Origin of the sequence: Pseudomonas sp. R3-57 (assembly GCF_051132065.1) — a bacterium.
Lineage (GTDB): Bacteria > Pseudomonadota > Gammaproteobacteria > Pseudomonadales > Pseudomonadaceae > Aquipseudomonas.
In genome coordinates, this window is sequence record NZ_CP071655.1 from 1,770,918 (window position 1) to 1,886,260 (window position 115,343).

103 protein-coding genes (2 of these 103 cut by a window edge) are annotated in these 115,343 nt (G+C 59.1%); 75 read left to right on the plus strand and 28 right to left on the minus strand.

Annotated features, from left to right (window positions below):
- The 6 genes from J3P93_RS08120 to J3P93_RS08145 all read left to right on the plus strand — a co-directional run.
- Positions 1–101 carry the 3' portion of an IS4 family transposase gene (locus tag J3P93_RS08120; RefSeq protein WP_434598321.1) on the plus strand. It extends 1,201 nt beyond the left edge of the window, so only the last 101 of its 1,302 coding nucleotides appear in the window; the start codon falls outside the window, past its left edge; it ends in the stop codon at positions 99–101.
- Between the two features lie 640 nt (positions 102–741).
- Positions 742–2,181, plus strand: coding sequence for a PLP-dependent aminotransferase family protein (locus J3P93_RS08125; protein ID WP_090285127.1), 1,440 nt, complete (start codon positions 742–744; stop codon positions 2,179–2,181).
- 77 nt (positions 2,182–2,258) lie between these two features.
- Complete coding sequence (locus J3P93_RS08130) at positions 2,259–2,732, plus strand: translation initiation factor 2 (RefSeq protein WP_434596421.1); 474 nt, start codon at positions 2,259–2,261, stop codon at positions 2,730–2,732.
- 163 nt (positions 2,733–2,895) lie between these two features.
- On the plus strand, positions 2,896–3,150 hold the full coding sequence (locus J3P93_RS08135; protein ID WP_434596423.1) for a YkgJ family cysteine cluster protein: 255 nt from the start codon (positions 2,896–2,898) through the stop codon (positions 3,148–3,150).
- A 40-nt stretch (positions 3,151–3,190) separates the two neighbouring features.
- On the plus strand, positions 3,191–3,796 hold the full coding sequence (locus J3P93_RS08140; RefSeq protein ID WP_434596425.1) for an START domain-containing protein: 606 nt from the start codon (positions 3,191–3,193) through the stop codon (positions 3,794–3,796).
- Between the two features lie 308 nt (positions 3,797–4,104).
- The gene (locus tag J3P93_RS08145; RefSeq protein ID WP_434596427.1) at positions 4,105–6,198 is read left to right on the plus strand and encodes an LTA synthase family protein; all 2,094 of its coding nucleotides are present in this window, start codon (positions 4,105–4,107) and stop codon (positions 6,196–6,198) included.
- A 68-nt stretch (positions 6,199–6,266) separates the two neighbouring features.
- Here the strand turns inward: J3P93_RS08145 and J3P93_RS08150 are convergent, their stop codons facing one another.
- On the minus strand, positions 6,267–6,425 hold the full coding sequence (locus J3P93_RS08150) for a DUF3309 family protein (protein ID WP_172833327.1): 159 nt from the start codon (positions 6,423–6,425) through the stop codon (positions 6,267–6,269).
- Between the two features lie 299 nt (positions 6,426–6,724).
- On the opposite strand from J3P93_RS08150, the gene J3P93_RS08155 reads away from it, so the two are divergent.
- From J3P93_RS08155 to csrA, 3 genes are all read left to right on the plus strand, one after another.
- The gene (locus J3P93_RS08155; protein ID WP_434596429.1) at positions 6,725–7,540 is read left to right on the plus strand and encodes an SDR family oxidoreductase; all 816 of its coding nucleotides are present in this window, start codon (positions 6,725–6,727) and stop codon (positions 7,538–7,540) included.
- 63 nt (positions 7,541–7,603) lie between these two features.
- Positions 7,604–7,936, plus strand: a complete 333-nt coding sequence (locus J3P93_RS08160) for a YnfA family protein (protein ID WP_434596431.1) — start codon at positions 7,604–7,606, stop codon at positions 7,934–7,936.
- Between the two features lie 135 nt (positions 7,937–8,071).
- Entirely contained in the window at positions 8,072–8,257 is a 186-nt protein-coding gene (csrA, locus tag J3P93_RS08165) for a carbon storage regulator CsrA (protein WP_090285114.1), read from the plus strand.
- A gap of 3 nt (positions 8,258–8,260) precedes the next feature.
- On the opposite strand, the gene J3P93_RS08170 is transcribed toward csrA, so the two are convergent.
- The 4 genes from J3P93_RS08170 to J3P93_RS08185 all read right to left on the minus strand — a co-directional run bounded on the left by J3P93_RS08170 (position 8,261) and on the right by J3P93_RS08185 (position 13,510).
- Positions 8,261–8,488: a YheU family protein gene (locus J3P93_RS08170; RefSeq protein ID WP_003199186.1), complete on the minus strand. Its 228-nt coding sequence runs from the start codon at positions 8,486–8,488 to the stop codon at positions 8,261–8,263.
- Between the two features lie 171 nt (positions 8,489–8,659).
- Positions 8,660–9,850 carry an osmoprotectant NAGGN system M42 family peptidase gene (locus J3P93_RS08175; protein ID WP_203418956.1) on the minus strand — a complete coding sequence of 397 codons (1,191 nt, stop codon included), beginning with the start codon at positions 9,848–9,850 and terminating at the stop codon, positions 8,660–8,662.
- A gap of 138 nt (positions 9,851–9,988) precedes the next feature.
- Positions 9,989–11,734, minus strand: a complete 1,746-nt coding sequence (gene ngg, locus J3P93_RS08180; RefSeq protein ID WP_434596435.1) for an N-acetylglutaminylglutamine synthetase — start codon at positions 11,732–11,734, stop codon at positions 9,989–9,991.
- A gap of 3 nt (positions 11,735–11,737) precedes the next feature.
- Complete coding sequence (locus J3P93_RS08185; protein WP_434596438.1) at positions 11,738–13,510, minus strand: N-acetylglutaminylglutamine amidotransferase; 1,773 nt, start codon at positions 13,508–13,510, stop codon at positions 11,738–11,740.
- Between the two features lie 242 nt (positions 13,511–13,752).
- On the opposite strand from J3P93_RS08185, the gene J3P93_RS08190 reads away from it, so the two are divergent.
- The gene (locus J3P93_RS08190; RefSeq protein WP_434596440.1) at positions 13,753–18,579 is read left to right on the plus strand and encodes an NEL-type E3 ubiquitin ligase domain-containing protein; all 4,827 of its coding nucleotides are present in this window, start codon (positions 13,753–13,755) and stop codon (positions 18,577–18,579) included.
- A 3-nt stretch (positions 18,580–18,582) separates the two neighbouring features.
- Here J3P93_RS08190 and mnmC read toward each other — a convergent pair whose 3' ends face one another.
- Entirely contained in the window at positions 18,583–20,562 is a 1,980-nt protein-coding gene (mnmC, locus tag J3P93_RS08195) for a bifunctional tRNA (5-methylaminomethyl-2-thiouridine)(34)-methyltransferase MnmD/FAD-dependent 5-carboxymethylaminomethyl-2-thiouridine(34) oxidoreductase MnmC (protein WP_434596442.1), read from the minus strand.
- A gap of 173 nt (positions 20,563–20,735) precedes the next feature.
- On the opposite strand from mnmC, the gene pap reads away from it, so the two are divergent.
- A complete protein-coding gene (pap, locus tag J3P93_RS08200; RefSeq protein WP_434596444.1) occupies positions 20,736–22,250 on the plus strand; it encodes a polyphosphate:AMP phosphotransferase in 1,515 nt (504 codons plus the stop codon).
- A gap of 103 nt (positions 22,251–22,353) precedes the next feature.
- Positions 22,354–23,538 carry a thiolase family protein gene (locus tag J3P93_RS08205; protein ID WP_434596446.1) on the plus strand — a complete coding sequence of 395 codons (1,185 nt, stop codon included), beginning with the start codon at positions 22,354–22,356 and terminating at the stop codon, positions 23,536–23,538.
- A gap of 135 nt (positions 23,539–23,673) precedes the next feature.
- On the opposite strand, the gene J3P93_RS08210 is transcribed toward J3P93_RS08205, so the two are convergent.
- Positions 23,674–23,868, minus strand: a complete 195-nt coding sequence (locus tag J3P93_RS08210) for a DUF6316 family protein (RefSeq protein ID WP_434596449.1) — start codon at positions 23,866–23,868, stop codon at positions 23,674–23,676.
- A gap of 209 nt (positions 23,869–24,077) precedes the next feature.
- On the opposite strand from J3P93_RS08210, the gene J3P93_RS08215 reads away from it, so the two are divergent.
- Positions 24,078–25,037: a DMT family transporter gene (locus J3P93_RS08215; protein ID WP_434596451.1), complete on the plus strand. Its 960-nt coding sequence runs from the start codon at positions 24,078–24,080 to the stop codon at positions 25,035–25,037.
- 104 nt (positions 25,038–25,141) lie between these two features.
- Here J3P93_RS08215 and J3P93_RS08220 read toward each other — a convergent pair whose 3' ends face one another.
- A complete protein-coding gene (locus tag J3P93_RS08220) occupies positions 25,142–26,536 on the minus strand; it encodes a class II fumarate hydratase (RefSeq protein WP_434596453.1) in 1,395 nt (464 codons plus the stop codon).
- Between the two features lie 192 nt (positions 26,537–26,728).
- Here J3P93_RS08220 and J3P93_RS08225 point away from each other — a divergent pair, with 192 nt between their 5' ends.
- From J3P93_RS08225 to J3P93_RS08255, 7 genes are all read left to right on the plus strand, one after another.
- Positions 26,729–27,244 (plus strand): DUF2059 domain-containing protein, encoded by a 516-nt coding sequence (locus J3P93_RS08225; RefSeq protein ID WP_090285089.1) that lies wholly within the window; start codon positions 26,729–26,731, stop codon positions 27,242–27,244.
- A gap of 12 nt (positions 27,245–27,256) precedes the next feature.
- A complete protein-coding gene (locus J3P93_RS08230; RefSeq protein ID WP_090285088.1) occupies positions 27,257–27,556 on the plus strand; it encodes a BolA family protein in 300 nt (99 codons plus the stop codon).
- A 161-nt stretch (positions 27,557–27,717) separates the two neighbouring features.
- Positions 27,718–28,659: a rhodanese-related sulfurtransferase gene (locus J3P93_RS08235; RefSeq protein ID WP_090285086.1), complete on the plus strand. Its 942-nt coding sequence runs from the start codon at positions 27,718–27,720 to the stop codon at positions 28,657–28,659.
- Positions 28,660–28,661: 2 nt separating this feature from the next.
- On the plus strand, positions 28,662–29,297 hold the full coding sequence (locus J3P93_RS08240; protein WP_434596456.1) for a DsbA family protein: 636 nt from the start codon (positions 28,662–28,664) through the stop codon (positions 29,295–29,297).
- Entirely contained in the window at positions 29,290–31,116 is a 1,827-nt protein-coding gene (locus J3P93_RS08245; RefSeq protein WP_434596458.1) for an ABC transporter ATP-binding protein, read from the plus strand. Before J3P93_RS08240 ends, J3P93_RS08245 begins: the two co-directional genes overlap by 8 nt.
- A gap of 201 nt (positions 31,117–31,317) precedes the next feature.
- Positions 31,318–33,777 carry an EAL domain-containing protein gene (locus tag J3P93_RS08250; RefSeq protein ID WP_434596460.1) on the plus strand — a complete coding sequence of 820 codons (2,460 nt, stop codon included), beginning with the start codon at positions 31,318–31,320 and terminating at the stop codon, positions 33,775–33,777.
- A gap of 79 nt (positions 33,778–33,856) precedes the next feature.
- Complete coding sequence (locus J3P93_RS08255) at positions 33,857–34,618, plus strand: TenA family transcriptional regulator (protein WP_434596463.1); 762 nt, start codon at positions 33,857–33,859, stop codon at positions 34,616–34,618.
- A gap of 255 nt (positions 34,619–34,873) precedes the next feature.
- On the opposite strand, the gene J3P93_RS08260 is transcribed toward J3P93_RS08255, so the two are convergent.
- The 5 genes from J3P93_RS08260 to J3P93_RS08280 all read right to left on the minus strand — a co-directional run bounded on the left by J3P93_RS08260 (position 34,874) and on the right by J3P93_RS08280 (position 39,741).
- On the minus strand, positions 34,874–35,800 hold the full coding sequence (locus J3P93_RS08260; protein ID WP_434596465.1) for a GGDEF domain-containing protein: 927 nt from the start codon (positions 35,798–35,800) through the stop codon (positions 34,874–34,876).
- Between the two features lie 361 nt (positions 35,801–36,161).
- Positions 36,162–36,902: a YciK family oxidoreductase gene (locus tag J3P93_RS08265; RefSeq protein WP_434596467.1), complete on the minus strand. Its 741-nt coding sequence runs from the start codon at positions 36,900–36,902 to the stop codon at positions 36,162–36,164.
- Positions 36,903–36,975: 73 nt separating this feature from the next.
- A complete protein-coding gene (gene mupP / locus J3P93_RS08270) occupies positions 36,976–37,647 on the minus strand; it encodes an N-acetylmuramic acid 6-phosphate phosphatase MupP (protein ID WP_434596470.1) in 672 nt (223 codons plus the stop codon).
- 2 nt (positions 37,648–37,649) lie between these two features.
- Positions 37,650–38,348: a bifunctional 2-polyprenyl-6-hydroxyphenol methylase/3-demethylubiquinol 3-O-methyltransferase UbiG gene (gene ubiG / locus J3P93_RS08275; protein ID WP_434596471.1), complete on the minus strand. Its 699-nt coding sequence runs from the start codon at positions 38,346–38,348 to the stop codon at positions 37,650–37,652.
- A 58-nt stretch (positions 38,349–38,406) separates the two neighbouring features.
- Positions 38,407–39,741 carry a TRZ/ATZ family hydrolase gene (locus J3P93_RS08280; protein WP_434596473.1) on the minus strand — a complete coding sequence of 445 codons (1,335 nt, stop codon included), beginning with the start codon at positions 39,739–39,741 and terminating at the stop codon, positions 38,407–38,409.
- 108 nt (positions 39,742–39,849) lie between these two features.
- On the opposite strand from J3P93_RS08280, the gene mtnA reads away from it, so the two are divergent.
- The 30 genes from mtnA to J3P93_RS08430 all read left to right on the plus strand — a co-directional run bounded on the left by mtnA (position 39,850) and on the right by J3P93_RS08430 (position 75,961).
- Positions 39,850–40,926, plus strand: coding sequence for an S-methyl-5-thioribose-1-phosphate isomerase (gene mtnA / locus J3P93_RS08285; RefSeq protein ID WP_206415881.1), 1,077 nt, complete (start codon positions 39,850–39,852; stop codon positions 40,924–40,926).
- A gap of 424 nt (positions 40,927–41,350) precedes the next feature.
- Positions 41,351–44,125, plus strand: a complete 2,775-nt coding sequence (gyrA, locus tag J3P93_RS08290; protein WP_434596477.1) for a DNA gyrase subunit A — start codon at positions 41,351–41,353, stop codon at positions 44,123–44,125.
- Positions 44,126–44,353: 228 nt separating this feature from the next.
- On the plus strand, positions 44,354–45,439 hold the full coding sequence (serC, locus tag J3P93_RS08295; protein ID WP_434596479.1) for a 3-phosphoserine/phosphohydroxythreonine transaminase: 1,086 nt from the start codon (positions 44,354–44,356) through the stop codon (positions 45,437–45,439).
- Entirely contained in the window at positions 45,439–46,533 is a 1,095-nt protein-coding gene (gene pheA, locus J3P93_RS08300; RefSeq protein ID WP_016770924.1) for a prephenate dehydratase, read from the plus strand. Before serC ends, pheA begins: the two co-directional genes overlap by 1 nt.
- 12 nt (positions 46,534–46,545) lie before the next feature.
- The gene (gene hisC / locus J3P93_RS08305) at positions 46,546–47,658 is read left to right on the plus strand and encodes a histidinol-phosphate transaminase (RefSeq protein WP_434596482.1); all 1,113 of its coding nucleotides are present in this window, start codon (positions 46,546–46,548) and stop codon (positions 47,656–47,658) included.
- Positions 47,659–47,686: 28 nt separating this feature from the next.
- Positions 47,687–49,894 carry a bifunctional prephenate dehydrogenase/3-phosphoshikimate 1-carboxyvinyltransferase gene (locus J3P93_RS08310; RefSeq protein ID WP_434596485.1) on the plus strand — a complete coding sequence of 736 codons (2,208 nt, stop codon included), beginning with the start codon at positions 47,687–47,689 and terminating at the stop codon, positions 49,892–49,894.
- Positions 49,891–50,580, plus strand: coding sequence for a (d)CMP kinase (gene cmk / locus J3P93_RS08315; RefSeq protein WP_434596486.1), 690 nt, complete (start codon positions 49,891–49,893; stop codon positions 50,578–50,580). Before J3P93_RS08310 ends, cmk begins: the two co-directional genes overlap by 4 nt.
- Positions 50,581–50,699: 119 nt before the next feature.
- Entirely contained in the window at positions 50,700–52,385 is a 1,686-nt protein-coding gene (gene rpsA / locus J3P93_RS08320; RefSeq protein ID WP_016770920.1) for a 30S ribosomal protein S1, read from the plus strand.
- A gap of 194 nt (positions 52,386–52,579) precedes the next feature.
- Positions 52,580–52,858 carry a hypothetical protein gene (locus J3P93_RS08325; RefSeq protein ID WP_434596487.1) on the plus strand — a complete coding sequence of 93 codons (279 nt, stop codon included), beginning with the start codon at positions 52,580–52,582 and terminating at the stop codon, positions 52,856–52,858.
- A gap of 152 nt (positions 52,859–53,010) precedes the next feature.
- A complete protein-coding gene (gene ihfB, locus J3P93_RS08330) occupies positions 53,011–53,307 on the plus strand; it encodes an integration host factor subunit beta (RefSeq protein ID WP_007950920.1) in 297 nt (98 codons plus the stop codon).
- A 30-nt stretch (positions 53,308–53,337) separates the two neighbouring features.
- Positions 53,338–53,577, plus strand: coding sequence for a lipopolysaccharide assembly protein LapA domain-containing protein (locus tag J3P93_RS08335; RefSeq protein WP_434596489.1), 240 nt, complete (start codon positions 53,338–53,340; stop codon positions 53,575–53,577).
- A 223-nt stretch (positions 53,578–53,800) separates the two neighbouring features.
- Complete coding sequence (gene rfbB / locus J3P93_RS08340; protein ID WP_016770917.1) at positions 53,801–54,877, plus strand: dTDP-glucose 4,6-dehydratase; 1,077 nt, start codon at positions 53,801–53,803, stop codon at positions 54,875–54,877.
- Positions 54,874–55,767, plus strand: a complete 894-nt coding sequence (gene rfbD, locus J3P93_RS08345; RefSeq protein WP_434596491.1) for a dTDP-4-dehydrorhamnose reductase — start codon at positions 54,874–54,876, stop codon at positions 55,765–55,767. Before rfbB ends, rfbD begins: the two co-directional genes overlap by 4 nt.
- Positions 55,764–56,654 (plus strand): glucose-1-phosphate thymidylyltransferase RfbA, encoded by an 891-nt coding sequence (gene rfbA, locus J3P93_RS08350; RefSeq protein WP_434596493.1) that lies wholly within the window; start codon positions 55,764–55,766, stop codon positions 56,652–56,654. The genes rfbD and rfbA overlap by 4 nt, the downstream gene beginning before the upstream one ends.
- A 55-nt stretch (positions 56,655–56,709) precedes the next feature.
- On the plus strand, positions 56,710–57,630 hold the full coding sequence (locus tag J3P93_RS08355; RefSeq protein ID WP_434596495.1) for a glycosyltransferase: 921 nt from the start codon (positions 56,710–56,712) through the stop codon (positions 57,628–57,630).
- Positions 57,631–57,808: 178 nt separating this feature from the next.
- A complete protein-coding gene (locus tag J3P93_RS08360) occupies positions 57,809–58,798 on the plus strand; it encodes a glycosyltransferase family 2 protein (protein WP_434596497.1) in 990 nt (329 codons plus the stop codon).
- Positions 58,799–58,852: 54 nt separating this feature from the next.
- Positions 58,853–59,671: an ABC transporter permease gene (locus J3P93_RS08365; RefSeq protein ID WP_434596498.1), complete on the plus strand. Its 819-nt coding sequence runs from the start codon at positions 58,853–58,855 to the stop codon at positions 59,669–59,671.
- On the plus strand, positions 59,661–60,986 hold the full coding sequence (locus J3P93_RS08370; RefSeq protein ID WP_434596500.1) for an ABC transporter ATP-binding protein: 1,326 nt from the start codon (positions 59,661–59,663) through the stop codon (positions 60,984–60,986). The genes J3P93_RS08365 and J3P93_RS08370 overlap by 11 nt, the downstream gene beginning before the upstream one ends.
- Positions 60,987–61,132: 146 nt before the next feature.
- Positions 61,133–62,260 (plus strand): sulfotransferase family protein, encoded by a 1,128-nt coding sequence (locus J3P93_RS08375; protein WP_434596503.1) that lies wholly within the window; start codon positions 61,133–61,135, stop codon positions 62,258–62,260.
- Between the two features lies 1 nt (position 62,261).
- Entirely contained in the window at positions 62,262–63,320 is a 1,059-nt protein-coding gene (locus J3P93_RS08380) for a glycosyltransferase family 2 protein (protein ID WP_434596505.1), read from the plus strand.
- A 117-nt stretch (positions 63,321–63,437) separates the two neighbouring features.
- Entirely contained in the window at positions 63,438–63,893 is a 456-nt protein-coding gene (locus J3P93_RS08385) for a hypothetical protein (protein WP_434596507.1), read from the plus strand.
- A gap of 16 nt (positions 63,894–63,909) precedes the next feature.
- Positions 63,910–65,058, plus strand: a complete 1,149-nt coding sequence (locus J3P93_RS08390) for an acyltransferase family protein (protein WP_434596509.1) — start codon at positions 63,910–63,912, stop codon at positions 65,056–65,058.
- A gap of 8 nt (positions 65,059–65,066) precedes the next feature.
- Positions 65,067–67,274 (plus strand): glycosyltransferase family 4 protein, encoded by a 2,208-nt coding sequence (locus tag J3P93_RS08395; protein WP_434596512.1) that lies wholly within the window; start codon positions 65,067–65,069, stop codon positions 67,272–67,274.
- A gap of 92 nt (positions 67,275–67,366) precedes the next feature.
- Positions 67,367–68,299 carry an NAD-dependent epimerase/dehydratase family protein gene (locus J3P93_RS08400; RefSeq protein WP_434596514.1) on the plus strand — a complete coding sequence of 311 codons (933 nt, stop codon included), beginning with the start codon at positions 67,367–67,369 and terminating at the stop codon, positions 68,297–68,299.
- Positions 68,300–68,345: 46 nt separating this feature from the next.
- Entirely contained in the window at positions 68,346–69,692 is a 1,347-nt protein-coding gene (locus J3P93_RS08405) for a glycosyltransferase (protein ID WP_434596516.1), read from the plus strand.
- 168 nt (positions 69,693–69,860) lie between these two features.
- Positions 69,861–70,454, plus strand: coding sequence for an adenylyl-sulfate kinase (gene cysC, locus J3P93_RS08410; protein WP_223631206.1), 594 nt, complete (start codon positions 69,861–69,863; stop codon positions 70,452–70,454).
- On the plus strand, positions 70,451–71,827 hold the full coding sequence (locus tag J3P93_RS08415; RefSeq protein WP_434596519.1) for an FAD/NAD(P)-binding protein: 1,377 nt from the start codon (positions 70,451–70,453) through the stop codon (positions 71,825–71,827). The genes cysC and J3P93_RS08415 overlap by 4 nt, the downstream gene beginning before the upstream one ends.
- Positions 71,828–72,001: 174 nt before the next feature.
- Positions 72,002–72,973 (plus strand): UDP-glucose 4-epimerase family protein, encoded by a 972-nt coding sequence (locus J3P93_RS08420; RefSeq protein ID WP_434596521.1) that lies wholly within the window; start codon positions 72,002–72,004, stop codon positions 72,971–72,973.
- A complete protein-coding gene (locus J3P93_RS08425) occupies positions 72,970–73,986 on the plus strand; it encodes an MraY family glycosyltransferase (protein WP_434596523.1) in 1,017 nt (338 codons plus the stop codon). The genes J3P93_RS08420 and J3P93_RS08425 overlap by 4 nt, the downstream gene beginning before the upstream one ends.
- A 370-nt stretch (positions 73,987–74,356) precedes the next feature.
- A complete protein-coding gene (locus J3P93_RS08430) occupies positions 74,357–75,961 on the plus strand; it encodes a glycosyltransferase (protein ID WP_434596525.1) in 1,605 nt (534 codons plus the stop codon).
- Positions 75,962–75,969: 8 nt separating this feature from the next.
- Here J3P93_RS08430 and J3P93_RS08435 read toward each other — a convergent pair whose 3' ends face one another.
- On the minus strand, positions 75,970–76,713 hold the full coding sequence (locus J3P93_RS08435) for an SGNH/GDSL hydrolase family protein (RefSeq protein ID WP_434596528.1): 744 nt from the start codon (positions 76,711–76,713) through the stop codon (positions 75,970–75,972).
- Between the two features lie 376 nt (positions 76,714–77,089).
- Between J3P93_RS08435 and J3P93_RS08440 the strand changes: the two genes are divergently transcribed.
- The 4 genes from J3P93_RS08440 (at position 77,090) to fabF (ending at position 81,830) form a co-directional block, all read left to right on the plus strand.
- Positions 77,090–79,084: a polysaccharide biosynthesis protein gene (locus tag J3P93_RS08440; protein WP_434596530.1), complete on the plus strand. Its 1,995-nt coding sequence runs from the start codon at positions 77,090–77,092 to the stop codon at positions 79,082–79,084.
- Positions 79,085–79,194: 110 nt separating this feature from the next.
- Entirely contained in the window at positions 79,195–79,530 is a 336-nt protein-coding gene (locus J3P93_RS08445; RefSeq protein WP_434596533.1) for a ComEA family DNA-binding protein, read from the plus strand.
- Positions 79,531–79,740: 210 nt separating this feature from the next.
- Complete coding sequence (locus J3P93_RS08450) at positions 79,741–80,538, plus strand: SDR family NAD(P)-dependent oxidoreductase (RefSeq protein ID WP_434596535.1); 798 nt, start codon at positions 79,741–79,743, stop codon at positions 80,536–80,538.
- A 17-nt stretch (positions 80,539–80,555) separates the two neighbouring features.
- Positions 80,556–81,830: a beta-ketoacyl-ACP synthase II gene (fabF, locus tag J3P93_RS08455; protein ID WP_434596537.1), complete on the plus strand. Its 1,275-nt coding sequence runs from the start codon at positions 80,556–80,558 to the stop codon at positions 81,828–81,830.
- Here the strand turns inward: fabF and J3P93_RS08460 are convergent.
- The 3 genes from J3P93_RS08460 to eat all read right to left on the minus strand — a co-directional run bounded on the left by J3P93_RS08460 (position 81,827) and on the right by eat (position 84,181).
- A complete protein-coding gene (locus J3P93_RS08460; protein WP_434596539.1) occupies positions 81,827–82,381 on the minus strand; it encodes a TetR/AcrR family transcriptional regulator in 555 nt (184 codons plus the stop codon). The two genes, fabF and J3P93_RS08460, sit on opposite strands and share 4 nt — an antisense overlap.
- A gap of 137 nt (positions 82,382–82,518) precedes the next feature.
- Positions 82,519–82,686 (minus strand): DUF2897 family protein, encoded by a 168-nt coding sequence (locus J3P93_RS08465; protein WP_203418912.1) that lies wholly within the window; start codon positions 82,684–82,686, stop codon positions 82,519–82,521.
- A gap of 130 nt (positions 82,687–82,816) precedes the next feature.
- Positions 82,817–84,181 carry an ethanolamine permease gene (gene eat, locus J3P93_RS08470; protein WP_434596541.1) on the minus strand — a complete coding sequence of 455 codons (1,365 nt, stop codon included), beginning with the start codon at positions 84,179–84,181 and terminating at the stop codon, positions 82,817–82,819.
- A gap of 425 nt (positions 84,182–84,606) precedes the next feature.
- On the opposite strand from eat, the gene kdpF reads away from it, so the two are divergent.
- The 6 genes from kdpF (at position 84,607) to J3P93_RS08500 (ending at position 92,783) form a co-directional block, all read left to right on the plus strand.
- Complete coding sequence (gene kdpF, locus J3P93_RS08475; protein ID WP_007899818.1) at positions 84,607–84,696, plus strand: K(+)-transporting ATPase subunit F; 90 nt, start codon at positions 84,607–84,609, stop codon at positions 84,694–84,696.
- A gap of 8 nt (positions 84,697–84,704) precedes the next feature.
- Positions 84,705–86,399 carry a potassium-transporting ATPase subunit KdpA gene (gene kdpA, locus J3P93_RS08480; protein WP_434596546.1) on the plus strand — a complete coding sequence of 565 codons (1,695 nt, stop codon included), beginning with the start codon at positions 84,705–84,707 and terminating at the stop codon, positions 86,397–86,399.
- Between the two features lie 10 nt (positions 86,400–86,409).
- The gene (gene kdpB / locus J3P93_RS08485; RefSeq protein WP_434596549.1) at positions 86,410–88,467 is read left to right on the plus strand and encodes a potassium-transporting ATPase subunit KdpB; all 2,058 of its coding nucleotides are present in this window, start codon (positions 86,410–86,412) and stop codon (positions 88,465–88,467) included.
- A 247-nt stretch (positions 88,468–88,714) separates the two neighbouring features.
- Positions 88,715–89,260, plus strand: coding sequence for a potassium-transporting ATPase subunit KdpC (kdpC, locus tag J3P93_RS08490; protein WP_434596550.1), 546 nt, complete (start codon positions 88,715–88,717; stop codon positions 89,258–89,260).
- Positions 89,261–89,384: 124 nt separating this feature from the next.
- Entirely contained in the window at positions 89,385–92,036 is a 2,652-nt protein-coding gene (locus tag J3P93_RS08495; protein ID WP_434596553.1) for a DUF4118 domain-containing protein, read from the plus strand.
- A gap of 48 nt (positions 92,037–92,084) precedes the next feature.
- On the plus strand, positions 92,085–92,783 hold the full coding sequence (locus J3P93_RS08500; RefSeq protein ID WP_093099585.1) for a response regulator: 699 nt from the start codon (positions 92,085–92,087) through the stop codon (positions 92,781–92,783).
- Between the two features lie 148 nt (positions 92,784–92,931).
- Here the strand turns inward: J3P93_RS08500 and J3P93_RS08505 are convergent, their stop codons facing one another.
- Positions 92,932–93,969: a patatin-like phospholipase family protein gene (locus tag J3P93_RS08505; protein ID WP_332767487.1), complete on the minus strand. Its 1,038-nt coding sequence runs from the start codon at positions 93,967–93,969 to the stop codon at positions 92,932–92,934.
- A gap of 215 nt (positions 93,970–94,184) precedes the next feature.
- On the opposite strand from J3P93_RS08505, the gene J3P93_RS08510 reads away from it, so the two are divergent.
- The 3 genes from J3P93_RS08510 to J3P93_RS08520 all read left to right on the plus strand — a co-directional run bounded on the left by J3P93_RS08510 (position 94,185) and on the right by J3P93_RS08520 (position 96,355).
- The gene (locus tag J3P93_RS08510) at positions 94,185–94,463 is read left to right on the plus strand and encodes a hypothetical protein (RefSeq protein WP_434596554.1); all 279 of its coding nucleotides are present in this window, start codon (positions 94,185–94,187) and stop codon (positions 94,461–94,463) included.
- Positions 94,464–94,568: 105 nt separating this feature from the next.
- Complete coding sequence (locus J3P93_RS08515) at positions 94,569–95,330, plus strand: CHAD domain-containing protein (RefSeq protein WP_434596556.1); 762 nt, start codon at positions 94,569–94,571, stop codon at positions 95,328–95,330.
- 230 nt (positions 95,331–95,560) lie between these two features.
- The gene (locus J3P93_RS08520; protein WP_434596558.1) at positions 95,561–96,355 is read left to right on the plus strand and encodes an acyl-CoA thioesterase; all 795 of its coding nucleotides are present in this window, start codon (positions 95,561–95,563) and stop codon (positions 96,353–96,355) included.
- 1 nt (position 96,356) lies between these two features.
- On the opposite strand, the gene J3P93_RS08525 is transcribed toward J3P93_RS08520, so the two are convergent.
- From J3P93_RS08525 to J3P93_RS08535, 3 genes are all read right to left on the minus strand, one after another.
- Positions 96,357–96,722, minus strand: coding sequence for an Mpo1-like protein (locus J3P93_RS08525; RefSeq protein WP_007908547.1), 366 nt, complete (start codon positions 96,720–96,722; stop codon positions 96,357–96,359).
- A gap of 202 nt (positions 96,723–96,924) precedes the next feature.
- The gene (locus tag J3P93_RS08530) at positions 96,925–98,406 is read right to left on the minus strand and encodes a methyl-accepting chemotaxis protein (RefSeq protein WP_434596561.1); all 1,482 of its coding nucleotides are present in this window, start codon (positions 98,404–98,406) and stop codon (positions 96,925–96,927) included.
- 215 nt (positions 98,407–98,621) lie between these two features.
- Positions 98,622–99,428: a TatD family hydrolase gene (locus tag J3P93_RS08535; protein ID WP_434596562.1), complete on the minus strand. Its 807-nt coding sequence runs from the start codon at positions 99,426–99,428 to the stop codon at positions 98,622–98,624.
- Between the two features lie 224 nt (positions 99,429–99,652).
- On the opposite strand from J3P93_RS08535, the gene J3P93_RS08540 reads away from it, so the two are divergent.
- From J3P93_RS08540 to J3P93_RS08550, 3 genes are all read left to right on the plus strand, one after another.
- Complete coding sequence (locus tag J3P93_RS08540; protein WP_434596563.1) at positions 99,653–101,074, plus strand: transglycosylase SLT domain-containing protein; 1,422 nt, start codon at positions 99,653–99,655, stop codon at positions 101,072–101,074.
- Positions 101,075–101,186: 112 nt separating this feature from the next.
- Complete coding sequence (locus J3P93_RS08545; RefSeq protein ID WP_093099599.1) at positions 101,187–101,621, plus strand: DoxX family protein; 435 nt, start codon at positions 101,187–101,189, stop codon at positions 101,619–101,621.
- Positions 101,622–101,869: 248 nt separating this feature from the next.
- Positions 101,870–102,178, plus strand: a complete 309-nt coding sequence (locus J3P93_RS08550) for a class I SAM-dependent methyltransferase (protein WP_434596565.1) — start codon at positions 101,870–101,872, stop codon at positions 102,176–102,178.
- A gap of 6 nt (positions 102,179–102,184) precedes the next feature.
- Here the strand turns inward: J3P93_RS08550 and greB are convergent, their stop codons facing one another.
- The 3 genes from greB to J3P93_RS08565 are packed head-to-tail and all read right to left on the minus strand — an operon-like array spanning position 102,185 to position 105,904.
- A complete protein-coding gene (greB, locus tag J3P93_RS08555; protein ID WP_434596566.1) occupies positions 102,185–102,682 on the minus strand; it encodes a transcription elongation factor GreB in 498 nt (165 codons plus the stop codon).
- Between the two features lie 34 nt (positions 102,683–102,716).
- Complete coding sequence (locus J3P93_RS08560; protein WP_434596568.1) at positions 102,717–105,221, minus strand: ABC transporter permease; 2,505 nt, start codon at positions 105,219–105,221, stop codon at positions 102,717–102,719.
- Positions 105,221–105,904: an ABC transporter ATP-binding protein gene (locus J3P93_RS08565; protein ID WP_434596570.1), complete on the minus strand. Its 684-nt coding sequence runs from the start codon at positions 105,902–105,904 to the stop codon at positions 105,221–105,223. Before J3P93_RS08565 ends, J3P93_RS08560 begins: the two co-directional genes overlap by 1 nt.
- Positions 105,905–105,914: 10 nt before the next feature.
- On the opposite strand from J3P93_RS08565, the gene J3P93_RS08570 reads away from it, so the two are divergent.
- The 3 genes from J3P93_RS08570 (at position 105,915) to J3P93_RS08580 (ending at position 107,979) form a co-directional block, all read left to right on the plus strand.
- Positions 105,915–106,520 carry an arylesterase gene (locus J3P93_RS08570; RefSeq protein WP_394507224.1) on the plus strand — a complete coding sequence of 202 codons (606 nt, stop codon included), beginning with the start codon at positions 105,915–105,917 and terminating at the stop codon, positions 106,518–106,520.
- A 57-nt stretch (positions 106,521–106,577) separates the two neighbouring features.
- Positions 106,578–106,871: a hypothetical protein gene (locus J3P93_RS08575; RefSeq protein ID WP_003226812.1), complete on the plus strand. Its 294-nt coding sequence runs from the start codon at positions 106,578–106,580 to the stop codon at positions 106,869–106,871.
- 136 nt (positions 106,872–107,007) lie between these two features.
- Positions 107,008–107,979, plus strand: coding sequence for a L,D-transpeptidase family protein (locus J3P93_RS08580; RefSeq protein WP_090284982.1), 972 nt, complete (start codon positions 107,008–107,010; stop codon positions 107,977–107,979).
- Between the two features lie 125 nt (positions 107,980–108,104).
- Here J3P93_RS08580 and oprI read toward each other — a convergent pair whose 3' ends face one another.
- A complete protein-coding gene (gene oprI, locus J3P93_RS08585) occupies positions 108,105–108,356 on the minus strand; it encodes an outer membrane lipoprotei OprI (protein ID WP_003183784.1) in 252 nt (83 codons plus the stop codon).
- A gap of 639 nt (positions 108,357–108,995) precedes the next feature.
- Between oprI and J3P93_RS08590 the strand changes: the two genes are divergently transcribed.
- On the plus strand, positions 108,996–109,277 hold the full coding sequence (locus tag J3P93_RS08590; RefSeq protein WP_203418892.1) for a GNAT family N-acetyltransferase: 282 nt from the start codon (positions 108,996–108,998) through the stop codon (positions 109,275–109,277).
- A gap of 60 nt (positions 109,278–109,337) precedes the next feature.
- Here the strand turns inward: J3P93_RS08590 and J3P93_RS08595 are convergent, their stop codons facing one another.
- Positions 109,338–110,414: a 3-deoxy-7-phosphoheptulonate synthase gene (locus J3P93_RS08595; RefSeq protein ID WP_434596574.1), complete on the minus strand. Its 1,077-nt coding sequence runs from the start codon at positions 110,412–110,414 to the stop codon at positions 109,338–109,340.
- 129 nt (positions 110,415–110,543) lie between these two features.
- Positions 110,544–110,987 (minus strand): PilZ domain-containing protein, encoded by a 444-nt coding sequence (locus J3P93_RS08600; protein WP_208940296.1) that lies wholly within the window; start codon positions 110,985–110,987, stop codon positions 110,544–110,546.
- Here J3P93_RS08600 and J3P93_RS08605 point away from each other — a divergent pair.
- The 5 genes from J3P93_RS08605 to cysB all read left to right on the plus strand — a co-directional run bounded on the left by J3P93_RS08605 (position 110,986) and on the right by cysB (position 114,939).
- Positions 110,986–111,372, plus strand: a complete 387-nt coding sequence (locus tag J3P93_RS08605; protein ID WP_434596575.1) for a thioredoxin family protein — start codon at positions 110,986–110,988, stop codon at positions 111,370–111,372. The genes J3P93_RS08600 and J3P93_RS08605 overlap by 2 nt on opposite strands.
- Complete coding sequence (locus J3P93_RS08610) at positions 111,372–112,325, plus strand: putative 2-dehydropantoate 2-reductase (RefSeq protein WP_434596578.1); 954 nt, start codon at positions 111,372–111,374, stop codon at positions 112,323–112,325. Before J3P93_RS08605 ends, J3P93_RS08610 begins: the two co-directional genes overlap by 1 nt.
- A 21-nt stretch (positions 112,326–112,346) precedes the next feature.
- Positions 112,347–113,252 carry a 5'-nucleotidase gene (locus tag J3P93_RS08615; protein ID WP_090284970.1) on the plus strand — a complete coding sequence of 302 codons (906 nt, stop codon included), beginning with the start codon at positions 112,347–112,349 and terminating at the stop codon, positions 113,250–113,252.
- Positions 113,253–113,348: 96 nt separating this feature from the next.
- Complete coding sequence (locus J3P93_RS08620; protein ID WP_434596580.1) at positions 113,349–113,852, plus strand: universal stress protein; 504 nt, start codon at positions 113,349–113,351, stop codon at positions 113,850–113,852.
- Positions 113,853–113,964: 112 nt separating this feature from the next.
- A complete protein-coding gene (gene cysB, locus J3P93_RS08625) occupies positions 113,965–114,939 on the plus strand; it encodes an HTH-type transcriptional regulator CysB (protein ID WP_007908591.1) in 975 nt (324 codons plus the stop codon).
- Between the two features lie 9 nt (positions 114,940–114,948).
- Here cysB and J3P93_RS08630 read toward each other — a convergent pair whose 3' ends face one another.
- A protein-coding gene (locus tag J3P93_RS08630; RefSeq protein WP_434596582.1) for a GreA/GreB family elongation factor crosses the window boundary here: on the minus strand, positions 114,949–115,343 show its 3' portion. 88 nt of this gene lie beyond the right edge of the window; only the last 395 of its 483 coding nucleotides appear in the window; its start codon lies off the right edge, out of view; the stop codon is at positions 114,949–114,951.

The following is a 115,343-nucleotide window of genomic DNA, read 5'->3' on the forward strand; positions in this document are numbered from 1 at the left end:
CCAAAGTGCCCAAGCCTAAAACATGGGTCCAGGGCACCGCAGTACATGCGCATGTTTCAACGGACCGGTTAATCAAGGCTAAAAAAACGAAAAGACCTTGAAAGGGATGGCCCTTACGGCGAGTCACCTTTTCCAGACGCCGAAAAGGTAACCGAAAAGGCTTGCTCCTGCGTTCGGCCCTCGCAGGCTCGGGTCCCTTTGCTCCGGGACTGATCCGGGCGCAGCGGCTACGGTTTGCTTCGCTGCACCTACGTCCGCTGTGTACGACTTCGTCGTACGGTCGCTGCGCTCCCACGCCCGGATCAATCCCTGCGCTCAGCCTTCCGATGTCGCTGGTTAGGCAAGATCAAGAGCACGCGAGCTAACGCTCATTGTTGAGTGGTTAGAAGCGGGTGGTTGGCTTGGGATTTTCGGTGGATTCGCCCCTCACCCCAGCCCTCTCCCCGAGGAGAGGGAGCCGATTGGTGTGCTTTTCAAGTGCTGTATTCAACTCGACATCCCAGGTCGGCGTATCTCTCGCATCCACTGCGGTCCGTCCCCTCTCCCTCCGGGAGAGGGCTAGGGTGAGGGGCTCTTGATCTTTAGCGACATTCTCGACCCCTTCTCAAAAAAACAGCACAGTCTCCGCAGACACCGCACTGTATCGTCGACTAAAGTGACAACTGTCCCAGTACACTTCTAAACTGTTCCGGTATTGTTTCGCACAAGAATAAAATCGCCCGTGAAATCGAGTGCTGCGTCATGACCAATCTCTTGCTCTACCAACGTATTGCTCAGCAGCTGGCCGAGGATATTCGGCGTGGCGTTTATCAGCCGGGGGAGCGGGTGCCTTCGGTGCGCAAGATGAGCTCGCAGCTCAATGTCAGTCATGCGACGGTGTTGCAGGCTTACGCCAATCTTGAGGATCAGGGCTTGATCCGGGCGCGGCCGCAGTCGGGTTATTACGTGCACCAGACGCCGGCGTTGACGGCGCCGACGCCAGACATTGCGCGGGTTGAGCGGCCGGGGCTGGTGACGCGCAGCAGTATCATTCAGCAGGTGTTGGTCGAGTCGCGCCGTGAAGGGGTGTTTCCGCTGGGTGCGGCGGTGCCGAGTGTCGATTATTTGCCGGTGCGCGCGTTGCATCAGCAATTGGCCAAGGTCACGCGCTTCCATAGCCCGCGCGCTTTCAGTTACATGTTCAGTCCTGGTTTTGAACCGCTGCGTCGGCAGGTGGCGATTCGCATGCGCGACGCTGGGGTGGTGGTCGATCCGTCTGAGGTGGTGATCACCCATGGTTGTGTCGATGCCCTGCAAATGTCGTTGCGGGTGTTGACCCGGCCGGGGGATCTGATCGCTGCTGAATCTCCGACGTATTACGGTCTGTTGCAACTGGCCGATCTGCTTGGTCTCAAAGTCATCGAAATCCCTAGCGACCCCGCAACCGGTATGAGCCTGGAAGCGCTGCAACTGGCGGCCAACCAGTGGTCGATCAAGGCGTTGGTGTTGACCACGCGCCTGAGCAATCCGCTGGGCGGGACCATGCCCGAGGAGCGGCAGAAGCAACTGCTGCGGCTGGCCTCGGATTTCGATATCCAGATCGTTGAAGACGATATCTATGGCGAGTTGATGTTCGAGCAGGGCAAAACCAAGGCGCTCAAGGCCTATGACCGGCTCGATCGGGTGATCTACTGTTCGAGCTTCTCCAAGACCCTGTCGCCGGGTGTGCGGATCGGCTGGATGATCGCTGGCAAGTATCAGCAGGAAATCCAGCGTTTGCAGACCTTCAGCACGCATTCGGCCTGCAGTGTCACGCAGATGGCGATTGCCGCTTATCTGGAAAACGGCGGCTATGACCGGCATTTACGGTACATCCGCCAGGAATACCGGAAAAACCTCAGCGCCTTCCAGTTGGCGGTGCAGCAGCATTTCCCCGAAGGCACGCAAATGACCCGTCCCACGGGCGGTTTCATCCTTTGGGTGAGTTTGCCGGGACGGGTCAATACGCAAGAATTGCATGTGCGTGCGTTGCAGCAGGGCATCAGTATTGCGCCGGGGTTGATCTTCAGTAACACCGAGCAGTTCAACCACTGTATCCGCCTCAATTGCGGGATTCCGTGGAACCGCGAGGCGGAACGGGCGTTGATGACGCTAGGGTTGTTGGCGACCCAGCTGTGTCAGGAAACCGCTGGCGGATTCTGAACGAGCGGCAGGTCAGGCTTGTCTTGTTGCGCACAACGAGCGAGCATGTGGCCCTCTGCCGTTAGTTCGTTGGGTCCATGAAAGCGATTGTTCCTGCCGCGTGGGTTTTGCTGGGTTCGTTGATGATCGGTCAGGTGCCGAGCGTCTTGGCGGCTGCCCCCCAGGAAAAACCGGCTGCGACCAGTACGAGCAAGAAAACCGCGAAAACCGCGGCACCCGCCAAAAAAGCCCAGTCGAAAAAAGCCGCCACGGTGAAGAAGCGCCGCCCGGTAGCCTCGAAATCGAAACCCGCCAGCGAAGTGGCAAAAACCCGATTGCCGTCGGCGAAGCTCGACCTCAGCCTGCCCAAGGATATGGTTGAAGAGTTGAAGCCCAAGGGCACCGTGGAACTGCCCAAGCGCGAGGCGATTCTGCCGCAGATGTTTGGCGAAAAAGACAGCGGCTTCCAGCTCAACGGGCGTCTGCTCAGCAACGAAATGCAGTTGCAACTGCGCAATGACGAACGCCGTGAAGTCGAAGGCGCGGCGCTGGACTTCGAATTCAAACAGTGAATGATGCCTGCCTGTGACCCGCAGAACAGACGCTTTGTCGGAGACTGGTCAGTCACTTTCACTTATCGCTGAAAAGCCGCCGCAGACAATTTGAAACAGCCGTTTTAGCGGTTACTCTGTTTCCCGTCTCTTTACACATCGCCCGTCGCGAGGATTGTTCGTCATGAAATGCCGTGAAGGCTGTGGCGCTTGCTGCATTGCCCCGTCCATCAGTTCGCCGATTCCCGGCATGCCCGAAGGCAAACCTGCCGGCGAACGTTGCGTGCAGCTGTCGGTCGATAACCTGTGCAGCATTTTCGGCCGCCCGGAGCGTCCGCCAGTCTGCGCAGGCTTCGCTGCCGACATTGAAGTCTGTGGCAACAGCGCCGAAGAAGCGATCAGGCTGATCGGTTGGTGGGAAGCCATGACTGCGGCCTGATGTGTCAAGGCAACGGAACTTCAACAATAAGGAAAAGACTATGGGTTCGCTGCATCGTATCGCTGTGTTGTGTGGTTTGGCCGCTGTGCTGGCCACCTCGGTTGCCCAGGCGGAAGACTGGAAAGTCGCCAAGAACGAGGACGGCATCAAGGTCTCGCTGAGCGAAATACCCGGCTCAGACTATAAGTCCTATCAGGGCGTTGCGCTGATGAAGACCACCATCGCCAAACTACGCGCGCTGCAGGAAGACGTTGCCGGTGCCTGCGCCTGGATTCACGAGTGCAAGACCCAGAAACTGCTCAAGCACGAAGGCGAACAGAGCTGGACCTACACCCAGTTCAACACGCCGTGGCCGGTGACTCCGCGTGATTCGGTGTTGCGCATCACCACCGTCGAAGGCGCCGATGGCAGCCTGACCCGCAATCTTGAGGGCGTGCCGACTTATCTGCCGGAAGAAAAGGGTTTTGTGCGGGTGCAGCAGGTCAAGGGGTTCTGGAAGTTCGTACCCAAAGGCGATCGGGTCGAAGTGACCTATCAAGTGCACACCGAACCAGGCGGCAGCGTGCCCGCCATGGTTGCCAACAAGTTCGTGGTCGATGCACCCTTCAATACACTCAAAGCCTTGAAACAGCGCGCCGAGAAATAATCCGCGCACTTTGAAAATAAACGCCCCGATTGATTCGGGGCGTTTCGTTTTCGGCTTTATTGTGTTTCCAGATATGCGTTGGACGAAATTTTCACAAAGTCTTCCCGACAATTCGCCCGCGCTGTTGCCTCGCTGTCAGGGCTCTAAATGAAAGCATCTGGCAGCGCGGCAGTAATCAATGGCAATGGTGCGGGTGATCGTGCAACATTTGCGCACCGCGCACGCCCCGGGGTCTGGAATGACCAATAGAGGGCTTGGCGCCGCTTTATTCTTTGCAACTTCAACTTTCCAATGGGTCCTAAAACGACATGGCAAACCCGGACGCCCTGAATCAGCAGCGATCTTCCAGTCGCCTGCTGCAACCGACCGTCAAATCGCATCTGGCCTACACGCTGCTTTGTGCGCTGGTCATGATGGTGATGTTTTCCGTGCTGCGCCTCGCGCTGCTGGTCTACAACCGCGAGATGATCCTCGACACCCCGGTCTCGACCTTCCTTGAAGCGTTCGTCAATGGCCTGCGTTTCGACCTGCGCCTGGTGGTCTACCTGTGCATTCCGCTGGTGCTGGCGCTGTTCAGCGCCCGGGCCATGGCGGCACGCGGCTTCTTCCGTCTGTGGCTGACCATCGCTTCGAGCATCGCGCTGTTCCTCGGCCTGATGGAAATGGACTTCTACCGCGAATTCCACCAGCGCCTCAACGGTCTGGTGTTCCAGTACGTGAAAGAAGACCCGAAAACCGTGATGAGCATGCTCTGGTACGGTTTCCCGGTGGTGCGCTACCTGCTGGCGTGGGTCATCGGCACGGTCATTCTGACCCTTGCCTTCAAGGGCGCCGACCGCGCCACCCGCCCGCGCGGGCCGTTCAGCGGCGGCAGTGTCAGCTCGCGTCAGGTCGCGCCGTGGTACACCCGTCTGGCGGTGTTCGTGGTTTGCCTGCTGATCTGCGTGGTGGCTGCGCGCGGCACCTTGCGTCAAGGCCCGCCAATGCGTTGGGGCGACGTGTACACCACCGATTCCAACTTCGCCAACCAGCTCGGCCTCAACGGCACGCTGTCGCTGATCGCTGCCGCCAAGGCACGCATGGGCGAGGACCGTGACAATATCTGGAAAGCCACTTTGCCGCAGGAGCAGGCGCAGCAAGTGGTGCGCGACATGCTGCTGATGCCGGACGACAAACTGGTCGACGCCGACATCGCTGCGGTGCGCCGTGACTACATGCCGCCGGCCGACAAGACCCTGCCGATCAAGAACGTCGTGGTGATCCTGATGGAAAGCATGGCCGGTCACTCGGTCGGTGCTCTGGGCGCGCCGGGCAATATCACGCCTTACCTGGACAAGCTGTCGAAGGAAGGCCTGCTGTTCGACCGCTTCTTCTCCAACGGCACGCACACCCACCAGGGCATGTTCGCGACCATGGCCTGCTTTCCCAACCTGCCGGGTTTCGAATACCTGATGCAGACGCCGGAAGGCAGCCACAAGCTGTCCGGCCTGCCGCAGTTGCTCAGTGCGCGTGACTACGACGACGTGTACGTCTACAACGGCGACTTTGCCTGGGATAACCAGTCGGGCTTCTTCAGCAACCAGGGCATGACCAACTTCGTCGGCCGCAACGACTTCGTCAATCCGGTGTTCTCCGACCCGACGTGGGGCGTGTCCGACCAGGACATGTTCGACCGTGGTCTGCAGGAGCTGAAAGCGCGGGAAAACGGCAAGCCGTTCTACGCGCTGCTGCAAACCCTGTCCAACCACACGCCATACGCCTTGCCGACGCCATTGCCGGTCGAGCGCGTGACCGACCGTGGCAGTCTCAACGAACACCTGACTGCCATGCGCTACTCCGACTGGGCGCTGGGCCAGTTCTTCGAAAAGGCGCGCAAAGAGAAGTACTTTAACGAGACCCTGTTCGTCATCGTCGGCGACCATGGCTTCGGCAACGAGCGTCAGATCACCGAAATGGACCTGGGTCGCTTCAACGTGCCAATGCTGATGATCGCCCCGGGCATCCAGCAGAAGTTCGGTACGCGTGACCATACGGTGGGCACCCAGATCGACATCGTGCCGACCATCATGGGCCGTCTCGGTGGCGAAGTGCGTCACCAGTGCTGGGGCCGCGACCTGCTCAACCTGCCGCAGGGCGATACCGGTTTCGGTGTGATCAAGCCATCGGGCAGCGAGCAGACCACGGCGATTGTCACCGCCGACCAGATTCTGGTGTTGCCGCGCGACAAGGACATGGGGCCGAAAATCTGGCAATACCAACTCGGTGCCAATCCGCATGCCGAAGTAGTGCCGAATGCACCGCGCACCGCCGAACTGAAACTCAAGCTGGAAGCGTTTCTGCAAACCGCGACCAAGAGCCTGCTGGATAACACCGCCGGTGTGATTCACGGCAAGCCGGACTGATTGCTGTTAAAAAACGCGCAATAAAAAAGAGGCCCTGAACAGGGCCTCTTTTTTTCAGCTTTAAATCGTCATATCTTGCCGAGTAACAACAACACCAACAGCACGACCAGTACGACACCGATGATGCCCGAGGGACCATAACCCCAACTTCTGGAGTGCGGGAAGACCGGCAGACCACCGATCAGCAACAGGATCAGGATGATGATAAGAATTGTGCCCATGTCGATTTCCTTGTTGGTAATGTCGAGAAGTCTCGATGTTCAAGGGCGACTGGATACCAAGTTATTCCAGCCGGCTTACAAGTTCCGACTTGTGCCAAGTGGAAAAAATTCCATGTTTTTTTAATGTATTTGGATTGCAGGCTTATTTCTTTTTTTCGCCCGGCTAGTTCAGAACTTACTCGCCCTCATTGAATCCAACGCGCCCCGGTTTGCACTCACCATTCAGCAATCTGATGGAGCGTGGGTGGTGGCCGAACGTTCGCTACACTCGGCGCATCTTTCCCGGAACAACAAGGCTGTCTGCTATGCAAAATCGCATGATGATCACTGGCGCGGGCTCCGGTCTGGGCCGCGAAATCGCGCTGCGCTGGGCGCGTGAGGGCTGGCAGCTGGCGCTGTCCGACGTCAGCGAACCGGGCCTTCAGGAAACCCTGAAGCTGATCCGTGAGGCAGGTGGTGACGGTTTTATCCAGCGCTGCGATGTGCGTGATTACAGCCAGCTCACAGCGTTCGCCCAAGCGTGTGAAGAGAAACTCGGCGGCATCGACATCATCGTCAATAATGCCGGCGTGGCCTCGGGCGGTTTCTTCAGCGAGTTATCGCTGGAAGACTGGGACTGGCAGATCGCGATCAACCTGATGGGCGTGGTCAAGGGCTGCAAGGCGTTCCTGCCGCTGCTCGAGCAGAGCAAAGGCAAGATCATCAACATCGCCTCCATGGCGGCGCTGATGCAGGGGCCAGCCATGAGCAACTACAACGTGGCCAAGGCCGGTGTGGTAGCGCTTTCGGAAAGTCTGTTGATCGAACTGGCACAACAGGAAGTCGGCGTGCACGTGGTTTGCCCGTCGTTCTTTCAGACCAACCTGCTCGATTCGTTCCGCGGGCCGACTCCGGCGATGAAGGCCCAGGTGGGCAAGTTGCTGGAAAGTTCGCCGATCACTGCCGCGGATATCGCCGACTACATCTACCGGCAAGTGGCCGCCGGTGAGTTCATGATCCTGCCCCACGAACAAGGGCGCATGGCCTGGGCGATCAAGCAGAAGAACCCGCAGTTGCTCTATAACGAAATGACCAGCATGGCCGCGAAAATGCGTGCCAAGGCCAAACAGAACAACGGCTGAACTTGCCCGCAGCAGACGGCGTCGTTAGGGTGGCCGCAATGGTCACCCTGTCGAGACGCATCGATGCTCAATTATTTGTGGTTCTTCTTCGCGGCGCTGTTCGAGATCGCCGGTTGTTTCGCCTTCTTCATGTGGCTACGCCAGGGCAAAAGTGCGCTGTGGGTGATTCCTGCGCTGATGAGTCTGACGCTGTTTGCACTCCTGCTGACCCGCGTCGAAGCCAACTACGCCGGACGCGCATATGCCGCTTACGGCGGAATCTATATCGTCGCTTCGATTGGCTGGCTGATGGTGGTCGAGCGCGTGCGCCCATTGGGCTCTGACTGGATCGGTGTGGCGCTGTGTGTGATCGGCGCCAGTGTGATCCTGTTCGGGCCGCGGTTTTCCGCGGCTTGACGGTGTTTTGCGGGAAACGTCTGACGGCTCGAAGCGCGCAAGGCTGTAAGGCAAAACTGATTTGCCTGCTGCGCATTGTGTCGCCGCCGCAAGCCGCGCATCTTCTGGGTTCGCTAACCCTGAAGGACGTATCTCATGCTTGTACTCAGCCGTGTCGTTGGTGAGTTGATTTCTATCGGTGACGACATCTCGTTGCGTGTTCTGTCGGTCAATGGCTCCAGCGTGCGCTTTGGCGTCGAAGCCCCGCAAAACGTGCACGTGCACCGCTCCGAAGTCTACGACCGGATCAAGCGCAAGGAAGGTGTGCAGAAGGTTCGCTGAGCGTCAGTCGAACAAATGCTTGGGCACATCGTGCTTGAGCATCAACTGGCACTGCTCGCTTTCCGGATCGAACACGATCAGCGCCTGGCCCTTGGTCAACGCCTGGCGGACGCGCAGTACACGGGTTTCCAGCGGCGTGTCATCGCCATTGTCGGTCCCGTCGCGGGTGACGAAATCCTCGATCAGGCGGGTGAGGGTGTCGACTTCAAGTTGGTCGTGGGGAATCAGCATGGGCACCTCGGCTAAATCAATGGCGCGATGCTACGGCGATTGGTGTTGGCCTGCCAGTTTTTGTAGTGCCTCGACCGGCGCCATCGCGAGCAGGCTCACTCCTGCAATTGGAATGCGATCCCCTGTAGGAGTGAGCCTGCTCGCGATAGCGGTATCTCAGGCAACGATGCCCTAACTGTCGGAACGCTGCCCCACCAGACTGTCCACCGGCGGCACCCGCGTTTCGCTCTCCATCTGCGTGTCGTGTTCGATCTGATGACTGAAGCGGTCCAGCGAGGCATTGGCCGGCGCCGCGTCGCTGGCGAACACCGGCGGGCTCAGAATGTAAGCACCGAGCAACCGGCTCAGCGCCGCCAGACTGTCGATGTGCGTACGCTCATAGCCGTGGGTCGCATCGCAGCCAAAGGCGAGCAGGGCGGTGCGAATGTCATGCCCGGCAGTCACCGCCGAATGGGCGTCGCTGAAGTAATAGCGGAACATGTCGCGGCGCACCGGCAGCTCGTGTTCACCGGCCAGGCGCAACAAGTGCCGCGACAGGTGATAGTCATACGGGCCGCCGGAATCCTGCATCGCCACGCTGACGGCGTGTTCGCTGGAGTGCTGGCCGGGCGCGACCGGGGCGATGTCGATGCCAACGAACTCGCTGACGTCCCACGGCAATGCCGCCGCCGCGCCGCTGCCGGTTTCTTCGGTGATAGTGAACAGCGGATGGCAATCGATCATCAACTCCTCGCCGCTGTCGATGATCGCTTTGAGTGCGGCAAGCAGCGCCGCGACGCCGGCCTTGTCATCGAGGTGGCGGGCGCTGATATGGCCGCTCTCGGTGAATTCCGGCAGCGGATCGAACGCGACCACGTCACCGACGTTGATGCCCAGCGACTCGCAATCGGCCTTGGTCGTGCAGTAAGCGTCAAGGCGCAGTTCGACGTGATCCCAACTGATCGGCATTTCATCGACCTGGGTATTGAATGCATGCCCGGACGCCATCAGCGGCAAGACACTGCCGCGAATCACGCCGCTGTCAGTGAACAGGCTGACACGGCTGCCCTCGGCAAAGCGGCTCGACCAGCAGCCAACCGGGGCGAGGGTCAGACGGCCGTTGTCCTTGACTGCGCGGACTGCGGCGCCAATGGTATCGAGGTGCGCCGAGACTGCGCGGTCGGGGCTGTTCTTCTTGCCCTTGAGCGTGGCGCGAATGGTTCCGCGCCGGGTCATTTCGAACGGGATGCCGAGTTCTTCCAGACGCTCGGCGACGTAGCGCACGATGGTGTCGGTGAAGCCGGTGGGGCTGGGAATGGCGAGCATTTCCAGCAGGACTTTTTGCAGGTAGTTCAGATCCGGTTCGGGGATTTGCAGGGTCATGGAAACTCCTGATGGGTTGAGCGCTGATCGTTCCCACGCTCAGCGTGGGAATGCAGCCCGGGACGCTCTGCGTCCCCTTGGAACGCGGAGCGTCCCTTGAGGCATTCCCACGCTGAGCGTGGGAACGATCGGATGGGTTCAGACCGCCGCCTGACTATGCGGAAACAACAGATCGACAAAGCGCTCCGCCGTCGGTTGCGGCTCGTGGTTGGCCAGGCCGGCGCGTTCGTTGGCTTCGATGAACACGTACTCTGGCTGATCCGCCGCCGGCACCATCAGGTCGAGGCCGACCATTGGAATATCCAGCGCCCGCGCCGCGCGCACAGCGGCATCGACCAGGGTCGGGTGCAGAATCGCCGTGACGTCTTCCAGGGTGCCGCCGGTGTGCAGATTGGCGGTGCGGCGCACGAACAGATGTTCGCCGGCCGGCAGAACGCTGTCGTAGGTGTAACCGGCCGCATGCAAGGTGCGTTCGGTTTCGTGGTCCACCGGAATCTTGCTTTCGCCACCGGTAGCCGCTTGCCGACGGCGGCTCTGCGCCTCGATCAGTTCACCAATCGAATGCTGACCGTCACCGACCACTTCGGCCGGTTTGCGGATGGCCGCCGCGACCACTTCGAAACCGATCACCACAATGCGCAGATCGAGACCTTCATGGAAGCTCTCAAGCAGCACGCGGCTGTCGTATTGTCGCGCTGCTTCGATGGCCTGCTGCACGTCTTCAATGGTCTGCAGATCGACCGCCACACCCTGACCTTGTTCACCGTCGAGCGGCTTGACCACCACCCGTTGGTGTTCGTCGATAAAGGCCAGATTGTCGTCGGCATTGCCGGCCAGTTGTTGCGCCGGCAGATTCAGCCCGGCAGCCTTCAGCACCTTGTGGGTCAGGCTTTTGTCCTGGCACAGGGTCATGCTGATCGCGCTGGTCAGGTCGCTCAACGATTCACGGCAGCGCACCCGGCGCGCGCCATGGCTGAGGGTGAACAGCCCGGCGTCGGCGTCATCGACCTGTACGTCGATTCCGCGTCGATGAGCTTCTTCGACGATGATTCGCGCGTACGGGTTGAATTGCGCCTCCGGCCCCGGACCAAGAAACAACGGTTGGTTGATGCCGTTCTTGCGCTTGATCGCGAACGTCGGCAGGTTGCGGAAACCGAGTTTGGCGTAGAGGTTTTTTGCCTGACGGTTATCGTGCAACACCGATAGATCCAGGTAGCTCAGCCCACGGCTCATGAAGTGCTCGATCAGATGCCGCACCAGCACCTCGCCCACACCCGGACGCGAACATTGCGGGTCAACCGCCAGACACCACAGGCTGCTGCCATTTTCCGGATCGTTGAACGCGTTGTGATGATTGAGGCCCATGACACTGCCGATCACCGCGCCGCTGTCTTCATCCTCGGCCAGCCAGTACACCGGGCCGCCCTGAGGATGCGGGGTGAGCAACTCGGGATCGATCGGCAACATGCCGCGCGCCTGATACAAGCGGTTGATGCCTTGCCAGTCCGCCTCGCTCTGCGCACGTCGAATGCGGAAGCCGCGAAACACGCGAGTGGCCTGGCGGTAATCGCTGAACCACAGGCGCAAGGTGTCGGACGGATCGAGGAACAGCTGCGTCGGCTCCAGGCCCAGAATCTGCTGCGGCGCGGCGACGTACAGCGCAATGTCGCGCTCGCCGGGTTGTTCGTTGAGCAGTTCCTGCGCCAATGACGCCGGGTCCGGGAAGGTATGGCCGATCAGCAACCGGCCCCAGCCGCAATGCACGGCAATCGGTGCGCAGGGCAGGGTGCTGCCGTCTTCAGCGAGGCGCGCTTGCAAACGTTCGTACGACGGCGCCTGACCACGTAGCAGGCGTTGGTTGATGGACGTGGCGTGGGGTTTCATCAATCAGATTCCTTGTTCACTGAGCCACAGGTTCAGCGCCGCCAGTTGCCACAGTTTCGAACCGCGCAACGGGGTCAGTTGGCCTTGAGGGTCAGTCAGAAGCTTGTCGAGCATGCTCGGGTTGAACAGGCCGCGATCCTGGCTTGGATCAAGCAGCAGTTCGCGCACCCAGTTGAGCGTGTCACCCTGCAAATGTTTGAGGCCAGGCACCGGGAAATAGCCTTTCTTGCGGTCGATCACTTCACTTGGAATGACCCGACGCGCGGCTTCCTTGAGCACCTGTTTGCCGCCATCGGGCAGTTTGAACTGGCCGGGTACACGGGCCGACAGTTCGACCAGTCGGTAGTCGAGAAACGGCGTGCGCGCCTCCAGGCCCCAGGCCATGGTCATGTTGTCGACCCGCTTGACCGGGTCGTCGACCAGCATCACCGTGCTGTCCAGGCGCAGGGCCTTGTCCACCGCCGCCTCAGCGCCGGGCTGGGCGAAGTGTTCCTTGACGAAGTCCCCGGCGGCATCATTGGCCGTCAGCCATTTCGGCTGCACGGTGGCGGCGTAGTCCTCGTAGCTGCGGTCAAAAAACGCCGCGCGATAAGCTGCATACGGATCAGCCGCGCCGTCGACTTGCGGATACCAGTGATAACCGGCAAACAATTCGTCGGCACCCTGACCGCTCTGCACCACTTTGCAATGCTTGGCCACTTCCCGCGACAGCAGGTAAAAGGCGATGCAGTCGTGGCTGACCATCGGCTCGCTCATCGCGCGGAACGCGGCGGGCAGTTGTTCGATGATTTCTTTCTCATCGATGCGCAATTGGTGGTGCTGAGTGCCGTAGTGTTTGGCGATCAGATCGGAATACTGGAACTCGTCGCCGCGCTCGCCGCCGGCATCCTGGAAACCGATGGAAAAGGTCGACAGGTTCTCGACGCCGACTTCACGCAACAGGCCGACGAGCATGCTCGAATCGACACCGCCGGACAGCAACACACCGACGTCCACTGCGGCGCGTTGACGAATCGCCACCGCTTCGCGGGTGCTGTCGAGTACGCGGTCGACCCAGTCTTCCAGCTTGAGGTTTTTCTCGTCCTCGTTCGGGCCGTAGGGCAGGGTCCACCAGATTTTCTGTTCGGTGGTGCCATCGGCTTCGACGCGCATCCAGCTCGCGGGCGGCAGCTTTTCGATACCCGCCAGCAGCGTGCGCGGCGCCGGCACCACGGCATGGAAATTCAGATAGTGATTGAGCGCCACCGGATCGAGAATCGGGTTGATATCGCCGCCCTTGAGCAGCGCTGGCAGTGCCGATGCGAAACGCAGGCGCTGGCCGGTGCGCGACAGGTACAAGGGCTTTACGCCGAGACGGTCACGGGCGATGAACAGGCGCTGCGCGTCACGCTCCCAGATGGCGAAGGCAAACATGCCGTTGAGCTTGGGCAGCAGTGCCTCACCCCAGGCGTGATAACCCTTGAGCAGGACTTCGGTGTCACCGCCGGAATAGAACGCATAACCCAGCGCTTCGAGTTCGGCGCGCAGTTCCGGGAAGTTGTAAATGGCGCCGTTGAAGGCCAGCGACAGGCCCAGTTGACTGTCGATCATCGGCTGCGCCGAGCCGTCCGACAGGTCCATGATTTTCAGGCGCCGATGGCCCAGGGCAATCGGCCCTTGGGCATGAAAGCCCCACGCGTCAGGGCCGCGCGGGGCCAGGTGATGGGTGATGCGCTCGATGGCTGCAAGGTCTGCAGGTTGTTGATCAAAACGTAACTCGCCAGCTAATCCACACATAAAATCCTTACCGGTTTTTCCGTTGGGGAGGGGTCAAGCGTGACCTCGCCAAAAGGGCGGGTACTCAGAAACTGACCCGCCACGGTAGGTGGAGTTTTAGAACGATAAGTTATAAGCCGCAGCACGGGTCCATCATCAACTGTTAAGTTCGCGGGTGTGATGGCGGCGATAGGTAGATACCACCTGCGATTCCCGAGGTTCGCTATGTTCACCGGTCCAACCCGCAATAAAGGACTATTGCCATGCCCGCCACAGTGAACAAAACCTCGCCACAGGACGACGCCATCCTGGGTACGCTGCTTGAGGCCACCGCCGATCTCGACACCGCGCAAACGCTGCAGAAAACCTTGCCTGCGCACCTGCTCAAAGCCAGCCCCGAAGCATTGTCGGCACTCGATCAGACCGTACGTGACCTGCACGACACGCAAGTGCTGGTCGACAAGGACCTGCTCGCGCTGAAACCTCTGAATAGCTTCTGCATCGATGAATTGCACGCGGCCTTGCGCGGTAAATGGCCGGCCGTCACGTTTGATGTCGAGAAAGACTTTCTCAGTCTGCCCGGCGTCGACTGCGGTTGCCCGGCAACCTCCACCGATGAAAACGGCATCCAGACCTTCCCCAACGCGACGCCGACGCTGCTGCAAGCGGCCATGCAGAATTTCAGCAAGGACGAGGCAGCTGACACCTTCCCGAAGGGTAGTTTCATTCGCATCAAAAGTGCGGCGCAGGGCGTGAGCGATCTGACGCCGGCCGCTTTCGCCAAACTGTGTCGCGAGCTCGATCTGGGCAAACGCTATCAGGAGCATTTTCAAAAGGTGTTCGGCCTGCTGGACCGCGATGGCAAGGTCATCGCCACCAGCGCCATGACCCGGGATATCGCCAAGCTGAAAAAACTGCTGTTGCAACTGGACATGCAACAAGCCGCCCTCAAGGGCCATATCACTGCGGCCACCCGGAAGGTGCTGGAGAAACTGATCGACGCCGATGGCGTGCTATCGAGTGCAATCAAACTCTATGGCAAGCAAGCGATGATCATGCAAGGCGTGAAGATTCTCGACAGTTGTGTCTGGGGCGTGGTGGTGTTTTCCAGCCGATCGGTGGAGCTGTACCCCAGTGAGAGGTGCGTGGTGTACATGGCCGGCGAACCGCAACGACCGTTGTATGAATACCCGAGTTTCACCGCGTTCAAGCAATATCTGACCAAGCAGTTGCAGGTGGCAAGCTTCAAGGAGTATTTCGCCCACAGTCTCGATGAAGACAACAAGGCCGACTTCTTCAAGACCTTCGCCGACAGCCTTGATCTTGGATCGGTCAAGCAGTGGCCGATGAGCGTGGCACTCTTCGAATTCATGGTGCAGAGCCATGTCGGCAAGCTGCAGCAAGACGCGCGCAAGCTGGCCGTACCGACCGACGATATCGATGAAGAGGTACGCAAGAAACGCCTGCTGGATTTCATTCAGCTGGGTGTGACCGTCGTCTCGGTCGCGGGGCTGGTGGTACCGGTGCTCGGGCAATTGATGATGGGCGTTGCGGTCGGGCAGATGCTCGCTGAAGTCTATGAAGGCGTCGAGGACTGGCGCCGTGGCGATCATCAGCAAGCGCTGTCACATCTGCTCAGCGTGGTGGAAAACATTGCCGTGATGGGCGCGTTCGCCGCTGGGCAGAAAGCCGTAGCAACGCTCGGCAAGAAACTCCTGCAAGCGCACCCGCAGTTCTTTGCGCAATTCAGCGCCATCGTTAACGGCGCAGGGCAGCCACGGTTGTGGAAGCCTGATCTGGCGCCCTATGAACATCCGCTGCCGACCGGGTTTACCATCGCTCCGGGCTCGAAGGATTTTTATCAGATCGGCGACAAGACCCTGAGCCGCATCGATCATCGAATCTTCGCCGGTGATTACGATCCCGCGAGCAAAGTCTGGCGCCTGCAACACGCCCGGCGGGCGCCAGCGTATGTTCCGCGGATTGCCCGGCACGTCGAGGGCGGCTGGCGCCTTCCCGCCGAAGAACCCGAGGAATGGGGCAATTCGGCCTACGCGCTCAAGCGTATCGATCCGCAGTTGAGCGAGTTCGTCGATACCGACCTGGACATGCTGCGTCGCCTCAGCGACACCCTGCCTGAGGGTTTGCATCAGGCGTTCACCGACAATCTGAGCCTGCCCGAGCGCTTGCGCGACGGCGTCGAGCGCGCGCGTCTGGCGCGGCAGTTACGCACTCTGACCCGTGAGTTGCAGGCGGGCGAGATCCACTCCGGCCAGCCGGTCGAAGAGCAGTTGCATACCTTGCCAGCGATGAAAGGCTGGCCGACCGACCGTTATATTGAAGTCGTCGACGCCGAAGACAGCGTCACGGCGACCTATCCTGAAACCAAGGTGCTCGATGAAACCCTGGGCGTGGTGGTCAGTGAGGGCCAATTGGCTCGGGGCCAGTTGCTGCAAACCGTGGTGGACGGTTTGTATCAGAGCGAGGTCGAGGCCTTGCTCGGCAGCAAAGTGGCGAAAAACCTGCAGCACTCGGCCTTGGCCAAGAAACTCGGCGCGGCGCTCAACGCCGATCATCGCGCAGCCTTCGAGCGCATGTACCGACGCTACGACAAGAGCGAGGTCGATCAGGTACTGAAGCTGCGCAGCGTCTTCGCCGAGATCCCCGCGCGCTGTGCAAAAAAGCTGATCGAGCAGGCGCCAAGTGTGCAGCGCCAGAGCCTGCGCACCAGCGGCCGCGTGGCGTTGCAGCTCGGACAGCAGGTGCGGACCACCAGCGCTCATGTGCGCCTTGATCGTGCGCTGGCCGGGTTTCACTGGCCGCGCCTGGCCAACAACGATACCGACACACTGGCCATCGAGTTGCTGCCACGCCTGCGCGGTTGGGATTCACGCTGGCGGCTGGAACTGCGCGAAAAATCACTTGGCGGAAAGCTTCTGCAAGCCGTTGGCGAGGAGTCGGCGAGCCCCGTCCACAAGGGCTCGTTGGTGAAATCTGCCAGCGGCTATGAAGCGTTCGACGGTAGCGGTAAGTCTTTGGGTAAAGTCGCTTCCGGTCCCACCGCGCTGTATGGCGCCATCCTCAAGGCGGCCCCATCGGTGCAAGTCAAGGCCGGCGCTTCTGCCGGTGCACTGCCGGGCGACGCGGCCCAGTTGCGCAGCGAGTTGCTCGACGCCGCTCTGGCGGAGCGCGAGGTCGCGGCGCGCACGCTGGTCAGTGGCAAGTCGATAGCGCTGGAGGCCGAGCCTGTCTGTATCCAGAGCGATCCTGCTCCAGTGAAGAAGCACCCACAGGCATTGCTGCGCAAAGTCCGCAAACTCTACCCGCGCATGAACGAAGCGCAGGCCAGCGAGTTTATCGACGGGCTGGGTGACGATGCGCTGACCCGGGCGACGCGGGTCAACGCCTTGCGCGACAATCTGGACAGCCTGCGCGATGCACTGTTTTCGTGGAGTGAAGATATCGAGGCGATGAACACGGTCGGGCCGGATCTGGCAGAAGTGCGGCACAGTCGCAAGACCTTTGCTGAACTGATCGAACACGGTTTTCGGCGGTTTTACCAAGAGAAAAACGAGGACGGAAAAACCGTTGGCGTGTTGAAACTCGACGGCATGCGCGTCGGCAAGCTGCCGACCCTGCCGGCAGAGATCAGCTTTGCGCACATTCAGCAGTTGTCCATGCGTGACATGGCCTTGACCGATGATGTGGCGTACTTTCTCAAGTCGTTCAAGCACCTGGAGTCGCTGGAACTCGATGGCAATAGCATCAGCCGTTTCCCCGAAGTGCTGTCGCACATGCTCGATCTGAAGCGCCTGAGTCTGGCGGGCAACAAGCTTCAGTTGACCGAGCAGACGCTGGCAAAACTCAATGGTCTGGACACGCTGCATTATTTGAATTTGAGTGAAAATCCGCTGGGCGCCACGCCGGATGTCACTCGCCTGTTTTTTCTGCGTCGGCTGTTGTTGCGCGACAGCGGTCTCACGGAAATGCCCAAAGGACTTGCGCGCTTGCAGTACCTGGACTGGGCCGACCTGAGCGAAAACCACATCAAGAGCTTGCCGCAGTGGCTGTTCAAGATGCCTCGACGTTTCAGCCAGACACTCAATCTTGGCCGCAATCCTTTGGCCAATCCGAGCAAAACCCTGCTGCAGACCTATCGCGACAATGTCGGCGTGGGCATGGGCTATCTGGAAAACGACATCGCCCGGCTTGATGAACAGCAGGCACGGTCGCTGTGGCTGCCAGAGGCGGCGGGCGTCGAATCGGCCGGGCGAGAGCGCATCTGGAACGCTTTAAAGGACGATACGCGCGCCGAGGGGCTGTTCCGACTGCTCGCGGAACTGGGCAATAGCGCCGATTCGGAAAAGGTCAACGAGGACCTGCGGCGGCGGGTCTGGACGGTGCTCGAGGCCGCAGAGAATGACGCCGTGCTCTGCGACCAGGTGCTGGACCTGGCCGCCAGCCCGATCAACTGCACTGACAGCGCAGCCATGAATTTCAGTTATCTGGAAGTCGCGGTGGAGATCGATCGGGTAACCAGCCTCGCTGGCGGCAAGATCACCAGCGCTAAACCGCTGCTGAAGCTGGGGCGTGGCCTGTTTCGCCTGGCTCAACTGGACGAGATTGCCCTGGAACATGCCGCTAAAGACCCCAAACTCGATCCGCTGGAGGTCAGCCTCGCCTATCGCAGCGGGCTTGCCGAGACCCTGGAGTTGCCCGGTCAGCCACGGCACATGCGCTACGGCTCACTAGCCGGCGTCACTGCGGCTGATCTGGAGGTGGCGAAGAGCCGGGTCACGACAGCCGAGCTGTCGCCGAAGTGGTTGAACTTCATGTCTGGGCAGACATTCTGGAAACACTATCTGCAACGCACCTTTCCCCGCCAGTTCGCACCTGTGGACGATAAGTTCACACCAGAAATGACCGCCCTGGATGAGCAATCAAGCAGCTTGTCGGACGCCGATTACCTGAGCCAGGCAGAGATCATCAAGGCCGAACGGGAAAAAGCCTTGGGCGACGTGTTTACCCGCCTGACCAACGATGCATTACGAATCGTTGATCTGGGCCTGTGCGCCAGGCCCGACGCCTGAGCATCACTTGCCGCGAATCAGTTTGCGCAGGGCGAACCGGTTCGGGTGACAGGCTTCGGCGACGCTGCGTGGGAGCGGCAGCGGCTCGTTGTCCAGCCACGCTGCGAGCAGTTCACCGGACAGCGGCGCGGTAATCAGCCCGCGCGAGCCGTGGCCGCTGTTGACGTACAGGCCGTCGTGCCACGGGCAGGCGCTGTCCGGCACTTGTCGGGCGTCCTTGCTCAACGCTGCATAGGTTTGATTGAACGCTGGCAGGTCGGCGAGCGGGCCGACAATCGGCAGGTAATCGGGGCTGGTGCAGCGAAATGCGGCGCGTCCCTGAAGGTTTTCGAGCGGCTGTTGATCAATGTGCAAACGGGCGACCAGATCGCTGGAGATTTCCTCGAGCATGGCCAGATTGCCCTGGTGTTCGGCAGCGGTCGGGGTCAGGTCATCGCTGTGAAAGTCGAAACTGGCGCCGAGGGTGTGCTCGCTCAGACGCGCCGGTGCGACATAGCCTTCGGCGCACACCACCGTCTTCAGCGCGGCGCTTTGCGGGGTTTGCGCCAGACGCGTGATCTGCCCGCGAATGCGCTTGAGCGGCAACTCGGCGCTTTGTGCAAAGCGCTTGATTTCGGCGGCGCCGGCCAGCACCACTACCGCAGCACTGGCGAGCAAGCGCTCGCCGTCCCACGCTTGCCACCAGTCATCAACCTTGCGCAGTTGCAGCACGTCGTGATGGCTGAGCAGTTCGATGTTCGGCTGCGCGGCTTGCGCCTGACACAGCGCGGGCGGATGCACCCAGCCGCCTTCGGGGTAGAACAATCCGCCATGGGCCACACCCACCCCGGCGCGCGCCTGCGCCGCCGGTTGCTCCAGCCAGTGCAACAGATCTTCGGGGAAGGCCTCGGCCAGTTGCGCGTGACGCTCGGCTTCCTTGGCATTGAAGGCCAATTGCAGCACCCCGCAAGCGTCCCAGTCGGTGCCGCGTTGCAGGGTTTCCAGCAGGCGGCGGGTGTAGCCGAAACCGCTGACGATCAGTTGCGACAGCGCCGTGCCGTGGGCGGACAACTTCAGGTAGAGCACGCCTTGCGGGTTGCCCGAGGCTTCCTGCGCCACGCCCGCGTGGCGCTCAAGCAAGCTGACCTGCCAGCCGCGCGCGGCGAGGCTGGCGGCCGTCGCGCAACCGGCCAGCCCCGCACCGATCACCAACGCGCTGCGTTCGCCGACCGGGGGGGCAGGGCGGGCGAACCACGGTTTGTGCGCCTGGGGTGGCGTCACGTCTGCCGGCCAGCCGAGGAATTCGCCACGCAGGATTTCCCACTTGTGACCGATGCCCGGCGTGCGCTTCATCTTGAACCCGGCGGCATTGAGCAGACGCCGTACCCAACCGGTGCTGGTGAACGTGCTGATGGTCGAGCCCGGCGCCGCCAGTCGGGCCAGTTCGGCGAACAGCTCAGCGGTCCACATGTCGGGGTTTTTCGCCGGGGCGAAGCCATCGAGAAACCACGCGTCGATCTGTGCGTCGAGCTGTGGCAATTGCTCCAAGGCATCGCCGATCAACAGCGTCAGCGTCACCCGACCGTTGGCCAGGGTGATGCGCTGGAAACCGTCGTGGATCGCCACGTACTGCCGCAGCAATGGGTCGGCCAGCGGCTTGAGCTGCGGCCACAACGCCAGGGCGCGTTGCAGATCGGCCGGGCTCAGCGGGTATTTTTCCACGCTGACAAAATGCAGCCGCGCGCCCGCCACCGCGTGTTGTTCGAACAGTTGCCAGGCGCAAAGAAAATTCAGCCCGGTGCCGAACCCGGTTTCGCCGATCACCAGCCGCCCGTTCGCCGGCAGCGCGGCAAAACGCTCGGCCAGACGGTTTTGTTCAAGGAACACGTAACGGGTTTCGTCGAGCCCCGACTGGTCGGAGAAATATACGTCATCGAACACTCGCGAACGCGGGCGTCCCTGGTCATCCCAGTCGAGCTGGGCGTGGGGCAGTACAGGTTTCATGGCAGGCTCGGCAACGGCAAGGCCGCCATTCTAGCCGATCGTGCCGGCGCTGCTTGATCCATGGCAAGGCGCATGGCCGGGTGCACGCCGACAATCCGCAACGCGCTGGAATTTCTGCGCCGTGGTTGTGCCCAATCCGCTAGTCTTGCTGAATCCTGGAAGGAGCCGTTCCTATGTTTGAATCCGCTGAAATCGGTCACGCCATCGACAACGACACTTATGAGGCGGCTGTTCCCGCCTTGCGCGAAGCCTTGCTGGAAGCCCAGTTCGAATTGCAGCAGCAGAAGCGTTTCCCGGTGATCATTCTGATCAATGGCATCGAAGGCGCGGGCAAGGGCGAGACGGTCAAACTGCTCAACGAGTGGATGGACCCGCGCCTGATCGAAGTGCGCACCTTCGATCAGCAGACCGATGAAGAACTGGCGCGGCCGCCGGCGTGGCGTTACTGGCGGATGCTTCCGGCGAAGGGGCGCATGGGGATTTTTTTCGGTAACTGGTACAGCCAGATGTTGCAGGGCCGCGTGCACGGGTTGTTCAAGGACCCACGTCTGGATCAGGCGATTGCCGCTGCCGAGCGTCTGGAAAAGATGCTCTGCGATGAAGGCGCGCTGATCTTCAAGTTCTGGTTTCACTTGTCCAAGAAACAGATGAAGGCGCGGCTCAAGGCACTGGCCGACGACCCGCTGCACAGCTGGCGCATCAGCCCGCTGGACTGGCAGCAATCGCAAACCTACGACAAGTTCGTTAAATTCGGTGAGCGCGTGCTGCGCCGCACCAGTCGTGATTACGCGCCGTGGCATGTCATCGAAGGCGCCGATGCCAACTATCGCAGCCTGGCGGTGGGCAAGATTTTGCTGGAAGGTTTGCAGGGGGCGCTCAAGCGCGCCGATGTCAGTCCGCAGGAGGTCAGCGCCGCGCCGCTGGGCACGCCGGTCGATCAGTTGAACCTGCTCGACAGCCTCAACCTCGGTCACCGGCTGGACAAGAAAGACTATGAAGAACAACTGATCACCGAACAGGCGCGCCTGTCCGGGCTGATGCGCGACAAACGCATGCGCCGCCATGCGCTGGTCGCAGTGTTTGAAGGCAACGACGCTGCCGGCAAGGGCGGGGCGATCCGTCGGGTCGCGGCGGCGCTCGATCCGCGCCAGTACAACATCGTGCCGATTGCCGCACCGACCGAAGAGGAGCGGGCGCAACCGTACCTGTGGCGCTTCTGGCGGCACATCCCGGCACGCGGCAAATTCACCGTGTTCGACCGCTCCTGGTACGGCCGCGTGCTGGTCGAACGCATCGAAGGTTTTTGCAAACCGGCCGACTGGCTGCGCGCCTATGGCGAGATCAACGATTTCGAGGAACAACTGGCCGACTCCGGAGTGATCGTGGTCAAGTTCTGGCTGGCCATCGACAAGGACACGCAGATGGCGCGGTTTCAGGAGCGCGAGGAGATCCCGTTCAAGCGCTTCAAGATCACCGAAGACGACTGGCGCAACCGCGACAAGTGGGATGACTATCGTGCCGCCGTCGGCGATATGGTCGATCGCACCAGCACCGAAGTCGCCCCGTGGACCCTGGTCGAAGCCAACGACAAGCGCTGGGCAAGGGTCAAGGTGCTGCGCACGATCAACCGCGCCCTGGAAGAGGCGTTCGAAAAATCCGACAAGCAGGCGAAGAAGCGCAAGGACTGAAGCGATGGCCGCGCATACGCCGGGTGAATGATCCTCGCGGTCGGCGAGAAGGTGGACTTATGCTCAGGTCCACTTTCAACCGACAACAACAATGAGGTATGCCATGCGTGAAGTGGTGATCGTCGACAGCGTGCGGACCGGCCTGGCCAAATCCTTTCGCGGCAAGTTCAACCAGACCCGCCCCGATGACATGGCGGCCCATTGCGTCAACGCCCTGTTGACGCGCAACGACATCGACCCGGCCAGCGTCGAGGACTGCATCGTCGGCGCCGGCTCCAACGAAGGTGCGCAGGGCTATAACATCGGCCGCAACGTCGCAGTGCTGTCGCGCCTCGGCACCGGCACAGCGGGCATGACCCTCAACCGTTTCTGCTCATCGGGCCTGCAGGCGATTGCGATTGCCGCCAACCAGATCGCTTCCGGTTGCAGCGAGATCATTGTCGCCGGCGGCGTCGAGTCGATCAGCCTGACCCTGAAAAGCGTCAACACCGATCACCTGATCAACCCGCTGCTCAAGCAGCAGACCCCCGGCATCTATTACACGATGGGCCAGACCGCCGAGGTGGTCGCGCGGCGTTATGGCGTGAGCCGCGAAGCGCAGGATCGTTATGCGCTGCAAAGCCAGATCCGCACTGCACAGGCTCAGGCCGTCGGGCTGTTCGATGATGAGATCGTGCCGATGTCGGTCAAATACCGCGTCGAGGACAAGAACAGCGGCGAGGTGCAGATTCTCGACGGCGTGGTCGATCACGACGATTGCAATCGCCCCGACACCACCTACGAAAGCCTCGCTGGGCTGAAACCGGTGTTCGCTGACGACGGTTCGGTGACGGCTGGCAACTCCTCGCAACTGTCCGACGGCGCGTCGATGACGTTGGTCATGAGTCTGGAAAAAGCTCTGGAGCTGGGGCTCAAACCGAAGGCGTTTTTCCGTGGCTTTACTGTGGCCGGTTGCGAGCCGGACGAGATGGGTATCGGCCCGGTGTTCTCGGTGCCGAAACTGCTCAAGGCCAAGGGCTTGCAGGTGGCGGATATCGATCTGTGGGAGTTGAACGAGGCGTTTGCGTCGCAGTGCCTGTACAGCCGTGATCGGCTGGAGATCGATAATGAGAAATACAACGTCAACGGCGGCTCGATTTCCATCGGCCACCCGTTCGGCATGACCGGCTCACGCCAGGTCGGGCATCTGGTGCGCGAGTTGCAGCGGCGTAATCTGCGTTACGGCATCGTGACCATGTGCGTCGGTGGCGGGATGGGGGCCAGTGGGTTGTTTGAGGCAGTTCGCTAAGCCATAGCATTTTTGTTGCCTGTTCGATTGCTATCGCTGGCAAGCCAGCTCCCACAGGTCTCGTAGCGTTTGCAAAATCTGTGTACGCCACCAATCCTGTGGGAGCTGGCTTGCCAGCGATGGGATCACCACCGCTCAGCGGTTGGAATCCAGAAGCTGCATCCGCGCGATATAAGCCCGGATTTCCTGCTCTGCCTTATCCTGACTGTCAAACGGCCCCTCCATGGTATTTTCCCGGGTGCTGAAAAACAGTTGGCCATTGATCCGGCACACCCGGTCGCTGCGAAAACGGGTGGTGGGGGCGCTGTCGGCGGCGCGCATGGCTAACATCATCGATCTCCCTTGGCGAGCGGGCTGAAGGTCCATTGAGCTTATGCCTGAAGCACTTGGCCTGCGCGGCGAGTCGATCAACGGCAGGGCGTCAACATAATGCTGCGACCTGCACAGTTGCATTCGCGGCCGGAACGCAACTGTCCCTGTGTCACAACACGATGCGCGCCTAGAATGGGCATTCTTGTCAGCAGGCTTTTGAGGTTCGCATGCACATTTCGTCCGGTCGCTGGGTCTATGGATTGTTCCTCGCACTGCTGACCGCGTTGCTCTGGGGCATTCTGCCGATCAAGCTCAAACAGGTGCTGCTGGTGATGGACCCTGTCACCGTGACCTGGTTTCGCCTGCTGGTGTCCGGCGGTTGCCTGTTCATTTATCTGGCCTCGGTCAAACGTCTACCCAGTCGCAAAGCGCTCGGACCCAAGGGCGGCTGGCTGGTGCTGATGGCGGTGCTCGGGCTGGTCGGCAACTACGTGCTGTACCTGATGGGTCTCAATCTGCTTAGCCCCGGCACCGCGCAACTGGTGGTGCAGATGGGTCCGATCATGTTGCTGATCGCCAGTCTGTTTGTGTTCAAGGAACGTTTCAGTCTCGGCCAGGGCATCGGTCTGCTGGTCTTGCTGATCGGCTTCGGGCTGTTTTTCAATCAGCGTCTGGCGGAGCTGTTGACCTCGCTGTCGGATTACACCGCCGGGGTCTTGCTGGTGCTGCTGGCGTCGACGGTATGGACGTTCTATGCGCTGGGGCAGAAGCAATTGCTCACGGTGTGGAATTCACTGCAGGTGATGATGGTGATCTATCTGTTCTGCGCGTTGTTGCTGACGCCGTGGGTGCATCCGCTCGAAGCGCTGAGCCTGAGCCCGCTGCAGGGCTGGCTGCTGCTGGCCTGCTGCCTGAACACGCTGATCGCCTATGGCGCGTTCGCTGAAGCGCTGGCGCATTGGGAGGCTTCGCGGGTCAGCGCGACCCTGGCGATCACGCCGCTGGTGACGTTCGCAGCGGTGGCGCTGGCCGCGCAGGTCTGGCCGGAGTACGTGCACGCAGAGCAGATCAATGCGCTGGGCTATGGCGGGGCGGTGCTGGTGGTGTTGGGCTCGGCGCTGGTGGCGTTGGGGCCGTCGTTGATTGCCGGGCTCAAGGCGCGGCGGATGAAGATGGCAGCCAGTTAGACCGAGTCGGGTCCATCGCGAGCAGGCTCACTCCTGCAGGGGACCACATTCCCCCTGTAGAAGTGAGCCTGCTCGCGATGACTGACTAAGAAACGCTACAAATCTCAGCCCTTGGCCCCAGCCTCGATCATGTTCTCCGGCCGCACCCAGGCATCAAACTCTTCATCGGTCAGATACCCCAACTGCAACGCCGCCTCGCGCAAGGTCAGCCCTTCGCTGTAAGCCTTCTTGGCGATTTCCGCCGATTTGTCATAACCGATGTGCGGGTTCAGCGCCGTCACCAGCATCAGCCCACGCTCCAGGTGCCGGGCCATGGCCTCGGCATCCGGTTCCAGCCCGGCGATGCAGTGCTGCTGGAAGTTGCTGCAGCCATCGGCGAGCAGGCGAATCGATTGCAGCAGGTTGTGGATGATCACCGGTTTGTACACGTTCAACTGCAAGTGGCCTTGACTGGCGGCAATGCCGATCGTCACGTCGTTGCCCAGGACCTGACAGGCGAGCATCGACAGCGCTTCGCACTGAGTCGGGTTGACCTTGCCGGGCATGATCGAACTGCCCGGCTCGTTGGCCGGCAGCTTCACTTCGGCAAACCCTGCGCGGGGACCGGAGCCGAGCAGACGCAAGTCATTGGCGATCTTCATCAGCGCCACGGCGAGGGTTTTCAGCGCACCGGAGAGGTTGGTCAGCGGCTCGTGGCCGGCGAGGGCGGCAAACTTGTTCGGCGCGGTGACGAACGGCAGGCCGGACAACGCTGCCAGTTCTGCAGCAATCGCCTCGCCAAAACCATGCGGCGAGTTCAGCCCGGTGCCGACCGCAGTGCCGCCCTGGGCCAGTTCACAGACTGCCGGCAATGCGGCGCGGATCGCCCGTTCGGCGTAATCCAGTTGCGCTATGAAACCCGACAATTCCTGCCCGAAGGTGATCGGCGTCGCGTCCATCATGTGCGTGCGCCCGGTCTTGACCAGTTTCATGTGGCGCGCGGCGAGTTCGGCGAGGCCACCGGACAGCTCGCTGATGGCCGGCAGCAATTGCTCCTGCACGGCTTGTGCGGTGGCGATGCTCATGGCAGTAGGGAAGCAATCGTTGGAGCTTTGCGAGCGGTTGACGTGATCGTTCGGGTGCACCGGGGTCTTGCCGCCGCGCGGGTTGCCGGCCAGTTCGTTGGCGCGACCGGCGATCACTTCGTTGACGTTCATGTTGCTCTGGGTGCCGCTGCCGGTCTGCCAGACCACGAGTGGGAACTGGTTGTCGTGCTGGCCGTCGAGCACTTCGTCGGCGGCCTGTTCGATCAGCCGCGCGATGTCGGCAGGCAGATCGCCGTTGCGGTCATTGACCCGTGCAGCGGCTTTCTTGATCAGGGCCAGGGCGTGCAATACCGGTAGCGGCATGCGTTCCTGACCGATGGCGAAGTTGATCAGCGAGCGTTGCGTCTGAGCACCCCAGTAAGCGTCGTCCGGGACTTCGATCTGGCCCAGGCTGTCGGTTTCGATACGGCTCATCGTGCACACTCCTGTTGGTCTGTTTGCGCAGTTTAGGCCGGCATCGGCCGTGGTGGTTCCATCGACTCGATTGTTGACTGGCCGACCCGGTCAATCAAGCGCGGCAAGGCTTGGGGGTTGAGCCACGGCAATCGTTAGGCGCAGAATGGTCGCCCTTGGGGTTTGACCTCGCTTTGCTTAAAAGGAAACTCGATGACTCGTCTTCGTGCCATCTGCACCGCGGTTGCACTGGTTTGCGCCAGCGGCCAGGTGCTTGCCGATACCGCCAGCCACAACGCCAGTGCCGAAGCCTTCCTGACCCTGGCTCACGCTGACAAACTGGGCACTCCGGTGTACATGCAAGTGCAGCAAATGTTTGCCCAGCGTTTTGAGCAGACCAAAGCTCCTGAGGCCAAGAAAGCCGTCCTCGAAACCTACCAGGCCAAGGCCAACGCCGCGCTGGACCAGGCCATTGGCTGGAACAAGCTCAAGCCGGACATGGTCAAGCTCTACACCAGCAACTTCAGCGAATCCGAGCTCAAGGATCTGGTCGCGTTCTACCAGTCGCCACTGGGCAAAAAGGTCCTGGAAAAAATGCCGCAGCTGACCCAGCAATCGGCGCAGATGACCCAGGGCAAGCTGGAAAGCGCCGTGCCAGTGGTCAACAAGCTGCTCGACGACATGACCAAAGAGCTGACCCCAGCTGCTGCACCGGCTAAGAAGAAGTAAGCGGAGTTCGTGATGACCATGCAACAACGCATCGAATCGACGCTGGGCCTGCTGCAGCCTGAGCATCTGCAAGTGCTGGATGAAAGCCACATGCACAGTCGCGGGTTACAGACGCACTACAAGGCCGTGGTGGTCAGCGCGCAGTTCGAAGGCCTGAATCGGGTCAAGCGCCACCAGAAAGTCTACGGCACGCTCGGCGAGCTGATGGGCGAGTTCCATGCGTTGGCGCTGCACACCTACACCCCGCAGGAATGGGCAGAAGTAGGCGCCGCACCGGCGTCGCCAACTTGTGCCGGAGGAGATCAGCGATAAGCGGCAAGCTGCAAGTGAAAGGCGGATGAGTTTTGGCTTGCCGCTTTAAGCTTGGAGCTTGTAGCTGCTTTTTTGCTAAAATCCCGACGCGCCGCTTAGCCGGCGCGTTTTTTTTGAATCCGGTTCACCCTTTGCGAGGGTAGCCACCTGGAGAAACAACCATGACACAACCGATTGTCGTGGCGGCACTGTACAAGTTCGTCACCCTCGAAGATTACGTTGACCTGCGCGAGCCACTGTTGCAAGCGATGGTCGACAACGGCATCAAAGGCACTCTGCTGATTGCCGAAGAAGGCATCAACGGTACTGTTTCCGGCACCCGCGAAGGTATCGACGGCCTGCTCGCCTGGCTGAAAAACGATCCGCGCATGATCGACATCGATCACAAGGAATCGTACTGCGACGAACAGCCGTTCTACCGCACCAAGGTCAAGCTGAAGAAAGAGATCGTTACCTTGGGCGTCGAAGGCGTTGACCCGAACAAGAAGGTCGGCACCTACGTTGAGCCGCAGGACTGGAACGCGTTGATCAGCGACCCGGAAGTGCTGCTGATCGACACGCGCAACGATTACGAAGTGGCGATCGGCACTTTCGAAGGCGCCATCGATCCGAAAACCACCAGTTTTCGCGAATTCCCCGAGTACATCAAAGAACACTTCGATCCGGCCGTGCACAAGAAGGTCGCGATGTTCTGCACCGGCGGCATCCGCTGTGAAAAAGCCTCCAGCTACATGCTCGGCGAAGGGTTCGAAGAGGTTTATCACCTCAAGGGCGGCATTCTGAAGTACCTCGAAGAGGTGCCGCAGGAAGAAACCAGGTGGCAGGGCGACTGTTTCGTGTTCGACAACCGCGTCACCGTGCGCCACGACCTCAGCGAAGGCGACTACGATCAATGTCATGCCTGCCGCACTCCGGTCAGCGTTGAAGATCGTGCGTCCGAGCATTACGTGGCCGGCATCAGTTGCCCGCATTGCTGGGACAAGCTGAGCGAGAAAACCCGCCGCAGCGCCATCGACCGGCAAAAGCAGATCGAACTGGCCAAGGCGCGTAACCAGCCGCACCCGATCGGCTACAACTACAAGCAAGCATCCACCGAGGCCTAACCATGTCTGCGCGCCTGCTCTATGTGATGGATCCGATGTGTTCGTGGTGCTGGGGTTTTGCTCCGGTGGCCAGGGCCTTGGTCGAGCAGGCGCAGGCAGCCGGGGTCGAGCTGCATCTGGTGGCCGGCGGTTTGCGCACCGGCAGCGGCGCGGCGCTGGAGCCGACCACGCGGCGCTACATCCTTGAGCATTGGCAAGCGGTCACCGAGGCCACCGGCCAGCCATTCAAGCTCGACGGGGCGTTGCCGGACGGTTTTGTCTACGACACTGAACCGGCCTGCCGCGCCATCGTCACCGCGCGCAGTCTGGCGCCGGATTGCGCCTGGACGCTGGTCGGTCTGATCCAGCAGGCGTTCTACGTTGAAGGTCGCGACGTCACCCAGGCCAGCGTGCTGGTCGAGCTGGCCGAGCAGGCAGGTGTGCCGCGCATCGAGTTCGCCGCGTTGTTTGATCATGCCAATCAATACAAAGCCACTCAGGCCGATTTCACCTGGGTCCAGGATCTGGGCATTGCCGGGTTCCCGACACTGCTCGCCGAACGCAACGGCCAACTGGCGTTGCTGACCAATGGCTATCGACCGCTCAGCGATCTGGCGCCGTTGCTGGGCTGCTGGCTGGAGCGCGCCGCCTGTGCCTGACCTTGGCGATGGCACGGCAGCGGGCAAGCAAGGCGACCGACTGAGCTGGGCAGAAGTCCGGCGCCTGGCACTCACACACAAAAAATCCCTGTGGATCGCCAACGGCGTAGCTGTGCTGGCGACGTTGTGCAGCGTGCCGATACCGCTGTTGCTGCCGTTGCTGGTCGACGAGGTGCTGCTCGGTCACGGCGATGCGGCGCTGAAAGTCATGAACCATTTCCTGCCGAGCATGTGGCAACAAGCGGCGGGTTACATCGGCCTGATGCTGGTCGTCACCCTGACGTTGCGCTGCAGTGCGCTATGCTTTGGCGTGCTGCAGTCGCGGCTGTTTGCGCGGCTGGCCAAGGACATCGTCTACCGCATCCGCGTGCGCCTGATCGAGCGACTGAAACGCATCTCCCTCGGAGAATACGAAAGCCTCGGCAGCGGCACGGTCACCACGCATCTGGTCACCGACCTGGACACCCTCGACAAGTTTGTCGGCGAAACCCTCAGCCGCTTTCTGGTGGCGATGCTCACGCTGGTCGGCACCGCCAGCATTCTGATGTGGATGCACTGGAAACTGGCGCTGCTGATTCTGCTGTTCAATCCGCTGGTGATCTACGCCACGGTGCAGTTGGGCAAACGCGTCAAACACCTGAAGAAACTCGAGAACGACAGCACCGCGCGCTTCACCCAGGCGCTGAGCGAAACCCTCGATGCGATTCAGGAAGTGCGCGCCGGCAACCGCCAGGGCTTTTTCCTTGGGCGCCTCGGCCTGCGCGCGCAGGAAGTGCGCAACTACGCGGTCAACTCGCAGTGGAAAACCGACGCCTCGAACCGTGCCAGTGGTTTGCTGTTCCAGTTCGGCATCGATATTTTCCGCGCAGCGGCGATGCTCACCGTGTTGTTCTCCGACCTGTCGATCGGGCAGATGCTCGCGGTGTTCAGTTACCTGTGGTTCATGATCGGCCCGGTCGAACAACTGCTCAATCTGCAATACGCCTATTACGCGGCGGGCGGGGCGCTGGCGCGGATCAACGAACTGCTGGCGCGCGCCGATGAGCCGCAATACCCGGGCGGCGTCGATCCGTTCAAGGGCCGCGACACCGTCGGCATTCAGGTGCAAGGCCTGAGTTTCGGCTATGGCGATGAGTTGGTGCTGGATCAGATGAACCTGTCGATTGCGCCGGGCGAGAAGGTGGCCATCGTCGGCGCCAGCGGCGGCGGCAAAAGTACCTTGGTGCAATTGCTTCTCGGGCTGTATACGCCGCTGGTCGGGAGCATCCGTTTCGGCGGCTCGACCCAGCAGGACATCGGCCTGGAAACCGTGCGGGAAAACGTTGCGGTGGTTTTGCAGCATCCGGCGCTGTTCAACGACACAGTGCGCGCCAACCTGACCATGGGCCGCACCCGCAGCGACGAAGCCTGCTGGCAGGCGCTGGAAATCGCCCAGCTTGAAGCCACTGTGCGCGCCTTGCCCAACGGCCTCGACAGCATTGTCGGGCGCTCCGGCGTGCGCTTGTCCGGCGGTCAGCGCCAGCGTCTGGCGATTGCACGGATGATTCTCGCCGAGCCGAAAGTGGTGATCCTCGACGAAGCCACTTCGGCCCTCGACGCCGCCACCGAATACAACCTGCATCAGGCCATGGCGCGCTTCCTAAATGGCCGCACCACGCTGATCATCGCCCACCGCTTGTCGGCGGTGAAGCAGGCCGATCGCGTTCTGGTGTTCGACGGCGGTCAGATTGCTGAAGACGGCGATCATCAGCAATTGATTGCCGACGGCGGGCTGTACGCCAAGCTCTACGGTCATCTGCAGCAGATCCAGCGGCCTTGAAATTCAGCGTGGTTTCTGTGCTTAGTGCTTGAATTGCATCGAGTAAAACCCCTTCAAACGCTACTTTGGGCCGGCGGCTTGCACGATCGACGTAGAGGACGGCAGAGCTGTCCCTTTGACAGGTCGAAAATTAGCCTAGGCTGAGCTGTCAGGAGCGGGATTTTCCGGTGTTCATCTGGCAGTGCTTGCGCAAGGGATCTCATGAAGCAAAAGCGGACTCTCGGAACGCCACGGTTGTTGGGCATCGTCTGGCCATTCATTGCCGTTGTGCTGTTTCAAGCGTTGTTGGGTGGCGTGAGTCTGTATGTACTCTCGGCCGTGCGCGGCTACGTTGCCGGTGAAAGTCTCTGGTCCAAGGGCCAGAAAGACGCGATCTATTACCTCAATCTGTACGCCGACAGCCGTGACGAGGCGATCTTTCTCAAGTATCGCGAGGCGATCGGCGTACCGCAGGGCGGCCATCAGTTGCGCCTGGCGCTGGACCGCCAGCCGCCGGATCTGGCCACAGCACGCGAAGGCATTCTCAAGGGCGGCAACCACCCCGATGACGTCTCCAGCCTGATCTGGCTGTACCTCAATTTTCGCCATTTCAGTTATCTGGAAACCGCCATCGATCGCTGGACAGTCGGTGATGCTTATCTGGATCAACTCGATGACGTCGCCCAGGAAATGCATCGCGGCATTTCGCAAAACTCTGCGAGCGACGCCGATATCCAGCACTGGAAGACGCGGATCTTCAACATCAACGATGCCGTGACCCCGGCCGCCAAGGCGTTCAGCGATGCCTTGGGCGAAGGCTCGCGGATGATCATGCGCCTGTTGCTGTTCACCAATCTGGCCACGGCGCTGGGGCTGATCGTCCTGGCCCTGTGGCGTACGCACAAATTGCTCAAGCAACGTCACGCCTTCGCCGAGGCGCTGCAACTGGAGAAGGATCGTGCGCACGTCACCTTGCATTCGATCGGCGATGGCGTCATCACCACCGACGTCAGCGGCGCTATCGATTACATGAATCCGGCCGCGGAAGCGATGACTCACTGGAAGGCCGAGCAGGCCGCTGGCCTGCCACTCTCGGCGTTGTTCAACCTGCTCGATGACAATGCCCAGGCCGAAGGGCTGACGCTGATCGAGCACATTCTCAGCGGCAAGCTCAGCGGCGGCAGCGAGCATTCGAAACTGATCCAGCGCCTGGACGGCAGCACCTTGTCGGTGACGCTGGTCGGTGCGCCGATCCGCAATGCCGGCAAGGTCAGTGGCACGGTGCTGGTGCTGCACGACATGACGCAGGAGCGCCAGTACATCGCCAACCTGTCGTGGCAGGCCACTCACGATGCGCTGACCGGGCTGGCCAACCGCCGTGAATTCGAATATCGCCTCGAGCAGGCGCTGCACAACCTCACACGTAAGGCCGGGCGGCATGCGCTGATGTTTCTCGATCTGGACCAATTCAAGCTGGTCAACGACACCTGCGGTCACGCCGCCGGCGATGAGCTGTTGCGGCACATTTGCACGCTGCTGCAATCGGGCTTGCGTGAAGGCGACACGCTGGCGCGCCTGGGCGGTGACGAATTCGGCATCCTCCTGGAAAACTGCGCGCCGGAGGCGGCGGAGAAGATTGCCGAGGCGTTGCGTCACACCGTGCAGAATCTGCATTTTGTCTGGAAGGGCCGACCTTTCCTGACCACAGTCAGTATCGGCCTGGTGCATGTCGCGCAGACGCCGACCACCCTCGAAGCCTCGCTGCGCGCTGCCGATATGGCCTGTTACATGGCCAAGGAAAAGGGCCGCAATCGCGTGCAGGTCTACCATGCCGATGACTCCGAGCTGTCGCTGCGCTTTGGGGAAATGGCCTGGGTGCAGCGGCTGCATATGGCCCTGGAAGAAAACCGCTTTTGTCTGTATGCCCAGGAAATCGCCCCGCTCAAACCAAGTCACGGCGAGGCTGGGCACATCGAGATTCTGCTGCGGCTGCACGATGAGTCCGGGCGGATGATCTTGCCGGACAGTTTCATTCCGGCGGCCGAGCGTTATGGCTTGATGACTCAACTAGACCGTTGGGTAGTTCAGAACGTATTTAAAGTTATTGCCCAATGTATTGCTCAGGAACATCAACGGCCATTAGCAATGTGTGCGATTAATCTGTCAGGCATTACTATAGGAGATGACGCGTTCTTGCACTTTCTGCGCGAACAGTTCGTTAACTACAACATACCGCCTGAAATGATTTGTTTTGAAATTACTGAAACCAGTGCAATTGCCAATCTTGGCAGTGCAATCAGATTCATTAATGAACTCAAAGGCTTAGGTTGCTACTTTTCGCTGGATGATTTTTGTGCCGGAATGTCTTCGTTCGCTTATTTGAAACATTTGCCTGTAGACTTCCTGAAGATCGACGGAAGTTTCGTTAAGGACATGCTGGACGACCCGATTAACCGGGCGATGGTCGAAGTGATCAATCACATCGGGCATGTCATGGGCAAGCAGACAATTGCCGAGTTTGTTGAAACAACCCAGATCGAGCAGGCATTGCTTGAAATCGGAGTCGATTACGCTCAGGGTTATGTCATCGAACGCCCGCAGTTGTTTACCTGTGACAGTTTGCAAAGTAGACCCGCCAGACCGCAGCCGCTGTTATTCAAAGCGCCTGGCACGTTCCGTTGAAGTTTTCTGCCGATCCTTACAATCACAACTCAAAAGGAGCCGAACAGTGATCGACACATTCAACCGAACCGGACCCCTCATGGAAGCTGCAAGTTATCCTGGCTGGGCACAACAGCTGATTCAGGATTGCAGCGAGAGCAAGCGCCGGGTTGTCGAACATGAACTTTACCTGCGCATGCGTGATAACAAGCTCAGCGCCAGAACCATGCGTCAGTACCTGATCGGAGGCTGGCCGGTGGTTGAGCAATTCGCCTTGTACATGGCGCAGAACCTCACCAAGACCAAATTCGCTCGCCATCCGGGGGAGGACATGGCGCGGCGCTGGCTGATGCGCAACATCCGCGTCGAACTCAATCACGCCGATTACTGGGTGCATTGGAGCCGAGCCCATGGCGTCAGCCTGGAAGACCTCCAGGCCCAGCAGGTGCCGCCGGAATTGCATGCCTTGAGTCATTGGTGCTGGCACACCAGTTCAGCCGATTCGCTGATCGTCGCCATCGCCGCGACCAACTATGCCATCGAAGGTGCGACCGGGGAGTGGTCGGCGGTGGTCTGTTCTACCGGCGTCTACGCTGCTGCGTTCCCTGAAGAGGAGCGCAAGCGTGCGATGAAGTGGCTGAAGATGCATGCGCAGTACGACGATGCCCATCCGTGGGAAGCCCTGGAAATCATCTGCACCCTGGCCGGCATGAACCCAAGCAAAGCCTTGCAGGCCGAACTGCGTCAGGCGATCTGCAAAAGCTACGACTACATGTACCTGTTCCTTGAACGCTGCATGCAACTGGAAACGTCGGAGCGCGTAGTGCATAACCGCGAGCGCAGGGCGGTAGTCGAAAACTAACGCAAAACCCTTGTAGGAGTGAGCCTGCTCGCGAAAGCGGTGTGTCATTCAATGATTGCATTGGCTGACCCACCGCATCGCGAGCAGGCTCACTCCTACATTGTTTTGTGGTGGTTTCGAAATTCAGTGCCTCACACAAAGCCCCTGTGGGAGCGAGCCTGCTCGCGATAGCGGTGTGTCATTCAATGATCGCATTGGCTGACCCACCGCATCGCGAGCAGGCTCGCTCCATTGTTTTGTGGTGGCTGGGGAAACTCAACCCGCCATTGCCAGGCGGTTGCGCCCTTCACGTTTGGCCACATACAGCGCACTGTCCGCCCGGCGCAGCAGGCTGTCGGCTGATTCACCCGGCAACAACGTCGAACAACCGAGGCTCACCGTCAACTCGATCAGTTGGCCATCGGCATAATACTCGGCCGTTTGCGTCGCATGGCGCAGCCGTTCGCCAACCATTGCCGCAGCCTCGCGGCTGGTGTTGGACAGCAGGATCAGAAACTCTTCCCCGCCGTAACGAAACACCATGTCGACATTGCGCAACTGCGCCTTCAGGGTCGCAGCGATCGCTTTGAGCACGTTATCACCGGCGCTGTGACCATGATTGTCATTGACCCGTTTGAAATGATCGATGTCGATCATCAGCAGCGACAACGGTTGTTGATGACGCCGCGCCATGTCGATCTCGCGTTGCAGGGTCTGCTCCATGGCGATGCGGTTGCCGGCGCCGGTCAGCGGATCGCGCAGTGCGCTCTGCGTCGCTTCGCGATAGAGCAGGGCGTTGCGCATCGGGTACAGCAAGGACGACAGCAACGATTCCAGTTGGCCTTGTTCAAGCTCGCTGAAGCGCTGGTTGCGGCGGAATACCACTTCGCCCAGATGCTCGCCTTCATGGCTCAGGCTATAGCTGATCGAGTGATGGCCGCGGCTGCCGAACTCCAGGCGCAGATCGCTGCCCTGGTGCGCATAAACCAGGGCGTCCAGCGGCACCAGACGCTGAACTTCGCGGAAAAACAGACCGAGAATGCGTTGCGGTTCGAGGCTGGTCTGCAGTTGCAGGCTCATTTGCTGGCGCAGTTGCGCCAGGCTGGCCGGACGCTCCAGCAGGGGAGGCAGTTGACCAAAGCCCAGGCGCTGCAATTTCGCACTGTCGAAGTCGATCGCATTGGTCTGGGTGGGTGATTTCATTTGGCGTGAGCCCCTAAGCAGTAAGTCTGTCTTACAGGCTGGGTGAGGCGGCGATGGGCTGCGCGTCATACTGGTCCGTCAGTCCCGTAGGACATCTGGCGTAAGTCTAGTCTGCCGGATGACGATCAGTCAGCTATCGAAATCGGCCTCGCCCCATTGCCTTCACACGGCATGCCTTGAGGAAAGTTAGAGCGAAACTCATGCCAATCGGTTCGCTTTAATTTAAATCGATTCAAATCAACAGGTTGAATAAAGGATGAGCGAGCCGCTGCCGGGAAATTGGCTGATTTGTGACGGTTGCAGGCGGCAAAGGTCTGCCGCGACAGCAATCTGCCGCGGCAACAAAAGCGACGTATGGCGGTTACTGCGCGTTGAACCCTTGGCCGTTGATGCCGGTACTGTCCGGGCCCATGAGGTACAGGTACACCGGCATGATCTCTTCCGGGGTCGGGTTGTTCAGCGGGTTTTCCCCCGGATAAGCCTGTGCACGCATGCTGGTACGGGTGCCGCCGGGGTTGATGCTGTTGGAACGCACCGGCGCCACACCGTCGACTTCATCGGCGAGGGTCTGCATCAAGCCTTCGGTGGCGAATTTCGACACACCATAAGCGCCCCAATAGGCGCGACCCTTGCGGCCGACGCTGCTGGAGGTGAACACCACCGAAGCGTCCTGCGACAGTTTGAGCAGCGGCAGCAGGGTGCTGGTCAGCATGAACATCGCGTTGACGTTGACCTGCATCACCCGCATGAAATTTTCGCCGGACAACTGTTCGATCGGCGTGCGCGGGCCGATGATCGAGGCGTTGTGCAGCAGGCCGTCGAGGTGGCCGAACTCGGTTTCGATCATCGCCGCCAGCTCATCGTATTGATGGGGCAGGGCGGTTTCGAGGTTGAACGGAATCACCGCCGGTTGCGGATGGCCCGCTGTTTCGATCGCGTCGTAGACCTCGGTCAGATTGGCTTCGGTCTTGCCCAGCAGCAGCACCGTGGCGCCGTGGGCGGCGTAGGTTTTCGCCGCCGCTGCGCCGATGCCGCGACCGGCACCGGTGACCAGAATGACCCGATCCTTGAGCAATTCGGGACGAGCGGTGTAATCAAACATAAACAACCTCTTCAAGAGTCAGAGCGTCCCGCGCTCCGCACGGGAATCCAGTCTGTGCCGTTTCGCGTCAGGTTCAGCAACTGCACAGCGCGTTATCGAGCACCTTGCGCAACTCCAGCGGATGATCCACCACGACGTCCGCGCCCCAGTGACGCGGGTGATCGTCCGGGTGGATGTAGCCGTAAGTCACCGCACAGGTCTTGGTGCCGGCGGCGCGGCCGGATTCGATGTCGCGCAGATCATCGCCGATAAACAAAACGCTCGCAGGATCCAGATCAAGCATGTTGCACGCGAGGGTTAGCGGCTCCGGATCGGGCTTGCTGTTTTTTACGTGGTCCGGGCAGATCAGCAGCGCCGAACGCTCGGCGAGCCCCAATTGCTGCATGATCGGCTCGGCGAAACGCACCGGCTTGTTGGTGACCACCCCCCAGATCAGGTTGGCCTTTTCGATGTCGAGCAACAGCTCGGCCATGCCGTCGAACAGCTTGCTGTGTACCGCGCAGCCGACCAGATAACGCTCGAGAAACTCCTGTCGCAGTTCTTCGAAGCCCGGTGATTCGGGATCCATTGAAAAGGTCACCGCGACCATGGCTTTGGCGCCACCGGAAATCTCGTCGCGGATGTGCTTGTCGTTGATCGGTGGCAAGCCGCGATCGGCGCGCATGGCCTGGCAGATGGCGATGAAGTCCGGCGCCGTGTCGAGCAGGGTACCGTCCATATCGAAGAGAACCGCTCTGATAGCCATGCTTATTCCTCGCGCAGGGTCTGGATCATGTAGTTGACGTCAACGTCGTTGGACAGCTTGTAGTGCTTGGTCAGCGGGTTGTACGTCAGGCCGATGATGTCCTTGACGGTCAGGCCAGCCATGCGGCTCCAGGCGCCCAGTTCGGAGGGGCGAATGAATTTCTTGAAGTCGTGGGTGCCGCGCGGCAGCAGCTTCATGATGTATTCGGCGCCGATGATCGCGAACAGGTACGCCTTCGGGTTGCGGTTGATGGTCGAGAAGAATACCTGGCCGCCGGGTTTGACCATGCGGAAGCAGGCGCGGATGACCGACGATGGGTCCGGCACGTGCTCAAGCATTTCCAGACAGGTGACCACGTCGAACTGCTCGGGCAATTCTTCGGCCAGCGCTTCGGCAGTGATCTGCCGGTATTCGACGCTGACGCCGGATTCGAGCTGATGCAGTTGCGCGACCGCCAGTGGCGCCTCGCCCATGTCGATGCCCATCACGGTCGCGCCGCGCTGGGCCATGGCTTCACTGAGGATGCCGCCGCCGCAACCGACGTCGAGGACTTTCTTGCCGGCCAGATTGACCCGTTCGTCGATCCAGTTGACGCGCAGCGGGTTAATGTCGTGCAGCGGTTTGAATTCGCTTTCGCGGTCCCACCAGCGATGGGCCAGGGCCTCGAATTTGGCGATTTCGGCGTGGTCGACGTTGCTCATGTTCAATTCCTCGAAAAACTTCAAAAAGGCTGTAGCCGCGGAGTCTGCTCCACGGTGTTTACGATTCGGTGTGGCCGCTGATGCGCTGACCCCAGTGGCGTGCGGTGGCGCCCAGTTGCTGTTCGTCCATGCGCGTCAGGCGCCGGTCGTCGAGCAGTTGTTTGCCGGCGACCCACAGGTGTTTCACGCAATCGCGACCGGTGGCATAGATAAGCTGCGAAACCGGGTCATACACCGGTTGCTGCGCCAGACCGGACAGATCGAACGCCACGATGTCCGCGGCTTTGCCGATTTCCAGCGAGCCGACTTGCGCGTCGATCCCCAGTGCCCGCGCGCCGTTGAGCGTGGCCATGCGCAGCGCACGATGGGCATCCAGCGCGGTGGCCGAGCCGGCAACGGCTTTGGCCAGCAGGGCAGCGGTGCGGGTTTCGCCGAGCAGGTCGAGATCGTTGTTGCTGGCGGCGCCGTCGGTGCCGACCGCGACATTCACCCCAGCCTGCCACAAACGCTCGACCGGGCAAAAACCGCTGGCCAGTTTGAGGTTCGATTCCGGGCAGTGGATCACGCTGGTGTTGCTTTCTACCAGCAGCGCGAGGTCGTCATCGCTGATCTGGGTCATGTGCACAGCCTGGAAGCGCGGCCCGAGCAGGCCGAGGCGGCCCAGACGCGCCAGTGGCCGCTCGCCGGTTTGCTCGACGGCCTGCTGCACCTCAAAGGCAGTTTCGTGGACGTGCATGTGGATCGCCGCGTCCAGCTCCTCGGCAATCACGCGGATTTTCTCGAGGTTCTCGTCGCCGACGGTGTACGGTGCGTGAGGGCCGAAAGTAATCTTGATGCGGTCGTGATGCTTCAGATCGCCGAACAGCTCGACACCCTGACGGATCGCTTCATCGGCACTGCTGGCGCCGGGAATCGGAAAGTCGAGGATCGGAATGGCGATCTGCGCACGAATGCCGCTGTTGTGCACGCGCTCGCTGGCGACCTTGGGGTAGAAGTACATGTCGGAAAAACAGCTGATGCCGCCCTTGATCTGCTCGGCAATGGCCAGATCGGTGCCGTCACGGACGAAATCTTCATCGACCCATTTGGCCTCGGCCGGCCAGATGTGATTTTCCAGCCAGGTCATCAGCGGCAGATCGTCTGCCAGGCCGCGGAACAAGGTCATTGCGGCGTGACCGTGAGCATTGATCAGGCCGGGGGCGAGCAGCACATCCGGCAATTCACGGATTTCAGTGGCGTTACACTTCAGCGCTTCGGCGCGCGGGCCGATAAACACGATGCAACCGTCGCGGATGCCCAGGCCGTGCTCCTTGAGCACGACGCCAGCGGGTTCGACGGGGACCAGCCAGGTCGGCAACAATAAAAGGTCGAGCGCAATGGCAGGTTTGGGCATCGGGAGTCGGTTCCAGTGCTTTTGTAAAGGATGGCGAAGTATACCCGAGCGTCTTCGCGGGGGGATCGCTATAATCGGCGGCTTTTGTTCATGAGTGCGGGGTGTGGGATGCGCGATCGACTGTTGGCTGCGGAGAAAGTGAAGGCCATCGATTGGCGAGACGGCGCGCTGCACCTGCTGGATCAGCGTATTTTGCCGTTTGAAGAAACCTGGATCGCCTACACCAGCGCCGCCGGCGTGGCCGAGGCGATCCGCTCGATGGTTGTGCGTGGCGCACCGGCCATCGGCATCAGCGCGGCCTATGGCATTGTGCTCGCGGCCCGCGCGCGGATTGCCGAGGGTGGTGACTGGTACGCGGCGCTGGAGGAAGACTTTGCGCTGTTGGCCGATTCTCGTCCGACCGCAGTCAATCTGTTCTGGGCGCTGGGGCGCATGCATGATCGCCTCGACCGCCTCAAAGGCAATGCCGATCCGCTGGTGGCGCTGGAGGCCGAAGCCATCGCCATTCACGAGAGCGATCGCGAAGCCAATCTGACCATGGCGCAGTTGGGCGTCGACCTGATCCGCAAACATCAGGGCAATGCCCAGGCAATTCTCACCCATTGCAACACCGGCGCCCTGGCAACCGGCGGTTTCGGCACGGCCCTGGGGGTGATTCGCGCGGCTTATATTGAAGGCATGGTCGAACGCGTTTACGCCGACGAAACCCGTCCTTGGCTACAGGGTTCGCGCCTGACCGCGTGGGAGCTGGCCAACGAAGGCATTCCGGTAACCCTCAATGCTGACTCTGCCGCCGCGCACATCATGAAAACCAAAGGCGTGACCTGGGTCATCGTTGGCGCCGACCGCATCACCGCCAACGGCGATGTGGCAAACAAGATCGGCACCTATCAACTGGCGGTCAACGCCATGCACCACGGCGTGCGCTTCATGGTCGTCGCGCCGAGTTCGACCATCGACATGAACCTGGCCAGCGGTGACGACATCCCGATCGAAGAGCGCGCCGGCGCCGAATTGCTCGAGGTCGGCGGCAAGCGCGTCGGTGCGGATGTCGAGGCGTTCAACCCGGTGTTTGACGTGACGCCGGCGGACCTGATCGATGCGATCGTCACCGAAAAGGGCATCGTCGAGCGCCCTGATACCGCCAAAATGGCCCAGCTGATGTGCCGCAAGCGCCTGCATTGAAGGGCTTTGGCGTCTGAGCGGGCCCCATCGCTGGCAAGCCAGCTCCCACAGGTTTTATGCCCGGCACTCAACCTGTGGGAGCTGGCTTGCCAGCGATGAGGGCCTGAATGTCAATAAACAACTGTAAATCTGCTCCGATTTTCACATTCAAAGAAGCTCTGAGCCTCTCTCGTCCCCCTCAAGCCTGTCACCGGTCAACTAACTATGCTCCATGCGCATCTGGGGGATAGGTGCGTGGCGGCTCTTGTGATAACATCCGGCGTTTTCCGAGGCCGCTCCACGGAGCTGTCTTTACTGCGCAAATCCGCGATCCGAATGTTGATTTGTCGTAAGTCGGCGCATGGCACCCGGCCTGCCCCGACGAGCTTCGTTGCTCCCACATGGATATGACGAAGTTTCACCAGAAAAAGGAATCAGGCTTCTCATGGGCGAACTGGCCAAAGAAATCCTCCCGGTCAATATCGAAGACGAGCTGAAACAGTCCTACCTCGACTACGCAATGAGCGTAATCGTCGGCCGAGCACTGCCGGACGCGCGCGATGGCCTCAAGCCCGTGCACCGTCGCGTGCTGTTCGCGATGAGCGAGCTGGGCAACGACTTCAACAAGCCGTACAAGAAATCTGCCCGTGTCGTCGGCGACGTGATCGGTAAGTATCACCCGCACGGTGACACCGCCGTGTACGACACCATCGTTCGTATGGCCCAGCCGTTCTCCCTGCGTTACCTGCTGGTCGACGGCCAGGGCAACTTCGGTTCGGTCGACGGCGACAACGCCGCGGCCATGCGATACACCGAAGTGCGAATGACCAAGCTGGCGCACGAGCTGCTGGCCGACCTGCACAAGGAAACCGTGGACTGGGTGCCGAACTACGACGGCACCGAACTGATCCCGGCGGTCATGCCGACCCGTGTACCGAACCTGCTGGTCAACGGTTCCAGCGGTATCGCCGTGGGCATGGCGACCAACATCCCGCCGCACAACCTCGGTGAAGTCATCGACGGTTGCCTGGCGCTCATCGACAACCCCGAGCTGACCGTCGACGAGCTGATGCAGTACATTCCCGGTCCGGACTTCCCGACCGCGGCGATCATCAACGGTCGCGCCGGCATCATCGAAGCCTACCGCACCGGTCGCGGGCGCATTTACATGCGCGCCCGCTCGATTATCGAAGACATCGACAAGGTCGGTGGCCGTCAGCAGATCGTCATCACCGAGCTGCCATACCAGCTGAACAAGGCGCGTCTGATCGAGAAGATCGCCGAGCTGGTCAAAGAGAAGAAGCTCGAAGGCATCACCGAACTGCGCGACGAGTCCGACAAGGACGGTATGCGCGTCGTGATCGAACTGCGTCGCGGTGAAGTGCCTGAGGTGATCCTCAACAACCTCTACGCCCAGACCCAGTTGCAATCGGTATTCGGCATCAACATTGTTGCGCTGATCGACGGCCGCCCGCGCATCCTTAATCTCAAGGATCTGCTCGAGGCGTTCGTTCGTCACCGTCGCGAAGTCGTCACCCGCCGTACCGTGTTCGAGCTGCGCAAGGCCCGCGAGCGTGGTCACATTCTTGAAGGCCAGGCCGTTGCCCTGTCGAACATCGACCCGGTCATCGCCCTGATCAAGGCATCGCCGACGCCGTCGGAAGCCAAGGAAGCGCTGGTCAGCACGCCGTGGGAATCCTCGGCGGTGGTGGCGATGGTGGAACGTGCCGGTGCCGATTCGTGCCGTCCGGAAAACCTCGATCCGCAATACGGTCTGCGCGAAGGCAAGTACTTCCTGTCGCCGGAGCAGGCGCAAGCCATTCTCGAACTGCGTCTGCACCGCCTGACCGGTCTGGAGCACGAAAAGCTGCTGGCCGAGTATCAAGAGATCCTCAACCAGATCGGCGAGCTAATCCGCATCCTCAACAGCGCCGTGCGCCTGATGGAAGTGATCCGCGAAGAACTGGAAGTGATCCGCGCCGAATACGGCGACCAGCGCCGCACCGAAATCCTCGATGCGCGTCTCGACCTGACCCTGGGCGACATGATCCCGGAAGAAGAGCGCGTGGTGACCATTTCCCACGGCGGCTATGCCAAGACCCAGCCATTGGCGGCGTATCAGGCACAGCGTCGTGGCGGCAAAGGCAAGTCGGCCACCGGCGTCAAGGATGAGGACTACATCGCTCACCTGCTGGTTGCCAATAGCCACACCACGCTGCTGCTGTTCTCCAGCAAGGGCAAGGTGTACTGGCTCAAGACCTACGAGATTCCGGAAGCGTCCCGCGCCGCCCGTGGTCGTCCGCTGGTCAACCTGCTGCCGCTGAGCGAAGGCGAATACATCACCACCATGCTGCCGGTCGATCTAGAGGCCATGAAGCGTCAGGCTGATGAAGAAGAAGCCGAAGGCGTCGAGGCGGATGTAGAAGAGATCGAAAACAGCAACGAAACCGACGAAGAGCGCCGCGCGCGCATCAAGGCTGCCGATCGCAAGAAAGCGCCGTTCATCTTTATGTCGACCGCCAACGGTACCGTGAAGAAGACCCCGCTGGTGGCCTTCAGCCGTCAGCGCAGCGTCGGTCTGATCGCACTGGAACTGGACGAAGGCGACATCCTGATCTCCGCCGCCATTACCGATGGCGAGCAGGAAATCATGCTGTTCTCCGACGGCGGCAAGGTCACGCGCTTCAAGGAATCCGAAGTCCGCGCCATGGGCCGTACCGCTCGCGGTGTGCGCGGCATGCGTCTGCCGGAAGGGCAGAAGCTGATTTCCATGCTGATTCCGGAAGAGGGCAGCCAGATCCTCACCGCTTCCGAGCGCGGCTACGGCAAGCGCACGGCGATCACCGAGTTCCCTGAGTACAAGCGTGGCGGTCAGGGCGTTATCGCCATGGTCAGCAACGAGCGTAACGGCCGTCTGGTCGGCGCGGTGCAGGTGCAGGACGGTGAAGAAATCATGCTGATTTCCGATCAGGGCACCTTGGTGCGCACCCGTGTCGACGAAGTGTCGAGCCTGGGCCGTAACACTCAGGGCGTGACCCTGATCAAACTGGCCAAGGATGAAACCCTGGTCGGTCTGGAGCGGGTTCAGGAGCCTTCGGAGATCGAAGGTGACGAGCTTGAAGGTGAAGAGGGCGAGGAATTCGAAGGTACCGTCGGTATCGACGAGGCTGGAGACGACCAGCAACTCGACGCCGCAACTGACGAAGAGCCGCAAGAATAAGCGGACAAACGAGGGGGCGGATGAAAATTCGCCCCCTTGTTATTTGTCCTGTTTGAAAATTTGCGACACTGCAACGATCGTTCCCACGCTCTGCGTGGGAATGCCGCTGGGGACGCTCCGCGTCCCATGACGCAGAGCGTCATCGGATGCATTCCCACGCAGAGCGTGGGAACGATCACCCGCATATCAAAAGATTTAAGTGACCACCAGATCAGAGCGAGATTGGATGTGAGCAAGCGAGCCTATAACTTCTGCGCCGGTCCTGCGGCGTTGCCTGAAGCTGTTCTGCAGCGCGCCCAGGGTGAACTCCTTGATTGGCACGGCAAGGGTCTGTCGGTCATGGAAATGAGCCATCGCAGCGATGAGTTCGTGTCCATTGCGACCCAGGCCGAGCAGGATCTGCGTGACCTGCTGAATATCCCGTCGAACTACAAAGTGCTGTTTCTGCAAGGCGGCGCCAGCCAGCAATTCGCCCAGATTCCATTGAACCTGTTGCCTGAAGGCGGCTCGGCTGACTACATCGACACCGGCATCTGGTCGCAGAAAGCCATCGAAGAAGCCTCCCGCTACGGCCACGTCAACGTCGCCGCGACCGCCAAGCCTTACGACTATTTCGCCATTCCCGGCCAGAACGAGTGGAGCCTGTCGAAAAACGCCGCTTACGTTCACTACGCGCCGAACGAAACCATCGGCGGTCTGGAATTCCAGTGGATCCCGGAAACCGGTGACGTGCCGCTGGTGGCCGACATGTCTTCGGACATCCTCTCGCGTCCGGTCGACATCTCGCGTTTCGGCATTATCTACGCCGGCGCGCAGAAGAACATCGGCCCGAGCGGCATCGTCGTCAACATCATCCGCGAAGACCTGCTCGGCAAGGCACGCGCGCTGTGCCCGACCATGCTCGACTATAAGGTCGCCGCCGATAACGGCTCGATGTACAACACGCCGCCGACCCTGGCCTGGTACCTGTCCGGTCTGGTCTTCCAGTGGCTGAAAGAGCAGGGTGGCGTTGACGCGATCGCCAGGCTCAACGACGTCAAGCAGCGCACGCTGTACGACTTCATCGACGCCAGCGGCCTTTACAGCAACCCGATCAACAAGTCGGATCGCTCGTGGATGAACGTGCCGTTCCGTCTGGCTGACGATCGTCTGGACAAGCCGTTCCTCGCCGGTGCCGACGCGCGTGGCCTGCTCAATCTCAAGGGTCACCGCTCGGTGGGCGGCATGCGCGCCTCCATCTACAACGCCGTCGACCTCAACGCGGTCAACGCGCTGGTGGCCTACATGGCGGAATTCGAGAAGGAACACGGCTGATGTCCGAGCAAGAACTCAAGGCACTGCGCGTTCGCATCGACGCTCTGGACACCAAGGTCCTGGAGCTGATCAGTGAGCGTGCGCGCTGCGCCCAGGAAGTTGCGCGCGTGAAGATGGCCTCGCTGGCCGAAGGCGAAGTGCCGGTGTTCTATCGTCCCGAGCGTGAAGCTCAGGTGCTCAAGCGAGTGATGGAGCGCAATCAGGGGCCGCTGGGCAACGAAGAGATGGCGCGGCTGTTCCGCGAAATCATGTCGTCGTGCCTGGCGCTGGAGCAGCCACTGAAAGTGGCGTACCTCGGCCCGGAAGGCACTTTCACTCAAGCGGCGGCGATGAAGCATTTCGGCCACGCGGTGATCAGCAAGCCAATGGCGGCAATCGACGAAGTGTTCCGTGAAGTGGCGGCCGGGGCGGTGAATTTTGGCGTGGTCCCGGTGGAAAACTCCACTGAAGGCGCGGTCAACCACACCCTCGACAGTTTCCTCGAGCACGACATGGTCATTTGCGGCGAAGTCGAGCTGCGCATTCACCATCATCTGTTGGTCGGTGAGAACACCAAGACCGACAGCATCAGCCGTATCTATTCCCACGCGCAGTCACTGGCGCAGTGCCGCAAGTGGCTGGACGCGCATTACCCGAATGTCGAGCGCGTCGCGGTGTCGAGCAACGCCGAAGCGGCCAAGCGGGTCAAGGGTGAGTGGAATTCAGCGGCGATTGCCGGCGACATGGCGGCGGGCCTGTATGGCCTGACGCGTCTGGCCGAGAAAATCGAGGATCGCCCGGACAACTCCACGCGATTCCTGATGATCGGTAACCAGGAAGTGCCGCCGACCGGTGACGACAAGACTTCGATCATCGTGTCGATGAGCAACAAGCCCGGCGCGCTCCATGAGCTGCTGGTGCCGTTCCATGACAACGGGATCGACCTGACCCGCATCGAAACCCGTCCGTCGCGCAGCGGCAAATGGACGTATGTGTTCTTTATCGACTTCGTCGGCCACCACCGCGATCCGTTGATCAAGGGTGTGCTGGAAAAGATCAGTCAGGAAGCGGTAGCACTCAAAGTGCTGGGTTCCTACCCGAAAGCAGTTCTCTAAGGGCGGTAGCAAATGAGTGGCAACTTCCTCGCTCTGGCACAGCCGGGCGTGCAACAACTTTCGCCGTACGTTCCGGGCAAGCCTGTGGATGAACTGGCGCGCGAGCTGGATCTGGATCCGGCAAAAATCGTCAAACTGGCGAGCAACGAAAACCCGCTGGGTGCCAGTCCCAAGGCTCTGGCCGCGATCCGCGAAGAGCTGACAGAGCTGACCCGGTACCCGGACGGCAACGGTTTCGCGCTGAAATCCCTGCTGGCCGAGCAATGCCGTGTCGAGTTGAATCAGGTCACTCTGGGCAACGGCTCCAACGACATTCTCGAGCTGGTTGCGCGCGCCTACCTGGCGCCCGGCCTCAACGCCGTTTTCAGCGAGCACGCGTTTGCGGTGTATCCGATCGCCACTCAGGCGGTCGGCGCACAAGCCAAAGTAGTGCCGGCCAAGGATTGGGGGCATGACCTGCCCGCCATGCTCGCGGCCATCGATGCCAATACGCGTGTGGTGTTCATCGCCAACCCGAACAACCCGACCGGTACCTGGTTCGGCGCCGAGGCGCTGGACGAGTTTCTGCAGGACGTGCCGGAGCATGTGCTGGTGGTGCTTGACGAGGCGTACATCGAATATGCCGAAGGCAGCGATCTGCCGGACGGTCTCGATTTCCTCGCGGCTTATCCGAATCTGCTGGTGTCGCGCACGTTCTCCAAGGCCTACGGCCTGGCCGCGTTGCGCGTCGGCTACGCGCTGTCGACCCCGGTAGTGGCCGACGTGCTCAACCGTGTGCGCCAGCCGTTCAACGTCAACAGCCTCGCCCTGGCGGCTGCTTGTGCAGCTTTGAAGGATGAGGAATATCTGGCGCAAAGCCGTCAGCTCAACGAGGCAGGCATGCAGCAGTTGCAAGCCGGTTTCCGTGAGCTGGGTCTGGGCTGGATCGAATCCAAAGGCAACTTCATCTGCGTCGATCTCGCTCAGGTCGCGGCTCCGGTGTTTCAGGGCTTGCTGCGCGAAGGCGTGATCGTGCGTCCGGTGGCCAACTACGGCATGCCGAACCACCTGCGGGTGACCATCGGTCTGCCGGCAGAAAACAGCCGCTTCCTTGAAGCGCTGCGCAAGGTTCTGGCTCGTGGTTGATGTCACTGCACTGCAATCTGCTGCACCTATGATCGGGCGCCTTGTGGTGGTCGGTCTGGGGTTGATCGGTGGTTCGTTTGCCAAGGGCTTGCGTGAAAGCGGTGTGTGCCGCGAAGTGGTCGGCGTCGATCTCGACCCGCAATCGCGCAAGCTGGCAGTCGAGTTGGGTGTGGTTGATCGCTGCGAAGACGATTTGGCCGCCGCATGCCAGGGCGCCGACGTGATTCAGTTGGCAGTGCCGATCCTGGCCATGGAAAAACTGCTCGTGCGTCTGGCAGGCATGGATCTGGGGCAGGCGATTCTCACCGATGTCGGCAGTGCCAAGGGCAATGTGGTGCGCGCGGCGACCGAGGCGTTCGGCGGCATGCCGACGCGCTTTGTGCCGGGGCATCCGATCGCCGGATCCGAGCAGAGCGGGGTGGAGGCGTCCAATGGCGAGTTGTTCCGTCGTCATAAAGTGATCCTTACGCCGCTTGAGCAGACCGATCCTGCCGCATTGGCTGTGGTCGATCGTTTGTGGCGCGAATTGGGTGCCGACGTCGAGCACATGCAGGTCGAACGGCACGATGAAGTGCTGGCTGCGACCAGCCATCTGCCGCACCTGCTGGCCTTCGGTCTGGTCGATTCATTGGCCAAGCGCAATGAAAATCTGGAGATCTTCCGTTACGCTGCGGGCGGTTTCCGCGATTTCACAAGAATCGCCGGAAGCGACCCGGTGATGTGGCACGACATCTTTCTCGCCAATCGCGAGGCTGTCCTGCGCACACTCGATACATTTCGCAGCGACCTCGACGCCTTGCGCGACGCGGTCGATGCAGGGGATGGGCACCAATTGTTGGGCGTTTTCACGCGCGCCCGGGTTGCCCGCGAGCATTTCAGTAAAATCCTGGCCCGCAGGGCCTATGTGGACGCTATGAATTCCAACGATCTGATCTTCCTGGCTCAACCTGGTGGCCGCCTGTCCGGTCGGATTCGCGTACCGGGTGACAAATCGATTTCCCACCGTTCGATCATGCTCGGCTCGCTGGCCGAAGGCGTCACCGAAGTCGAAGGTTTCCTCGAGGGCGAAGACGCCCTGGCAACCTTGCAGGCGTTCCGCGACATGGGCGTGGTCATCGAAGGCCCGCACCACGGCCGTGTGACCATTCACGGTGTCGGCCTGCACGGCCTGAAACCTGCGCCGGGCCCGATCTATCTGGGCAACTCCGGCACCTCGATGCGTCTGCTGTCCGGCCTGCTGGCGGCGCAGAACTTCGACAGCACCCTGACTGGCGACGCTTCGCTGTCCAAGCGTCCGATGAATCGCGTGGCCAATCCGCTGCGGGAAATGGGCGCAGTGATCGAAACTGCAGCAGAAGGTCGTCCACCGATGACCATTCGCGGCGGGCACAAGCTCAAAGGCCTGACCTACACGATGCCGATGGCCAGCGCGCAGGTGAAATCGTGCCTGCTGCTCGCCGGTCTGTACGCCGAAGGCAAGACCACCGTGACCGAGCCGGCGCCAACCCGTGATCACACCGAGCGCATGCTGCGCGGTTTCGGTTACCCGGTGAGTGTTGATGGTGCTACTGCCTCGGTTGAATCCGGTGGCAAGCTGACCGCGACCCATATCGAAGTGCCGGGCGATATTTCTTCGTCGGCGTTCTTCCTGGTGGCGGCGTCGATTGCCGAGGGTTCCGAACTGGTGCTCGAGCACGTCGGCATCAATCCGACCCGCACCGGCGTCATCGACATCCTGCGTCTGATGGGCGCGGACATCACCCTGGAAAACCAGCGTGAAGTCGGCGGCGAGCCGGTGGCTGATCTGCGCGTGCGCGCGGCCAGGCTTAAAGGCATCGAAATTCCGGAAGAACTGGTGCCGTTGGCCATCGACGAATTCCCGGTGCTGTTCGTCGCGGCTGCGTGCGCTGAAGGGCGTACCGTACTGACCGGTGCCGAAGAGCTGCGGGTCAAGGAATCGGATCGGATTCAGGTGATGGCTGACGGCCTGTTAGCGCTGGGCGTAAAATGCCAGCCAACTCCGGACGGCATCATCATCGACGGCGGCCAGATTGGCGGCGGTGAGGTGCACGGTCACGGCGATCACCGCATCGCCATGGCCTTCAGCGTTGCCTCTTTGCGCGCCACTGCACCGATCCGCATCCATGATTGCGCCAATGTCGCGACGTCGTTCCCCAACTTCCTCGCGCTGTGCGGGCAAGTCGGTATTCGTGTGGCACAAGAGGCTCAGTCGTGAAAAGCATTGCACCGGTCATCACCATCGACGGGCCAAGCGGCTCGGGCAAAGGCACAGTCGCCGGGATTCTCGCCAAGCGTCTGGGCTGGAACCTGCTCGATTCCGGTGCGCTTTACCGTTTGCTCGCGTTCGCTGCGCACAACCACGGCGTCGACCTGACCAATGAAGAGCTGCTGAAGCAACTTGCCGCTCATCTGGATGTGCAGTTCATCGCGGCGACCGAAGGTCAGTTGCAGCGGATCATTCTGGAAGGCGATGAAGTCAGCGATGTCATCCGTACCGAGAGCGTCGGCTCCGGCGCTTCGCAAGTGGCTGCACTGCCCGCCGTGCGCGAGGCGCTGCTGCAGCGCCAGCGCGCATTCCAGGAAGCGCCGGGTCTGGTGGCCGATGGTCGCGACATGGGCACAGTGGTTTTTCCTGATGCACCGCTGAAGATTTTCCTCACCGCCAGTGCCGAGGAGCGGGCGCGCCGTCGATATTTGCAGTTGAAGGGCAAAGTCGAGGGTGTTAGTCTGTCGAGTCTGCTAGATGAGATCCGTGCACGCGATGAGCGTGACACCCAGCGCGCAGTAGCCCCGCTCAAGCCGGCGGCCGACGCGATTCAGCTGGATTCCACGGAGCTTTCCATCGATCAGGTGCTTGAACGCATCATGAGCGAGATCGCCATTCGCGATATCGCCGGGTGACCAAGAAGGTCGCAGGGGACCAGTCATAGTCCTGCGGCGCTTCTTTTAAATGAAACTAACCCACACCGTCTGGGGTGTGGAGATGGGCGTTTACTTCGCCCTCATCTACAGGAATTAAAATGAGCGAAAGCTTTGCGGAACTCTTTGAAGAAAGCCTGAAAACCCTGAACCTTCAGGCAGGCTCCATCATCACCGGTGTTATCGTTGATATCGATTACCAGGCTCGCTGGGTAACCGTTCACGCTGGTCTGAAGTCTGAAGCACTCATCCCGCTTGAGCAGTTCTACAACGATGCTGGCGAACTGAACATCAACGTTGGTGATGAAGTTCACGTTGCTCTGGATTCGGTTGAAGACGGCTTTGGCGAAACCAAGCTGTCCCGTGAAAAAGCCAAGCGCGCTGAATGCTGGATCGTTCTGGAAGCAGCCTTCGCAGCCGAGGAAGTGGTCAAGGGCGTTATCAACGGTAAGGTTAAAGGCGGCTTCACTGTCGACGTTAACGGCATCCGTGCGTTCCTGCCAGGTTCCCTGGTTGACGTCCGTCCAGTGCGCGACACTACGCACCTGGAAGGCAAAGAGCTGGAATTCAAGGTCATCAAGCTGGACCAGAAGCGCAACAACGTTGTCGTTTCCCGTCGCAGCGTCCTCGAAGCCGAGAACTCCGCCGAGCGTGAAGCTCTGCTGGAATCCCTGCAGGAAGGCCAGCAAGTCAAAGGTATCGTCAAAAACCTCACCGATTACGGCGCATTCGTCGATCTGGGTGGCGTGGACGGCCTGCTGCACATCACCGACATGGCCTGGAAGCGCATCAAGCATCCTTCCGAAATCGTCAACGTTGGTGACGAAATCGACGTCAAGGTTCTGAAATACGATCGCGAACGCAACCGTGTTTCCCTGGGCCTGAAGCAACTGGGCGAAGATCCATGGGTTGCTATCAAAGCCCGTTACCCAGAAGGCACTCGCGTTACCGCTCGTGTCACCAACCTGACCGACTACGGCTGCTTCGCTGAGCTGGAAGAAGGCGTTGAAGGTCTGGTACACGTTTCGGAAATGGACTGGACCAACAAGAACATCCACCCTTCGAAGGTCGTACAAGTCGGCGACGAAGTGGAAGTCATGGTTCTGGACATCGACGAAGAGCGTCGTCGTATCTCCCTGGGCATCAAGCAGTGCAAGTCGAACCCATGGGAAGACTTCTCTGGCCAGTTCAACAAGGGCGACAAGATCTCCGGCACCATCAAGTCGATCACCGATTTCGGTATCTTCATTGGTCTGGACGGCGGCATCGACGGTCTGGTTCACCTGTCCGACATCTCCTGGAACGAAGTGGGCGAAGAAGCCGTACGTCGTTTCAAGAAGGGCGACGAGCTGGATACCGTCATCCTGTCGGTTGACCCAGAGCGTGAGCGCATCTCCCTGGGCATCAAGCAACTGGAAAGCGATCCGTTCTCCGAGTACGTCTCGGTTAACGACAAGGGCGCTATCGTGACCGGTACCGTGAAAGAAGTTGACGCCAAAGGCGCCATCATCGTTCTGGCCGACGACATCGAAGCTACCCTGAAAGCCTCCGAAATCAGCCGTGACCGCGTTGAAGACGCGCGCAACGTTCTGAAAGAAGGCCAGGAAGTTGAAGCCAAGATCATCAGCGTTGATCGCAAGAGCCGCGTAATCCAGCTCTCGATCAAGTCGAAAGACGATGCTGAAGAGAAAGAAGCCATCCAGAGCCTGAAAGCAGCTCCGGAAGGTGAAGCAGCTGACACCACCATGGCGGCATTGCTGCGTCAAGCAATGGCCAAACAGAACTAAGTTCTGCTTGATCATTAAAAAGGGCGACTTCGGTCGCCCTTTTTTGTGCCTGCGATTTAGTCTTCGTACATCCGTGCATGAAACCAATGCCTTTGCTTGCGGGTCTGTTTCTTTAATCGGATCAATCGCCTATTCGCGACTAAGCTTGGTCTTGAGCGTGTAGTCGTCGGGCATGGCCTGGCATAAGGAAGTGGATGAACAAGTTACTGATTGTTGCAATGGTCTTGGTGCTGGCAGGGTGCACCACCAGCGCGAAGACTCACGCAGTGCGTGGTGTAAGTGGTATTGAGGTCGACTGCTCAGGGCTGGGTTCCGGCTGGGAGAAGTGCCAGAAGCGTGCTGCGAAAGAGTGTAAAGGTGCGGGATACAAGGTTGTCACGAGGTCTGACGATGCCAAAGAGGAGGATGAATATCCGTTTGGCTTCAACCCGGCGGGCTATCTGACACGGACCATGCTGGTGATCTGTCGTTGATTGCGCGGCGATCCGACTATGCGATCGGTGCCCTGAAAATGGGCATTTCGACGCCAGGAAAGATATGTCAATCCCTGGGCTGTTCAAATTCTTCCGGGCATGCTAAAACCTTTCAAGCGCTGATCTAGCTGCTTGAAAAAGAAGGGAAAAATATGACGAAGTCGGAGTTGATCGAACGAATTGTCACCCATCAAGGGCTACTCTCATCCAAGGATGTGGAGCTGGCCATCAAGACCATGCTTGAACAAATGTCCCAATGTCTGGCCACTGGTGATCGCATCGAGATCCGCGGCTTTGGCAGTTTCTCCCTCCACTACCGTGCGCCCCGCGTGGGCCGTAATCCGAAGACCGGCCAGTCGGTCAGTCTGGACGGTAAATTCGTTCCGCATTTCAAGCCGGGCAAGGAATTGCGTGACCGGGTCAATGAGGAAGAGGAGGAGGGTGCTTGATCTTCGCTATTCAAATTCCAGGGGGCGTAAATGCGTAACTTGAAACGCATACTGCTTGGCGTTTTTCTTCTGCTGATGGCTCTGATTGTTCTGGCGTTTGTTTTGGAGAACCAGCAATCGGTTTCGCTTTTGTTTCTGGGTTTTTCCGGCCCGCAATTGCCAGTGTCGGTAGTGGCCGTGTTGGCATTGCTGATCGGCATGCTCATTGGTCCTGTACTGGGCTGGTTTCTGGGACGTTCGTCCAGAGCGGCACGCAAGCGACTGGTCTGAAAGCGACAGGCGCACGGCATCTGTCGAAATCGCGCCTCAGCCTGTCTTTATCCATTAGTAAAACCATCATTAAGCTGTAAAATGCGTCCCTTGTTCGATCGTGCCGTATTGCATGTCGATTCAGACTGACTCTGACGGATGCCAACTGTAAGTGGCCTCTGCATTCATGGATTAGACCGCGCTCGCTGGCAGCGCTGTCCGCAGCTCAAGGGTATCGTTTCGCGTGAAAATTCTAGTTACCGGCGGCGCCGGCTTTATTGGTTCGGCAGTTATCCGTCATATCATCTCGAACACTTCCGATGCGGTGGTCAACGTCGACAAGCTGACGTACGCCGGCAATCTGGAGTCCCTGGCAGAAGTCAGCCAGAATTCGCGTTACGCCTTCGAGCGCGTCGATATCTGCGATCGTGACCAGATCGACCGCGTTCTGCGTGAACACCAACCCGATGCAATCATGCACCTGGCCGCAGAATCACACGTCGACCGCTCGATCTCCGGCCCGTCCGAGTTCATTCAGACCAACATCATCGGCACTTACACACTGCTCGAAGCTGCGCGCCATTACTGGGCTGCTCTGGACGACACCCGCAAAGCCAATTTCCGCTTCCACCACATTTCGACTGACGAAGTTTACGGAGACCTCGAAGGTCCTGAAGACCTCTTCACCGAAACCACGCCTTACCAGCCAAGCTCGCCATATTCGGCCAGCAAGGCCAGTTCGGATCATCTGGTTCGTGCCTGGGCACGCACCTATGGTCTGCCGACATTGGTTACCAACTGCTCGAACAACTACGGCCCATGCCATTTCCCTGAGAAGCTGATCCCGCTGATCATTCTCAATGCGCTGGAAGGGAAGCCGCTGCCGGTGTACGGCAAAGGCAATCAGGTTCGCGACTGGCTGTATGTCGAAGATCACGCGCGCGCATTGTACAAAGTCGTCACCGAAGGCGTCATTGGCGAGACTTACAACATTGGCGGTCATAACGAAAAACAAAACATCGAAGTAGTGCATACCCTGTGTGCGTTGCTCGATGAATTGCGTCCGGATTCGGCTCACCGTCCGCATGCCAGCCTGATTACTTATGTTCAGGATCGTCCTGGGCATGACGTGCGTTATGCGATCGACGCGAGCAAGATTCAACGTGAACTGGGCTGGACTCCGGAAGAGACTTTCGAGACTGGTATTCGCAAGACTGTTGAATGGTATCTGAACAACACTGAGTGGGTTGAGCACGTGAAGAGCGGTAGCTACCAGCAGTGGATTGATCAGAACTATGCGGATCGTTCGAACAAGGCATGAAGATCCTTCTTCTAGGAAAGGATGGTCAGGTGGGTTGGGAGCTACAACGATCCCTTCGGCCGCTTGGCGAATTGATCGCACTGGGTCGGCATGGCGTTGACGGGTTGTCCGGTGACTTGACCGACCTGGCGGCCTTGCGCGAGACAATCCGCAAGATCCAGCCTGACGTGATCGTCAATGCGGCAGCTTACAATGCCGTCGACACTGCCGAGTCCGAGCCAGATCAGGCTAATCTGGTGAATGCGCAAGCTATCCAGGTTCTCGCTGATGAAGCTCGTGAAGTGGGTGCCTGGTTGGTCCATTACTCGACTGATTACGTGTTTGGCGGTCAGGGACAAGTGCCCTGGCTGGAGAGCGACGAACCGCAGCCGCTGAATCGCTACGGCGAAAGCAAGTTGGCAGGGGAGCGAGCCGTTCAGGCCTCCGGTTGCCGTTACTTGCTGTTTCGTACCAGTTGGGTTTACAGCGCTCGTGGCGGCAACTTCGCCAAGACCATGCTGCGTCTGGGTAAAGAGCGCGAAAAACTCAATATCATCGTTGATCAGGTAGGAGCGCCGACAGGTGCCGATCTGATTGCGGATATAACCGCACTGGCACTGCAGCAAGCGCTCAAGCGCCCGGAGCTGTTCGGTTTGTATCATCTGGCGGCCGCAGGGGAAGTGTCATGGTACGGCTATGCTTGTCATGTCCTGGATTTTGCCAAGGCCAATGGCGAGTCGCTTGCCGTACAGGCAATTGAACCCATTGAGGCAACGGCTTATCCAACTGCCGCACGTCGTCCGTTGAACTCGCGCTTGAATACACAAAAGCTGCGCGACAATTTTTCTCTACACTTGCCGGATTGGCAAAGTGGTGTAACTCGAATGCTTAGGGAAGTTCTGAACAAATGACCACCAATAATCGTAAAGGCATCATCCTCGCCGGCGGTTCGGGCACTCGCCTGCATCCGCTGACCCTCGGCGTGTCGAAGCAGATGCTGCCGATTTACGACAAACCGATGATTTTCTACCCGCTTTCGGTACTGATGCTTGCCGGCATGCGCGAGATCCTGATCATCTCCACGCCAGAAGATCTGCCGAACTTCCGCAAATTGCTGGGTGATGGCAGCCTTTACGGTATCGAGCTGACTTATGCCGAGCAGCCAAGCCCGGATGGACTTGCACAAGCGTTTGTCATCGGTGAAGAGTTCATCGGCAAGGACCCTTGCTGCCTGATTCTGGGTGACAACATCTTCTACGGCCAGCACTTCTCGGACAACCTGCGCTCCGCCAATGAGCAGAAGAGTGGCGCCACTGTGTTTGGCTATCACGTTTCCGATCCGGAGCGTTTTGGCGTGGTCGAGTTCGACGCGACAGGCCGTGCCCTGAGCATCGAAGAAAAGCCGTTGAAGCCGAAATCCAACTACGCGGTGACCGGTCTGTATTTCTACGACAACGATGTCGTGGAAATCGCCAAGAATATTAAGCCGTCGGAGCGAGGCGAGCTGGAAATCACTGATGTGAACAGCGCCTACCTCAATAAGAAGTCGTTGAATGTCGAAATGCTCGGCCGTGGCTTCGCGTGGCTGGATACCGGTACCCATGACTCCCTGCTGGAAGCCAGTCACTTCGTTCACACCATCGAACAGCGTCAAGGCTTGAAAGTAGCGTGCCTCGAAGAAATTGCTTACCACAATGGCTGGATAACAGCAGAGCAGCTGGGTTCTCAGGCAAATGCCTTGAAAAAAACCGGTTACGGTCAGTACCTGCAAAAACTGCTGGACTCGCCTTCTCGCTGATTCGAAAGCCTCGCGCTTTCAATCGGTGGGTTTAATCGCTGCTAGCAGGAATGGCATGCCAGTAAAACATCCCAAGATTGCGGTTTTGCTGGCTGCCTACAATGGCATGCAGTGGATCGAGGAGCAGGTAGCCTCGATCCTCGGTCAGCAGTCCGTCGATGTCACTATTCATATCAGCGTTGATTTGTCCGATGACGGCACCGAGGCCTGGTGCAAAGCTCTCGAAGAGGTCGACAGTCGCGTAATTCTTTTGCCTCCTGCCGGGCGTTTTGGTGGTGCGGCACGCAATTTTTTTCGTTTGATTCGAGATGTTGATCTGCACGATTACGATGCTGTGTCGTTTGCAGACCAGGATGATATCTGGGAGTCCGACAAGCTGCTGCGCGCTACACAAGCCATTGCCTCGCACGGAGTCGATGCCTATTCAAGCAATGTCACGGCTTTCTGGCCGGATGGCAAGATGATCCTGCTCGACAAGAGTCAGCCACAAGTAGCTTGGGATTTTCTGTTCGAGGCGGCAGGGCCTGGCTGTACTTACGTGTTGAGCCCCGCGCTTGCCCGGTCACTGCGCCAACAGGTCATTCAGGATTGGGAGCGGCTGCAGCAAGTCAGTTTGCACGACTGGTATTGCTATGCGTTCGCTCGCAGTCATGGCTTCAAATGGTTCATCGATTCACGGCCGAGCATGCTTTATCGACAGCACGAGAGTAACCAGGTAGGCGCCAATACCGGGTTGACATCACTATTTCAACGCTATGTCACCATCCACGAAGGCTGGTGGTTCAAGCAAGTTCAGGCTATCGCGCTGCTTGTCGGGGCGGATAAAAATCCCTTCGTCAGCAACTGGCTGGCTCTGCGGCGGCGTGATTTGCTGCGGTTATCCGTCAGGGGCGGGCAGTGCCGGCGGCGGCCGCGTGACAAGTTTCTGTTTTTTTTCGTTTGCTGGCTGACTGCCGTCGTTGGCAGGAAGTCCTGATCGAGGCTGGAGCGGGTATTGCGATTTCGCTTCGCCTGCTCGAAGCCCAACAACCGGAGATGAAAGTTCTCTATAATCGCCCGCTTCATGAAGGGAACGAATGGAGCCGATACCGTCGAAGCACTGGATATGATTCCTCAGGCTTACGACCGGCGTTTTAATTGCAGTGGAGCATATAGTGTCAAGCCCCTTATCAGCGGATTCCGCGAACTCCGGCCTGAGTGTCGATACAGTCGAAGTGCCGGAGCTGGATGAGTCTGTCGCGATATTGCTGTGCTCGTATAACGGTGAGCGATTTATTTCCGAGCAATTGAGCTCCATTGAGCAGCAGCAACATGCGCAGTGGCGTCTGTTCGTTTCCGATGACGGATCGTCCGACTCGACACTGGAGATTCTCAAGTCGTTTCGGGCGCGTATGGGGGAGCAGAAAGTGACGTTGCTTTCCGGCCCTCGAACGGGGTTCGCCGACAACTTCATGTCGGTGACCTGTCTGGAAAATATCAGTGCTGATTTTTACGCATGGTCCGACCAGGATGATGTCTGGGCGACCGATAAGCTCAGCGCTGCGTTGACGTGGCTACGTCAGGTACCCGTTGGCGTTCCTGCGCTGTATGCCTCCCGGACGACGCTGGTCGATGAGTCCGGTGTCGAAGTGGGGATGACCCCCGGATATTGCTGCGACTTCAGCTTCCCCAATGCGCTCATACAGAATGTCGCCGCCGGAAACACGATGGTTTTCAATCGCGCGGCGCATGAGCTATTGAAGGCGGGGCCGGCTCGGGGCATTGTCGCCCATGACTGGTGGGCTTATATGCTCGTGACCGGCGCCGGCGGGCAGTTTCATTTCGATCAGGTGCCGCATCTTTTCTATCGGCAGCACGAAACTAATTCGATAGGCGCCAATGCGGGGTTCATGGCCGCCCTGACGCGTATCCGCAAAATGTTTCAGGGACGTTTGCGCCGCTGGATCGATCAGAACATCGAGCACCTGGAGGTGGTTGAGCATCTTCTGACCGAGCAGAACCGCAAAGTGCTGAGCCAGTTCAAGAACGCTCGCAATCGTGGCTTGGCTGGACGCATAACCGGGATATGGCGCTCGGGTATTTACCGCCAGACGCTCCTTGGGAATCTGGGGCTTGCAGTAGCAATCATTTTCAAAGGAATTTGATGATGAATGTTGTGAAAGGGGTTTGAAAATGAGTTTTTTTGAGGTCACAGGTTAATGCAGAAGTTTTCAGCGGCGCCTGGCGTCATGTTTTCCAGTGTCTGGCGCAATCGTGCACTTATCATTGCGTTGATCAAGCGCGAAGTCATCGGTCGCTACCGCGGCTCCTTTATGGGCATTCTTTGGTCGTTCTTCAATCCGATCGTGATGCTGGCGATCTACACATTCGTGTTCAGCTTCATCTTCAATTCACGCTGGGCGGGGGCCGGTGATTCAAAAGCCGAGTTCGCGTTGATCCTGTTCGCCGGCCTGATGGTTTTCAATCTTTTCGCAGAGTGCGTCACCCGCGCGCCCAATCTGATTATTTCAAATGCCAACTACGTGAAGAAGGTCGTGTTTCCGCTGGAAATACTGCCGTGCGTCATCGCCGGATCTTCCTTGTTCCATGCGTTGGTCAGCCTGATTGTATGGTTGCTGGCTTACTGCGTGTTCTTTGGCATGCCGCCGCTCACATTGTTTTACCTGCCGCTGATCATAGCGCCTCTGTTACTCATCATCCTGGGTCTGTCATGGGGGTTGGCCGCCATCGGTGTTTACATGCGAGATGTCGCGCATTTCATTGGCCTGGTGACCAGCGGTCTGATGTTCCTGGCGCCGATTTTCTACCCTGCTACAGCAGTGCCGGAGGAGTATCGGCATCTGCTTTTGCTCAACCCGCTCACCGTGGCCGTGGAGAACGTGAGGGCCGTACTGTTTTTCGGGCAGCAGCCTGATTGGCAGGCGCTCGGCATCTACGCATGCATAGCGATTGCAGTGGCTTACCTGGGGTTTGCCTTCTTCCAGAAGACTAGAAAGGGGTTTGCCGATGTCCTCTGAAATCGCGATCAAGCTGCAGAATGTCAGCAAGTGTTATCACATTTACGACAAGCCGCGCGATCGTCTCATGCAGATGGTTGCTGGACAGCGCAAACAATATTATCGGGAGTTCTGGGCGCTCAAGGACGTCTCGTTCGAAATCAAAAAAGGCGAAACGGTCGGTATTGTCGGCCGTAATGGCAGCGGCAAATCGACGTTGCTTCAGGTCATCTGCGGTACGTTGAACCAGACCGTCGGTGATGTTCAGACTCTGGGCCGTATCGGCGCGCTGCTTGAACTCGGCTCCGGATTCAACCCGGAGTTCACCGGGCACGAGAACGTCTACATGAACGCCGCAATTCTCGGCCTGAGCCGTGCGGAAGTGGATGAGCGCTACGCCGACATTGCAGCATTCGCCGACATTGGCGAGTTCATTCATCAGCCGGTCAAGACGTACTCCAGCGGCATGATCGTGCGTCTGGCGTTTGCCGTTCAGGCGATGGTTGACCCGGACATCCTCATTGTCGATGAGGCGCTGGCGGTCGGTGATGAGCGCTTCCAGCGCAAGTGTTTCGCCAGGCTCGATGAGTTGAAGGCGAAGGGCACTTCGATTCTGTTCGTCTCCCACTCGGGACCGCAGGTTGTCGAGCTGTGTGATCGGGCGATTTTGATGGAGCGCGGTGAACGCGTCTGTACCGGATCGCCGATGGAAGTAGTCCGGGCGTATCAAAAACTGATTTACGCGCCCGCCGAAGAACAGCCTCGATTGATCGAGGAATTCCGCGCAATTGGTACGGAAAAGATTGCTGTCGAAACGACCCCGCTGGAAGCTGAGCAGGAGGCTCCGGCGCAAGACCAGTACTTCGATGCCGGAATGGTGCCTGAGTCGACTACGGTCTACCCCGAACAAGGTGCTCGAATCGACGCATTCGAGGTGTTCGACAAAGAAGGACGTCGTTGTAATGTCCTGAAGGTCGGCGGCGAATACGATATTGTCATGCGGGGCAACCTCACTGACGCGGTTTCGCGGGTTTTCTTTGCGATGCATATCCGTACGGTGTCGGGCGTCGTGATTACCGGTCAGCGTTTCCCCGATGAAGGGAAATATTTTGACTGTGAAGGCGCTGAGCGGCAGTTTCAAGTCACGTTCAGCTGCAAGATGGTGATGCTCCCAGGCGTATACTTCGTCGGTGGGGGAGTGTGGTCGGAGAGCGAGCCAACCCTGTGCCACCGGATTCTGGATGCTTCGATGTTCAGGGTGGTGTCGGATCAGGGGTTGAGGTCGTTTGGTTATATGGATGTGTCTATCAATGAGCCCGCACTTGAATTGCTCTGAACATCAGATAAATGCCCAGTTCGCGTATGTTGCGCTGAACAATTGGCTATTTCACGTTGAGAAACACCGGGCGCTCGGGTTGGCACAGTCTAGTGTCGATAAAATTTCCGTTCGCGAGATAAGATATGAAGCCTGAGAGGACGGTAATGACAGACAGTAGTAAAGAAAGTTTACTGGATTATTTATCGTGGAATAGCTGCGTCTCGGACAAGCAGAAGTTGTTCTACGTCGCCACTCCAAAGGTGGCCTGCACGTCTCTGAAATGGTGGTTTGCGGAGCTTGAGGGCGTCGCTGAGGCAGTAAGAGAGAAGAAAATTAGTTCAGAGACCGACCCGCAACTTGTCATCCACGATACCCTGCTGGCCGTAGCTCCGAATCTTCTGGTCCGTTCCGAAGAACAGTTGGCTCAGGTCATAAGTGAAAGTTATTTTAGCTTTGCGTTGGTAAGAAATCCCTACAAAAGGCTGTTTTCTGCCTGGCAATCGAAAATCTTGCTGCGCGAGCCGCTGCAGGTTGAACCTTACGCTAGGCAAGCTTTCCTGGACTGCCCGGTTAAGGTCATGTCTGACGTGACAGCTGCGTTCGAGTGCTTTCTCGAGTACTTGTATGCGCATGAGCGTGAGGGGTTCAAGGATTCACACTGGACACCACAGTACGATTTGCTCCAGCCGCTGAGTTTCTCTTACGACTTCATTTCCAAAATTGAAGACACTTCAGAGCTTAACGCCGCGCTTCGTAATCATCTCGGCGATGCTTACGTCAACCCGTTCACGACGGCCAGAGCAAATGAAAGCCTTATTCCTTACCTTCCGGAGTTCATAAGTTCTCGTTCCAAAGCGTTGATAGACGACCTTTACGCGAAAGATTTTGAAGCGTTCGGTTATCCGACGACAGTCGCACCGGCGAAAGAGAAGTTTTCTCAAGAACAGTTGACGGTGGCGCTCAAGGGCGTCGAGTTGCTGCACGGTCGTCATCAGCGAATCAGTGAAATCCGCCAGACTTTTACAGAGCAGGTGTCCAGCTTGTTAGTCGACAAGCAATGGCTTGCCGAGCAGCGTGAGACTTGGATGGAGATGGCAAAGAGAAAAGAGAAAGAACTCTTGGATCTTCAAGCGCATCACAAAGAACTTGTGGAACAGGCTAAATTGCAGCGAGCCAAGTCTCAGCAACTTCAGGTAGAAAACGAAAAATTGCAGCATGCTCTCGAGCAGTCTCAAACAGAGGTCGCGGCGCCTGCCTCAGAGCATGTTATTGAAAAGGGCAAAGGGGATTAAGGTGGCGAAGGTTTCAGTTGTACTCACTTCCTATAATCACGATAAGTTCATTGGGCAGGCAATTGATTCTGTTCTCAATCAAACTTACAGTGATTGGGAACTCATTGTCGTTGACGATGTATCACCGGATGGCTCTTGGGCGGTTATCGAGAGCTATAATGATCCCCGGATTATCAAGATCCGAAATGATCGGACCCGCCGTTATATTTACAATATCAACCGCGCGATTCAGTCCCAAAGCACCGGTGAATACATCGCGATCCATCATTCGGACGATGCCTGGGCGCTGGAAAAACTTGAGAAGCAAGTGGCTGTGCTTGATTCCAATCCGCACATAGGGGCTGTTTTTACCCATGTGCAATGCATCGATGAAAGTAATCAGAGGCTGTCAATCGATTGGTTCAATCAGCCGAACAAAAGTCGAGCTGCTTGGTTGCGGGCACTGTTTTTCAACGAGAACCGTTTGTGCCATCCTAGTGTGTTGGTTCGGCGCAGTGCCTATGAACAGGCTGATCTTTACAAGTGCGCCCATGCTCAAATTGATGACGCTGAGTTGTGGACTCGCCTGCTAAAGAAGTCGGACATTCACGTCATTGAGGAAAAGCTGACACTGCATAGGATCTTCTCGGATCAATCCAATGCGAGTGGCGACCGACCAGACCGGCGGGCTCGCTTGAAGCTGGAATGGCATTTGCAGAAGCAGCATTATGTCGATTTGCCGCAGGCGGATATTCTTGAGATCTTCCCGGAGGCAGCTAAGTGGGTTACGCCTCAGGGTGCGAATAATGAGTTTCTGGTGGCAATGGTGGCGATTCATGTCGGTCCTTGCCCAGGTACGCGATTGTTTGGTATCGAACTGCTCTATCAACTGATGACTTGCGCGGAAACTCAGGAACAGATTGAGACGGTGCACGGCTTTAACTATCTGGACTTCATCGGCCTTACCGGAAAAGAGGATTTTTTCGGTGAGGGTTTCGGACCCTTGCAACCTCCTGTAACTGCAATTACGGGATGGCGAGGCTTGGTGAGCAAGGCTCTACGCAAAATAGGTATTTTGTAAAGTTGTTGGTCAGGCCACTGTAGGCCGGGTGCGACGTCGGAAGCAGCGATGGCTCTTGATATAACGTCAAGAGTATTGCTGGTTTTGTTTGCGTATTTCAATAGGTTGAGGCGCTGAGTGAAGATTGATCTGAAAATTTTAGGCTCCGTTTGTATATTTGTCTGCCTGGCTACGGCTATTTTGTATTTCTCTCGCTGGATGGACGTCAAGGCGCCTGTAGAAAATATCACTTCCGTTGCTGTTTCTGATCAGTTGCATATTGACATTGTCAGCAACGCATTGCAGTTGGAATTGAAAGGCTGTGATGTCGCCCAGGTCGCCGATAATTTTTTTGTTCATATTTATCCGGAAGATGCGTCGAAAGCGGGGGCAGAAGGTTTCATAAACAAAGACTTCAATTTGACTGGCTTAAAGCGTTTATCCAAAGAGACACGGTCGGGTGTGACCTATTGTCGTTATGTGGTTGCCTTCGGCTCAGTGGCCGTTGACAGGATGGAACTGGGTCAGTTCAGGGCTCCCGAGGGGAAGTGCTGCGAGATACTTTGGAACAGACAAGTAACCTTTAATAAATAGTTTTGGTGTTATTGAAATGAGCACAACTGTTGCGGATTCCAATCGTTCTTTCGGACTTGACGTTTGTCGAACGCTCGCCTGCTTACTTGTCGTATTCGGCCACATGCTGGGGCATTCTTTGCCCAGCCCAATACTGTCAAATTTCGCATTTCTTGCCATATTTGGCGTTGATCTGTTCTTTTGCCTCAGTGGTTTTTTGATCGGCAGGATTCTGCTGAAAGAAGCTGCTAGCTGGAATGTGTCGAGAACCAGTGGACTTACCAATTTTTGGTATCGTCGCTGGATGCGTACTTTGCCACTTTACATTTTCTTCTTTTTTGTTTCCTTAAAGTTTGATTGGCAAGGGGCGACCACCTTTTCTGAACAGTTTCGCTATCTGTTTTTTGCTCAGAATTTTGCTTGGCCCATGACGGATTTCTATCGTTTGTCCTGGAGCCTAGCAGTGGAAGAGTGGTTTTATTACACCTTTCCGCTGTTGATTTTGCTAGTGATCGGCTTTGGTGCAGGTGTCAAGCGAGCAGCCATGGTTACAATCGTCGTTTTCATGGTCGTGCCATTCCTGGCGCGAATCGGGTTGCCAATTGAGCCGGTCAGATACGATGACGCCCGCTATGTTGTCCTCTATCGCCTGGACGCCATAGGCTTCGGTGTACTGGCGGCGTATATCTATACGTGGCACAGACCAATGTTTGAACGCATTGCCAAGTATTGGTATATCCCACTGGCAGTTGTGATAGCGATTATTATTTCGACCAAAATGGGGGCGCCTTGGTTGTTGAATGGCAAGGTTCTTCAGTCGCTGTTTTTCACCTGCTCGGCGATATTTTTTGCAGCCCTGATTCCAGCATTCTTCAGTTTGCGGCCTTGCCGCTGGGGCTGGGTCAACCGCTTTGTAAATTTCACGAGTCTGGTTTCGTATTCGATCTATCTCGGGCACATTTTTGCGTTCACGATGGTGATTGCAGTGCTCAATCGTTTCGGATTAAACGAGGCTGTCTATAATAATCCATGGGTCGTATATCCGATATTTACGATTTGTGTCTACTTGTTTGCTTACTCTACTTATCGTCTCATCGAAAAACCGTTTCTCAAACTTCGCGATATCGATGTGACGTCGTTGGTGAAATTATTGAAAAGTCTCCAGCGCCTCGGTGCAGGGAAGTAGGTCTTTTAATGCAAAACTCAACAGCTCCCGATTTTCCCAGCTACCGTGCCAAGGTTGCAATGGCGAAGAATTACCAGGCAGCATTAGCTGATGATGCGCAAGATGCTTCTGTACTTGTTGTTACTGCGATAGATGATCGCGCTTGTGACTTGACCGATGTTTATGAGTCATTGTGCGCTCAAACATTTCAAGGTTGGAACTGGCTTGTTTCTTACGACCAAGCGTTGGGTCATCTAATGAGTCCTGACCTCGTCACAGCACTTGCAGGCGATAAGCGGGTATCCCTGCGGCCCTATGCCGAATGTCGGTCTGCGAGTGCATTATGGAAGTCGTTTGATTATGTGGTGCTTGTGGATGCCAATACGCAATTGGCGGCTACCTTTATCGAGAAGGCTTTATGGTGTCTGGTGTCTAATCCGGAATTCTCCTTTTGCAATTCATTAGGAGTGATACCGGGGAAGAAGGGGGGGCTGATCAATCAGAATCTAAATCAGGGCAAGTATCACCTCGATAATGCTCAGCCAAAAGTCAGAGGGATGGTTTTTCGTAAAGCGCACCTTCTTGAGTCTTTTACTGATGTAGCAAGCCTGGCCGATGGCCGTGACCCGACAGAAATGCTGTCGCGATTGGCAGAGGCTGGTCATTGGGGCTATACCATCCCTGAATGTTTGCAATGGTGCGGAGTTTCGGCTGTCGAAAGCGAAGCGGAAACTGATGTTGCAAGAGCAAGTAAGCCGGTCCCACAGGTTAATCGGCGCTATCCCTCAGCTTATGAAACATTGCCGGTGGAGTTTCCGTTTCATAATGCATTGAAGCCAAACGCCAATGGCAGAAGGGTAATGGTCCTTTTGCCATGGATGGTGGAAGGTGGGGCTGATCGGGTCAGTATTGACCTCATCCAAGGAATGATTGCCAACGGGGTGGATGTCACGGTGTGTGCCACTCTTGAGGCTGATCACCGTTGGCTTGGCAAGTTTGCCGAGCTGACTCGCGATATTTTCATTCTGCCGGATATTTTATCGCCGTCTGACTTTCCGCGCTTCATCTTGTACCTGATCGAGTCGCGAAGCATCGACACCGTTCTGATCACCGGCAGTACGCTGGGCTATCAGCTTCTTCCGTATCTGCGTAGTGCTGCACCGAATACCGCGTTCATTGATTTATGCCATACCGAAGAGATGAATTGGCTTAACGGTGGGCATCCACGATTTGCGGTGGGCTATCAGGACGCGCTCGATCTGAACGTGGTGAGTACGGGCCATCTTTCAAAATGGATGGCGGGGCTGGGAGCGGACCAAGACAAGATTCGGGTCATGTATACCGGGATCAAGTCTCAGCCAGTATCGCTGACAGAAGAGAAACGTGTTGCGGTATTGCGCAGTTTCGAGCTGGATGAAAATGCGCTGACCATCATTTTTGCCGGTCGTATGTGTGATCAGAAGCGACCGCTGAAACTTGCTGAAATTTTTCATGCGGCAAAGCAGAAAGGCATCCGTTTCAACGCGCTTGTCATTGGTGAGGGGGAGCTGCGTCCTGCGTTCGAAACCTTGATCTCTGACTACGACCTCAAGGCCGAGTTGCGGATTCTGGGGGCCAAGTCTCACGCCGATTGGCTGTCCCTTCTGGCGGTATCGGACATCTTGTTGATGCCATCCGAATATGAGGGGATTTCCGTGGCTCTCCTTGAATCCATGGCGGCGGGAGTAGTGCCGGTCGTGGCGGATGTTGGCGGCCAGGATGAACTGGTAGGCGAAGATACTGGCTATCTGATTCCGCATGGCGAAGATGAAGTAGCGCAATACGTGAGTGTCATTCAGGCGCTTGCTGCTGATCCCGTGGGTCGTCGTAACAAGGCACAGGCGTGCATGAAACTGATCGAGCGGAGCTACACCGCTGAAGCAACAAATCGTCAGTGGCTTGAAATCCTGGATGAGGCGCATGTCCGCAGAGATGGCTCAGCCCAGCCTTTCCTGCCGTTGGGCCTGGCGAAGGAATTAGCCACGACTGCACTGGAAAACAGACGTGTCACGTCCTATCTTGATCATCTGTATGCGACGCACTGTCTGACTAACAATGCGCAAACCGAGATTTCATATAATCGCGGAATTGTTAATTTGTTGATTGCTAAAGTTCGTCAATACCCTATTGCGAAGTTTATATTTGACAGGCCTTTTATCAAGAAAGTTCTAAGAAGGCTAAAACTGACTGTTTCTTGACGTATTTTGGTTTTTGTGTTAATTTTTTGTCTTTTTGTTGACTGATTTATGTCAGTTTTTTGCAATAGTTTCGATGTCAGTCGAGAGTTTTTATGAAAATTACGGTATTTGGCGGCGGCGGCTTTATCGGGTCGACTATTGTTGATCGCTTGTTGCAAGACGGGCATTCGATCCGAGTATTCGAGCGTCCGCGAGTGGGGGAATATCGTAAGTTCTTGCCCAATGAATCCGTCGAATGGATGACAGGTGATTTGTCGTCCACCAGTGATATAAACAAGGCAGTAGAAGGTGCAGACGTTGTTTTTCATCTGGTCTCCACCACGCTGCCGAAAAGCTCGAATGAAGATCCGGTCTACGATGTCCAGAGCAATGTCGTTGCAAGTTTGCAACTGCTCAATGCAATGGTCGCGCACGAGGTTGGCAGAATCGTTTTCATTTCTTCCGGAGGCACTGTCTATGGCGCGCCGAAGTACCTGCCGATCGACGAAAAACACCCGACCGATCCAGAAGTTTCTTATGGCATCACCAAGCTGACCATCGAGAAATATCTGCAAATGTACAGCCATCTGTATGGCATCAAGCCTGTTGTTCTGCGGGTCGCCAACCCTTACGGCGAGCGTCAGCGCGTGGAGACTGCGCAGGGCGCGGTGGGTGTGTTCATCCACAACGTGCTGAAGGGCTTGCCGATCGAGATTTGGGGGGATGGTAGCGTCGAACGCGATTTCCTGCATGTCAGCGATGTGGCCGAGGCGTTCGCCAAGGCGGCTACCTACTCGGGTAGCGCCAGTGTCTTCAACATCAGTTCCGGCGTGGGAACCAGCCTGAACAGTCTTATGTCGATGATCGAAGAAGTCAGCGGTGAGCCGGTTGCCCGTAACTACAAGCCTGGCCGTTCTTTCGATGTGCCAGTGAGTGTACTGAGCAACGATTTGGCGCGCGACGAACTGGGCTGGGAGCCCAAGGTTTCGATGAAGGAAGGGATCGTGCGAACTTTCGAGTGGGCCAAGAACGAACAGCAGAAGTGAGGGGTCGGGTGAGTTACCGCCTGCTCGGTGCCAGCGTTGGTTACAAATGAAAGTCCTGCTCACTGTTCATCAGTTTTTCCCGGAGTTTTCCGCTGGTACAGAGGTTTTGACGCTGTCCGTTGCCCGCGTATTGAAGGCCCTTGGCCATGAGGTCAGGGTTTTTACGGGCTATCCGGCTACCGAGGCGCTCGCGGACAGTGAGCGCTTCGATCAATATCGTTACGACTCCATTCTGGTTGATCGTTTTCGGCATGCCTATGTGCCCATGGGAGACCAAACTTCAAAAATTGAGATCGGATATGATAACCATCTGGCCGCTGACTTTTTCGGGCGCTTGCTGGAAGAGTTCAGGCCGGATGTCGTGCATTTCTTTCACCTCAATCGTCTCGGCACCGGCCTGATCGAAAAAGCGGTCGATGCCGGTGTGCCTGCGTATTACACGCCAACCGACTTCTGGAGTATTTGTCCTACCGGGCAGTTGCTGCGTTGTGGTGGGAGAACCTGCGCGGGCCCGAGCAAGGAAGCGGGCAATTGTGTCGTGCACTTTGCTGCCAGCCAGCTTCCTGAGCGCATTGGCAGGCTCATGACCGCGGTGCCGGATGTCTTTAGTGATACGGTCGTGCGCATTGTTCGCTCGTCGCGCATACCGGCTGGCCCGGTGGTACGTGAGGTGCGGGCGTTGAGTGGTCGTCTCGAGCGTAACGTTCGGCGGCTGAATCTTCTGCAGGGCATCATTGCGCCGAACCGGATGATCGAAACACTGTTGACACGTTATGGCGTGCGGCCAGACATCCTGGTCAGGTCGTCCTATGGCATCAATCTTGAGCCTCCAGTCGTAGTGCGAGATCGGGCGCGGCGCGAGGGTCCCTTGGTATTGGGGTTCGTTGGCACGCTCGCGTCACACAAAGGTTGTCATGTGCTTCTTGAGGCTCTGCAGCGTTTTTCTGCTCGCGATTTACAGCTGAGAATTTACGGCAAGCAAACGGATTTTCCCGGCTATGTTGCCGGTTTGCATCGACTGGCTGATGGCAACGAAGCGGTAAAATTTTGCGGCACGTTTGCCAACGAAGACATATTCACCGTCCTGGGTGGGCTGGATGCATTGGTGGTCCCTTCGGTTTGGAATGAAAATACGCCACTGGTCGTCTATTCAGCACAGGCTGCCGGTTGCCCGGTTGTGGCTTCCCATGTACCCGGAATCGCTGAGGTCGTGACCCATGATTTCAATGGATTGCTGTTTGACCCAGGCAGCGTGTCGGGCCTTGAAAGCGCATTGAAACGACTGCTTGCCGAGGAGGATTTATTGGCAAAGCTGTCGTCGAATTCCACACCTCCAAAATCCGTTGCCGCTTATGTAAATGAGTTGTTACAGAGATGGACGTTATCCAAGTAACGGCGTCGGCTATTGTTCCGGTGTAGAGGTTTTTCTTGGCGCCGGCAGACGCTGGGTCTATTCTTCAAGCTTAATTACGAACTTGGGTTCAATGCGCGCAAAGCCAATTCCTTTCGGCGTTGAAAGCCTGATTTAAGTCAATGTATATATAACTGCGGTGTAGTTTCGATGACGGAAAATCTTGTCGCTCATCAAATGGTTGTCGATCGGGAGCAGCGGAGTGCTCTTAAACAGCAACGACCAGTGGTACTTTGGTTCACCGGGCTCAGCGGTGCCGGCAAGTCGACGATTGCCAATGCTCTTGAGCAGGCACTGCTTGAGCGTAATCGTCATACCTACCTGCTGGACGGGGATAACATGCGCCTTGGTCTGTGCAGTGATCTGGGCTTCAATGATCATGATCGGGCGGAGAACATCCGTCGTATTGCAGAAGTTGGCAAATTGTTCGTTGACGCTGGCCTGATCGTCGTCAGCGCTTTTATTTCGCCATTTCGCCTTGACCGGGCATTGGCGCGCGATGTGATAGGTGATGAGTTCTTTGTTGAGGTCTACATCAGCACGCCTTTACCGGAATGTGAGCGCCGCGATCCGAAGGGGCTGTACGGTAAGGCTCGCTCGGGCATGATCAAGAACTTTACCGGTATCGACTCGTTGTATGAGCCTCCGCTGACACCGGATATCACGATCAACACTCTTGAAGAAGATGTGCACGCGTCTGTCGCGAAAATCATGCAGTACCTGGTTGGACGGATCGAACGTTGAAGACGCTGGTCATCATTGGTGCCGGATTCAGTGGCGCGGTAACTGCTGTTCAGTTTCTTCGGGTCTGCAAGCCTGACACTCGAGTGGTGTTGCTCAACCGTTCCGGTGAGATGGCCCGTGGTCTCGCCTATGGAACCAACAGTTCGCGGCACCTGCTGAATGTGCCGGCGGGAAATATGACAGCGCTTGTTGATCAGCCTGATCATTTTCTGCGTTTTTGCGAGACTCGCCTGCCGGGTACTTCGTCGGGATCTTTCGTTCCTCGCAAGCTCTACGGTGAATACCTCTCGGCGTTGCTCACCGAGGCTGAGAATCAGTGCCGTGATGGCGTCAGTTTCGAGCGGATCACGACCGAGGCTCACAGCATCGAAGCGGATCGCGGCAAAGCCCGGATACGTATCGCTAATGGCCGGGAAATACTGGCTGACCATGTGATTCTCGCCTTCGGCAACTTCTCTCCGTTCAATCCGGCCATCACCTCGATTCCCCGCGCCGCAGGGCGCTATCTCGCTGATCCATGGTCGGGAGAGATAGAGGTACCAATCGATTCGAAGGCTCCGATTCTGTTGCTGGGCGCAGGATTGACCGCATTGGATGTGGCGCTGACTCTGGATCAGCAAGGGCACACCGGGCCGGTGTACATGCTGTCACGGCGAGGCGTTCAGCCGCTGCCCCATCGCACCTCGGGGCACGCCGATAGCATCGCCGGTGAGGTGGTGCAAACGCTTTTGGCCTCCACACCGAGTGTGCGCAGCTATATGCGCAACATGCGTTCATTGGTCCGCGTTGCCGCTAATGATGATGTCGACTGGCGCGATGTCATCGCCGCCGCGCGTCCAGTCACCGCACAACTGTGGGAGCGGTTGAGTGATGTCGAGCGCCTGCGTTTCCTGCGTCACGTCCAAGTGTACTGGGACGCCCATCGTCACAGAGTTGCACCGGCCTCGTATGCGGCGTTTTCCGCGCAGTTGGAGCAGGGTCGGTTGAAGCCGATGGCGGGCAGAATCCAGAACATCGAAGTGTTGCTCAATGGTTTACGTGTGCAAGTCGGACTGCGTGGCACTGGGGTGGCAGAGTCTCTGGATGTTTCGCATATCATCAATTGCACCGGACCGAACTCCAATTTGGCGCGGGTTGATGACCGCTTGATCGCGCAATTGCGGCAGGCAGGGCTGATTCGATTGGATGAACTCGGGCTGGGCATTTGTGTGGATGAGGCCCTTTGCGTTGAAGACGAGCACGGTGTTCCCGTCAGTTGGCTGAGTTACGTCGGGCCAATGCTCAAGGCGCGATTCTGGGAGGCCACGGCTGTGCCAGAACTCAGGCGTTACGCGCGTGATCTGGCGCTGCGGGTTGCCGAGAAAATCGGCTGATTCATATCGTGGCTGTCAGTGTCAGGGGCTTGTCTTTTCAGGCATCACTGGCGCCCAGTGACGCGTAGTTTGGCCTCGCTTTCTGCGGCGGGGTCAAATTCTGTTCTGAATAGTTTGATGGTTAATAGTCGTGATGCAATTCCAAGTGTCAATATTCGTTACCGAGCCTGACCAATGAACGTTGAAACGGTACTTGTCACCGGCGGCTCAGGCTTTTTGGGTGGTGCTTTGCTGCGACACCTGGATGCCAGCGGGCAGTATTCCTTGATTGCCGCGTTGCGCAAGGAATGTAGCGATCTCCCCCAATCCATTCGGCGTTTCCTGTTTGCGGATCTGACGGCTGATGTCGATTGGCGAGATGCGCTTGATCGGGTTGATGTGGTGGTGCATTGCGCGGCACGGGTTCATGTCATGGATGAATCCGCTGCTGATCCGCTGACCGAGTTTCGGCGGGTAAATGTCGATGCCACATTGAATCTGGGCCGGCAGGCTGCACATGCAGGCGTGAAGCGCTTCATCTACATCAGCTCGATCAAGGTCAATGGCGAATCCACTTCGCCTGGCATTGCGTTTACAGCAGATGATCCGCCCGCGCCCCTGGACCCTTATGGCATTTCCAAACTTGAGGCCGAACTTGGATTGAAGGCGCTCGCAATCGCTACCGGAATGGAAGTGGTCATCATCCGGCCCGTTCTGGTGTATGGCGCGGGCGTCAAAGCCAACTTCCTCAGCATGATTCGCTGGCTACAACGCGCAATGCCGTTGCCGTTCGGTGCGGTGCATAACAAGCGCAGCCTGGTCAGTCTGGATAATCTGGTGGATTTGATCGAGACGTGTATGAGGCACCCTTCGGCGGCTAATCAGACATTTCTGGTCAGCGACGGGCATGACGTCTCGACAACCGAGCTGTTACGCACTCTGTCTGCTGCGCTGCACAAGCCCTCTCTGTTAATACCGTTGCCGGTGAGCCTGATGAGTGCTGCGGCGAAACTATTGGGTAAAGAGGCTGTCGCAAAGCGCATCTTTGGTTCCCTGGAAGTCGATATCAGTAAGAATCAACGTCTGTTGGGCTGGGTTCCGCCGGTCAGTTTTTCGCGGGCTCTGGACGCTACAGTAAAACCATTTCTGGATGCTCGAAAAAAATGAATGAGTGTTGGCTAGTTCCGGTTGTTGCGATCCTGTCGTTCGCACTCACGGGTTGTTTACGACGCTATGCAATTTCGCGCAGCCTGATCGATATTCCCAATCAGCGCAGTTCCCACACGATTCCAACGCCGCGTGGTGGTGGTTTGGCTATCGTTCTGACCTTTATCTTCGCTTTGTGCGTTTTGCTCGCCATCGGATTGACGACAAAGGACGCGTCGATTGCTTTGGTCGGCGCCGGCGCTATCACGGCGGTTATCGGCTTTCTGGATGATCACGGTCACATCGCCGCCCGGTGGCGCCTGCTGGCGCATTTTTCGGCCGCCGCTTGGGGCGTTTATTGGGTGGGTGGGCTATCGCCGTTGGTAATTGCCGGTGTCAGCGTTGATCTGGGATGGCTCGGGCATTTTCTCGCGTTGTTTTATCTGGTCTGGATGCTGAATCTCTACAACTTCATGGATGGTATTGACGGTATTGCCGGTGTCGAAGCCGTCACGACATGCGCTGGTGCCTGTCTGATTTACTGGCTCAGTGACTTCCCGCAACTGTTATGGCCACCTGCGTTACTGACGGTATGCGCTGCCGGTTTTCTATGCTGGAACTTTCCCCCGGCAAAAATTTTCATGGGCGATGCGGGCAGTGGCTTCCTCGGTATCATCCTTGGCGTGTTGTCACTGCAGGCGGCATGGACTGACCCCGGGTTGCTGTGGGTCTGGCTGATACTGCTTGGCGTGTTCATCGTTGATGCAACGTTCACGTTGATGCGTCGAGTGCTGCGCGGCGATAAAATCTACGAGGCGCATCGCAGCCACGCCTATCAGTTTGCGTCCCGACAGTTTGGCAAGCACCTGCCCGTGACCATGGCAGTCGGGCTGATCAATGTGTTCTGGCTGCTGCCGATTGCGCTCTGCGTAAGCTACTTGAAAATGGACGGTGCACTTGGGTTGGTTGTGGCTTACTTGCCACTTGTCTGGCTGGCCATAAAGTTCAGTGCCGGACAACTTGAAGATCGCTGAAAAAGCGTCCCGCAGGCGCAGAGCTTCCTCGTGGCTGCGCGAGTAAAAATTGGAATTTTTTGTTTGCCGGGGTGTCTGCATTATCGACCAGAGTGAGCTCCTGGCGATGTTCAACACCCAGGTTTCGATTTTCCCCGAATAAGGAATTTCGTCATGAGTTACGCCCTCCCTCAATCCGTAGTTTATCGACGGGAGAAGGGATCGCTCTGATGAATGCTGTCTTCTATTCAAGCGCAAGAAAAAGGATCAGATTTTGTCTCGAAGTGGCTCATTGTCAGATCTACTACGGAAGGTTATTCGTAGGGTAATTAACTCGATTCGCTTCAGGCTTGCCGCTAAGTTCCGTCGCAACACTCATGTGGGCGCAGGGGTGGAGCGTGAAAAACTCGACTTGAGTTTGCTTCCGGTAGAGTTTGATCCCGATTTATATTTGAAGATGAACCCGGATCTCGGCCTGGTTGATCCCGTTGAGCACTTCCTGAAATACGGTCGACACGAGGTGTGGCGGCCCTATTCTTTGCCGGGAATTTATCTGTCTACAGCTCGCGCGGCGAATCCCGAGCGGGAAACGATATTGGTGGTGAGTCACGAAGCGTCTCGCTCTGGAGCGCCCATACTCGCTCTTGATCTTGTCCAGCGCTTGTCTGCTCGATACAACGTTGTTGTGCTTCTGCTGGGTGAGGGGCCATTGCTGAGTGCTTTTCAAGAAGCGGCAGTTGTATTGGTGAAAGGTTTGAGGATCAAAGGGAATTCTGAGTATTCAGGACAAGTAGTTGAACTGTTGAGCAAAAAATTTAACTTTAAGTTTGCGCTGGTGAATAGCCTTGAAAGCAATATCATCCTGAAGCCACTTGCCAGAAATTTTATTCCTTCGATTTATTTAATTCATGAATTTGCCTCTTCTTATCCCAGCTCGAAGGCGTTGTTGTCTGATGCGATTCTTTGGGCAGAAAAGTTGGTATTCTCCGCCGCGCTGACTTTAGACAACGCGATAGAGTCGTTGCCGGAATTGAAACTTGCTGCGCCGCTGATCATGCCTCAAGGGCGTTGTGTCCTGCCGGAGCAACAGCACACCGAGCGTCAGAGCCTGGAAGCGTCGGAATCTTTGCGAGAGCTGATCCGTCCTGAAGGCGACACCGAAAGAAAGTTTGTTGTGCTGGGGGCTGGGTACGTCACTTTTCGAAAGGGCGTTGATCTCTTTATTCAATGTGCCATCAAGGCTATGCGTGGGCCGGGGGGCGGCACGTTTCGGTTTGTCTGGATTGGCAGGGGCTACGACCCGCAACTTGAGGACGGATATTCTGTTTATCTGGCGGATCAGATCAAGCGTTCCGGATTGCAGGACCGTTTTTTGATGCTGGGCGAAACATCCAATATCAACGCCGCCTATTCAGAAGCCGACGCATTGTTCATTTCATCGCGTCTGGATCCATTGCCTAACGTCGCCATAGACGCATTGACGATGCGCATACCGGTGGTTTGCTTCGATAAAGCGAGCGGTATTGCAGATTTTCTGGATACTTGTGGTTTACATGAGGCGTGCGTTGCGGATTATCTCGACGTGGACAGCGCTTTTCAGAAGTTATCCGCACTCGCCAGTTCTCGCGCGTTCCACGAGCATGTAGCGAATCAATCCTATGAGGCATCCAAGACGTACTTTGACGCAGACAAGTACGCTGGCCAGCTTGAGCGACTGGGTAACGAGGGACATGAGAATGCTCGACAGGAAAAGCATGATGTAACGACTATCCTGGACTCCGGTCTGTTTGGCTCGGCCGGGGGTAACGCGAACGCCGAGGACGTGCAGGATTACGTCCGTGGAAACGCCCGCGGCATCAACCCTCAACGTCTACACGCCAGTTTTCGCGCGGACGTCTACCTTGCCGAGCACGGGGTTGCTAAAGCAGGAGCCGATCCATTCGCTGACTATATTCGTGCGGGTTGCCCTCAGGGCGCCTGGAATGAATCCGAATAAGCCGAACGCTATTTCCAGCGCTGTAGGAAGTTCAGCAGCTTTTCGCGCACAGTTTGCTTCGCGCCCGGCTGCGCCCGGTAACCATCCGGATGGAAGTGGAGGCGTTGGAGCAAAGGGGCCAGTAACGGTCCAATCATCAACGCGTGTGCTGAAGGATCATAGTGGTGGTCGCTCGGATCTGAATTTCGAAGTGATTCCTTGAGATTGCCTGAATCGTCCGTGGATTGGTTGTCAAAATTCAGGTAGCTGATGCCTTCCGAGATGCAAAAGCTCTCCATCAGGTGATTGAACTTAATTGTCAGCAGGGTTCTTTCAGCGAGAGAGGCTGCCACTTCTCTACGCAAATTGGCCACTTCTCCCCAGTCCATGTCGTCTCTGATGGTGGGGAGAGGCGTACTAATACAAATTACCTCGTGCGTACGAGCGATATCTTTCAACAGCTTCTGGTAGTTATCGATTGCCAATTGCAGCATTTGGCTAACGGGGGTGCCATATTTTTGCGCCCGATACCAAATAACAAATCCGGTATCTACCTCGCCTAACATAACGATCACAGTGGTTGCCGCTGTCTTTTCCAGTGCTGAGATGAACCGAGGCCTGGCTTGGGTGACGGCGTTCGGATTTTGCAAACCGGATACAGTTGCGCCGCCGACTGACGTCACTTCAAACGAATACCCGGGTAGTAGCGCTGTTATTTTTTCACAGCTGAAAACCGATGCGTGAGAATCGCCGAGCACAAGTACTGGGATCATTGCCTGTAATTCCCTTGATTCAATGATTTGAGCTGATGCTCGGGTTCGGGGCGAAAGTCTATAGAGTCGGAGAATCCGCGCCTAGTTGAAGCGGGAAAATCCGGTGGCAGCAACCCTTGAGGTACAGGGTGACTCATGTCCAGAGAAACAGTTCTCGTTTTCCAGGCTCGGCGGATGATCTTGTAGACGTCGCATTGGTCCTTGAACTGCGTTTTTTTTCAAGCGCGAAACATCAGGGCCACCCAAGATTTTTGCTCGCGAATTTGTGACAAACCTGCGAATTATCTGACCAATTATTCAGATGGAGAAGCAAGCATTGAGGTTACAATGCTGGTCGTCGACTGTTAAGGAGGGAGCCACGTGCTCGAGCGGGTGAATGGATAAAGTGCGGGCTGTCTTGCTGGGCTTGCCTCGTAAGCAAAAGCGTTTGCTGCAGGTGGCTACTGACGTCGTCTTGGTATGGGTTGCCCTCTGGCTGTCGTTCATCGTTCGCCTGGGCATCGATGATATGTACAATCCCTTGAAGGCCCATATCTGGCTCTTTGTTTTTGCCCCCTTCATCGCTATACCTCTCTTTGTCCGCTTTGGCATGTACCGGGCCGTGATGCGTTATTTTGGTAACGACGCCCTGATTGCCATTGTCAAAGCGGTCAGCCTGTCGTCACTGATTCTTGCTGTGGTCGTCTACTGGTATAGCAACCACGAAGCCGTAGTGCCGCGATCGATCATCTTCAATTACTGGTGGTTGAGCATGATGATCATTGGCGGTTTGCGCCTTTGCATGCGCCAGTTTTTCATGGGCGACTGGTTCACGGCCGCGCAGCACGTACCGTTTACCAGCCGAGACGACGGTTTGACCAAGGTCGCCGTGTACGGTGCCGGTGTTGCCGGTAATCAACTGGTTGCCGCTCTGCGCATGGGCCGCGTCATGCGTCCGGTGGCGTTCATCGATGACGATCCGGGCATTTCCGACCGCTCGATTTCCGGGCTTCAGGTCTATAAACCCAAGCAAATCCAGCAGATGATCGATGTGACCGGGGCCCAGGAGATACTCCTCGCGCTGCCGTCGTCGACACGCGCCAGGCGCCGGGAAATTCTCAACCTGCTTGAGGGATTCCCGCTTCATGTACGCAGTGTTCCGAATTTCACCGACCTTGCCAGCGGTCGGGTCAAGGTTGAAGATATCCAGGAAGTGGATATCGCCGACTTGCTGGGGCGTGACGCAGTGCCGGCCCAGGCCGATCTGCTGGCGCGCTGTATAAGCGGCAAAGTCGTGATGGTTACGGGGGCCGGTGGTTCGATCGGCTCAGAACTCTGCCGGCAGATTTTCACCTTGGGACCGACCACGCTTGTCCTGTTCGAGCACGGTGAGTTCAACCTCTACAGCATTCTTTCCGAGCTTGAACAACGTGTTAACAGACAGGCTGTTCCGGTGCGTCTATTGCCCATCCTCGGTTCTATCCGCCACCAGGACAAGCTGTTGGATGTGATGAAAACCTGGAAAGTGGATACCGTTTATCACGCGGCGGCCTATAAACACGTGCCCATGGTTGAACACAATATTGCTGAAGGTGTGCTCAACAACGTTATCGGTACGCTTAATACAGCGCAAGCCGCTTTGCAGTCCGGTGTATCGAACTTCGTGCTCATTTCAACCGATAAAGCCGTGCGCCCTACAAATATCATGGGCAGCACCAAGCGCCTCGCAGAGATGGCGCTGCAGGCTCTAAGTCGAGAGACCGCGCCAGTATTGTTTGGCGACAGTGCCAACGTGTCGCGCGTCAACAAGACCCGGTTTACCATGGTCCGTTTCGGAAATGTCCTGGGCTCCTCGGGATCGGTTATCCCGTTGTTTCACAGTCAGATCAAATCCGGCGGCCCGTTGACGGTCACGCACCCGAAAATCACCCGTTATTTCATGACTATTCCTGAAGCCGCTCAACTGGTTATCCAGGCCGGTTCCATGGGACAAGGCGGGGACGTATTTGTGCTGGACATGGGCGAACCGGTCAAGATCGTCGAGCTGGCGGAGAAAATGATCCATCTTTCCGGCCTCAGTATTCGCTCGGAGCGTAATCCGCAAGGTGATATTTCCATCGAATTCACCGGGCTCCGGCCGGGCGAAAAGCTTTATGAAGAGCTATTGATCGGCGATAACGTGGCCGCCACTGAACACCCGATGATCATGACGGCAAGTGAAGATCATCTGACGTGGGACGTTCTGAAGGGCAAGCTGAGCGAATTGCTCATGGCGGTTGAGCGCGATGATTATGCACGTGTCCGCCAGCTCTTGCGAGAAACGGTCAGCGGCTACACCCCCGACGGTGAGATCGTCGACTGGATCTACCAGCAACGCCGCCTCGAACCCTGATTGTTTCACATCCTGTAACGCTCGCATTTTTGACATAACCCCATCATGACCTACGTTTGGAGAGCAGCTTCGGAAAAGCTGCTTTCTCAAACGATGATGGAGCGTCACTTATGCGTACCGGTTTTTTCTACTCCTTGATTTTCGCCTTCCTGACCAGCGCCTCGATCGCCACGATCGCTGCACCTGTCACGCCGGTAGAGTCTTCCAAAGCGCCTATGGTGATGGATGCGGCTAAGCCTGCGCCGAGCGCGAAGGTCGATCTCAATGGCGCCGATGCGGCAACCCTGCAGAAAGAGCTGGCTGGTGTCGGTGAAGCCAAGGCGCAGGCGATTGTTGCGTACCGTGATACAAACGGGCCGTTTGCTTCGGTAGATGAGTTGCTGGAAGTGAAGGGGATTGGTAAAGCGATTCTGGATCGCAACCGCGACAAGCTGGAAGTCAACTAAGCTGAGTGTTCAACGCCAAGAGGCCGGTCATTGACCGGCCTTTTTTGATTGAGTGCAGGGATGACTCCGGTGGCCTGCGCGATCAGATCCAGCTCGGATTTTAAATTACGGCTATCATATTGCTTTGGCATTATGCCTATAATAATTTGCCGATCGGTCGCGCCGACGTGATTGGGCAACCCATTTCACCCAGCCTTCTGGAGCATTTTCATGAATTCCGCAAAATCCCAAGGTACCGCGCTCGTCACCGGCGCGTCGTCCGGCATTGGAGCAATTTACGCTGAGCGCCTGGCAGCACGCGGGTTTGATCTGCTGCTGGTAGCCCGTGACAAGGATCGTCTGGAAAGTGCCGCGAGCCGCTTGCGGGAAGCGTACGGTGTGCAGGTCGAAGTGCTGAAAGCGGACCTGACGCAAAAAGATGATGTGCTCAAACTCGAACAGCGGCTGCGCAGTGATTCAAGCATCAGTCTACTGGTCAATAACGCGGGTGTTGCGGCAAATGGCTTGTTGGCCAACGCCGATCTGGATCAGTTGGAGCAACTGATCCAGTTGAACATCACAGCGGTCACCCGCTTGGCATCGGCCGCTGCTGCCAGTTTCGCCAAGGCTGGCCGTGGCACGATCATCAACATTGCTTCGGTGGTCGCGCTGTTTCCTGAACGGTTCAACGCCACCTACAGTGCGAGCAAGGCGTACGTGCTGAGCCTGACGCAATCGCTGCATACCGAGCTTGAGGGTACCGGTGTGCAGGTGCAGGCGGTGTTGCCCGGCGTAACGCGTACCGAGATCTGGGCACGCTCGGGCACCGATGCCAGTGGCATCCCGGCGGAGATGATCATGGAGGCTGACGAGATGGTTGATGCTGCGCTGGCCGGGCTGGATCAGGGCGAGTTGGTCACTATTCCATCGCTGCCTGACGCGCGTGAGTGGCAGGCATTCGTCGCTGCGCGCCACGTCATGGTGCCGAATCTGTCACGCAGTGTTGCGGCGCAACGCTACAAATCTTGATCGGAGGTCAGCAGGATATGGATTCGCGTCGAATTGTGGTTACAGGCATGGGCCTGGTTTCACCGTTGGGCAGTGGTGTCGAAGTAGTCTGGCAGCGTTTGCTCGCCGGGCGTTCCGGGCTGCGCAATCTGCCGGACGCAGTGGTTGCTGACTTGCCTGCGCGGGTCGGCGGCAGCGTGCCAACCGCGGAAGAGGATGCCGAGGCCGGTTTCGATCCGGATCGCGCTACGGCGCCGAAGGAACAGAAGAAAATGGACCGCTTCATTCTGTTTGCCATGGAGGCCGCCCGGCAAGCGCTGGATCAAGCTGGCTGGCATCCGCAAGAGGATAAGGACCGAGAGCGTACCGCGACAATCATCGGCTCCGGAGTCGGCGGCTTTGGCGCGATCGCCGACGCGGTGCGCACCACCGACAGTCGCGGTCCTCGGCGCTTGTCGCCGTTCACCATCCCATCCTTTTTGGTTAATCTTGCCGCCGGTCATGTCTCGATCCAGCATGGCCTGAAAGGGCCTCTGGGCGCGCCGGTCACAGCATGCGCGGCGGGCGTCCAAGCGATCGGCGATGCGGCGCGGTTGATTCGTTCCGGTGAAGCAGACATTGCGGTGTGCGGCGGGGCTGAGGCGTGCATTGACCGTGTCAGTCTTGCTGGGTTCGCCGCAGCGCGAGCGCTGTCGAGCGGTTACAACGACACGCCTGAGCGCGCATCGCGACCGTTCGACAGCGGTCGTGACGGATTCGTGATGGGCGAGGGGGCCGGTCTGCTGGTCATCGAATCACTCGAACATGCCTTGGCACGTGGCGCACAACCGTTAGCCGAACTGGTCGGCTACGGCACAAGTGCCGACGCTTACCACCTGACCGCCGGGCCGGAAGATGGCAGCGGTGCGCGGCGTGCGATGGAGCTGGCGTTGGCGCAGGCCGCTATCGAGCCGGCTCAGGTCCAGCATCTGAATGCTCATGCGACATCAACGCCGGTAGGCGATCTTGGCGAACTGGCGGCGATCAAGGCTGTGTTCGGTGCCGAAAACAAAATCGCTGTGACTTCAACCAAATCCGCCACGGGGCATTTGCTCGGCGCCGCCGGGGGGCTGGAAGCGATCTTCACGCTATTGGCGATTCGTGATCAGGTTGTGCCGCCAACGCTCAACTTCGATAATCCTGATCCGACGAGTGCAGGGGTGGACATCGTCCATGGTCAGGCGCGGTCCATGCCGATCGAATATGCGTTGTCCAATGGCTTCGGTTTTGGCGGGGTCAATGCCAGCGTGTTGTTCAAACGCTGGCAGGCTTAGTCGCGATTCTTCAGGTGGTCGCGGGTGACGTCGAGAATGCGTTGCGCAAACCCGGCATCCGCGACGCTGCGTGACAGCAGCAACGCGCCGACCAGGGTCGACATGATCACGACGGCACGGTCGGCATTGCTCTCGCCGTCGAGGCTGTTCTCGATTTGCGTCAGCCGTGCGTTGAGTACTTCGTCACTGGTGGGGCTCGGTTGTCCGCGCAGGCCCAGTTCGGAGGAAATGGTCAGCAGCGGGCAGCCTTCATCCGGTGATGTTTGATGCCATTCGGACAGGTAGGTCTCGATGAACAGATCCAGTGCATTGTCCTGGGCGAAAATCTCTGCGCACAAACCGTCGACCTGGTTGCCGGCCTCCTGCAAGGCCTTCTCGACCAAATCGTCCTTGGATTTGAAATGAGAATAGAAACCGCCATGGGTCAGCCCCAGCGCTTTCATCAAAGGTTGCAGGCCGGTGGCGCCGATGCCGTCCTTGCGAAAGCGCGCCGAGGCTTCCTTGATGATGCGTTGATGGGTCTGGGCTTTATGGTCTTGCGAATAACGCATCGGGAACTCTCCGCAACAATGCACGCATCTTAACCAAGGAAAATTAGATGGTGACTGTACTTCTACTTCTTAAAAGCGTGCGGTCAGATCCGATGGCTATATAAAAAGCAAACCCCGCCGGTCAGGCGGGGTTGGTTTCAGCGATCGTTTGCGTCCTTGGCATCCGCTTCGGCATTGCGCTGGGCAACGCGCCTGCGTTCTTCATCGGTGAGTTCGACCTTGTTGGCGGTGTCGCGCAACATCATCAAGCCACCGACGATCGAGCCGATTGCAACAACCAGAATCAACCAGGCATACCAGGGCATAACGGCTCTCCTTAAGGGCAGCGCGACGGGCGAGGATTTCGCCGTGCGACGCTGCATACCACGTTTGAGCGAAACGTCTTCGCAGTGGTTCCATTCTAGGCCGCTTCTGCCCGCTACACCCGGCCCCGGGTCAATTGCCGGTCAACATCGCATCGGCCGGCGCATCGGCGCGCAATTGGCCGGTCATCATGAAGTAAGCAAAACCGACCGCCATGAAGCCGAGGAAAATCAGCCCGATCAGCGTGTTGAACCACGCCATCGCCACCAGGCACACCACCGCCAGCACCAGCGCAATCATCGGCACCAACGGATAGCACGGCGCGCGGAAGGTGCGTTCCAGATTCGGTTCCGACTTACGCAGTTTGAACAGGCTGAGCATGCTCATGATGTACATCACGATGGCGCCGAACACGGCCATGGTGATCATCGCGGCGGTGAGTGTCATGCCGCCGAGGTTGATCAAGCCATCGCTGTAAATCGCCGCGATACCGATGATGCCGCCAACGATGATTGCGCGATGCGGGGTCTGGAAGCGCGACAGTTTCGCCAGCGAGGCCGGCAGATAGCCAGCGCGGGCGAGGGCGAAGAACTGTCGGGAGTAGCCGAGGATGATGCCGTGGAAGCTGGCAACCAGCCCGAACAGGCCGATCCACACCAGCATGTGCAGCCAGCCGGAGTTGTCGCCGACTACGGTTTTCATCGCTTGCGGCAGCGGGTCGTTGATGTTCGCCAGGGTGCGCCAGTCACCGACGCCGCCAGCGAAGAACATCACCCCCATCGCCAGCAACACCAGGGTCAGAATGCCGCTGATGTATGCCTTGGGAATCGTGCGTTTCGGGTCCTTGGCTTCTTCGGCCGCCATCGCCGCGCCTTCGATGGCGAGGAAAAACCAGATCGCAAATGGAATCGCCGCGAACATCCCGGCAATCGCCGGTGCGCCGAAGACATCTGACCCCGCCCAGCCGTTGAGGGCAAAGTTGCTGAAGCTGAACGCCGGCGCGACTACGCCCATGAACACCAGCAGTTCAGCCACCGCCAGCACACAGACGATCAGCTCGAAGGTCGCCGCCAGTTTCACGCCAAGGATGTTCAGGCCCATGAACACGATGTAGGCGCCGACGGCAGCGTGTTTCGGATCGAGCGCTGGAAACTGCACATTCAGGTAAGCACCGATCGCCAGCGCAATCGCTGGCGGTGCGAAGACGAACTCGATCAGCGTCGCCAGGCCGGCGATCAATCCGCCTTTCTCGCCGAATGCGCGGCGGCTATAGGCAAACGGCCCGCCGGCATGGGGAATCGCGGTGGTCAGTTCGGTGAAGCTGAAGATGAAGCAGGTGTACATGGTCGCGACCATAAACGAGGTGACCAGAAAGCCCAGTGTGCCGGCGACGCCCCAGCCATAACTCCAGCCGAAATATTCCCCGGAAATCACCAGCCCCACGGCAATGCCCCACAGGTGCAGCGTGCCCAGCGTGGGTTTGAGTTGTGTGTTCATGCGCTTGCTCCCTGAAGGATTGGAAAGCTTCGGGGAAGGGCGTGTGCAGTGGGCGTGCCATTTTGTATTGGCAAGTCGTAATGGGCGGAACGCCGTCGTTATTAGCGATGTTGAGCACCGGATAGCACGTTTTCGTGCGCCAGTTGGGTGCACTGTCGTATGTGCTGCAGTCATCGCGGGCAAGCCCGCTCCCACAGGGTTCTGCGTCGTCTGCTGAATCTGATTCCAGCGCGTAACCTGTGGGAGCCGGGCTTGCCCGCGATGCGGCCCGAGCTGACGCTGCAAAAAATCGCCGTAAACCCTGCATAAACCCACTCTTTACGCATTCTTTATGCCCCGCGTTCACCCTCGCTCTCGTTCCTTTACAGCCTCCTTCCCGACAATCGCTGCACACGCGGCAATACGCCGTTACACGGAGATCTTCCATGAGCGTTCTGGACGGGGTGTCACTGCTGTTGGCAGTGGGGCTGTTCATTTATCTGTTGGTTGCGCTGTTGCGCGCGGACCGGAACTAGGAGCGGCTATGCACAGTTATGACTATTGGCTGATCCTCGGCTTCTTTGCGCTGGTCTTGCTGCCGGCGCCGTTCCTGGGACGCTTCTACTACAAGGTAATGGAAGGCCAGCGCACCTGGCTGACGCCGATTCTCGGTCCGCTCGAGCGCGGTTGCTATCGCATTGCCGGGGTCGATCCACAGGCGGAGCAGAGCTGGCAGAAATATACGCTGGCGCTGCTGGCGTTCAACCTCGCCGGTTTCCTGTTGCTGTTCGCGATTCTGCTGTTCCAGGATCACCTGCCGCTGAACCCGCAGAACCTGCCGGGCCAGGAGTGGACGCAGGCGTTCAACACTGCGGTCAGTTTCATGACCAATACCAACTGGCAGTCCTACAGCGGTGAGGCGACCCTCAGCTACTTGAGCCAGATGGTCGGCCTCACCGTGCAGAACTTTGTCAGTGCCGCCACCGGCCTCGCCGTGCTGGTCGCGCTATGCCGTGGCATCGGCCGTAAATCAGCGCAGACCCTCGGCAACTTCTGGGTCGACATGACCCGCGCCACCCTCTACGGCCTGCTGCCGCTGTGCCTGTTGCTGGCGCTGTATCTGGTCTGGCAGGGCGTGCCACAGACGTTTGCGCAGTACGTCAACGCGGTGACCCTGCAGGGTGTCGATCAAGTCATTCCCCTGGGCCCGGCCGCCAGCCAGATTGCTATCAAGCAACTGGGCACCAACGGTGGCGGTTTCTTCGGCGTCAACTCGGCGCATCCGTTCGAGAACCCGACCGCCTGGAGCAACCTGTTCGAAGTCGCGTCGATCATTCTGATTCCGGTAGCGCTGGTGTTTACCTTCGGCCATTACGTCAAGGACCTGCGCCAGAGCCGCGCGATCATCGCCTGCATGCTGGCGCTGTTCCTGATCGGCGGTGCGACTTCGCTATGGGCCGAATATCAGCCGAACCCGACCCTGAGCAACGCCGCCGTCGAACAGACCGCGCCGCTGGAAGGCAAAGAGGCGCGCTTGGGCACCACCGCCACCGTGCTGTGGTCGGTGACCACGACGGCGGCGTCGAACGGTTCGGTCAATGGCATGCACGACAGCCTCAACCCGCTGAGCGGCATGGTCGCGCTGGTCAACATGATGGTCGGCGAAGTGATCTTCGGCGGCGTCGGTGCCGGGCTCTACGGCATGTTGCTCAACGTGCTGATCGCGGTGTTCCTCGCCGGCCTGATGATCGGGCGCACGCCGGAATACCTCGGCAAGAAACTCCAGGCGCGGGAAGTGCAATTACTGGTGATCACGCTGTTGGTGATGCCGGTCAGCGTGCTGGTTCTCGGTGCGATCGCCGCCGCTTTGCCTGGTCCGGCGGCGACCATCAGCAACCCCGGCCCGCACGGTTTCAGCCAGTTGCTTTACGCCTACACCTCGGCGGGCGCCAACAACGGCTCGGCGTTCGGTGGCCTGAGTGCGAACACGCCGTTTCACAACCTGATGCTCGGCCTGGGCATGTTGATCGGACGCTTCGGTTACATCCTCCCGGTGCTGGCACTGGCCGGCAGCCTGGCGCTGAAGAAAACCGCACCGATCGGCCAGAACACCTTCCCGACCCACGGCCCGCTGTTCGTGACCCTGCTGACCGTGACCATTTTGCTGGTGGGCGGCCTGACCTTTCTGCCGACCCTGGCGCTGGGCCCGATTGCCGAACATCTGAGCCTGGGCTTCTGAGGAGCTGACGATGAATATGCCCGCAATAAAACCCGTCGCTGCCAAAGCGCCGGAACAAGCGAAAACCGCAATCTCGGCGCTGTGGCGCCCGGCGCTGGTGCAAGCGTTCGTCAAGCTTGACCCACGGCAACTGAAGCGTTCGCCGGTGATGCTGGTGGTCGAACTGACCGCGATTTTCACCACGGTTCTGTGCTTCATCCCCGATGCCAATGTGTCGACCTTGGTGGCTGCACAAATCGCCCTGTGGCTGTGGTTCACCGTGCTGTTTGCCAACTTCGCCGAAGCCTTGGCCGAAGGGCGCGGCAAGGCCCGCGCCGACAGCCTCAAGGCTGGCAGCGAAGGCCTCAGCGCCCGGCGCCGGCAGGCCAATGGCAGCTTCCAGGTGGTGCCTGCAGCCAATCTACGCAAGGGTGACGTGGTGCGTGTCGAAGCGGGGGAAATGATCCCCGGCGACGGCGAAGTGATTGAAGGTATCGCGGCGGTCAATGAAGCGGCGATCACCGGTGAATCGGCGCCGGTGATCCGTGAGTCCGGTGGTGATCGCTCGGCGGTCACCGGCAACACACGACTGGTGTCCGACTGGTTGCTGGTGCGGATCACCGCCAACCCCGGTGAATCGACCCTCGATCGCATGATCGCGCTGGTCGAGGGCGCGAAACGCCAGAAGACTCCCAACGAAGTCGCGCTGGATATCCTCCTGATCGGCCTGACCCTGATCTTCCTTTTGGTGGTGGTCACCCTGCAACCGTTCGCCCACTTCGCCAACGGCAGCCTGCCGCTGGTGTTTTTGGTGGCCTTATTGGTCACGCTGATTCCGACCACAATCGGCGGACTGCTCTCGGCCATCGGCATTGCCGGGATGGACCGGCTGGTGCGCCTCAACGTGATCGCCAAATCCGGTCGCGCGGTGGAAGCGGCGGGCGATGTGCATGTACTGCTGCTCGACAAGACCGGCACCATCACTTTCGGCAACCGCCGTTGCAGCGCCGTGTACGCCGCGCCGGGTGTGTCGGCGCGTGATCTGGCCGAGGGCGCGTTGTTCGCTTCGCTCGGCGACGAAACTGCGGAAGGCAAATCCATCGTCGAGTACCTGCGCGGTCTGCATCCGCAGCCTGAGCCGGCGCTGGAAGTCCTGACGGTGGTGCCATTCAGCGCGGAAACCCGTTTGTCGGGTATCGATTATCAAGGCCGCGTGTATCGCAAGGGCGCGGTGGACTCGTTGCTGACCTTCCTCGGCCAGCAACGCGCCGATCTGGCCCCTGCGCTATCGCGGGAAATCGACAAGATCGCCCAGAGCGGTGGCACGCCGTTGCTGGTCTGCGCCGACGGCAAACTGCTCGGTGCGATTCATCTCAAGGACGTGGTCAAACCGGGCATTCGCGAGCGCTTTGCCGAATTGCGCAAACTGGGGATTCGCACGGTGATGGTCACCGGCGACAACCCGCTGACCGCTGCGGCGATTGCCGCAGAAGCGGGCGTCGATGACGTGCTTGCCGAAGCCACACCGGAGAAGAAACTCGCGCGCATTCGTCACGAGCAGAACGACGGTCGCCTGGTCGCGATGTGCGGCGACGGGGCCAACGACGCGCCAGCGCTGGCCCAGGCTGACGTCGGCATGGCGATGAACGACGGCACGCAAGCGGCACGCGAAGCGGCGAACATGGTCGACCTCGACAGCGACCCGACCAAGCTGCTCGATGTGGTGCAGATCGGCAAGGAATTGCTGGTGACCCGCGGCGCGCTGACGACCTTCTCCATCGCCAACGACGTGGCCAAATACTTCGCCATCCTGCCGGCGCTGTTCGCCGCGATCTATCCGCAACTGGGCGTGCTGAACATCATGCATCTGACCAGTCCGCAGAGCGCGATTCTGTCGGCGATCGTCTTCAATGCTTTGATCATTGTGGTGTTGATTCCGCTGGCACTGCGCGGCGTGCGGGTGCAGGCGGCGAGTGCGGCGGCGTTGCTGCGGCGCAATCTGCTGATCTATGGCGTGGGCGGGATTCTGGTGCCGTTTGTGGGGATCAAGGCGATCGACATGCTGCTCACGGCGTTGCACTTGGTGTGAGGCCGAAAAGAGCCCCTCATCGGAACGCCGCCCGCCTAACCCTCTCCCAGAGGGAGAGGGGACTGACCGAGATGTTTGCGAGAGGTACGCCGACTTGAGATACCGAGTCGAACTCAGGTTTTGAAGAGTATGAAGATCGGCTCCCTTTCCCCCCTCGCCCCCTTGGGGGAGAGGGCTGGGGTGAGGGGGGAAAAGATCTCCCTGGCACTTCACAAAAGTTTGCCCAACCGAATTCGAGGATCAACAAATGTCCACAATGCTACGTCCGGCCCTGAGCCTGTTGGTGCTGATGACCCTGGTCACCGGCATCGCCTATCCACTGGTGGTCACCGGCATCGCCCAGGTGGCCTTCCCCGAGCAAGCCAACGGCAGTCTGGTCCGTGACGCCGACGGTAAAGTCCGCGGCTCCTCACTGATCGCCCAGGATTTCAGCGGTGATGCATGGTTCCACCCACGACCATCTGCCGGCGCCTTCGCCACCGTTTCCAGCAGCGCCAGCAACCTCGCCCCGAGCAACCCGACGCTCGCCACACGGGTGATCGACGACGCCCACAAAATGCAGGTTCCCGGTCAGGGCCCGGTGCCGCTGGCGTTACTGACCACCTCGGCCAGCGGCCTCGATCCGCACTTGCCACCGGCGGCAATTGCCTATCAACTGGCGCGTGTCGCGCAAGCGCGCAATCTGCCGGTGTCGACCGTGCAGCAACTGCTCGATGCGCACATCGAACAGCCGCTGGTGGGGCCACCGGTGGTGAATGTGCTGGCGCTGAACATGGCGCTGCAAAAACTCTGAATCAGCGGCGCCGCCAATCGCTAGCAAGGCTAGCTCCCACAGGAGGCCACAATCCCCTGTGGGAGCCAGCCTGCTGGCGATGGCGGTATCACCGTCACCGCATCACTATCAGAAGAGACCCCGCATGAGCGACTCCGGCCGCGCCGACGCGCTGTTAGCAGACCTGCCCCGTGACGGCCGTGGCCGGCTGAAGGTATTCCTCGGCGCCGCGCCCGGTGTCGGCAAGACCTACGCCATGCTCCAGGCCGCCCACAGCCAACTTCGCCAAGGCGTGAAAGTCCTTGCCGGGGTGATCGAAACCCACGGCCGCACCGAAACCGAAGCGTTGCTCGGCGGCCTGCCGCAGCAACCGCTGCTGCGCTCGGAATACCGTGGCGTGATGCTCGAAGAAATGGACCTCGACGGCATTCTCGCGGCGCGACCGAAGCTGGTGCTGGTCGACGAGCTGGCGCACAGCAACGCCCCCGGCAGCCGTCACGCCAAGCGCTGGCAGGACATTCAGGAACTGCTCGCCGCCGGCATCGACGTGTTCACCACGGTCAACGTCCAGCATCTGGAAAGCCTCAACGATCAGGTACGCGGAATAACCGGTGTGCAGGTGCGCGAAACCCTGCCGGACTGGGTGCTGCAGGAAGCCTTCGAACTCTTGCTGATCGACCTGCCACCGCGTGAATTGCTCGAGCGCCTGCGCGAAGGCAAGGTCTATGTGCCGGAACAGGCGCGCGCGGCAATCGATGCATTTTTCACCCAGACCAACCTCACCGCATTACGCGAACTGGCGATGCAAACCGCCGCTGCGCAGGTCGATAACGATCTGGCGCAGGGTTATCGCCAGCTCGGTCAGGCCGCACCGGCGGTGCGCGGACGTTTGCTGGTCGGCGTCGATGGCGATGCGCAGGCTGAGCGTCTGGTGCGCCACGCCAGTCGCGTCGCTCAGCGTCGGCATTTGCCGTGGAGTCTGGTGCATGTCGACAACGGCAGCGTGCGTGACGAGCAATCGCGCCTGCGTCTGCAAAGTGCCCAGCAACTGGCAGAACGCCTCGGCGGCGAAGTGGTGTTGTTGCGTGCCGGGGAAGTGGCGAAAACCCTGATCCAGCACGCCGCCGAACGTCGCGCCAGTCTGGTGCTGGTCGGCCAGTCGCGGCCGCGTCTGCGTCGACGCTTGTTGGGCGGGGGACTCGCTGCGCGGCTGTTGCGTCAGGCCCATGGCTTGGAGATCAACGTCCTCGACAGCGATGAACAACCGCAGCAACCGCGTCCGCATAATCCACTGACGCTGGTGTGGTTCGACTACGCATTGGCGCTGGTTGCGACGCTATTGGCGACGGCGCTGGCGTGGGCGGTGTCGAGCGTATTGCCGCTGCCGAACATCTCGCTGGTGTTTCTTGCGGCGGTGTTGCTGGTGGCGGTGCGCAGCAGTCTCGGTCCGGCGCTGGCGTGTGCGGCGCTGTCGTTTCTGACTTACGATTTCTTGTTTATTCCGCCGAATTTTTCTTTCAGCATCCAGCGTGAAGAAGACGTCCTGACCTTGCTGTTTTTCCTGCTGATGGCAGCGCTCACCGGTAACCTCGCAGCGCGTCAGCGCCGACAGTTGCAGGCCTTGCGCGATACCCAGGAGGAAACCAGCGAACTGCTCGACCTGTCGCGCAAACTCACCGCCGCCACCGATCGACAGGCCGTGGTCAGCGCTGCGGCGCAGCACCTCAACGGCTGGAGCGATCTGCAACTGTGCCTGCTCAATCGCGACGGGCAGGGCGGCTGGAAAATCGAGACTGGCGGCCCGCTGCAATTCACCGAGGCCGAGCGCGCCGCCGCCGATTGGGCGTGGCAGCACGATCAACCGGCGGGCATGGGCACCGGCACGCTGCCGTTCGGGCGTTGGTGGTGGTGGCCGCTGTCGGTTGAGGACGGACCGTTGGCGCTGCTTGGCGTCTGCGCAAAAGAAGGCCAGACCCTGAGTGGCCAGCGCCGTCGCCTGCTCACTGCGTTGAGTCAGCCGCTGGCGCAGGCACTGGCGCGCGCGCAGTTGGCGGACGATCTGGAAGCGGCGCGCCTGCACGGCGAAACCGAGCAATTGCGCAGTGCCTTGCTGGCCTCGGTGTCCCATGACCTGCGCACGCCGCTGACCGCCATGCGTGGCAGCATCGACAGCCTGCTGGCGCTCGGCGAAGCGATCCCGCTGGAGGACCGTCGCGAGCTGCTCGAAGGCACCCGCGATGAGGCCGAACGCCTCGACCGCTACATCCAGAACCTGCTCGACATGACCCGGCTCGGCCACGGCGCATTGAAACTGGCGCGCGACTGGGTGTCGCCGGCAGACATCGTCGGCAGTTCGCTCAACCGTCTGCGTGCGGTGCTCGCGCCGTTGCAGGTCAGCACCGAGGTGCCGGCCGAGTTGCCGCTGCTGTATGTGCACGCCGCGCTGATCGAGCAGGCGCTGGTCAACGTGCTGGAAAACGCCGCACGCTTCTCACCCGTTCACGGCCGCTTGCAACTCAACGCGGGTGCGGATGATCAGGAGATTTTTTTCTCGGTCAGCGACGAGGGGCCGGGGATTCCCGAGGACGAGCGGGCGAAGATTTTCGACATGTTCTACACCGCCGCCCGCGGCGATCGCGGCGGTCAGGGTACGGGTCTGGGGCTCGCGATCTGTCAGGGCATGGTCGGTGCGCACGGTGGGCGCATCAGCGTTGCCGACGGTATTGATGGCCGCGGTACTTGCATCACTTTGCATTTGCCGTTGCAGACGCAGCCGGGGATGGACGGTGAAGCCTGAATCCGACTGCGCTACTCTCTTGCCACTCTTTTCTGTTGATGTGAATTCATGAGCCAGACCGCGACCATTTTGGTCATCGATGACGAGCCGCAGATCCGCAAGTTCCTGCGCATCAGCCTGGCGTCTCAAGGCTACAAAGTCCTTGAGGCCGGCACCGGTGCCGAAGGCCTGGCCCAGGCGGCGCTGAACAAACCCGACCTGCTGGTGCTCGACCTCGGCCTGCCGGACATGGACGGCCAGCAAGTGCTGCGCGAGTTTCGCGAATGGGCCACGGCGCCGGTGCTGGTGCTATCGGTGCGCGCTAGCGAAGGGCAGAAAGTCGAGGCGCTGGATGGCGGCGCCAATGACTACGTGACCAAGCCGTTCGGCATTCAGGAGTTCCTTGCCCGCGTTCGCGCCTTGTTGCGTCAGGCACCGGCGGGAGAGGCGCAGCAGGCCGCGTTGAGCTTCGGCCCGTTGACCGTGGATCTGGCCTATCGGCGAGTGCTGCTCGACGGCGTCGAAGTGGCGCTGACCCGCAAGGAATACGCGGTGCTGGCGCAACTGGCGCGGCATCCGGGGCGGGTGATCACCCAGCAGCAATTGCTCAAGGACATCTGGGGGCCGACGCATACCGAGGACAGCCACTACCTGCGGATCGTGGTCGGGCATCTGCGTCAGAAACTGGCGGATGATCCGACGCGGCCGCGGTTTATCGTGACCGAGGCGGGGGTTGGGTATCGGTTGTTGAGTGCTGATGGGTTGTAGTTTTGTGTTGTAGGGTCGGGCGCCATCGCGGGCAAGCCCGCTCCCACAATGAGCTATGTATGACCCAGATTTCATTTCCCGCCGAGAACCCTGTGGGAGCGGGCTTGCCCGCGATGAGGCCGGAACATTCACCCACAGCTTCAGGTAATCAACCCTGCTCCTGCTCATACCGATCCAGTGTATCGCTGGCAATCTCTCGCCCCAGCGCGATCAGTTCCGGCGCCTTGTAGAACTCGAAAAACCGGCACACGCGCTTCGGCACGTTGATCAGGATATCCGGCGGGTACCCGGCGATCTTGTACTGCGCCAGCGAGGTCTGCATCACCTCGAAACTCTGGTTGATCAGATCGAGCAGCGAGGCCGGCCCGACGTTGTCGATGATGAACGAACCCGTCGCAGATTTCGGCGCGCCTTCACGCTCGGGCGCGGCGGCCGGTTGCTGGCTTTCCGGTTCGGCGCCTTCGAGCCAGGGATTGATGGCGGCCGCTTCGGCGCGCAGCGCTTCCTGTTCGAGCTTCAAAAGTTGCTCGGCCTGTTTGCGGCGGAACGGCAGCTTCGAGCCCAACGAGTTGATCAAGCTGTCGAAACGCGAGCGGAACGCTGGCGGGCGTTCAATGATCGGCAGTTTGTATTGGCGCTGGTTGGTCGCGTTGAGATTGACCGCAATGATCAGGTCACAGTGGCTCGACACCACCGGCACGATCGGCAACGGATTGAGAATGCCGCCGTCGACCAGCATGCGATTGCCTTGCATCACTGGCGTGAACAGACTGGGAATTGCCGCCGAGGCGCGCATTGCCTGATGCAGGCAGCCTTCCTGAAACCAGATTTCCTGTTGGTTGGTCAGGTCGGCGGCGACGGCGGTGTAGGGGATGCGCAAATCTTCGATATTGATCTCGCCGACGATCTTGCGGATCTGCCCGAAGACCTTTTCGCCGCGAATCGCGCCGAGGCGAAAGCTCACGTCGACCAGCCGCAGCACATCGAGGTAGTCGAGGCGCTCGATCCAGTTGCGGTATTCATCGAGTTTACCGGCGGCGTAGATCCCACCGACCACCGCACCCATCGAACACCCGGCGATGCAGGCGATTTCGTAACCGCGTTTCTCGATTTCTTCGATGACGCCGATATGGGCATAGCCCCGGGCGCCACCGGAACCCAACACCAGTGCGACTCGTTTTTTCATCCAGCTTCCTCCCCGGCAAGCATTGCACAATGCACTGATCGCCGGGCTGGCTCAATCGTCGAGGTCGCTGAGCGCGGCGCTGACGTCGTTTTTTTGAGCTGGCAACGCGCTTCGGCGCTATCCTTCAGCCGCTTGTTTCATGCGCCGGCAAGGCACTTTTTCGCCGCCTGACCGTCTTACCTGCACGATTGTTGACCTACTTTGAGGTGTGAGTGATGAAAGCCTGGATCTGTGTGCCGATGTTGGCGCTGGCATTGGCCGGTTGCGCCGGTAAAACCGCTTACCGCGACAGCTGTGGCAGCCAGCTCGACGCCGCCTGGCACGAGCTGGATCTGGCCAAGGCCGAAGGCTTTGCCGGCACCGTCAGCTACTCCAAAGCCTTGTCGCTGCTGACCGCGGCCAAGACTCAACAGCAATTCGAAGGCTTTGAAGGCTGCAGCAAGAAAGCCGAGAAAGCGCGCTTCTACATCCGCGAATCCCGCGCAGGACGTTAAAACAGCAGCTGCAAGTTTCAAGCGGCAAGCCGCAAGCTAAAGGCGGACGCGCTCAGCCTGCAGCTTGTAGCTAAGAGCTTGCAGCTGTCTACGGAGTAGACCCCCATGATTGACCGGTTGGTGGCTCATATCCTGAGTCTGGAAGTGCGATTGCTGGCCTGTCAGGCGCGCATGACGGCGAGAACCGATCCCGAGGCGCTGCACGATTTGCGTACCACCGTGCGACGCTTGCGCAGTCTGTTACGACCGCTGCGTGGCTTGCCGGGTGTCGAACAGCTTGAAGGCGCCGCGTCTGCCGTCGGTGAACTGACCACGCCGTGGCGCGATCGCGAAGTGCTGGCGGCGTATCTGCTCAAACATGATCAGCCGCAAGCCGCCGAGCGCCGCATGGCGCAGATGGCCGAGGCCTATCCAGCGTTGGCGGCGAGCAACGAAGTGGCGTCGTTGATGATGATCCTCGATGCCTTTCCGCGTTTCCTGCGCGCTTCTCAGCATCAGGGCCTGCTCAAAGGCCTGGATAAACGCATCGAAAAACGCCTGGGCAAGCAATGGCAGAAACTCGACGAAGCGCTGCACGATCCTGCCCATGATCGCCACCGCCTGCGCCTGTTGATCAAGCGCGTGCGCTACGGGATCGAGGCCTATCCCGAACTGGATCGTTTGCCCGCTACGGCTTACAAGCGCTTGAAGTCGGCGCAGGGTGCGCTGGGTGACTGGCATGATTGCTGGCAGTGGCTGGCGAAGGCCGAGCTGGAAGCCGATCTGCAACCGTGTGTCGCCGCTTGGCAGGCAGGTCTGATCAAGGCAGAGCTGAAGGCTGATCAAGTGCTGGAAAAGCTCGATGCCGACTGCTTCAAGTCTTCCTGAAACAACTGCATTCCCTGTGGGAGCCAGCCTGCTGGCGATGGCGGTTGCATGCCGACGTTGTTCTGCCTGACACACCGCCATCGCCAGCAGGCTGGCTCCCACAAGGTTTTTGCAGTGGCCTGAAACGCGCCTAGGCCTTTCTGTCAGCCCATTTGACCGGAATAGACGCTGCGGCGCGCGGCGGGTCTGGTTAAGATCCGCGCATCCCTTTTCCGCTTGCCGAGGTTGCCATGCGCTTTTGCGATCTGCTCGATGCTGTCCGCCAACAACCTGAAGTGACAATTCCTGCCGAATGGGGCCAGGGCCGAGCCAGTTTTGGCGGCCTGGTGGCTGCGCTGCAATATGAAGCGATGCGCGGCAAAGTGCCGGCGGAGCGCCCGGTGCGTTCGCTGGCAATCACTTTTGTCGGCCCGGTCGAGCCGGGCGTGCCGGTGAGCTTCGAAGTCGAAGTGTTGCGTGAAGGCAAAGCCGTCAGCCAGGTGTTGGGCCGCGCGTTGCAGAACGGTCAGGTGGTGACGATCGTGCAAGGCAGCTTCGGTGCCTCGCGGCCTTCGCAGGTAACGGTCGAAGCGTATCCGGCGCCGTCGATGAAACACTGGGACGAATGCCAGGAGTTGCCATACATCAAAGGCGTAACGCCGGAATTCATGCGGCATCTGGCGATGCGCTGGAGCGTCGGCGGCATGCCGTTCACCGGCATTGCGTCGCGCTTGATGGGCGGTTGGGTACGTTTGCGTGGGGATGTCAAAGAGGAGCCAGTCAACGAGGCGCATCTGCTGGCTCTGGTCGATGCCTGGCCGCCGGCGCTGTTGCCGTATCTGAAGAAACCTGCACCGGGCAGCACGCTGACCTGGACCATCGAATTCGTGCAGCCGTTACACGATTTGAGCACGCTGGACTGGTGCCAGTACCTGGCCGATATCGAATACGCCGCCGACGGTTATGGCCATGTCGCCGCCAAGCTGTGGAGCGCGAAAGGCGAGTTGATTGCCATGAGTCGGCAAACCGTGACGATCTTCGCCTGAGTCAATGCCGACGGTGGCGCTCACGCCAGGCGCGCCACCAGCCGCCACTTAAAAAGAATCTCGGAAAGGTCAGAAACTGCTCGACCAGCAAACGCGATACCGCATCTTTGCGATCACTGAACGGCTCGGAGGCTTGCGCCTCCAGGCTGTGTCCGTGGCGCTGCAGACCCAGCGCCGCGACAATCCCGATCACGCCGATGGCCACGCTCGCCAGACTCAGGCTGAACACCCCGGATACGATCAACAGAAACGCCACGATGAACAGCGGCACGGCAATCAGATGCAGCACCAGATTGGTCGGATGCTGATGATTGCCCGGGTAGGCGCGCCATTGCCACGCGGGAAGGTTGGGGTGACGTTTGCCCATGTTGCTACTCCTCGATCCATGTTTGAACTCATGGTTGAAGAATAGGCCCGGGCGTGCCGGGCGGCGAATCAAGGTTGGCTATTGCAATGATAGCGGCAATGACCCTTTTCGATGTTGACCGATATGCCGCCATCGCGAGCAGGCTCACTCTACATTTGGAATGCGTTCTCCTGTAGGAGTGAGCCTGCTCGCGATAGGGCCATCAGAGTTTCAACTGACCGATCACCTTGTTGAGTTCCCCGGCCAACGTCGCCAACTCATTACTGGTGGTCGCCGAATCCACCGTTTGCTGCACGGTGTTTTCGGTCACATCACGAATGCTCACCACCGCGCGGTTCATTTCCTCGGCAACCTGGCTCTGCTGTTCCGCCGCCACGGCGATCTGCGTGTTGCTCTCGCGCATCTGCGCCACCGCCCCGGTGATGTCCGCCAGCGCCTCGCCAGCCTCCTGCGCCTGCTGCACGCAATCGTCAGCCTTGTACGAACTTTCCTGCATGAAATCCACCGCATCGCGGGTGCCGGCCTGTAATGCGGAAACCATGGTGGTGATCTCGTCAGTCGAGGTCTGCACCCGTTTGGCGAGGTTGCGCACCTCGTCGGCGACCACCGCAAAACCCCGGCCCATCTCACCGGCGCGCGCGGCTTCGATGGCTGCGTTGAGGGCGAGCAGATTGGTCTGTTCGGCGATGCTGTGAATCACGCTGACCACGCCGTTGATCTTCTGGCTGTCTTCGGCGAGGCGTTGAATCATTTGCGCGGTCTGCTGCACGCCGCTGGATAAACCGGCGATCGAATGCTGCACCCGGGCGACCACTTGCTGACCGCTGCCGGCGAGGCCATCGGCGGTCTTCGACAGGTCGCGGGTAGCGCCAGCGTGCTGGGCGATGTGGTGAACCGTGGTGGTCATTTCATTGATCGCGGTGGCCGCCTGATCGGTTTCGCTCTGCTGGCCGAGCATGCCGTGACGCACCTCGTTCATGCTCGACGCCAGCCGCGCTGCGCCGACATCCAGTTGCCGCGCCGTATTGGCGACGGTGCTGACCACACGTTGATAACCGGCCTGCATGGCGTTGAACGCATTGGCCATTTGCCCGACTTCATCTTTGCCAGCCAGCGGCACCCGCGCGCTGAGATCGCCGCTTTGCTCGACATGCAGCATGACGTCTTTGAGAGTGTTGAGCTGGCTGAGCAAAAAGCGGATCAGCAATTGCGAAGCGCCGAGCATTGCCAGCATCAGGATGAACACCGCCACCGCGTAATGGGCAAAACGCACGCTGAACACCTGGCTCAGGCTCGGCCCGTAGGCGACCACCGCAACCTGTTCGCCGTCGGCACGACTGAACACCTCGGCGCCCAGCAACGGGTTCTTGCCGAACAAGGGCAGGGCATTGATCTCGTTCCAGCCATTGCTGCCGGTGATTTCCAGCAGCGGCTGACCGTTGAGCCGCGGTGCTTCGCCGTGTTTAAAGGTCAGCACATGCTCTACTTTGGGCAGCGGCTGGCCCGACGGCCAGGCCTTGAGTAACTGCGCCTGGGCCTGCGCGGACGTCTGCGCCGCGTGGCTGCGCGCCTGCTGCTCAAGCTGCACGGCGTACAGCACCAGCAGCAGAGTAGTGACAAAGGCGACCGCATTGACCGCCCAGAATTTGTATTTCAGCGAGATATTGCTAAGCCAGGCACCCATGGAGGTCTTCTCTGATAGCGGAAACAGTTTTGGCAAGGTGCCATTATTATGCCGCTACGCAGGCGCGAGACCTTGATATGAATCAACAGACGGCGCGGTCCCGCTTTTATGTAGGAGTGAGCCTGCTCGCGATAGCGGAATATCAGGCAAAAAATTTGTTGACTGACCCACCGCTATCGCGAGCAGGCTCACTCCTACATGGGGATAGCGGTGTGTCAGGGAAGGGTGAGCAGGTTGAAAAACGCCCGTGCACACGCGGTGGTATGCGCCGCCAGATCCTCTTCGCTCTCACCGCGGTGCAGCGCCACTTCGCGCAGCACTTCAGTCAGATAGGCCGGTTCATTGCGGCCGTTTTTCGGCTTCGGCCGCAACGTGCGTGGCAGCAGATAAGGCGCATCGCTTTCCAGCATCAAGCGCCCGCGTTTGATCTCTTTCACCAGCGGATGCAAGTGCGTGCCGCGGCGCTCGTCGCAGATCCAGCCGGTAATGCCAATGTGCAGGTCGAGGTCGAGGTAACTGAACAAAGCTTTCTGCTCGCCGGTGAAGCAATGCACCACGGCAGCGGGCAGATGATCGCGAAAATCCTTGAGGATATCGAGCAGACGCTGGCTGGCATCACGCTCATGCAGGAACACCGGCATTTGCAGTTCGACGGCCAGCGCCAAGTGCTCTTCGAGGACCTTTTCCTGCTGCGGACGCGGCGAGAAATCACGGTTGAAATCCAGCCCGCATTCACCCACCGCGACCACATTGGTTTCGTTGAGCAGGCTGCGCAGGCGTCGCGCGCTGTCGGCGTTCCAGTCGCTGGCCGAATGCGGGTGAATGCCGGCGGTAGCGAACAGCCGCTGGCCGCTGGCATCCAGTTGCTGACACAGCTCCAGCGCCTGTTCGCTGCCTTCGACGCTGGTGCCGGTCAGCACCAGTTGGCAGACGCCGGCTGCGTAGGCGCGCTCAAGCACCGCCGCGTGTTTGTCGGCGAAACTGGGGTTGGTCAGGTTGACGCCGATATCGATGAGTTGCATGGTGCTACCTCGGGCCGAAGGCCGGAAAGCATACCAGAGCTGTAGATTCATAAGAAAAGCCAAGAACTACAACGACTTATGGCTGTCTGTTGAGGCCGCGAGAGTTCCAGGGTGGCGGCAATGCCATCACTGTGCCAGTCTCTCGCACTTTACCAGCGCTCCAGGCGCTCTGTTTTCGTCGGTGATTTCAAAAGAAATCACCCCGTATTCTTTTCGGAGAGTGGATGCATCGTCCCTCGATTTTGCTGCTGTTGTGCGCCTCGCTGCTGCTGCCGCTGACGGCGCTTGCGCGCCTGCCCGGGCCGCTTCAAGCCGTGCCGGCGGCCAAGGTCCGTGACCTGTCCGAGATCCGCAGCAGCCGTGTCCTGCGGGTGCTGGTCAATCAGAGCCGCAACAGCTCCGGTGAGGTTCAAGGCCAGGCCATCGGCGTCGAATACCATCGCCTGCGCGCCTTCGAACAATATCTTAACGGCCATGCCCGCGACGGTCAGGAAGTCACCCTCAAGATCATTCCCAAGGCCAAGGACCAGTTGCTCGGTGCCTTGCAGCGTGGCGAAGGCGACATGGTCGCACCCGGTGAATTGATGGACTTGCCGGGTGGCTATTCGGTTTCCAGCAGCGAGCCGATCGCCCGCGACGTGCCGTTGGTACTGGTCGGGATCAAGGGCCAGCGGCGCTACACCAAGGTCGAACAGCTCTCCGGCAAGACCCTGGCGTTGCCCACCGGCAGCGCGGCGGGGGAGGCGGTCAGTCAGCTCAATCAGAAACTGGCGCTGCACAAACTCGCGCCGATCAACATCGAATGGGTCGATCCGACGCTCGCCGTGGAAGACGTGCTGGAAATGGTCCAGGGCGGGATTTTTCACCTGACCATCGTCGAGCAACCGATTGCCGAGCGCTGGGGCAAGATCCTGCCCAAGCTGCGTCTGGATCGGCAGCTGGTCATCAGCGAGCCGGGCGAGGAACACTGGTTCGTGCGCCGGGATGCCTCGATGTTGCGCGCCAGCATCGATCGTTTTCTGAGCGGCTACAAGAAACCGTCGAACGAAGACGCCGCATTTCTGCGCATCTATCGACGCCTGTACCAAGTCCACTATCCGTTGGCCAAGGCCGACCGCCAGCGTCTGGAAAAACTGCGCCCGACCCTGCAGAAACATGCCCAGGCGCAGAACATGGACTGGCTCAATCTGGCGGCGCTGGCGTTCAAGGAATCGCGTCTGCAACCCAATGCCCGCAGCGGCAGCGGCCCGACCGGCCTGATGCAGATCACGCCGTCGGCAGCCCAGCGCGTCGGCGTCAGCAATATCCAGAATCTCGATGCCAATGTGCAGGCCGGGGCCAAGTACCTGGCCATGATCCGCCGCAAGTTCTTCAGCAGCCCCAAGCTCAACGAGCGTGAGCGCATGGCCTTCACGCTCGCGGCTTACAACATCGGCCCCGAGCGCGTGCAGGGCATGCGCGCCGAAGCCCGGCGCCGCGGGCTCAACCCTAATCAATGGTTCTTTCAAGTCGAGCGCATTGCCATGGAGCAAGTAGGAATGGGCGCCGTCAGCTATGTTAATAGCGTGAACAAGTACTACTTGGCGTACGACCGGGAACGGGAGTCGTTGGAGCCCGGCTCGCAAAAAGTCGTCTCAAGAAAATAATCTAATAAATCGATTGGTATGGCGGATTTTTTGCGCTTTTAACATGGAATTTATTGATTAATATAGCGGCCAACCAACACATACCACCTCTCGCAACAACAAGGAACGCCCCATGAGCTCTCTGATCAACAAAGTACTGTTTACCCGCGCTGGCTACGGCCTGACTGTCCTGCGCATCGTTGTCGGCGTGATCTTCGCCGCCCACGGTTCGCAGAAGCTGTTCGGTCTGTTCGGTGGCTACGGTCTGGCAGGTACCGCGCAGTGGATGGAAAGCATCGGGCTGACTCCGGGCTACCTGATGGCGACACTGGCTGGCGGTACCGAATTCTTCGCCGGTCTGGCGCTGATCATTGGCCTGCTGACCCGTCCGGCGGCGCTGGGTCTGGCGTTCCTTTCGCTGGTCGCGATCTTCTCGGTGCACATCGGCAACGGTCTGTTCATGGCCAACAACGGTTACGAGTTCGCCCTGGCCTTGCTGGCCGGCAGCATCGCGGTGCTGATCGAAGGCGCCGGCAAACTCTCGGCGGATCGCGCCATCGCCGGTTGAGCGCTCTATCTCAAGGCAAAGGCCCGCATTGTGCGGGCCTTTTTTGTTGCGGGCGATTGTTGACACTGGTCGGTCACGTTATCTAGGATGTTGCCCATGCGCCGATTTAAACAGCTACTTGCGGGGCGCCAGGTGACTCAGACAGTTGCCGTCAGAAGCCGGAACAGGGCTTCGAAATACCGCTAAAGCGCTGGTTCGGTGTTGCCTCTCACCTGCCATGCAGACTTTTGAGGCAGAGACACGACACGATGAATGCACTACGCCCTCCAGCACGTCCCGCACCGATCACGGCGCACATCACCCAGCGCAATCCAAAAATTCTGCTTGGCGGCAAACATCAGCCGACGCTGTTGCGTTATCTGGATGGCTGGCCACGTCGCAGCGGCGGTCCTGCTGCATTCCTGATCCAGTTTGTCGACGACGGCGAATCGCTGTCGCGGTTTGCCAGTGACAGTTTCGATCTGGCAGTGATTCAGGCGCCGAGCGCGGATGAAGCGCCGGAAATGATCAAACAACTGACCCGCGTAGCGCGGCAGGGCCTGATCACCCGGCGCTGAAGCGCTTTACGGATATTCAATCTCGACGATGTAAACCAGCTGCTCGCCGGTCGGCGTCTGTACCCGGACTTCCGCGTCCAGCGCCTTGCCGATCAAGGCGCGGGCCAGCGGCGAATCGATGCTGATCAGGCCGAGTTTCAGATCCAGCTCATCCGGGCCGACGATGCGGTAGCGCGATTGTTTGCCGTCTTCGTCTTCGATGGTCACCCAGGCGCCGAAGTAGACCTTGTTCGGATCGCTGGGTTTTTCACTGACGACTTTCAGCGCTTCCAGGCGCTTGGTGAGAAAGCGCACGCGACTGTCAATCTCGCGGAGCATCTTCTTGCCGTAGGTGTATTCGGCGTTTTCCGACCGATCGCCTTGCGCCGCCGCCTCACTGACCGTTTGTGTCACTTGGGGGCGGCGCACATGCCACAACTCATGGAATTCGGCGCGCATCCGCGCTTCACCTTCTGGGGTGATCAGCGCAGTGCCGGCGGTGCGGGGAGGGCGATAACGGCTCATGGCAACTTCTTGTGAGAGAGACCGCCGGAGTCTATCAACCCTCGCGCAACACTGTCAGCGGGCTTGCGTTCAGCGCGCGACGAGTACCGAACACACCGGCTCCGCCGATCAGAACCGCACCGATCAATGGCAACACCAGCAACCACGGATGCGGATGCCACGGCAGGTCAAAGGCAAAGCGATACAACACCAGGCTCACCACTTCCGAACCGATGGCCGCGAGCAAACCGCTCACCGCACCGAGCAGGCCGAATTCGATACGCCTTGCCTTGATCAGCAGTTGCCGCTCGGCCCCCAATGCACGCAATAGCGCACCCTGGCGAATGCGTTCATCCAGCGTCGCCTGCAAACCGGAAAACAGCACCGCCATCCCCGCCGCCAGGACGAACAACAACACGTACTCCACCGCCAGAGTGACCTGGGCGAGGATGCTGCGCAGTTGCTCGAGCAATGCCTCGACCTGAAGAATCGTTACCGCCGGGAAGGTCCGCGACAGTTCGACGATCTGCTGATCATGACCCGGCGCCAGATAGAAACTGGTCAGGTACGTCGCCGGCAGATCCTTCAAGGTGCCGGGCTGGAAGATCATGAAGAAGTTCGGCTGGAAGTTGTCCCAGTTGATCTCGCGCAGGCTGGTCACTCGCGCTTCACGGTTGACCCCGCCGACGCTGAACACCATGTGATCGCCGAGTTTGAGCTTGAGGCTTTCGGCGACTTTGCCTTCGACCGAAACACCCGGTACGTCGTCGCCGGGCTGATCCTTCCACCATTCACCGGCGGTGAGCTTGTTGCCGGCCGGCAGGTCCGCCGCCCAGGTCAGGCTCAAATCCCGTTGAATCGCGCGATCACCCGCCGAATCCTTGCTGACGATTTGCTGCACCGCTTCGCCGTTGATGCTGATCAGGCGTCCCGGCACGACCGGATAGAGTGGTGCGGCTTGCGCGGAGACTTTGATCAGGTGATCGGTAAAGGCTTGTTTGTCGCCCGGGAGGATATTCAGCGCGAAATAGTTCGGCGCGTTTTTCGGCAGCTGGTTCTGCCAGGTGTCGAGCAATTCGCCGCGCAGCAGGGCGATCAGGGCCATCGACAGCAGAATCAGACCGAATGCCAGTGACTGACCCGCCGCTGCCAGCGGATGGCGCAGCAGTTGTCCCAAGCCCAGGCGCCACGGCAATGAGGCACGGGCGAGCATGCGCCGCAAGCTTTGCAGCAGCAGCAACAGCAAGCCACCCAGGACCAGTGCCGCCACCACACCGCCGCCGAGCAGGGCGAACGTCAGCAACAGATCCAGGCTCAGTCGCCACATGATCAGGCCCAGCGCGCCCAACGCAGCGCCGTAGACCATCCAGGTGCTCGATGGAATCGGCAGCATGTCACGTCGCAACACCCGCAGCGGCGGCACGCGACCCAGTGCAGCCAGCGGCGGCAAGGCAAACCCGGCCAATGCCACCAGCCCGGTGCCGATCCCGGCAAGCGCCGGAAACAGCCCGCCCGGTGGCACATCGGTCGGCAGCAAATCATGCAGCAATGCGAACAGACCCAGTTGCGCCAGCCAGCCCAACAGCGCACCGCTGAGGGCGGCGAGCAGGCCAAGGACAGTCAGTTGAATACTGAACAACAGCATGGTTTCCCGCCGCGACAGGCCGAGACAGCGCAGCAGCGCGCTGGCGTCGAAACGGCGACTGGCGAAACGATTGGCCGACAGCGCCACTGCGACCCCGGCCAGCAACACCGCGACCAGACTGGCCATGTTCAGATAACGCTCGGCTTTGCCCAAAGCGCCGCCGATCTGTCGGTTGCCGTCGCGCGCGTCCTGAATCCGCTGATTGGCGGCGAGCCCGGGTTTGATCAGTTGCCGGTAGGTTTCCAGCGCCTGCGGTTCACCGCGCCACAGTTCGCGGTAACTGACCCGGCTGCCGGGTTGCACGACACCGGTGGCGGCGAGGTCGTCGAGATTGATCATCACTCGCGGCGTCAGGCTGTAGAAGTTGCCGGCGCGATCCGGCTCGTAAGTCAGCACCCGCGCCAGCTTCAGGGATTTCATACCGACGTCGATGCTGTCGCCGATTTTCAGATCCAGTGCGGTCAGCAGACGAGCCTCGACCCAGGCTTCGCCGGGTTGCGGTTCGCCGCCTACTTCTTCGGGGGCGAAGGGGACGGCCGCGCTTTTCAGTTCGCCGCGCAATGGATAGGCGCGGTCGACGGCCTTGATGCTCGACAACTGAATGCCATTGTCGGTCGCGACAACACTGGAGAATTCCACCACTTGCGCATGCTGCAGGCGCAGTTCAGTGCCGCTCCTGATCTGTTCTTCGCGTGCCGGTGAGCTGCCCTCCAGCACCAGATCGGCGCCAAGAAATTCGGTGGCGCGCAGGGTCATGGCGCCATTCAGGCGGGCGCCGAAGTAACCGATGGCGGTACTTGCCGCGACGGCCACCACCAGCGCAAAAAACAACACGCGCAACTCGCCGGCGCGGGCATCGCGCAACAGTTGGCGAATCGCGAGACTGCACAGACGCAACAGCGGCAGGCGCACCATCAAGGCTCCAGAGGGGCGACCAGTCGCCCGGCTTCAAGACGGATCAGGCGCCGGCAACGATGGGCCAGGCGTTCGTCGTGGGTCACCAGCACCAGAGTCGTGCCGCGCTCCTTGTTCAGATCGAACAGCAAATCGCTGATGCGCTCGCCGGTATGGCTGTCGAGATTGCCGGTCGGTTCGTCGGCGAACAGCACGTCGGGTTCAGCGGCGAAGGCGCGGGCGATGGCGACGCGTTGCTGCTCGCCACCAGAGAGCTGGCGCGGCGAGTGCGTCAGGCGCTGGCCGAGACCAACACGCTCGAGCAATTGCGTCGCGCGCTCACGGGCATCTTTGCGGCCGTCGAGCTCCAGCGGCAGCATGACGTTTTCCAGGGCATTGAGGCTGTCGAGCAATTGAAACGACTGGAAGACGAAACCGACGTGTTCGGCACGAATGCGCGCGCGCTGATCTTCGTCGAGATTGCTCAGGCCTTGTCCGGCGAGCACCACTTCGCCGCTGCTCGGCAGATCGAGACCGGCAAGCAGGCCGAGGAGGGTGGATTTGCCCGAACCTGAGGCGCCGACGATGGCCAGGCTGTCGCCCTTGTTCAGTTCCAGGCTGAGTTCGTGCAGGATAGTCAGTTCACCTTCCGCGCTGGCAACCACTTTACTGAGGTCCTTCGCGGTGAGAATGCTTGCGCCCATGGAGAATCCGATGCGAGTGTGGTTTTTGAGTGCTGGCCTGGCCTTGATGTGCATGGCCCAGAACGCAGCGGCGGGTACGGTCCTGATCGTTGGCGATAGTATCAGCGCCGGTTTCGGACTGGATACCCGCCTGGGGTGGGTGTCGTTGCTCGAACAACGGCTCAAACAGGAGGGTTTCGACGACAAAGTGGTCAATGCCTCCATCAGCGGCGACACCAGCGCGGGAGGCCAGGCGCGGCTGCCGGCGCTGCTTGCAGAGCATAAGCCGGAGCTGGTGATCCTCGAGCTGGGTGGTAACGACGGCCTGCGCGGAATGCCGCCAACACAATTGCAACAAAATCTTGCCTCGATGATCGACAGCTCGCGCCAGGTGGGCGCCAAGGTACTGTTGCTCGGCATGCAATTGCCGCCCAATTACGGCAAGCGTTACACCGATGCGTTTGCCGAGGTCTACGGCAAGCTCGCCGAGGAGAAAAACATTCCGCTGGTACCGTTTTTCCTCGAAGGCGTCGGCGGCCATCCGGACCTGATGCAGGCCGACGGTCTGCACCCGGCAGCCGGGGCCCAAGGCAAGTTGCTGGAAAATGTCTGGCCGACGCTAAAACCGCTGTTATGAGGCTTTTCTAGCGGCAGGCTTTCGGCTAATGTGGCGCCCCCTTATTCGGAGGCCCCGATGCCGCGTCCTGCCTGGTCCCTGTTCGCCTACCAACTGATCGAGCCAGACGAACAGCTGGATCTGTTCGCCTGCCAGGAAGTGCGGGTGCATCTGGTGACCCGTCAGCTCGAGCTCGGCGGTTCGGCCGATCGCACCTTGTGCGGTAGTCTGCTGCCGGCGCAACCGCGCTGGTCGAGCGTGGATCGCCGGGTGTTTCAGGATCAGCGCCTGTGTTCGCTGTGCCGGGCCATTCTCGAATCGCAGAAGCGCGGCACCTCGCCGATCTGGCCGGAGCTGCGTTTCGAGCTCTGACCCTGTGGGAGCGAGCAGGCTCGCTCCCACCTGAACGCACCCTGTCGCCTATAGCGGCGCCACCTCCCCGAATTCCCGTGCCGCGGTGTACAATCGCGCGCTTATACCCTTGATGATCATGCGAAGGATTTTCCGGATGTTGCCGCGCTTTCCTGCCGTCACCCGCTGCCTGTCACTTGCCGCCCTGTGTGTGGCCGGTCCCGTTGCTGCATTGGAGCTTCCCCTGCCACCGCCCGGCGAGGATATCGTCGGCCAGGTGCAGGTGATCAAGGCCAAGTACGAAGATACGTTTGCCGATCTGGGCACCACCTATGATCTGGGCTATTCGGAAATGGTCGCGGCCAACCCGGGCATCGACGCCTGGCTGCCGGGCGCCGGCACCGAGATCGTTCTGCCAACGCGTTTCATCCTGCCGCCGGGTCCGCGCGAAGGCATCGTCATCAACCTTGCCGAGTACCGTCTCTACTACTACCCGAAAGGTCGCGACGTGGTGTACACGTTCCCGCTGGGTATCGGCCGTGAAGGCTGGGGCTCGCCGATTGCGCATACCTCGATCATCGCCAAAACGCCGAATCCGACCTGGACGCCGCCGGCGTCGATCAAGGCCGAGCACGCCGCTGATGGAGATCCGCTGCCGAACGTAGTGCCGGCCGGCCCGGACAACCCGCTGGGGCCGTTCAAGTTCACCCTCGGCACACCGGGGTACCTGATCCACGGTTCCAACAAGAAATTCGGTATCGGCATGCGCACCAGCCACGGCTGCTTCCGCATGTTCAACAACAACGTGCTGGAAATGGCTGGCATGGTGCCGGTCGGCACGTCGGTGCGGATCATCAACGACCCGTACAAATTCGGTCGCAGTGGCGGCAAGGTCTATCTGGAGGCGCACACGCCGCTGGACGACAAGGGCAACCCGTCGGTGGTCGACAAGCACACCGCGGTGATCAACGCGATGCTCAAGCGTGAAGACATCACCAGCAACCTGCGCATGGACTGGGATGTGGTGCGTGACGTAGTCGCGGCAGAAGATGGCCTGCCGGTGGAGATCGCTACGCCGACCAACGCCCCGGCGCCGATGGTTACCAGCACGCCGATCGACCTGCAATAAGCTCTGCTCAGCAACCCGCCGATGCGTACCGCGTCGGCGGGTTTTTTATTGGCCCGACAAAAGCACCGGGCACAAAAAAGCCGACCCAAAAAATGGGCCGGCTCGATAACAATCCCGAGGGATTATTACTTGCGGCTAGCTTTTTCCAGCATGCGCAGAGCACGCTCGTTAGCTTCGTCAGCAGTCTGTTGTGCTTTTTGAGCAGCAGCCAGAGCTTCATCAGCTTTACGGTAAGCTTCGTCTGCACGAGCCTGGGAGCGAGCAGCTGCGTCTTCAGTAGCGGTCAGACGTGCTTCGGTTTCTTTCGATGCGCTGCTGCAACCGGTAGCCAGAACTGCGGCCAGAGCCAGAGCAGAGAATTTCAGAACGTTGTTCATCGTGTTCCCCTTCAAGGACTTTCAAATTAAGTAGCTGTCTCCTCACGATTGAGGAAATAGCCGGCGTACATACTACCCATTACTTGTAGTAAGTAAACTGACGTAGCGCAAGAAGCAAAAAAAATTGTAGGCGTTGATTCTTTTTCGAGCAACTTTTAACTGCGCTGTATAAAAAACATCCAGCTACAAGCCCCGCCCCGAGCGACTTGATCGTGAAAAGTTCCCTGCCCGTGATGCTCTTTTCACGTCTTCGGCTAAAGTCTGTCTAAATGAATTCGTCCACACTTTTGTTCCGTTTCTGTGAGCGGCTTGGCGTATCTTTTTGATGTTCAGGTGACTTTATAAAAGGTTGCACGTCTCAAGTCTCAACAACCGGCAATGTTCAGCTGAGCGGCCCGCGAAGATCTTCTTCGGGGACTGTCCTGCATCCCCCGGGAGCCACCCTGTGCAACGCGCTCAATGACGAGCGCATCTTGAGCATTCCCGCCAATGGTGCCTACTATTTATCAGGTGTCAGGGTGCGCGAGATCGGTGTGGCTCTTCTCGGTGTCCGTCAGGCACGGGGTGGCGTAGATGTTCCTTCGCCGGGAAAACATCGGTAAGGTAGGGGTCACAATCCAAGACCCGCGAGGAGTAGTGATGAGCGAGGCGTTGTCCATCCACCATGACCAGGCTGGTCATCAGTTCGAGACCACCGTGGACGGTCATCGTGCCTACCTGACCTATATGGATCTGGGGAAACAGACCCTGGATATCTACCGCACGTTCGTGCCCAACGCCCTGCGTGGCCGTGGCGTCGCTGCCGCGCTGACCGAAAGTGCGTTGAATTACGCTGAAGAAATGGGCTACACGGTGATCCCTTCGTGCTCGTACGTCGAGCGCTACATGGAGCGTCACCAGCGCCGCGCCGCGAAAATCTGAGTCGCACACACAAAAACGCCGGGCACTGCCCGGCGTTTTTTTATGCCTGCGAAACGTCGATCAGGTGCGCTGACGTTTCGGCAACACGTCCTTGAGCTTGGCGTGCATGCTGCGCAGGGTGGTCTCGGTGGCGGACCAGTCGATGCAGGCGTCGGTGATCGACACGCCGTATTGCAGATCGGCGAGGTCTTTCGGGATTGCCTGGCAGCCCCAGTTCAGATGGCTCTCGACCATCAGACCGATGATCGACTGGTTGCCTTCGAGGATCTGGTTGGCGACGTTTTCCATCACCAGCGGTTGCAGGGCCGGGTCCTTGTTGGAGTTGGCGTGGCTGCAATCGACCATGATGTTCGGCTTGATCTTCGCCTTGTTCAGCGCCTGCTCGCACAGGGCGACGCTGACCGAATCGTAGTTCGGCTTGCCGTTACCACCGCGCAGCACCACATGACCATAGGCGTTGCCTTTGGTGGTGACGATCGACACGCCGCCTTCCTGGTTGATCCCGAGGAAGCGGTGCGGGCTCGACACTGACTGCAGGGCGTTGATCGCCACGGTCAGGCCGCCATCGGTGCCGTTCTTGAAACCGACGGCCGAAGACAGGCCGGAAGCCATTTCCCGGTGGGTCTGCGATTCGGTGGTACGGGCACCGATCGCCGACCAACTGATCAAGTCCTGCAAGTACTGCGGCGAGATCGGGTCGAGGGCTTCGGTGGCGGTCGGCAGGCCTTTCTCGGCCAGATCCAGCAGCAACTGGCGACCGATGTGCAGGCCGTCCTGGATCTTGAACGAGTCATCCAGATACGGATCGTTGATCAGGCCTTTCCAGCCCACAGTGGTGCGCGGTTTCTCGAAGTACACGCGCATGACCAGATACAGGGTGTCGGACACTTCTGCGGCCAGCACCTTGAGGCGATCGGCGTATTCGTGAGCGGCCTTGATGTCGTGGATCGAGCACGGGCCGATCACGACGAACAGACGGTGGTCAGTGCCATCGAGAATGTTGCGAATGACTTCGCGGCCCTTGGTGACGGTGCGCAGGGCGGCGTCGCTCAGAGGGATATCACGCTTGAGCTGATCGGGAGTGATCAGGGTCTCGTTAGAGGCGACGTTCAGGTCGTTGATCGGTAAATCAGCCATCGTTTACTCGTCAGGTCACGGGTGCCGGCCGCCAGCGATCCCCGCGCGGCGGGGCACAGCAGATTTAGCGCGTCGGGGGAGCCGAACCTTAGCGCGTCGGGCGCTGCTCGACAATGGGCAAACGGCGCTTTAGTCCAATGTCGGCGGCATAAAAGCCTTGCGCACGGTGTCGTGGGAGAACTCGTCGGCGTGCTGCTCGACCCATTGCAGGGCCAGCGCCTGAATATCCTGCAGATCGTCGTGGCTGTTTTTCATCCGGTAGAAACGCTCGATCTGACACACCTGCTCACCCATTCGCGCACTGAACAGCGTCTGCTCGTCGGTGAACGCGATCCCCACCAGGTAGCCTTTCTTGCGGCGCAGACACCACGCCACATAGCCCGGATAACACAGCTCGGCATTGACGCTGGGCATGCGCACCTGCAACGCGGTGCCATGGCGCCAGGCGCGGTGGTAATTGCAAGCGATGCCGCCGAGGCTGATAGTGTGCAGCTGTTGTCTGGAAATGCATTCAGGCTTGAGCAACGTCAATTCAACCGGCACTTCGTCCGGATGAGGAATGAAACGTCCCATGAGCACAGACTCCCTGTGTCGGCCTTCTGACATTGTTCCACCCAGTATAGTGGTTGAATCCGAACTGACCGATTTCGACGCCGACCAGCGCCTGTTGGCGATGAGCGGCGTTTCGCTGGTCATTTTCACCAGCGTCGGCTGCGCCAGTTGCCGCTATGCCCGCGAAGTGCTGCCGGGGCTGGCGCTGGCCGTCGATCGGCTGTGCTGGATCGATGCCGGCGACAACGGCGGACTGGTCGAGCGTTATCAGGTGTTTCATTTGCCGGCGCTGTTTGTGGTGCGCGACGGCGAGTTCTTTGGCGCATTGCACACGCGCCTGACTGCCGATGCGCTCAACGCCGCACTGGCGCAGGCGCTGAATCGAACTGCAGAGGAGTTGCCGTGATGGGGGCAGAGCATAAACCAGTGGTGGGGATTATCGGCACCGGGGCGATTGGTGGTTTTTACGGGGTGATGCTGGCGCGCGCCGGTTTCGATGTGCACTTTCTATTGCGCAGCGAGTTTTCGGCGGTGGCTGAACGCGGCTTGCAGGTCAACAGCGCCGTGCATGGCCCGCTGACGCTGAACCCGGCGCAGGCCTATTGCGCCGCCGCCGACATGCCCAAATGCGATTGGCTGCTGGTCGGCGCCAAAACCACCAGCAACGCCGATCTGGCGCCGGTGATCATTCAGGCAGCCAAGCCAGACGCAAAAGTGCTGTTGCTGCAAAACGGTCTGGACGTCGAAGACAGCTTGCGGCCATTGCTCCCCGACTCGCTGCATCTGTTGGGCGGCTTGTGCCTGATCTGCGTTCATCGCGACGGCCCCGGCGTGGTCACTCATCAAGCCTTGGGCGCGGTGAACATCGGTTATCACAGCGGCCCGGCCATCGATCAGGTGGCGCGCATGGCGTTGGTTGAGGACGGTGCCAGGCTGTTCCGCTCTGCCGGCATCGATTCCCAGGCGATGCCCAATCTGCATCAGGCGCGCTGGCAGAAACTGGTGTGGAACATTCCCTACAACGGGCTCTCGGTATTGCTCGGCGCCGGTACCAGTGCGCTGATGGCCGATGCCGACAGCCGCGCGTTGATCCAGGCGCTGATGGCCGAAGTGGTGCAGGGCGCCAAGGCCTGCGACCACGACATGCCGCCGGGCTACGCTGATTACCTGTTTACGATGACCGAGAAAATGCCCGACTACTGGCCGAGCATGCATCACGACTTTTTGCACAAGCGGCCGCTGGAGCTGGAAGCGATCTATGCTCGGCCATTGGCAGCCGCGAAAGCGGCAGGCTGCGAACTGCCGCGCATCGAATCGCTGTACCGCACTTTAGGATTTATCGACCGACGCAACCATTAACCGGTCGCTCTGGGGGAAAACATGGCCAACAACATCGATGACAAACTGGTGCTGGCGATCTCGTCGCGCGCCTTGTTCGACCTGAGCGAGAGCCACAAGGTCTACCTGTCGAGTGGCGTCGAGGCTTATCGGCAATACCAGATCGAACACGAAGACGAGATTCTTGCGCCCGGCGATGCCTTCCCGCTGGTGGAAAAACTCCTGAGCCTGAACAGCCGCCTCGGCCGTGCGCGGGTCGAAGTGATTCTGGTCTCGCGCAACAGCGCCGACACCGGGCTACGCGTATTCAATTCGATCCATCATTACGGTCTGGCAATTTCCCGCGCGGCGTTTGTCGGCGGGCGCAGTCCTTATCCCTATCTGAAAGCCTTTGGCTGCGACCTGTTTCTGTCCACCCATGCCGAGGATGTGCGCGCCGCGCTGGACGCCGGTTTCGCCGCGGCGACGATTCTATCCGGCGGTGCCAGCCGCGCCGCCAGCGACGAATTGCGTATCGCCTTCGACGGTGATGCGGTGATTTTTTCTGACGAGTCAGAGCGCATTTATCAATCCGGCGGCCTCGCAGCGTTTCAGGCCAAGGAACGCGAGTCGGCGCGCGAGCCGTTGCGCGGCGGCCCGTTCAAGGGCTTTCTCGCGGCGCTCAATCTGCTCCAGCGCGAGTTTCCCGACGATGATTGCCCGATCCGTACCGCACTGGTCACCGCACGTTCGGCGCCGGCTCACGAGCGGGTCATTCGCACGTTGCGCGAGTGGGACATCCGTCTCGACGAATCGCTGTTTCTTGGCGGCCTGACCAAATCGGCATTCCTCGAAGCCTTCGCTGCCGACGTGTTCTTCGACGATCAGACCGGGCATTGCGAGCTGGCCCGTGAAGTGGTCGCCACCGGTCACGTGCCCCACGGCATCAGCAACGAACCCTCGATCTAAAGCCCTTTGACTCAAGACGTTGCGTCGCCCGTCGTACTCGTCAAGGCACTGCTAAGCTGAATCAATCTCCGCCATGTTGGCTTGCGAGGAGGTCATATGATTCGTTCGATGCTGTATGCCACTGACCTCGGTCTGTACGCCCCGTTCGTGATGCAGCATGCCCTGGCGTTGGCGCGCACGTTCAATGCCGATCTGTACGTGGTGCACGCGGTGGAGCCGATGGGGCTGTTCGCCGAATCGGTGTTGCAGAGTTATCTCGACGAGCAGGCATTGAACGAATTCCACAGCCAGGGTCTGAAAACAGTCATCGCCAATATCGAGCAGCGCGTGCTGGAGAGCTTTCGCGAAGAACTCGGCGACGATGGCGAGCTGGATCTGCAACGCATTCGTGCGGTGCGCGTGTTGCAGGGCGATCCGTCGCAGGTGATTCTCGACCAGGTGCAGAAACTCTCGGTCGATCTGCTGATCGTCGGCAGTCACAGCCACGGGGTCGGCGCGGAAACACCGTTGGGGCGCACGGCAGCACGGGTCCTGCAATTGGCCAAGGTGCCGGTTTATCTGGTGCCGTTGATGGAGCGTCGGCGGCGCGAGGATCGCTGAGGCAAAATAATGGCGCTTTGATGAAAAAGTTCTAGATTTATTCTTCAAACCATTAATATAGTTATATACCGTCGCTGATGCCCGTGGCGTCTACCTGCTTTGAGGGATTGATATGAAGCTTCAACAACTGCGCTACATCTGGGAAGTGGCGCACCACGACCTCAACGTTTCCGCTACAGCCCAAAGCCTGTACACCTCGCAACCGGGCATCAGTAAGCAAATCCGTCTGCTGGAAGACGAACTGGGCGTCGAAGTGTTCGCCCGCAGCGGCAAACACCTGACCCGTGTCACTCCGGCTGGCGAGCGCATCATCACCACCGCTGGCGAGATCCTGCGCAAGGTCGAAAGCATCAAGCAGATCGCCCAGGAATTCTCCAACGAGAAAAAGGGCACCTTGTCGATCGCCACCACGCACACGCAGGCTCGTTATGCGCTGCCACCGGTGATCAGCAATTTCATCAAGCAATACCCTGACGTGGCCCTGCACATGCACCAGGGCTCGCCAATGCAGATCGCCGAAATGGCCGCGGACGGCACCGTCGATTTCGCCATTGCCACCGAAGCGCTGGAGCTGTTCGGCGATCTGGTGATGATGCCGTGCTACCGCTGGAACCGTTGCGTGGTCGTGCCTCAGGGTCACCCGCTGACCAAGCTGCCGAAGCTGACGCTCGAGGCCCTCGCCGAATACCCGATCGTGACGTACGTGTTCGGTTTCACCGGCCGTTCGAAACTCGACGAAGCCTTCAGCCATCGCGGCCTGACGCCGAAAGTGGTGTTCACCGCCGCCGACGCCGACGTAATCAAAACCTACGTGCGCCTGGGGCTGGGTGTGGGTATCGTGGCGAAAATGGCGGTCGACACCAAACTCGATAACGATCTGGTGGTGCTGGACGCCAGCGAACTGTTCGAGTCGAGCATCACCAAGATCGGTTTCCGTCGCGGCACTTTCCTGCGTGGTTTCATGTGCGACTTCATCGAGAAGTTCGCTCCGCACCTGACCCGCGAAGTCATGGCCAAGGCCATTCAGTGCCACAACAAGCAGGAACTGGAAGAACTGTTCGACGGCGTCGAACTACCGGTGCACTGATCCGCTGTCTTAAAGCACCTCGGTAACGGCGAATTGTTGCCGGGTGCCCGCCACCAGAATCTCCACCTCATCACCCTCGAACTTGCCCAGCAGGCTTTTGCCCAGTGGCGAGCGCGGGGTGATGACGGTAATCGGCTGACCGACCACATCGACTTTCAGACCGGCTGCATCCGGCGCCAGAAACAGCCATTGCTCGCGGCCCTTTTCGTCTTCCAGACCGAGCAGGGCGCCGATCTCGATGCCACGCTGTTCATCGTAGGCACGCAGCGTGAGGTTCTGGCACAGCGCCAGCGACTGGCGAATCTCCTCGACCCGTTTCGCCTGACCGGCCGCCAGATACGACGCCTCAAGGCCCAGGGTGTCGTATTTGTTCTCCGCGATATTCTCTTCGTGGGTCGCGGTTT

Coding starts and splice junctions, on each gene's coding strand:
- J3P93_RS08125 (WP_090285127.1), top strand. CDS start 742: ATGACCAATCTCTTGCTCTACCAACGTATTGCTCAGCAGCTGGCCGAG.
- J3P93_RS08130 (WP_434596421.1), top strand. CDS start 2,259: ATGAAAGCGATTGTTCCTGCCGCGTGGGTTTTGCTGGGTTCGTTGATG.
- J3P93_RS08135 (WP_434596423.1), top strand. CDS start 2,896: ATGAAATGCCGTGAAGGCTGTGGCGCTTGCTGCATTGCCCCGTCCATC.
- J3P93_RS08140 (WP_434596425.1), top strand. CDS start 3,191: ATGGGTTCGCTGCATCGTATCGCTGTGTTGTGTGGTTTGGCCGCTGTG.
- J3P93_RS08145 (WP_434596427.1), top strand. CDS start 4,105: ATGGCAAACCCGGACGCCCTGAATCAGCAGCGATCTTCCAGTCGCCTG.
- J3P93_RS08155 (WP_434596429.1), top strand. CDS start 6,725: ATGCAAAATCGCATGATGATCACTGGCGCGGGCTCCGGTCTGGGCCGC.
- J3P93_RS08160 (WP_434596431.1), top strand. CDS start 7,604: ATGCTCAATTATTTGTGGTTCTTCTTCGCGGCGCTGTTCGAGATCGCC.
- csrA (WP_090285114.1), top strand. CDS start 8,072: ATGCTTGTACTCAGCCGTGTCGTTGGTGAGTTGATTTCTATCGGTGAC.
- J3P93_RS08170 (WP_003199186.1), bottom strand. CDS start 8,488: ATGCTGATTCCCCACGACCAACTTGAAGTCGACACCCTCACCCGCCTG.
- J3P93_RS08175 (WP_203418956.1), bottom strand. CDS start 9,850: ATGACCCTGCAAATCCCCGAACCGGATCTGAACTACCTGCAAAAAGTC.
- ngg (WP_434596435.1), bottom strand. CDS start 11,734: ATGAAACCCCACGCCACGTCCATCAACCAACGCCTGCTACGTGGTCAG.
- J3P93_RS08185 (WP_434596438.1), bottom strand. CDS start 13,510: ATGTGTGGATTAGCTGGCGAGTTACGTTTTGATCAACAACCTGCAGAC.
- J3P93_RS08190 (WP_434596440.1), top strand. CDS start 13,753: ATGCCCGCCACAGTGAACAAAACCTCGCCACAGGACGACGCCATCCTG.
- mnmC (WP_434596442.1), bottom strand. CDS start 20,562: ATGAAACCTGTACTGCCCCACGCCCAGCTCGACTGGGATGACCAGGGA.
- pap (WP_434596444.1), top strand. CDS start 20,736: ATGTTTGAATCCGCTGAAATCGGTCACGCCATCGACAACGACACTTAT.
- J3P93_RS08205 (WP_434596446.1), top strand. CDS start 22,354: ATGCGTGAAGTGGTGATCGTCGACAGCGTGCGGACCGGCCTGGCCAAA.
- J3P93_RS08210 (WP_434596449.1), bottom strand. CDS start 23,868: ATGTTAGCCATGCGCGCCGCCGACAGCGCCCCCACCACCCGTTTTCGC.
- J3P93_RS08215 (WP_434596451.1), top strand. CDS start 24,078: ATGCACATTTCGTCCGGTCGCTGGGTCTATGGATTGTTCCTCGCACTG.
- J3P93_RS08220 (WP_434596453.1), bottom strand. CDS start 26,536: ATGAGCCGTATCGAAACCGACAGCCTGGGCCAGATCGAAGTCCCGGAC.
- J3P93_RS08225 (WP_090285089.1), top strand. CDS start 26,729: ATGACTCGTCTTCGTGCCATCTGCACCGCGGTTGCACTGGTTTGCGCC.
- J3P93_RS08230 (WP_090285088.1), top strand. CDS start 27,257: ATGACCATGCAACAACGCATCGAATCGACGCTGGGCCTGCTGCAGCCT.
- J3P93_RS08235 (WP_090285086.1), top strand. CDS start 27,718: ATGACACAACCGATTGTCGTGGCGGCACTGTACAAGTTCGTCACCCTC.
- J3P93_RS08240 (WP_434596456.1), top strand. CDS start 28,662: ATGTCTGCGCGCCTGCTCTATGTGATGGATCCGATGTGTTCGTGGTGC.
- J3P93_RS08250 (WP_434596460.1), top strand. CDS start 31,318: ATGAAGCAAAAGCGGACTCTCGGAACGCCACGGTTGTTGGGCATCGTC.
- J3P93_RS08255 (WP_434596463.1), top strand. CDS start 33,857: ATGGAAGCTGCAAGTTATCCTGGCTGGGCACAACAGCTGATTCAGGAT.
- J3P93_RS08260 (WP_434596465.1), bottom strand. CDS start 35,800: ATGAAATCACCCACCCAGACCAATGCGATCGACTTCGACAGTGCGAAA.
- J3P93_RS08265 (WP_434596467.1), bottom strand. CDS start 36,902: ATGTTTGATTACACCGCTCGTCCCGAATTGCTCAAGGATCGGGTCATT.
- mupP (WP_434596470.1), bottom strand. CDS start 37,647: ATGGCTATCAGAGCGGTTCTCTTCGATATGGACGGTACCCTGCTCGAC.
- ubiG (WP_434596471.1), bottom strand. CDS start 38,348: ATGAGCAACGTCGACCACGCCGAAATCGCCAAATTCGAGGCCCTGGCC.
- J3P93_RS08280 (WP_434596473.1), bottom strand. CDS start 39,741: ATGCCCAAACCTGCCATTGCGCTCGACCTTTTATTGTTGCCGACCTGG.
- mtnA (WP_206415881.1), top strand. CDS start 39,850: ATGCGCGATCGACTGTTGGCTGCGGAGAAAGTGAAGGCCATCGATTGG.
- gyrA (WP_434596477.1), top strand. CDS start 41,351: ATGGGCGAACTGGCCAAAGAAATCCTCCCGGTCAATATCGAAGACGAG.
- pheA (WP_016770924.1), top strand. CDS start 45,439: ATGTCCGAGCAAGAACTCAAGGCACTGCGCGTTCGCATCGACGCTCTG.
- hisC (WP_434596482.1), top strand. CDS start 46,546: ATGAGTGGCAACTTCCTCGCTCTGGCACAGCCGGGCGTGCAACAACTT.
- J3P93_RS08310 (WP_434596485.1), top strand. CDS start 47,687: ATGATCGGGCGCCTTGTGGTGGTCGGTCTGGGGTTGATCGGTGGTTCG.
- rpsA (WP_016770920.1), top strand. CDS start 50,700: ATGAGCGAAAGCTTTGCGGAACTCTTTGAAGAAAGCCTGAAAACCCTG.
- J3P93_RS08325 (WP_434596487.1), top strand. CDS start 52,580: ATGAACAAGTTACTGATTGTTGCAATGGTCTTGGTGCTGGCAGGGTGC.
- ihfB (WP_007950920.1), top strand. CDS start 53,011: ATGACGAAGTCGGAGTTGATCGAACGAATTGTCACCCATCAAGGGCTA.
- J3P93_RS08335 (WP_434596489.1), top strand. CDS start 53,338: ATGCGTAACTTGAAACGCATACTGCTTGGCGTTTTTCTTCTGCTGATG.
- rfbD (WP_434596491.1), top strand. CDS start 54,874: ATGAAGATCCTTCTTCTAGGAAAGGATGGTCAGGTGGGTTGGGAGCTA.
- rfbA (WP_434596493.1), top strand. CDS start 55,764: ATGACCACCAATAATCGTAAAGGCATCATCCTCGCCGGCGGTTCGGGC.
- J3P93_RS08355 (WP_434596495.1), top strand. CDS start 56,710: ATGCCAGTAAAACATCCCAAGATTGCGGTTTTGCTGGCTGCCTACAAT.
- J3P93_RS08365 (WP_434596498.1), top strand. CDS start 58,853: ATGCAGAAGTTTTCAGCGGCGCCTGGCGTCATGTTTTCCAGTGTCTGG.
- J3P93_RS08370 (WP_434596500.1), top strand. CDS start 59,661: ATGTCCTCTGAAATCGCGATCAAGCTGCAGAATGTCAGCAAGTGTTAT.
- J3P93_RS08375 (WP_434596503.1), top strand. CDS start 61,133: ATGACAGACAGTAGTAAAGAAAGTTTACTGGATTATTTATCGTGGAAT.
- J3P93_RS08390 (WP_434596509.1), top strand. CDS start 63,910: ATGAGCACAACTGTTGCGGATTCCAATCGTTCTTTCGGACTTGACGTT.
- J3P93_RS08395 (WP_434596512.1), top strand. CDS start 65,067: ATGCAAAACTCAACAGCTCCCGATTTTCCCAGCTACCGTGCCAAGGTT.
- J3P93_RS08400 (WP_434596514.1), top strand. CDS start 67,367: ATGAAAATTACGGTATTTGGCGGCGGCGGCTTTATCGGGTCGACTATT.
- J3P93_RS08405 (WP_434596516.1), top strand. CDS start 68,346: ATGAAAGTCCTGCTCACTGTTCATCAGTTTTTCCCGGAGTTTTCCGCT.
- cysC (WP_223631206.1), top strand. CDS start 69,861: ATGACGGAAAATCTTGTCGCTCATCAAATGGTTGTCGATCGGGAGCAG.
- J3P93_RS08420 (WP_434596521.1), top strand. CDS start 72,002: ATGAACGTTGAAACGGTACTTGTCACCGGCGGCTCAGGCTTTTTGGGT.
- J3P93_RS08425 (WP_434596523.1), top strand. CDS start 72,970: ATGAATGAGTGTTGGCTAGTTCCGGTTGTTGCGATCCTGTCGTTCGCA.
- J3P93_RS08435 (WP_434596528.1), bottom strand. CDS start 76,713: ATGATCCCAGTACTTGTGCTCGGCGATTCTCACGCATCGGTTTTCAGC.
- J3P93_RS08440 (WP_434596530.1), top strand. CDS start 77,090: ATGGATAAAGTGCGGGCTGTCTTGCTGGGCTTGCCTCGTAAGCAAAAG.
- J3P93_RS08445 (WP_434596533.1), top strand. CDS start 79,195: ATGCGTACCGGTTTTTTCTACTCCTTGATTTTCGCCTTCCTGACCAGC.
- J3P93_RS08450 (WP_434596535.1), top strand. CDS start 79,741: ATGAATTCCGCAAAATCCCAAGGTACCGCGCTCGTCACCGGCGCGTCG.
- fabF (WP_434596537.1), top strand. CDS start 80,556: ATGGATTCGCGTCGAATTGTGGTTACAGGCATGGGCCTGGTTTCACCG.
- J3P93_RS08460 (WP_434596539.1), bottom strand. CDS start 82,381: ATGCGTTATTCGCAAGACCATAAAGCCCAGACCCATCAACGCATCATC.
- J3P93_RS08465 (WP_203418912.1), bottom strand. CDS start 82,686: ATGCCCTGGTATGCCTGGTTGATTCTGGTTGTTGCAATCGGCTCGATC.
- eat (WP_434596541.1), bottom strand. CDS start 84,181: ATGAACACACAACTCAAACCCACGCTGGGCACGCTGCACCTGTGGGGC.
- kdpF (WP_007899818.1), top strand. CDS start 84,607: ATGAGCGTTCTGGACGGGGTGTCACTGCTGTTGGCAGTGGGGCTGTTC.
- kdpA (WP_434596546.1), top strand. CDS start 84,705: ATGCACAGTTATGACTATTGGCTGATCCTCGGCTTCTTTGCGCTGGTC.
- kdpB (WP_434596549.1), top strand. CDS start 86,410: ATGAATATGCCCGCAATAAAACCCGTCGCTGCCAAAGCGCCGGAACAA.
- kdpC (WP_434596550.1), top strand. CDS start 88,715: ATGTCCACAATGCTACGTCCGGCCCTGAGCCTGTTGGTGCTGATGACC.
- J3P93_RS08495 (WP_434596553.1), top strand. CDS start 89,385: ATGAGCGACTCCGGCCGCGCCGACGCGCTGTTAGCAGACCTGCCCCGT.
- J3P93_RS08500 (WP_093099585.1), top strand. CDS start 92,085: ATGAGCCAGACCGCGACCATTTTGGTCATCGATGACGAGCCGCAGATC.
- J3P93_RS08505 (WP_332767487.1), bottom strand. CDS start 93,969: ATGAAAAAACGAGTCGCACTGGTGTTGGGTTCCGGTGGCGCCCGGGGC.
- J3P93_RS08510 (WP_434596554.1), top strand. CDS start 94,185: ATGAAAGCCTGGATCTGTGTGCCGATGTTGGCGCTGGCATTGGCCGGT.
- J3P93_RS08515 (WP_434596556.1), top strand. CDS start 94,569: ATGATTGACCGGTTGGTGGCTCATATCCTGAGTCTGGAAGTGCGATTG.
- J3P93_RS08520 (WP_434596558.1), top strand. CDS start 95,561: ATGCGCTTTTGCGATCTGCTCGATGCTGTCCGCCAACAACCTGAAGTG.
- J3P93_RS08525 (WP_007908547.1), bottom strand. CDS start 96,722: ATGGGCAAACGTCACCCCAACCTTCCCGCGTGGCAATGGCGCGCCTAC.
- J3P93_RS08530 (WP_434596561.1), bottom strand. CDS start 98,406: ATGGGTGCCTGGCTTAGCAATATCTCGCTGAAATACAAATTCTGGGCG.
- J3P93_RS08535 (WP_434596562.1), bottom strand. CDS start 99,428: ATGCAACTCATCGATATCGGCGTCAACCTGACCAACCCCAGTTTCGCC.
- J3P93_RS08540 (WP_434596563.1), top strand. CDS start 99,653: ATGCATCGTCCCTCGATTTTGCTGCTGTTGTGCGCCTCGCTGCTGCTG.
- J3P93_RS08545 (WP_093099599.1), top strand. CDS start 101,187: ATGAGCTCTCTGATCAACAAAGTACTGTTTACCCGCGCTGGCTACGGC.
- J3P93_RS08550 (WP_434596565.1), top strand. CDS start 101,870: ATGAATGCACTACGCCCTCCAGCACGTCCCGCACCGATCACGGCGCAC.
- greB (WP_434596566.1), bottom strand. CDS start 102,682: ATGAGCCGTTATCGCCCTCCCCGCACCGCCGGCACTGCGCTGATCACC.
- J3P93_RS08560 (WP_434596568.1), bottom strand. CDS start 105,221: ATGGTGCGCCTGCCGCTGTTGCGTCTGTGCAGTCTCGCGATTCGCCAA.
- J3P93_RS08565 (WP_434596570.1), bottom strand. CDS start 105,904: ATGGGCGCAAGCATTCTCACCGCGAAGGACCTCAGTAAAGTGGTTGCC.
- J3P93_RS08570 (WP_394507224.1), top strand. CDS start 105,915: ATGCGAGTGTGGTTTTTGAGTGCTGGCCTGGCCTTGATGTGCATGGCC.
- J3P93_RS08575 (WP_003226812.1), top strand. CDS start 106,578: ATGCCGCGTCCTGCCTGGTCCCTGTTCGCCTACCAACTGATCGAGCCA.
- J3P93_RS08580 (WP_090284982.1), top strand. CDS start 107,008: ATGTTGCCGCGCTTTCCTGCCGTCACCCGCTGCCTGTCACTTGCCGCC.
- oprI (WP_003183784.1), bottom strand. CDS start 108,356: ATGAACAACGTTCTGAAATTCTCTGCTCTGGCTCTGGCCGCAGTTCTG.
- J3P93_RS08590 (WP_203418892.1), top strand. CDS start 108,996: ATGAGCGAGGCGTTGTCCATCCACCATGACCAGGCTGGTCATCAGTTC.
- J3P93_RS08595 (WP_434596574.1), bottom strand. CDS start 110,414: ATGGCTGATTTACCGATCAACGACCTGAACGTCGCCTCTAACGAGACC.
- J3P93_RS08605 (WP_434596575.1), top strand. CDS start 110,986: ATGAGCACAGACTCCCTGTGTCGGCCTTCTGACATTGTTCCACCCAGT.
- J3P93_RS08600 (WP_208940296.1), bottom strand. CDS start 110,987: ATGGGACGTTTCATTCCTCATCCGGACGAAGTGCCGGTTGAATTGACG.
- J3P93_RS08610 (WP_434596578.1), top strand. CDS start 111,372: ATGGGGGCAGAGCATAAACCAGTGGTGGGGATTATCGGCACCGGGGCG.
- J3P93_RS08615 (WP_090284970.1), top strand. CDS start 112,347: ATGGCCAACAACATCGATGACAAACTGGTGCTGGCGATCTCGTCGCGC.
- J3P93_RS08620 (WP_434596580.1), top strand. CDS start 113,349: ATGATTCGTTCGATGCTGTATGCCACTGACCTCGGTCTGTACGCCCCG.
- cysB (WP_007908591.1), top strand. CDS start 113,965: ATGAAGCTTCAACAACTGCGCTACATCTGGGAAGTGGCGCACCACGAC.